General features: G+C 60.5%; 98 protein-coding genes, 1 tRNA gene, 1 other RNA gene, 2 pseudogenes and 1 riboswitch (1 of these 103 only partly in view). Of the genes and pseudogenes, 71 read left to right on the top strand and 31 right to left on the bottom strand.

Annotated features, from left to right (window positions below; all coding sequences use genetic code 11):
* Positions 1–297: 297 nt before the first annotated feature.
* From rfbB to galE, 3 genes are read left to right on the top strand one after another with little or no spacing between them, the layout of a single operon-like run.
* Entirely contained in the window at positions 298–1,296 is a 999-nt protein-coding gene (rfbB, locus tag ACP7B9_RS08770) for a dTDP-glucose 4,6-dehydratase (RefSeq protein ID WP_425862561.1), read from the top strand.
* 3 nt (positions 1,297–1,299) lie between these two features.
* Positions 1,300–2,721, top strand: coding sequence for a sugar nucleotide-binding protein (locus ACP7B9_RS08765; protein ID WP_425862560.1), 1,422 nt, complete (start codon positions 1,300–1,302; stop codon positions 2,719–2,721).
* Position 2,722: 1 nt separating this feature from the next.
* A complete protein-coding gene (gene galE / locus ACP7B9_RS08760) occupies positions 2,723–3,736 on the top strand; it encodes a UDP-glucose 4-epimerase GalE (protein WP_425862559.1) in 1,014 nt (337 codons plus the stop codon).
* A 140-nt stretch (positions 3,737–3,876) separates the two neighbouring features.
* Here galE and ACP7B9_RS08755 read toward each other — a convergent pair whose 3' ends face one another.
* Positions 3,877–4,803, bottom strand: a complete 927-nt coding sequence (locus ACP7B9_RS08755) for a CAP domain-containing protein (protein ID WP_425862558.1) — start codon at positions 4,801–4,803, stop codon at positions 3,877–3,879.
* Between the two features lie 288 nt (positions 4,804–5,091).
* Between ACP7B9_RS08755 and ACP7B9_RS08750 the strand changes: the two genes are divergently transcribed.
* The 14 genes from ACP7B9_RS08750 (at position 5,092) to ssrA (ending at position 19,262) form a co-directional block, all read left to right on the top strand.
* A complete protein-coding gene (locus ACP7B9_RS08750) occupies positions 5,092–7,230 on the top strand; it encodes an acyltransferase family protein (protein ID WP_425862557.1) in 2,139 nt (712 codons plus the stop codon).
* 116 nt (positions 7,231–7,346) lie between these two features.
* A complete protein-coding gene (locus ACP7B9_RS08745) occupies positions 7,347–8,570 on the top strand; it encodes a CpaF family protein (protein ID WP_425862555.1) in 1,224 nt (407 codons plus the stop codon).
* Complete coding sequence (locus tag ACP7B9_RS08740) at positions 8,570–9,424, top strand: type II secretion system F family protein (RefSeq protein ID WP_425862553.1); 855 nt, start codon at positions 8,570–8,572, stop codon at positions 9,422–9,424. The genes ACP7B9_RS08745 and ACP7B9_RS08740 overlap by 1 nt, the downstream gene beginning before the upstream one ends.
* On the top strand, positions 9,421–10,359 hold the full coding sequence (locus ACP7B9_RS08735) for a type II secretion system F family protein (RefSeq protein WP_425862551.1): 939 nt from the start codon (positions 9,421–9,423) through the stop codon (positions 10,357–10,359). The genes ACP7B9_RS08740 and ACP7B9_RS08735 overlap by 4 nt, the downstream gene beginning before the upstream one ends.
* Positions 10,360–10,743: 384 nt before the next feature.
* Entirely contained in the window at positions 10,744–11,091 is a 348-nt protein-coding gene (locus tag ACP7B9_RS08730; protein WP_425862550.1) for a TadE/TadG family type IV pilus assembly protein, read from the top strand.
* Positions 11,092–11,173: 82 nt separating this feature from the next.
* Positions 11,174–11,560, top strand: a complete 387-nt coding sequence (locus tag ACP7B9_RS08725; protein ID WP_425862549.1) for a hypothetical protein — start codon at positions 11,174–11,176, stop codon at positions 11,558–11,560.
* The gene (locus ACP7B9_RS08720) at positions 11,557–12,048 is read left to right on the top strand and encodes a pilus assembly protein TadG-related protein (RefSeq protein ID WP_425862545.1); all 492 of its coding nucleotides are present in this window, start codon (positions 11,557–11,559) and stop codon (positions 12,046–12,048) included. The genes ACP7B9_RS08725 and ACP7B9_RS08720 overlap by 4 nt, the downstream gene beginning before the upstream one ends.
* Before the next feature lie 56 nt (positions 12,049–12,104).
* Entirely contained in the window at positions 12,105–13,223 is a 1,119-nt protein-coding gene (gene prfB / locus ACP7B9_RS08715) for a peptide chain release factor 2 (RefSeq protein ID WP_425862544.1), read from the top strand.
* Between the two features lie 219 nt (positions 13,224–13,442).
* Positions 13,443–14,363, top strand: a complete 921-nt coding sequence (gene ftsE / locus ACP7B9_RS08710) for a cell division ATP-binding protein FtsE (RefSeq protein WP_425862542.1) — start codon at positions 13,443–13,445, stop codon at positions 14,361–14,363.
* On the top strand, positions 14,360–15,274 hold the full coding sequence (ftsX, locus tag ACP7B9_RS08705; protein ID WP_425862541.1) for a permease-like cell division protein FtsX: 915 nt from the start codon (positions 14,360–14,362) through the stop codon (positions 15,272–15,274). The genes ftsE and ftsX overlap by 4 nt, the downstream gene beginning before the upstream one ends.
* 201 nt (positions 15,275–15,475) lie before the next feature.
* Positions 15,476–16,882 (top strand): peptidoglycan DD-metalloendopeptidase family protein, encoded by a 1,407-nt coding sequence (locus ACP7B9_RS08700; RefSeq protein WP_425862539.1) that lies wholly within the window; start codon positions 15,476–15,478, stop codon positions 16,880–16,882.
* A 147-nt stretch (positions 16,883–17,029) separates the two neighbouring features.
* Entirely contained in the window at positions 17,030–17,509 is a 480-nt protein-coding gene (gene smpB, locus ACP7B9_RS08695) for an SsrA-binding protein SmpB (protein WP_425862537.1), read from the top strand.
* A gap of 22 nt (positions 17,510–17,531) precedes the next feature.
* Positions 17,532–18,806, top strand: a complete 1,275-nt coding sequence (locus ACP7B9_RS08690; RefSeq protein WP_425862536.1) for a glycoside hydrolase family 3 N-terminal domain-containing protein — start codon at positions 17,532–17,534, stop codon at positions 18,804–18,806.
* A gap of 90 nt (positions 18,807–18,896) precedes the next feature.
* Positions 18,897–19,262: a transfer-messenger RNA gene (gene ssrA, locus ACP7B9_RS08685) on the top strand.
* Between the two features lie 539 nt (positions 19,263–19,801).
* Here ssrA and ACP7B9_RS08680 read toward each other — a convergent pair.
* From ACP7B9_RS08680 to ACP7B9_RS08670, 3 genes are all read right to left on the bottom strand, one after another.
* Positions 19,802–20,509: a hypothetical protein gene (locus ACP7B9_RS08680; protein ID WP_425862534.1), complete on the bottom strand. Its 708-nt coding sequence runs from the start codon at positions 20,507–20,509 to the stop codon at positions 19,802–19,804.
* Positions 20,506–21,240 carry a hypothetical protein gene (locus ACP7B9_RS08675; RefSeq protein ID WP_425862532.1) on the bottom strand — a complete coding sequence of 245 codons (735 nt, stop codon included), beginning with the start codon at positions 21,238–21,240 and terminating at the stop codon, positions 20,506–20,508. Before ACP7B9_RS08675 ends, ACP7B9_RS08680 begins: the two co-directional genes overlap by 4 nt.
* Before the next feature lie 78 nt (positions 21,241–21,318).
* Positions 21,319–21,711 carry a hypothetical protein gene (locus ACP7B9_RS08670; protein WP_425862531.1) on the bottom strand — a complete coding sequence of 131 codons (393 nt, stop codon included), beginning with the start codon at positions 21,709–21,711 and terminating at the stop codon, positions 21,319–21,321.
* A gap of 301 nt (positions 21,712–22,012) precedes the next feature.
* Here ACP7B9_RS08670 and ACP7B9_RS08665 point away from each other — a divergent pair, with 301 nt between their 5' ends.
* The 3 genes from ACP7B9_RS08665 to ACP7B9_RS08655 all read left to right on the top strand — a co-directional run bounded on the left by ACP7B9_RS08665 (position 22,013) and on the right by ACP7B9_RS08655 (position 24,457).
* On the top strand, positions 22,013–22,312 hold the full coding sequence (locus tag ACP7B9_RS08665; protein ID WP_425862529.1) for a DUF4193 domain-containing protein: 300 nt from the start codon (positions 22,013–22,015) through the stop codon (positions 22,310–22,312).
* A gap of 76 nt (positions 22,313–22,388) precedes the next feature.
* Positions 22,389–24,035: an AMP-binding protein gene (locus ACP7B9_RS08660; protein WP_425862527.1), complete on the top strand. Its 1,647-nt coding sequence runs from the start codon at positions 22,389–22,391 to the stop codon at positions 24,033–24,035.
* Positions 24,036–24,067: 32 nt separating this feature from the next.
* Entirely contained in the window at positions 24,068–24,457 is a 390-nt protein-coding gene (locus tag ACP7B9_RS08655; RefSeq protein ID WP_425862525.1) for a YrdB family protein, read from the top strand.
* A 37-nt stretch (positions 24,458–24,494) separates the two neighbouring features.
* On the opposite strand, the gene ACP7B9_RS08650 is transcribed toward ACP7B9_RS08655, so the two are convergent.
* The 7 genes from ACP7B9_RS08650 to ACP7B9_RS08620 all read right to left on the bottom strand — a co-directional run bounded on the left by ACP7B9_RS08650 (position 24,495) and on the right by ACP7B9_RS08620 (position 31,813).
* On the bottom strand, positions 24,495–25,250 hold the full coding sequence (locus tag ACP7B9_RS08650; RefSeq protein WP_425862524.1) for a metal-dependent transcriptional regulator: 756 nt from the start codon (positions 25,248–25,250) through the stop codon (positions 24,495–24,497).
* A gap of 36 nt (positions 25,251–25,286) precedes the next feature.
* Positions 25,287–26,057 carry a class I SAM-dependent methyltransferase gene (locus ACP7B9_RS08645; protein WP_425862522.1) on the bottom strand — a complete coding sequence of 257 codons (771 nt, stop codon included), beginning with the start codon at positions 26,055–26,057 and terminating at the stop codon, positions 25,287–25,289.
* A 126-nt stretch (positions 26,058–26,183) separates the two neighbouring features.
* Positions 26,184–27,593, bottom strand: a complete 1,410-nt coding sequence (locus tag ACP7B9_RS08640) for an aminotransferase class V-fold PLP-dependent enzyme (RefSeq protein ID WP_425862521.1) — start codon at positions 27,591–27,593, stop codon at positions 26,184–26,186.
* A 41-nt stretch (positions 27,594–27,634) separates the two neighbouring features.
* Positions 27,635–27,748, bottom strand: a riboswitch (SAM riboswitch).
* A gap of 148 nt (positions 27,749–27,896) precedes the next feature.
* Positions 27,897–28,712 (bottom strand): histidinol-phosphatase, encoded by an 816-nt coding sequence (gene hisN / locus ACP7B9_RS08635; RefSeq protein ID WP_425862520.1) that lies wholly within the window; start codon positions 28,710–28,712, stop codon positions 27,897–27,899.
* Positions 28,713–28,857: 145 nt separating this feature from the next.
* The gene (gene rsgA / locus ACP7B9_RS08630) at positions 28,858–29,976 is read right to left on the bottom strand and encodes a ribosome small subunit-dependent GTPase A (RefSeq protein ID WP_425862519.1); all 1,119 of its coding nucleotides are present in this window, start codon (positions 29,974–29,976) and stop codon (positions 28,858–28,860) included.
* 4 nt (positions 29,977–29,980) lie between these two features.
* Positions 29,981–31,291 carry a 3-phosphoshikimate 1-carboxyvinyltransferase gene (gene aroA / locus ACP7B9_RS08625; protein WP_425862518.1) on the bottom strand — a complete coding sequence of 437 codons (1,311 nt, stop codon included), beginning with the start codon at positions 31,289–31,291 and terminating at the stop codon, positions 29,981–29,983.
* A gap of 6 nt (positions 31,292–31,297) precedes the next feature.
* Positions 31,298–31,813 carry a DoxX family protein gene (locus ACP7B9_RS08620; RefSeq protein WP_425862516.1) on the bottom strand — a complete coding sequence of 172 codons (516 nt, stop codon included), beginning with the start codon at positions 31,811–31,813 and terminating at the stop codon, positions 31,298–31,300.
* Between the two features lie 316 nt (positions 31,814–32,129).
* On the opposite strand from ACP7B9_RS08620, the gene ACP7B9_RS08615 reads away from it, so the two are divergent.
* Positions 32,130–32,819 carry a sigma-70 family RNA polymerase sigma factor gene (locus tag ACP7B9_RS08615; RefSeq protein ID WP_425862514.1) on the top strand — a complete coding sequence of 230 codons (690 nt, stop codon included), beginning with the start codon at positions 32,130–32,132 and terminating at the stop codon, positions 32,817–32,819.
* Between the two features lie 2 nt (positions 32,820–32,821).
* Entirely contained in the window at positions 32,822–33,082 is a 261-nt protein-coding gene (gene rsrA, locus ACP7B9_RS08610; protein WP_425862513.1) for a mycothiol system anti-sigma-R factor, read from the top strand.
* Here the strand turns inward: rsrA and ACP7B9_RS08605 are convergent.
* From ACP7B9_RS08605 to ACP7B9_RS08585, 5 genes are all read right to left on the bottom strand, one after another.
* A complete protein-coding gene (locus ACP7B9_RS08605; protein ID WP_425862511.1) occupies positions 33,079–33,534 on the bottom strand; it encodes a group III truncated hemoglobin in 456 nt (151 codons plus the stop codon). The genes rsrA and ACP7B9_RS08605 overlap by 4 nt on opposite strands.
* 99 nt (positions 33,535–33,633) lie before the next feature.
* Positions 33,634–34,101 (bottom strand): hypothetical protein, encoded by a 468-nt coding sequence (locus ACP7B9_RS08600; protein ID WP_425862509.1) that lies wholly within the window; start codon positions 34,099–34,101, stop codon positions 33,634–33,636.
* A 103-nt stretch (positions 34,102–34,204) separates the two neighbouring features.
* Positions 34,205–34,279 carry a 50S ribosomal protein bL37 gene (locus ACP7B9_RS08595; protein ID WP_370800376.1) on the bottom strand — a complete coding sequence of 25 codons (75 nt, stop codon included), beginning with the start codon at positions 34,277–34,279 and terminating at the stop codon, positions 34,205–34,207.
* A gap of 206 nt (positions 34,280–34,485) precedes the next feature.
* Positions 34,486–35,085: a GDSL-type esterase/lipase family protein gene (locus ACP7B9_RS08590; protein WP_425862507.1), complete on the bottom strand. Its 600-nt coding sequence runs from the start codon at positions 35,083–35,085 to the stop codon at positions 34,486–34,488.
* 81 nt (positions 35,086–35,166) lie between these two features.
* Complete coding sequence (locus ACP7B9_RS08585) at positions 35,167–38,970, bottom strand: multifunctional oxoglutarate decarboxylase/oxoglutarate dehydrogenase thiamine pyrophosphate-binding subunit/dihydrolipoyllysine-residue succinyltransferase subunit (RefSeq protein WP_425862505.1); 3,804 nt, start codon at positions 38,968–38,970, stop codon at positions 35,167–35,169.
* Positions 38,971–39,334: 364 nt separating this feature from the next.
* Between ACP7B9_RS08585 and ACP7B9_RS08580 the strand changes: the two genes are divergently transcribed.
* Positions 39,335–40,834, top strand: a complete 1,500-nt coding sequence (locus tag ACP7B9_RS08580; protein ID WP_425862503.1) for a GuaB1 family IMP dehydrogenase-related protein — start codon at positions 39,335–39,337, stop codon at positions 40,832–40,834.
* 41 nt (positions 40,835–40,875) lie between these two features.
* Here the strand turns inward: ACP7B9_RS08580 and ACP7B9_RS08575 are convergent, their stop codons facing one another.
* On the bottom strand, positions 40,876–41,919 hold the full coding sequence (locus ACP7B9_RS08575; protein WP_425862502.1) for a LacI family DNA-binding transcriptional regulator: 1,044 nt from the start codon (positions 41,917–41,919) through the stop codon (positions 40,876–40,878).
* Between the two features lie 234 nt (positions 41,920–42,153).
* Between ACP7B9_RS08575 and ACP7B9_RS08570 the strand changes: the two genes are divergently transcribed.
* The 23 genes and pseudogenes from ACP7B9_RS08570 to ACP7B9_RS08460 all read left to right on the top strand — a co-directional run bounded on the left by ACP7B9_RS08570 (position 42,154) and on the right by ACP7B9_RS08460 (position 70,334).
* Entirely contained in the window at positions 42,154–43,002 is an 849-nt protein-coding gene (locus ACP7B9_RS08570; RefSeq protein WP_425862500.1) for a sugar phosphate isomerase/epimerase family protein, read from the top strand.
* Positions 43,003–43,066: 64 nt separating this feature from the next.
* Complete coding sequence (locus tag ACP7B9_RS08565; protein WP_425862498.1) at positions 43,067–44,074, top strand: Gfo/Idh/MocA family protein; 1,008 nt, start codon at positions 43,067–43,069, stop codon at positions 44,072–44,074.
* A 243-nt stretch (positions 44,075–44,317) separates the two neighbouring features.
* Complete coding sequence (locus ACP7B9_RS08560) at positions 44,318–45,844, top strand: ABC transporter substrate-binding protein (RefSeq protein WP_425862497.1); 1,527 nt, start codon at positions 44,318–44,320, stop codon at positions 45,842–45,844.
* 81 nt (positions 45,845–45,925) lie between these two features.
* Positions 45,926–46,867, top strand: a complete 942-nt coding sequence (locus ACP7B9_RS08555; protein WP_425862495.1) for an ABC transporter permease — start codon at positions 45,926–45,928, stop codon at positions 46,865–46,867.
* Positions 46,864–48,714 carry a dipeptide/oligopeptide/nickel ABC transporter permease/ATP-binding protein gene (locus tag ACP7B9_RS08550; protein ID WP_425862494.1) on the top strand — a complete coding sequence of 617 codons (1,851 nt, stop codon included), beginning with the start codon at positions 46,864–46,866 and terminating at the stop codon, positions 48,712–48,714. The genes ACP7B9_RS08555 and ACP7B9_RS08550 overlap by 4 nt, the downstream gene beginning before the upstream one ends.
* Complete coding sequence (locus ACP7B9_RS08545; RefSeq protein ID WP_425862493.1) at positions 48,711–49,610, top strand: ATP-binding cassette domain-containing protein; 900 nt, start codon at positions 48,711–48,713, stop codon at positions 49,608–49,610. Before ACP7B9_RS08550 ends, ACP7B9_RS08545 begins: the two co-directional genes overlap by 4 nt.
* Positions 49,611–49,684: 74 nt before the next feature.
* Positions 49,685–50,545, top strand: a complete 861-nt coding sequence (locus tag ACP7B9_RS08540; protein ID WP_425862491.1) for a sugar phosphate isomerase/epimerase family protein — start codon at positions 49,685–49,687, stop codon at positions 50,543–50,545.
* A 117-nt stretch (positions 50,546–50,662) separates the two neighbouring features.
* The gene (locus tag ACP7B9_RS08535; RefSeq protein ID WP_425862489.1) at positions 50,663–51,829 is read left to right on the top strand and encodes a Gfo/Idh/MocA family protein; all 1,167 of its coding nucleotides are present in this window, start codon (positions 50,663–50,665) and stop codon (positions 51,827–51,829) included.
* Between the two features lie 108 nt (positions 51,830–51,937).
* Positions 51,938–52,990 (top strand): LacI family DNA-binding transcriptional regulator, encoded by a 1,053-nt coding sequence (locus ACP7B9_RS08530; RefSeq protein WP_425862487.1) that lies wholly within the window; start codon positions 51,938–51,940, stop codon positions 52,988–52,990.
* Between the two features lie 151 nt (positions 52,991–53,141).
* Complete coding sequence (gene uxaC / locus ACP7B9_RS08525; RefSeq protein ID WP_425862577.1) at positions 53,142–54,542, top strand: glucuronate isomerase; 1,401 nt, start codon at positions 53,142–53,144, stop codon at positions 54,540–54,542.
* Positions 54,543–54,586: 44 nt separating this feature from the next.
* Positions 54,587–56,014 (top strand): mannitol dehydrogenase family protein, encoded by a 1,428-nt coding sequence (locus ACP7B9_RS08520; RefSeq protein ID WP_425862575.1) that lies wholly within the window; start codon positions 54,587–54,589, stop codon positions 56,012–56,014.
* Positions 56,015–56,372: 358 nt separating this feature from the next.
* On the top strand, positions 56,373–57,794 hold the full coding sequence (gene uidB, locus ACP7B9_RS08515; RefSeq protein WP_425862486.1) for a glucuronide transporter: 1,422 nt from the start codon (positions 56,373–56,375) through the stop codon (positions 57,792–57,794).
* A gap of 66 nt (positions 57,795–57,860) precedes the next feature.
* Entirely contained in the window at positions 57,861–59,090 is a 1,230-nt protein-coding gene (manD, locus tag ACP7B9_RS08510; protein WP_425862484.1) for a D-mannonate dehydratase ManD, read from the top strand.
* Positions 59,091–59,137: 47 nt separating this feature from the next.
* A pseudogene (locus ACP7B9_RS08505) lies at positions 59,138–61,387 on the top strand (gluconokinase, GntK/IdnK-type).
* Positions 61,388–61,547: 160 nt separating this feature from the next.
* Complete coding sequence (locus ACP7B9_RS08500) at positions 61,548–62,114, top strand: gluconokinase (RefSeq protein ID WP_425862482.1); 567 nt, start codon at positions 61,548–61,550, stop codon at positions 62,112–62,114.
* A gap of 5 nt (positions 62,115–62,119) precedes the next feature.
* The gene (soxR, locus tag ACP7B9_RS08495) at positions 62,120–62,599 is read left to right on the top strand and encodes a redox-sensitive transcriptional activator SoxR (protein WP_425862481.1); all 480 of its coding nucleotides are present in this window, start codon (positions 62,120–62,122) and stop codon (positions 62,597–62,599) included.
* Positions 62,600–62,826: 227 nt separating this feature from the next.
* Positions 62,827–63,345 carry a flavin reductase family protein gene (locus ACP7B9_RS08490; protein WP_425862480.1) on the top strand — a complete coding sequence of 173 codons (519 nt, stop codon included), beginning with the start codon at positions 62,827–62,829 and terminating at the stop codon, positions 63,343–63,345.
* 322 nt (positions 63,346–63,667) lie between these two features.
* Complete coding sequence (locus tag ACP7B9_RS08485; RefSeq protein ID WP_425862478.1) at positions 63,668–65,008, top strand: hemolysin family protein; 1,341 nt, start codon at positions 63,668–63,670, stop codon at positions 65,006–65,008.
* Positions 65,005–66,063: a hemolysin family protein gene (locus tag ACP7B9_RS08480; RefSeq protein WP_425862477.1), complete on the top strand. Its 1,059-nt coding sequence runs from the start codon at positions 65,005–65,007 to the stop codon at positions 66,061–66,063. Before ACP7B9_RS08485 ends, ACP7B9_RS08480 begins: the two co-directional genes overlap by 4 nt.
* Positions 66,064–66,139: 76 nt before the next feature.
* Entirely contained in the window at positions 66,140–67,057 is a 918-nt protein-coding gene (locus ACP7B9_RS08475; protein WP_425862475.1) for a metal ABC transporter solute-binding protein, Zn/Mn family, read from the top strand.
* Entirely contained in the window at positions 67,054–67,941 is an 888-nt protein-coding gene (locus ACP7B9_RS08470) for a metal ABC transporter ATP-binding protein (RefSeq protein ID WP_425862474.1), read from the top strand. The genes ACP7B9_RS08475 and ACP7B9_RS08470 overlap by 4 nt, the downstream gene beginning before the upstream one ends.
* Positions 67,938–68,807: a metal ABC transporter permease gene (locus tag ACP7B9_RS08465; protein ID WP_425862472.1), complete on the top strand. Its 870-nt coding sequence runs from the start codon at positions 67,938–67,940 to the stop codon at positions 68,805–68,807. Before ACP7B9_RS08470 ends, ACP7B9_RS08465 begins: the two co-directional genes overlap by 4 nt.
* Positions 68,808–68,921: 114 nt before the next feature.
* Entirely contained in the window at positions 68,922–70,334 is a 1,413-nt protein-coding gene (locus tag ACP7B9_RS08460; RefSeq protein ID WP_425862470.1) for a lipase maturation factor family protein, read from the top strand.
* On the opposite strand, the gene ACP7B9_RS08455 is transcribed toward ACP7B9_RS08460, so the two are convergent.
* Positions 70,331–70,792, bottom strand: coding sequence for a MarR family winged helix-turn-helix transcriptional regulator (locus ACP7B9_RS08455; protein ID WP_425862468.1), 462 nt, complete (start codon positions 70,790–70,792; stop codon positions 70,331–70,333). The genes ACP7B9_RS08460 and ACP7B9_RS08455 overlap by 4 nt on opposite strands.
* Positions 70,793–70,870: 78 nt before the next feature.
* On the opposite strand from ACP7B9_RS08455, the gene ACP7B9_RS08450 reads away from it, so the two are divergent.
* Positions 70,871–72,001: a hypothetical protein gene (locus ACP7B9_RS08450; protein ID WP_425862466.1), complete on the top strand. Its 1,131-nt coding sequence runs from the start codon at positions 70,871–70,873 to the stop codon at positions 71,999–72,001.
* Between the two features lie 28 nt (positions 72,002–72,029).
* Here the strand turns inward: ACP7B9_RS08450 and ACP7B9_RS08445 are convergent, their stop codons facing one another.
* Positions 72,030–72,437 (bottom strand): Fur family transcriptional regulator, encoded by a 408-nt coding sequence (locus ACP7B9_RS08445; protein ID WP_425862465.1) that lies wholly within the window; start codon positions 72,435–72,437, stop codon positions 72,030–72,032.
* A 117-nt stretch (positions 72,438–72,554) separates the two neighbouring features.
* On the opposite strand from ACP7B9_RS08445, the gene ACP7B9_RS08440 reads away from it, so the two are divergent.
* On the top strand, positions 72,555–73,211 hold the full coding sequence (locus ACP7B9_RS08440; RefSeq protein WP_425862463.1) for an MBL fold metallo-hydrolase: 657 nt from the start codon (positions 72,555–72,557) through the stop codon (positions 73,209–73,211).
* A gap of 93 nt (positions 73,212–73,304) precedes the next feature.
* On the top strand, positions 73,305–74,876 hold the full coding sequence (locus tag ACP7B9_RS08435; RefSeq protein WP_425862461.1) for an S-layer homology domain-containing protein: 1,572 nt from the start codon (positions 73,305–73,307) through the stop codon (positions 74,874–74,876).
* Positions 74,877–74,941: 65 nt separating this feature from the next.
* Here ACP7B9_RS08435 and ACP7B9_RS08430 read toward each other — a convergent pair whose 3' ends face one another.
* Together ACP7B9_RS08430 and ACP7B9_RS08425 are read right to left on the bottom strand one after the other, a co-directional pair.
* The gene (locus tag ACP7B9_RS08430) at positions 74,942–76,780 is read right to left on the bottom strand and encodes a polysaccharide deacetylase family protein (protein ID WP_425862460.1); all 1,839 of its coding nucleotides are present in this window, start codon (positions 76,778–76,780) and stop codon (positions 74,942–74,944) included.
* Between the two features lie 303 nt (positions 76,781–77,083).
* Entirely contained in the window at positions 77,084–78,163 is a 1,080-nt protein-coding gene (locus ACP7B9_RS08425) for a PLP-dependent cysteine synthase family protein (protein ID WP_425862458.1), read from the bottom strand.
* 107 nt (positions 78,164–78,270) lie between these two features.
* Here ACP7B9_RS08425 and ACP7B9_RS08420 point away from each other — a divergent pair, with 107 nt between their 5' ends.
* Genes ACP7B9_RS08420 through ACP7B9_RS08410 form a run of 3 tightly spaced genes read left to right on the top strand, consistent with a single transcriptional unit; the run spans position 78,271 to position 80,618 of the window.
* The gene (locus ACP7B9_RS08420; RefSeq protein ID WP_425862456.1) at positions 78,271–79,116 is read left to right on the top strand and encodes a sulfurtransferase; all 846 of its coding nucleotides are present in this window, start codon (positions 78,271–78,273) and stop codon (positions 79,114–79,116) included.
* Positions 79,113–80,162, top strand: coding sequence for an NAD(P)-dependent alcohol dehydrogenase (locus ACP7B9_RS08415; protein WP_425862454.1), 1,050 nt, complete (start codon positions 79,113–79,115; stop codon positions 80,160–80,162). The genes ACP7B9_RS08420 and ACP7B9_RS08415 overlap by 4 nt, the downstream gene beginning before the upstream one ends.
* 27 nt (positions 80,163–80,189) lie before the next feature.
* Positions 80,190–80,618: an HIT family protein gene (locus ACP7B9_RS08410; protein WP_425862452.1), complete on the top strand. Its 429-nt coding sequence runs from the start codon at positions 80,190–80,192 to the stop codon at positions 80,616–80,618.
* Positions 80,619–80,721: 103 nt separating this feature from the next.
* Here ACP7B9_RS08410 and ACP7B9_RS08405 read toward each other — a convergent pair whose 3' ends face one another.
* Entirely contained in the window at positions 80,722–81,300 is a 579-nt protein-coding gene (locus ACP7B9_RS08405; RefSeq protein WP_425862450.1) for a TetR/AcrR family transcriptional regulator, read from the bottom strand.
* 64 nt (positions 81,301–81,364) lie between these two features.
* Between ACP7B9_RS08405 and ACP7B9_RS08400 the strand changes: the two genes are divergently transcribed.
* From ACP7B9_RS08400 to ACP7B9_RS08390, 3 genes are all read left to right on the top strand, one after another.
* Complete coding sequence (locus ACP7B9_RS08400; RefSeq protein ID WP_425862448.1) at positions 81,365–83,065, top strand: FAD-binding protein; 1,701 nt, start codon at positions 81,365–81,367, stop codon at positions 83,063–83,065.
* Positions 83,062–84,111 carry an SDR family NAD(P)-dependent oxidoreductase gene (locus ACP7B9_RS08395; protein WP_425862447.1) on the top strand — a complete coding sequence of 350 codons (1,050 nt, stop codon included), beginning with the start codon at positions 83,062–83,064 and terminating at the stop codon, positions 84,109–84,111. The genes ACP7B9_RS08400 and ACP7B9_RS08395 overlap by 4 nt, the downstream gene beginning before the upstream one ends.
* A 194-nt stretch (positions 84,112–84,305) precedes the next feature.
* The gene (locus tag ACP7B9_RS08390; protein WP_425862446.1) at positions 84,306–85,361 is read left to right on the top strand and encodes a matrixin family metalloprotease; all 1,056 of its coding nucleotides are present in this window, start codon (positions 84,306–84,308) and stop codon (positions 85,359–85,361) included.
* A 51-nt stretch (positions 85,362–85,412) separates the two neighbouring features.
* Here the strand turns inward: ACP7B9_RS08390 and hrpA are convergent, their stop codons facing one another.
* From hrpA to ACP7B9_RS08375, 3 genes are all read right to left on the bottom strand, one after another.
* On the bottom strand, positions 85,413–89,375 hold the full coding sequence (gene hrpA, locus ACP7B9_RS08385; protein ID WP_425862444.1) for an ATP-dependent RNA helicase HrpA: 3,963 nt from the start codon (positions 89,373–89,375) through the stop codon (positions 85,413–85,415).
* Positions 89,376–89,388: 13 nt separating this feature from the next.
* Positions 89,389–90,240 carry a hypothetical protein gene (locus ACP7B9_RS08380; protein WP_425862443.1) on the bottom strand — a complete coding sequence of 284 codons (852 nt, stop codon included), beginning with the start codon at positions 90,238–90,240 and terminating at the stop codon, positions 89,389–89,391.
* Between the two features lie 82 nt (positions 90,241–90,322).
* On the bottom strand, positions 90,323–90,826 hold the full coding sequence (locus tag ACP7B9_RS08375) for a MarR family winged helix-turn-helix transcriptional regulator (RefSeq protein WP_425862441.1): 504 nt from the start codon (positions 90,824–90,826) through the stop codon (positions 90,323–90,325).
* Between the two features lie 45 nt (positions 90,827–90,871).
* On the opposite strand from ACP7B9_RS08375, the gene ACP7B9_RS08370 reads away from it, so the two are divergent.
* The 4 genes from ACP7B9_RS08370 (at position 90,872) to ACP7B9_RS08355 (ending at position 95,397) form a co-directional block, all read left to right on the top strand.
* On the top strand, positions 90,872–91,810 hold the full coding sequence (locus ACP7B9_RS08370) for an EamA family transporter (RefSeq protein ID WP_425862439.1): 939 nt from the start codon (positions 90,872–90,874) through the stop codon (positions 91,808–91,810).
* Positions 91,752–92,273 (top strand): GNAT family N-acetyltransferase, encoded by a 522-nt coding sequence (locus ACP7B9_RS08365; protein WP_425862438.1) that lies wholly within the window; start codon positions 91,752–91,754, stop codon positions 92,271–92,273. The genes ACP7B9_RS08370 and ACP7B9_RS08365 overlap by 59 nt, the downstream gene beginning before the upstream one ends.
* Before the next feature lie 394 nt (positions 92,274–92,667).
* On the top strand, positions 92,668–94,401 hold the full coding sequence (locus ACP7B9_RS08360) for an HNH endonuclease (protein WP_425862436.1): 1,734 nt from the start codon (positions 92,668–92,670) through the stop codon (positions 94,399–94,401).
* A gap of 153 nt (positions 94,402–94,554) precedes the next feature.
* Positions 94,555–95,397 (top strand): alpha/beta fold hydrolase, encoded by an 843-nt coding sequence (locus ACP7B9_RS08355; RefSeq protein ID WP_425862434.1) that lies wholly within the window; start codon positions 94,555–94,557, stop codon positions 95,395–95,397.
* A 39-nt stretch (positions 95,398–95,436) separates the two neighbouring features.
* On the opposite strand, the pseudogene ACP7B9_RS08350 reads toward ACP7B9_RS08355, so the two are convergent.
* A pseudogene (locus tag ACP7B9_RS08350) lies at positions 95,437–96,819 on the bottom strand (GH1 family beta-glucosidase).
* A 38-nt stretch (positions 96,820–96,857) separates the two neighbouring features.
* Here ACP7B9_RS08350 and ACP7B9_RS08345 point away from each other — a divergent pair.
* A complete protein-coding gene (locus tag ACP7B9_RS08345) occupies positions 96,858–96,980 on the top strand; it encodes a hypothetical protein (protein ID WP_425862432.1) in 123 nt (40 codons plus the stop codon).
* A 71-nt stretch (positions 96,981–97,051) separates the two neighbouring features.
* Here the strand turns inward: ACP7B9_RS08345 and ACP7B9_RS08340 are convergent.
* Positions 97,052–97,124, bottom strand: a tRNA-Arg gene (locus ACP7B9_RS08340).
* Positions 97,125–97,326: 202 nt separating this feature from the next.
* Between ACP7B9_RS08340 and ACP7B9_RS08335 the strand changes: the two genes are divergently transcribed.
* From ACP7B9_RS08335 to ACP7B9_RS08290, 10 genes are all read left to right on the top strand, one after another.
* Positions 97,327–98,616: a CynX/NimT family MFS transporter gene (locus tag ACP7B9_RS08335; protein ID WP_425862430.1), complete on the top strand. Its 1,290-nt coding sequence runs from the start codon at positions 97,327–97,329 to the stop codon at positions 98,614–98,616.
* Positions 98,617–98,681: 65 nt separating this feature from the next.
* Positions 98,682–100,334: an arginine--tRNA ligase gene (gene argS, locus ACP7B9_RS08330; protein WP_425862428.1), complete on the top strand. Its 1,653-nt coding sequence runs from the start codon at positions 98,682–98,684 to the stop codon at positions 100,332–100,334.
* A gap of 2 nt (positions 100,335–100,336) precedes the next feature.
* Complete coding sequence (gene lysA / locus ACP7B9_RS08325; RefSeq protein ID WP_425862426.1) at positions 100,337–101,788, top strand: diaminopimelate decarboxylase; 1,452 nt, start codon at positions 100,337–100,339, stop codon at positions 101,786–101,788.
* A 47-nt stretch (positions 101,789–101,835) separates the two neighbouring features.
* Positions 101,836–103,134 carry a homoserine dehydrogenase gene (locus ACP7B9_RS08320; RefSeq protein WP_425862574.1) on the top strand — a complete coding sequence of 433 codons (1,299 nt, stop codon included), beginning with the start codon at positions 101,836–101,838 and terminating at the stop codon, positions 103,132–103,134.
* On the top strand, positions 103,134–104,237 hold the full coding sequence (gene thrC / locus ACP7B9_RS08315; RefSeq protein WP_425862424.1) for a threonine synthase: 1,104 nt from the start codon (positions 103,134–103,136) through the stop codon (positions 104,235–104,237). Before ACP7B9_RS08320 ends, thrC begins: the two co-directional genes overlap by 1 nt.
* Before the next feature lie 27 nt (positions 104,238–104,264).
* Positions 104,265–105,254: a homoserine kinase gene (gene thrB / locus ACP7B9_RS08310; RefSeq protein ID WP_425862422.1), complete on the top strand. Its 990-nt coding sequence runs from the start codon at positions 104,265–104,267 to the stop codon at positions 105,252–105,254.
* A 335-nt stretch (positions 105,255–105,589) separates the two neighbouring features.
* Positions 105,590–107,824, top strand: coding sequence for a transcription termination factor Rho (gene rho, locus ACP7B9_RS08305; protein WP_425862421.1), 2,235 nt, complete (start codon positions 105,590–105,592; stop codon positions 107,822–107,824).
* Positions 107,825–107,988: 164 nt separating this feature from the next.
* Positions 107,989–109,062, top strand: coding sequence for a peptide chain release factor 1 (gene prfA / locus ACP7B9_RS08300; protein WP_425862419.1), 1,074 nt, complete (start codon positions 107,989–107,991; stop codon positions 109,060–109,062).
* Complete coding sequence (gene prmC, locus ACP7B9_RS08295; RefSeq protein WP_425862417.1) at positions 109,028–109,921, top strand: peptide chain release factor N(5)-glutamine methyltransferase; 894 nt, start codon at positions 109,028–109,030, stop codon at positions 109,919–109,921. Before prfA ends, prmC begins: the two co-directional genes overlap by 35 nt.
* Positions 109,922–109,995: 74 nt before the next feature.
* Positions 109,996–110,949, top strand: coding sequence for an L-threonylcarbamoyladenylate synthase (locus tag ACP7B9_RS08290; RefSeq protein WP_425862415.1), 954 nt, complete (start codon positions 109,996–109,998; stop codon positions 110,947–110,949).
* A gap of 72 nt (positions 110,950–111,021) precedes the next feature.
* Here the strand turns inward: ACP7B9_RS08290 and ACP7B9_RS08285 are convergent, their stop codons facing one another.
* The 4 genes from ACP7B9_RS08285 to ACP7B9_RS08270 all read right to left on the bottom strand — a co-directional run bounded on the left by ACP7B9_RS08285 (position 111,022) and on the right by ACP7B9_RS08270 (position 114,419).
* Positions 111,022–111,429, bottom strand: coding sequence for a (R)-mandelonitrile lyase (locus ACP7B9_RS08285; protein ID WP_425862413.1), 408 nt, complete (start codon positions 111,427–111,429; stop codon positions 111,022–111,024).
* 152 nt (positions 111,430–111,581) lie between these two features.
* Positions 111,582–112,550: an NAD-dependent epimerase/dehydratase family protein gene (locus tag ACP7B9_RS08280; protein ID WP_425862411.1), complete on the bottom strand. Its 969-nt coding sequence runs from the start codon at positions 112,548–112,550 to the stop codon at positions 111,582–111,584.
* Position 112,551: 1 nt separating this feature from the next.
* Entirely contained in the window at positions 112,552–113,523 is a 972-nt protein-coding gene (locus ACP7B9_RS08275; RefSeq protein WP_425862409.1) for a glycosyltransferase, read from the bottom strand.
* Positions 113,520–114,419, bottom strand: coding sequence for a glycosyltransferase family 2 protein (locus ACP7B9_RS08270; RefSeq protein WP_425862408.1), 900 nt, complete (start codon positions 114,417–114,419; stop codon positions 113,520–113,522). The genes ACP7B9_RS08275 and ACP7B9_RS08270 overlap by 4 nt, the downstream gene beginning before the upstream one ends.
* Before the next feature lie 216 nt (positions 114,420–114,635).
* On the opposite strand from ACP7B9_RS08270, the gene ACP7B9_RS08265 reads away from it, so the two are divergent.
* Positions 114,636–114,938: the 5' end (the start) of a polysaccharide biosynthesis protein gene (locus ACP7B9_RS08265; protein WP_425862406.1), read on the top strand. The gene runs 1,581 nt beyond the window's last position; only the first 303 of its 1,884 coding nucleotides appear in the window; it begins with the start codon at positions 114,636–114,638; its stop codon lies beyond the right edge, outside the window.

Raw genomic sequence — 114,938 nt, 5'->3', positions numbered from 1 at the left:
TCAAACAGATCGACGGCGGCTAGCCGCTGCTCGATGGTCAATGAACTACTTTTACGCATAAAAAACTCCCCGAAAGTAAGGAACTGAATTATTCAGTCCAACTTTCGGGGAGCAGTTCAAAACGGCAAAGTTGGAACGGGAGCGTTGGACGTCATGACAGTTGCCTAACATTGCGTCGCTCACCAATGGTGTCAATGGTACTTACCATAATGCAGCGACTGGTGAGAATTCCCGTTTGAAGGCGCTCCAGTCCCCGTGTTTCCCAGAGGAAGTGGTGTATTCCCGTATGCTGGAACTATGCGAAATCTTCTTGTAACCGGTGGTGCCGGGTTCATTGGTTCCAACTTTGTCCATTACGTTCTTGACCACACTGACCTGCATGTGACGGTGTTGGACAAGCTCACTTATGCCGGAAATATGGCGTCTTTGGAGGGTTTGCCCTCTGATCGCTTTGCTTTTGTTCAGGGCGATATTTGTGATGCTGAACTTGTCGATGGCCTGGTGGCCAATGCGGATGCTGTGGTGCATTACGCGGCCGAGTCCCACAATGACAACTCGCTGCATGATCCCCGCCCCTTCCTTGATACGAACATCATCGGTACGTACACGTTGATCGAAGCGGCCCGGAAACATAACAAGCGTTTCCACCACATCTCCACCGATGAGGTCTATGGAGACCTGGAACTCGATGATCCGCAGCGGTTCACGGAAGAAACCCCGTACGCTCCCTCGAGCCCGTATTCCTCCACGAAGGCCGGCTCGGATCTGTTGGTACGTGCTTGGGTGCGTTCCTTTGGCCTGCAGGCCACCATCAGCAATTGCTCCAATAACTATGGCCCGTTCCAGCACGTGGAAAAGTTCATTCCCCGCCAGATCACTAACGTCATCGACGGTATCCGTCCCAAGCTATACGGCAAGGGCGAGAACGTGCGTGACTGGATCCATGCCGATGACCACTCCTCGGCAGTGTTGGCGATCCTGGAAAAGGGCCGGATCGGTGAAACCTACCTGATCGGTGCTGACGGGGAAAAGAACAACAAGGACGTCGTTGAACAGATCCTCACCCACATGGGTTTGCCCGCCGATGCGTATGATCACGTCATCGACCGCCCAGGTCATGACCTGCGCTACGCCATTGAATCGGAAAAGCTCCGCACCGAACTGGGCTGGACCCCGTCATTCGCTAACTTTGATGCAGGCATCAAAGACACCATCAAGTGGTACCAGGACAATGAGGCGTGGTGGCGCCCGCAGAAGGCTCAGACCGAAGCTAAGTACAAGGAACAGGGCCAGTAGATCATGACGATTGAGTTCTCCAAACAACTCAAAGCCACCACGACCCCCATTCCCGGTGTTGTGCTCTATGACCTTCCCGTGCACGGGGACAACCGGGGATGGTTCAAGGAAAACTGGCAACGCGAGAAGATGCTGGCCCTAGGCTTGCCCGATTTCTCCCCGGTGCAGAACAACATCTCCTTCAATGAAAAAGCTGGCACCACCCGCGGGATCCATGCCGAGCCATGGGATAAATTCATCTCTGTCGCCACGGGCAAGATCTTCGGCGCCTGGGTTGACCTGCGTGAGGGCGAGTCCTTCGGTGCCGTGTTTACCGCAGAGCTGGACCCCTCGCAAGCGATCTTCATCCCCCGCGGGGTAGGCAACGCCTTCCAGACCCTTGAAGACGACACGGCGTACACGTACCTCGTCAATGACCACTGGTCAGCTGACGCCCAAGGCCAGTACACGTTCTTGAACCTCGCCGACGAGACCGCGGCTATTGCCTGGCCCATCCCGCTGGCTCAGGCAGAGCTCTCCGATAAGGACAAAGCCCACCCGCGTTTGACCGAGGTCATCCCGATGCCCCCGAAGAAGACCCTGATTCTGGGTGCTGACGGTCAACTCGGCAAAGCACTACGTGCCACCTACGCTGGCGACACAAGCGTGGAATTCGCGGCAAGAGCGGACTTTGACCTGACCGCGGAGGCCTCTTATGCCGACCGGAATTGGAAGAACTACTCCACGATCATCAACGCCGCCGCGTACACCGCCGTCGACACCGCCGAGACACCCGAGGGGCGCGCCGCGTCGTGGGCTATCAACGTCACCGCCGTCGCGAACCTGGCCAAGGTCGCCACGGAGCATGGGATCACCCTCGTGCACGTTTCCAGTGACTACGTCTTTGACGGGACCGCCGACAACCATGACGAACACGAAGCCCTGACACCCTTGGGTGTTTACGGTCAGTCCAAGGCCGCCGGAGACGCCATTGTGTCAACAGTGCCCCGCCACTACATCGTGCGTACCAGCTGGGTCATCGGGGAAGGCAACAACTTCGTGCGCACCATGGCCTCACTTGCGGCCCGCGGGATCGCTCCCGGTGTAGTCAATGACCAGATCGGCCGGTTGAGTTTCACCGAAGACATCGCCGCCGGCATCAAACACCTGCTGGAAACAGACACTGACCATGGTGTGTACAACCTCAGCAACGACGGTGAACCCCAATCCTGGGCGGACATCGCCTCGGACGTGTACGAACTCACCGGCCACAGCCGCGACCAGGTCACCGGGGTTAGCACCGAGGACTACTTCAAGGGCAAAAGCGCCGCGCCCCGTCCGCTTCAAAGCACCATGGACCTGAGTAAAATCAAGGCCGCAGGGTTCGAACCGGCAACGGTGAAGCAACGGTTGGCAGAATATTTAGATGAAGGTGCAAACGCATAATATGAAAGTTTTGGTAACCGGCGGAGCCGGCTATATCGGGTCACACACGGTCCTTTGCTTACTTGAAGCTGGACACAGTGTTGTTGTGCTGGACAATCTGGCAAATTCCTCCGTTGAATCTTTACGCAGGGTGGAGGAGCTCGCTGGAAAACATCCGGAGTTCATTGAACTGGACTTGCTTGATGCGCAGGGAGTTGACTCGCTGTTCGCCACATCTGGCTTTGACGCGGTGATTCATTTTGCTGGGCTCAAGGCGGTAGGGGAGTCGGTTGCAGAGCCGCTACGGTACTACCAAAACAATATTGTGGGAACCCTGAATTTGCTCGCCTCCATGGACAAACATGGCGTCCGGACCTTGGTATTCAGTTCTTCAGCGACCGTATACGGTGCCAGCGAAGAAGTGCCGCTGGTTGAGAAGATGCCGTTGGACGCCACAAATCCCTACGGGCGTACCAAGGAGCAGATCGAAGACATACTCTCCGATCTTGGGGCAGCCGACCCCACGTGGCGTGTGGCGCTGCTGCGTTACTTCAACCCTGTCGGTGCACATGAGTCAGGCCGTATTGGCGAAGACCCCACGGGTATTCCCAACAACTTGCTGCCATTTGTGGCCCAGGTTGCGGTGGGACGTCGTGAAAAGGTCATGGTGTTCGGCAATGACTACCCAACGCCGGATGGTACAGGCGTGCGAGATTACATCCACGTCATGGATCTCGCGGCCGGACATCTGGCCGCCTTGGATTATCTTCCGACTCATCAAGGCGTATTCCGCTGGAATTTGGGATCAGGCAACGGGTCCTCCGTGCTGGATGTCATTCAGGCGTTTGGTGATGCAGCAGGAAAACCTGTCCCGTTTGAATTTGCGCCGCGGCGTCCGGGGGATACTGCCGTTAGCTACGCTGACCCCTCGGCGGCATTAGCGGACCTTGGGTGGTCTGCACACCGGAACTTGATGCAGATGTGTGAGGATCACTGGCGGTGGCAGTTTAATAACCCCCAGGGCTACAGCCAATAAGTCTAAATCAGGGCCGCCCCTCACCTGCGACGGTGAGGGGCGGCCTTTTTGTCGGCCGACTAGTGACCTATTGCAGAAACAACGCAGACTAGAGCGCGGTCGTTGAACGACGAATACGGGCTGCGGTTTGCCGTTGTGAGCTAGTAAGTGTTCACAACACGGATTTCCACGGCCTCGATACGCAGGCTCTGACCAACGGTGCCTGCAACCTCACCGTCGTTGACCCAGGGCATCCACCCAATATTTTGAACATGGACGCGGTATCTGAATTTAATGTTGGGCATGGTCGACTTTAATTGGATGGCTTCCATCCTCTTGCTTTTACCAACGGTGCCAATAGTGGGTGACTCGGTATTCTGCCATGGCATCCACCCCTCGTCTTGGACGTGAGCGCGTGCGAGCTGTCCTGATCCAGAAAGGTTGAGAGCCTCCAGGCGCATGCTTCGGCCCACCGTGCCAGCTACAAGGCCATTGGCCACCATGGATTGCCAGCCCTCGTTTTGGACGTGGCCTGCGTAGGCATAATCAACGGGAGGCTTTGGCCATTCCGGTACGGTCGGTTGGAGGAGCCTACTGGTTGCATAGCCGGCGATATTGGCAACGACCACAGTCATCGATCCGTATTCGTACTTGGTCGTTTTTACCTGTCCCACGCCCATGTCGGTGGCCCGTGGATTTAGAAGAGCTGCCCGGTGTGCCGGCGAGGCCATCCACCAGTCAACAATCTGCTGTGCATTATTGTTGATCCCAATAATTTCGGAGTACATGTCCGGCCCCTTGGGGAGAATGGACAGACCGGAGTCGGAGCGATGGATCGTTGTCATGTTGAGTGTGCCAGCATTAATGCGGTTGTTGATCTCCTTTGCCCACGCTTGAGATCCTAGAGAGATTGCCTCGTTGAAGACCACGGGTGGTGCACCGTTTTCGGCCCTGTATGCATTGGTTATTTCCATCACTTTGGCGACGAACGGGTCTTTCGGGGTGGCTGCAGTCGATGAAGAACTCCCTACGATCAGTAGGGTGGCCGCTAATATTGCTGCAGATAGCAACGAAATGGTCTTGTGCATCGGTGAACTTTCATTGGGGAACATGGGTTGCAGTCAATCATGCGTCATTTTTCACTAACGGGCTGTCGGAACACGTAAGAGCAGGTCCCGAAAAGACCCGCCGTGGCGCCTTGGTGGGACATGCAGTGGCCGAGCCGGTCAAGCTTCCAGACCACAAATTGTCGCCGGAACGCAGGGAACGGGCAGGCAAGAAGATTGGGGCGGTCGTACCTAGCGCCGGGGGCTGAAGTACCGGACCACGGCGTCATCCGGGTAAACTCTTCTGGGGGATTCAAATGGCGTTCGTATTTGAGCGTCACCTATCTTGAGGTGCTATCTAGAATGTCGCTTGTCACTGGGGAACGATCCAGGAACCGAAACCATCGGCGCGCAACTGCCCTGTCGAATCGTCCGCAGCGGAATGATCAACGCAAATTCTTGCCCGAAGTGCAGGGCTTGCGAGCCGTTGCCGTTCTGATGGTGGTGGCCTACCACGTATGGTTCGGGCGCATATCCGGCGGTGTGGACATCTTCTTGCTGATTTCAGCTTTCCTGTTGACGGGGCAGTTCACCCGCAAGCTGGAAAGTGGCCGGGCCTTGGAACTTTTCAAGTACTGGGCGCACCTGTTTAAGCGGCTGCTGCCGTTGATTGTAGTCACCCTGCTCTTGACACTCCTTGGCACATATTTGTTTCTGCCGGAGACGCGTTGGACCGCCACGTTCGGGCAAACATGGGCCTCCCTGTTTTACTACCAAAACTGGTTTCTGGCGGCCGAGTCGGTGGACTATTACGCAACAGACCATAGCGCCGCAAGCCCTCTGCAACACTTTTGGTCCCTCTCCATTCAAGGACAGATTTTTATTCTGTGGCCCTTGATTTTTGCCATGGGTGCGGCCATCGCGCGCGCAGGAAAGCTCAGGATTCGGGCTGTGCTCCTGTACCTCTTCGGGGCTGTGTTTTCCGTTTCGCTCGTTTTCTCGATCATCACGACCCACACCAATCAGGCGTTTGCGTATTTCGATACCCGCACCCGATTGTGGGAGTTTGCCTTGGGGTCAATGCTTGCTTTGATCCTGCCGTATCTGGATTTCAAACGGTCTACTCGGATCGTATTGGGATGGCTGGGCATTGTCGCCATGCTTTCGTGCGGCCTGATCTTGCAGGTGGGGCAGCAATTCCCCGGCTATATGGCGTTGTGGCCAACATTGGCCGCAGCATTCGTCATTATTGCCGGATTCACGGGCAGCAAATTCGGAGCCGACAGGTTCCTCAGCTGGAAGCCTTTGGTAAAGCTTGGCGACAGCTCATATGCCCTTTACCTGTTCCACTGGCCGCTGTTGGTGCTCTTTCTGGTGGTTACCGGGCGTGACCATGCCGGGCCGAGGGCCGGCACAATCATTATCGCGGTCTCATTGGTGGCGGCGCTTCTGGCAACGAAGTTCATTGACACCCCACTCCGCCGAAACAAGTGGATTGAGCAGAAGCGGCGCAGGGCATTACTGACGATTGCTGTCTGCATTGCGTTAGTTGCCGCACCGCTGAGTGCGTGGCAATTGAAGATACACGCGGAGGAAATGGCCCTTCAAGCTCAAGATGAGGCTGCGCAATCCGAAGTCTTCAGGAACTATCCGGGTGCCTTGGCCCTGCAACCGGGCTTTGTGGATGCAGCCGACCCTGATCTGCCGTTGAGGCCCGCACTTACCGCCCTGGATAAGCAATGGGTGACTTATGGCAAGGCGTGTGAAGGATCGCTGGCTCCAGCAGACGGAACGCTGACAGACAATTGTGCGCAAACTGAGCTGACCCAGAAGCCGAAAAAGACAATAGTGGTGGTGGGGGATTCTCACGCGCAGCAATTTTCCGGAGCACTGAATGAAGTGGCCCGGAAGAACAACTGGCAAGTGGTAGCACTGCTGCTCGGGGGCTGTGACTTTGGGGCCGAGAACGTCTCATCAGGCCGTAGCGAAAAATGTGTCGAGTTCAATAAATCTGCGCTGGATTATGTGCTCAAGCTAAAACCGGATGCTGTCTTCACAGTGGCAACGAAGTCGGTCGCGGACTCTCCCGACGAACATGTGCCGGCCGGTTATGAAACTGCCGTCCGGTCCATTGCCAGCGAAGGAATTGACGTCATAGGCGTTCGCGACAACCCACGATTCGTGGGCAACATGGCATCGTGCGTGGCAAAATCGGGCTCCGAGTCATGTGCGTTCCAAGAGGCGACCCACTTGGCGGCAAGCAACCCCGCTGAATCATTGAACCAGATCGACGGTACCCACATAATCGACCTTACGGACCAACTCTGCAAGGACGGAACCTGCAATCCGGTAGTGGGAAATGTACTGGTCTACCTGGACCAAAATCACCTCACATGGGATTTTGCCAAGACTATGGCGCCTGCTCTCGGCGAACGAATTGCTGCTGCAACCGGCTGGAAAGTGAAGTAGGCCGTTCGGCCCAAAGTTATCCACATATCGACTTTCCCTATGGCGCTCCTCATATAACGAGGGCTAGGCTCCTGAACACAGAGTTCAGGACACCGCGAGGGGCGGGAGTGGTCTGATTGGATGCGCTCGCATTAGTTGAGGATGAAGTTAGGGAACTCATCCGCCGGAAGGGACTTGATCCGCTCCGGCAGGGTCAGGACGTCCGTGCCTTGATTGATGCGGCCGTCAATGACTACGGTGAGCGGTCCCTACTTGGCGCGGTCCCGGCCTTCCTCCATGGGGACGATGTCAAACGTGCGGTATATAACGCCGTCGCTGGTTTCGGGGCCTTGCAGCCCTTCCTTGACGATCCTGACATTGAAGAGATCTGGATGAATGCGCCGGATCAAGTATTTATTGCCCGGCATGGCGAGTCAGAACTGACCGGGGTTACCTTCACTCCTCAACAGGTGCGTGACCTGGTTGAAAGAATGCTGAAGAGCTCAGGTCGCCGCCTCGATTTGAGCAGCCCCTTCGTGGACGCGGCGCTTCCCGACGGGAGCCGTCTTCACGTGGTCATTCCGGACATTACCAAGGCGCACTGGGCTGTCAACATCCGAAAGTTCACTGCCCGCGCAAGCCGCCTTGACCACCTCGTGGAACTTGGCTCTCTCACCCCGCAGGCAGCCAGATTCCTCGGAGCGGCCGTCAGTAGCGGACTGAACATTCTAGTTTCTGGCGCGACGCAGGCTGGCAAGACCACCATGCTTAACTGCTTGGCCGCAGGGGTTGGCTCGCGAGAACGCGTGGTGACGGTGGAGGAAATCTTCGAACTGAAACTGCCACTGAGAGACGTGGTCGGCCTGCAATGCCGCCAGCCCAATCTTGAAGGCATGGGCGAGATTCCGCTAAGACGCCTCGTCAAGGAAGCGCTCCGCATGCGGCCGGACAGATTGATCGTCGGTGAAGTCCGTGAGGCTGAAAGCCTTGACATGCTAATTGCACTAAATAGTGGGCTTCCCGGCATGGCGAGCGTGCACGCTAACTCGGCCCACGATGCCGTCGTCAAGATCTGCACGCTCCCACTGCTCGCCGGCGAAAACATCACAGCAGCCTTCGTGGTCCCCACGGTCGCTGCCTGCATCGACCTTGTGGTGCACTGCGTCCGGGCGCCAAATGGCCGGCGCAGCGTGGGAGAAATCCTCGCCCTGGGGCGCCGTGTCGAAAACGGCATTATCGAATCTGGGCTCATTTTCAGCACTGTCAATGGGAGGCTCACAGCCTCAGAAACAGCCATGCCGGCGCCAGAAAAATTTACGGCAGCAGGGTACAACATCGCGGCACTCATGGGAGAGCCCTGATGTCGGCCGTCGTGGGCCTCCTTGCCGGGATGGGCTTGTTCCTGATCTGGAACGCCTGCTGGAGCACGCCCGTGAGCCAGCCGCGCATCGGGCGAGGCAGTCGACTGGAGCGACTCCTGCAGCGAGCCGGCGTCCCCCAAGTCACGCCCACTTCCCTCATGCTCAGCTCTACAGGTCTGGCCATGCTCATGGCGCTGGTGGTGCTGGTCATTACCGGCGCCCCTGCCATAGCAGTCTGCTTCGGACTATTTAGCGGATACCTTCCCATCGCGCTGCTCAATATGAGAGCCCGACGCCGGTCCGCTGCCATGCGCGAAATCTGGCCTGACGTTGTGGACCACTTACGCTCGGCCATTCGGGCCGGTTTGTCCCTCCCCGAAGCCTTGGCCCAGTTGGGAACCAAAGGCCCCATGCAGCTACGGGAAGAGTTTCAAGCCTTCGGGGCGGACTACAGGGCGTCGGGCCACTTTGAAGGAGCTCTACAAAAGCTGAAAGGCGCCCTTGCCGATCCGGTGGCCGATCGAATCATTGAAGCGTTGCGCCTTACCCGTGATGTGGGTGGCTCCGATCTCGGCAGGCTGCTCGGCACGCTTTCGGAGTTCCTGCGTGACCATGCCCGCACGCGAAGCGAGTTGGAGGCCAGGCAATCGTGGACGGTCAGCGCCGCCAGGCTGGCGGTAGCTGCGCCGTGGATAGTGCTGATGCTCATGGCTACCAGGCCAGAAGCTATTGGAGCTTACAACTCTCCCGCAGGGTGGGCCGTGCTGGGTGGCGGTCTTCTGGTATCCATAGTGTGCTATCGGGTGATGCTGCGCATCGGTGCCCTACCTGAAGAACAGCGGGTGCTGCAATGAACACCCATGCGGCGGTGGTCCTCGGACTGGGACTCCTCATGGGTTCGGGTCTATGGTTGACGTTTGTCAGGATCCCCGCCATGCGTAAGACCAGTTTTTCTCAGCGAGTTGAACCTCAATTGCGCTCCGTGGCCAGCAGATCCAAGTTGTTGGACGTCGATGATTCCAGCACACTCTTTGGCCCCTTGGAGAAAATCTTTCGGCTGGTCCTTTCTGACGCCGTTCACCGGTTGGGGCGCTTCAATGTCAGCGTCCATGGCCTCAGTGCCCGGCTGGAACAAGCTGGGAGAAACGGATCGGCTCTGGAGTTCCGGGCGGTTCAGCTGCTGTGTGCAGGCGCCGGGCTCATGGCAGGTGCCTTGTTCTCACTCATGTTGTTGTGGCGCGGCAACATCAACATCATGGGCGCGGTGGCTCTTACGCTGGGCCCCATGGTGTTTTGCTACCTCCTTTACGACTATCTGCTCGGTGCGCGAATTAAGAAGCGGCAGGCTCAGATGCTTGCCGAGTTCCCTGCTCTTGCCGAACTGATGGCCTTGGCCGTGGGTGCGGGGGAGAGTGCCGCCAGCGCACTAGACCGCGTGGCACGGTCTTCCAATGGCGTGCTTTCGGCAGAGTTCGGCAAAGTTCTAGCCCAGACAAGGACCGGCATGCCCTTGGTGGAAGCCTTGAATCAGTTCTCAGCCAGGGTCAACGTTGCCGCATTGTCCCGTTTTGTTGACGGCATCAGTGTCGCCGTCAATCGAGGAACGCCGCTGGCCGAGGTGCTCAGGGCACAGGCTCAGGACGTGCGCGACGTAGCCAAACGCGAACTTATGGAATCCGCGGGGCGGAAAGAAATCACCATGATGATTCCCCTAATCTTCGGCGTACTTCCACTGACAGTTGTCTTCGCGGTTTTTCCAGGCTTGGCCATGTTGCAAATGGGCTTTTAGATGGACACTGCCGAGAACATGAAACCTAGATCAACAGGCAAATTCACGCAACACCACAAGGAGGTAATGTCCGATGCATATCGTGGACAAATTATTGGGATGGGCAGTGGCACTGGTGATCAGTGCCAAACAGTGGCTGGGCCGTGTCAGAAGCCGTATGGCCCGACGGTTTCCAACGCTTTTCCCCGCCACAGAAAACTCCCGCGGCGACGTTCCAGGATGGGTTCTCATCACGCTTATGAGCGCGGTCTTGGTCGCTGGCTTGCTAGCCATAGCAGGGCCAGCACTGGAAAAGCTCTTCAATCAAGCCATGGACCAAGTTCAACCGTAGCTGGCAGCTCGCGCACCTCTGGACCCAGGAAGCTGAGGGAGGCTGGATCGGCCGTGGTTGATTTTGTTCTGGTCGGTGCACTTGTCACGCTCATCTTCATCGCGCTGATTCAATTGGCACTGGCCTTGCATGTGCGAAACACTGTGGCGGACGCTGCTTCATCAGCAGCCAGGTACGGAGCGCTGGGGGACCGGACGGCCGCCGATGCCAGGGAACGCGCCACGATGCTGGTGGGCAATGCCTTGGGATCAAATTACATCCAGGAAGTTTCAGTCAGCGTGGAGTCCCGAGATGGCTTGAATGTACTGAGCGTTTCCATCACGGCACCGTTGCCGGTGTTGGGGCTGTTCGGACCGCCGCGCACCTTGGAGATGACAGGTCATGCCGTCATTACAAGGTGAAAGGACTGAAACGGGGCGGGAGCATCCAAAAGTCGAGCCGGAGCAAGCCGCGGGCAGGCACACGCAGGAAGGCAGCGCGGTAGTGGAATTCATTTTCCTCGCCGTTCTGCTCATGGTGCCTGTCGTGTACTTGATCCTTACCGTGGGCCAGGTGCAAGGCGGCGCATACGCAGTAGTGGGAGCATCGGACCAAGCCGCCAAAGTGTTTGTCCTGCACAGTGATCTTCCCCAAGCACAACAAGCTGCCGAGCAAGCGGTCCACATGGCCATGGAAGACATGGGTTTTGATCCGGACAATGCCCAACTGACCATCAGCTGCGACGGCGGATGCTTCACGGCCGGAAGTACGGTCCGCGCCTACGTAGAATTGCGTGTTGAACTACCCGTGGTGGGCGCAGTGCCAGGGGTCAACGCCACGGCAGCCACGGTGGATTCAACCTCCACCCAAAAGGTGGGCCGATTCAAATGAGCTGGAATAGACAGCCGCACCGCGGCCCATCGGATCGAGACGCCACCACGGGGAGTAGCTCCCAAGAACACGGGCACGTGATGGTGTTGTTGATCGGCTACGTCCTTATAGTCCTCCTTTTAGTCACCGTCGTCGCCGCAGCAGGAAGTATTTACCTTGGCCACAAGAAACTACTCTCCATGGCAGACAGCGCGGCGCTCGCAGCCGCCGATACCTTTGAACTCAGCGGTGGCAGCGCCAGTAGCGATCCAGGAACCTTGCTCACTACTCAAGGCGTCTTGGCCGCCACGCAGACTTACTTGAACGGTACGGAAACACCCGTAGGGTTGGGCGGCATAGCCATTGATTCCGGGACCGGCGCCAGTGACGGGCACACAGCGCGGGTCAGCTTATCCGCCGTCGTGCATCCGCTGTTCATCAACTTTCTTGTTCCGGAAGGCATCAACATCACCGTAGCCAGCACGGCTCGGGCCAACCTGCTTCTGTGAAGTAGCTTCGGTGGACTGCCTGCATGGCCCTCGCGCATGCCGTAGGCTTGAATATCATGGCAGAGACTGACTTTCCCGCAGAAATCCGGGCACTACGCGCAACCTACATCTCGATCGAGCAAGTCTCCGAGGTGGAAAAACTCATCGAGAGCATCGAGGATTTGTCGGATCAGGCAGGTTCGCCCAATCTGTGGGATGACCCAGCTGCCGCGCAGAAGGTTACGTCCAAGCTCAGCCATGCACAGTCAAAGCTGGAGAAGCTACGCACGCTGGAAGCACGGATTGACGATCTGGAAGTTCTGGTCGAGCTGGCGCAAGAAGAGGGCGACGCCGACTCTCTCGCCGAGGCTGCCAAGGACCTTTCGGCGTTGCAGAAATCTTTGCAGGACCTCGAAATCGTGACGCTGCTGGCCGGTGAATACGATGATCGTGAAGCTGTTATCACCATCCGCTCGGGCGCCGGTGGCGTGGATGCTGCGGACTTCGCCCAGATGCTGCTGCGCATGTACCTGCGTTGGGCCGAACGCCACGGCTACCCGACCTCGGTGTTGGATACCTCGTACGCGGAAGAGGCCGGGCTGAAGTCCGCGACCTTCGAAGTGAAGGTCCCTTACGCATTCGGCACGCTCAGCGTTGAAGCCGGCACGCATCGCCTAGTCCGCATCAGCCCCTTCGACAACCAGGGCCGCCGCCAGACCTCCTTTGCCGCTGTCGAGGTCATCCCGCTGATCGAATCAACCGACAGTATCGAGATCCCAGACAACGATATCCGAGTGGATGTCTTCCGTTCTTCCGGCCCGGGTGGTCAATCCGTGAACACCACGGACTCCGCCGTGCGCCTGACCCACCTTCCCACCGGCACCGTGGTGTCGATGCAGAATGAAAAGTCGCAGATTCAAAACCGTGCTGCCGCCATGCGCGTGCTGCAATCGCGCCTACTGCTGCTGAAGCAGGCCGAGGAAAACGCGCAAAAGAAGGCCATGGCCGGAGACGTCAAAGCTTCTTGGGGAGATCAGATGCGTTCCTACGTGTTGAACCCGTACCAAATGGTCAAGGATCTGCGCACAGAACACGAAGTCGGCAACGCCGGCGCTGTTCTAGACGGCGAAATCGATGACTTCATCGACGCGGGAATTCGCTGGCGGGCCGACAACCGGAACGCCGAGAAAGCCTAGACAACGACTCGTCAACGACTCGGCAATACCTAGCCAACGGTCAACAAACCCAGCAATCGTGCGGATTCACAGTAATCATCCAGCATCGACACACCGCCGCGGAACCAGCAATCACCGGACGCGGCGCCTATAGTCAATATGCTGGCGGTTTCTTCCCCCGAGCCTCTGCCCGGCCGCCAGCATGCCAGCTCATTTTGCTGGCCGGGCAATGAAAAAGTCATGATTCGTTTTGAAAATGTGAGCATTGCTTACGACCGCAAGTCCAAGCCTGCGCTCGATGACGTTTCCTTGGATGTGCAGCGCGGCGAGTTCGTGTTCCTGGTGGGCTCCTCTGGGTCTGGCAAGTCCACGCTGCTTCGTCTCGTGTTGCGTGAACACAGGACTCCGCACGGGCAGATCTATGTCGCGGGGCAGAATGTTGCGACAGTGCCCAGCTGGCGTGTGCCCAAGTTCCGCCGCGGCATTGGTGTGGTCTTCCAGGACTTCCGCCTCATCCAAACCAAGACTGTTTTCGCCAACGTCGCTTATGCCATGCAGGTACTGGGCAAGTCCCGTGCCGCCATTCGCGCCGAGGTTCCGCGCGTGCTGGAACTTGTGGGCCTTGAGGACAAGGGACATCGCAAGCCCACCGAACTTTCCGGCGGTGAGCAGCAGCGTGTGGCCATTGCCCGCGCCATTGTGAACCAGCCCGGCATTCTTCTGGCCGATGAGCCCACGGGAAACCTGGACCCCACCACCAGCGCCGGCATCATGCAAATTCTGGACAAGATCAACCAAAACGGCACCACAGTGGTTATGGCCACGCACGACGACGACATCGTCAACTCAATGCGAAAGCGAGTCATTGAGCTCCGCGGCGGCAAGGTTGTTCGCGATGAAGCCAAGGCTCTCTACACGTCCACGATTCCGATCGTGCCAGCGGCAGGTGCGCCGTCCGCCGTCGAACCTTCCCTGAAGGACGACGCCGAACCCCAGACGCGCCGTCAACGGGCAGTCAGCGTCGCGGCAGAAAGTGACGCCGTAGCCGACGAGGCCATGCCGCCACGACTTGAACGCAGACGAGGGTTGCAGCCAGGCACTGAGGAGCCCGGCACGGAGACGACTTTCGGCTTGAAGAACATGAATGAGGACCAAAAGTGAGACTTGCTTTCATTATGAGCGAGTTGGGCAGCGGCCTGCGCCGCAACCTGACGATGGTCATTTCGGTAATCCTGGTGACCTTTGTGTCACTGACATTTGTCGGCACGGCAGGTCTGCTGCAAATGCAGATTGGCCAGCTCAAGGGCTTCTGGTACGACAAAGTGCAGGTGACCATTTACCTGTGCAACGATGTGCCAGCAAATACCAACTGCATTGCAGGTCCGGTTACGGATGACCAAAAGAAGGACATTGAGGGCATGCTGGAATCGGCAGCCGTCAAGCCTTACATCGAAAATTGGACCTTTGAATCTCAGGCCGATGCCCTGGGACACTTCCAGGAGCAGTTCGCGAACTCTCCCATGGTCGATTCGGTGGAGGCGACCAACCTGCCGTCATCGTTCCGCATCAAGCTGACGGATCCGGAAAAATACCAGATCATCAACGAAACGTTCTCGGCAACTCCCGGCGTGGACTCGGTGGTTGACCAGCGCAAGGTTCTCGAGAAACTGTTCTCGTGGATGAACATCGCTACCTACGTTGCGATTGCCGTTGCTGGACTGATGACGGTCTGTGCGGCATTGCTGATCGCCACCACCATCAGGCTCTCAGCGCAATCCCGTACCAGGGAGATTGAAATCATGCGTCTTGTGGGCGCTTCAAGGACGGTGATCCAGCTGCCATTCGTGTTGGAAGGCGTCATTGCGGCAACCATCGGTGCTTTGCTGGCCTCGGCCGCAGTGTGGTCTATTGTGCAGTTCTTCATGGGCGGATACTTGGCGGAGGCTAATTCGGGAACTCCGTTTATTTCAACCACTGACGCGTTCACGATCTACCCGGTATTGATCCTTCTTGGAGTGGTGTTGGCAGGAGTATCATCAGCCGTATCGCTCCGGAAAAACCTTAAAGTGTAAGATGAGGGTTGGCGCTGTTACGCAAGGGTCTCATGTAACCAGTGTTGCCAATGTTTTTGAGAGTAATTTTGGGTGGCAATTTTGAAGGAGCTATTGGGCATGAATTCGAAATCAAGCGGGGGAACTGGATCAGTGAAGTCACCCCCACTTGGGCGTAGTCTGCCCTATTCCCGTGTCGTCCCGAAGGTGGCTGGCAATGGCATGCGATCAGTGGCCCGCCGCACAAGCGGCGCCGTGATCGCACTTTTGGCCCTCGGATTGCTAGGGCTGGTACCTCCGGCGCAAGCCGATGATCTCAATGACAAGGCTGCCGCCCTTCAGCAACAAGCCCAAGATGTACAGACCTCACTTGAGTTTGTGGACTCCGGAATCGCCCAGTCGGCCGCTGATCTGGTCACGTACCAGGGACAGCTCCCGGGTGCCCAAGCAGCGTTAACTGATGCGCAAAATCGCGTCAGCGTTGCCACAGGAGTCGTAAGTTCACTCGCTGCCCGGATCGATCTGGCGCAGCAAAGCAAAGATAAGATCACCGCCCAGATCGCCGCCGATGCCGAAAAGGCCACGGAAACAAAGGCCATGATTGGCCAAATCGCCGCCCAGTCGTACAAGGCTGGTGGATTGCCTGTAAACCTCACACTGATTCTTGGTGCTGGTTCCACGAGCGATCTGGCGAACTCCATTGATCTTGCCGAGCAGGCACTGCGCAGCCAGACCGCCGCACTTGAGGCGCTGACGGCGCAAAAAGCCACGAATGAAAACGCCCAGGCCCGATTGGTTGCGGTTGAAGCGGAAATCAAGGACTTGAAGCAACAGGCCGAGGCTGCTTTGGCCGCTGAGCAGGTGGCCCGCGATGAGGCCGCCGCGAAGAAAGCTACTGTCGATAAGCTGATTGCCGATTCTGCGGCCTTGAACGCAAAGCTCGAAGCTGAGAAGCCGCGTATTCAGGCGCAGCTGAAGCAGGTTCAGGTACAACAACAATCCGTTAATGCCCAGATTGCTGAGATTCAGCGTAAAGAGCGCGAAGCGGCCGCCGCTGCCGCGAAGGCCGAAGCCGAGCGAGTTGCCCGCGAACAGGCCGCTGCCGCTGCGGCGGCCGCAGCGGCTAGTAACAATGGTGGCGGCTCTGCCCCCTATGTACCTGCTCCTTACGTTCCACCGGCACCTGGCAATGTCTCCGCTTTTGGCCTGCAGCATCCTTTCGCTGCCAGTGTTCCCATCACATCCCCGTTCGTCCGCAACCGACCGGTTCCTGCCGGAACTGCCGACTTCAACGGCACTGGTTACTACGACCACACCGGCATTGACTTTGGTGCCGCTTGTGGGACGCCGGTCTACGCACCCGCCGATGGCACTGTGCAGTTGGCCGGTCAAACTACAGTTGTTTGGGGCGGTGGCAATGTGCTGTGGATCAGCCACGGAGTGGTTCAGGGCAATGCCCTCATGACAGTTTTTTACCACAACTCCTCTGTTCTGGTCAGTGCCGGCCAGAGCGTCAAGCGCGGCCAACTGGTGGCTTACTCGGGTAGCACCGGCAACTCGACCGGTTGCCACGCCCACTTTGAGACATGGCTCAACGGCGCTCCCGTTGACCCGATGCTGCTGCTCTAATCAGTTGCTAAACTAGGGGCTTGCATCGCGGATCATCCGGGGTGCAAGCCTCTAGTCATTTCTGCAACAGTTATTTCTGCAACAGTCAGTTCTACAACCGCGGTCGCCAACGTTGCCGCGGCCAATCCAAACATGAGGGAGTCCGCTGTGCCTAAGGAAAGTGGCCTGAAGGTAGTGGCCACCAATCGCAAGGCCCGGCATGATTATCACATCATGGATACCTTCGAGGCCGGGTTGGTCTTGATGGGCACCGAGGTGAAATCCCTCCGTGAAGGCAGGGCATCCCTCGTGGACGGCTTTGCCACCTTCTACAATGACGAGTTGTGGCTCGAAGCGGTCTACATTCCGGAGTACTTGAACGGGAGCTGGACCAATCACACGGCCCGCCGCCGTCGCAAGCTTTTGTTGCATCGTGAAGAGCTCGAGAAGATCGATCGCAAGACCCGCGAGTCCGGCTTCACCATCGTGCCGTTGCAGCTGTATTTCAAGGACAGCAAGGCCAAGGTTGAGATCGCCATTGCCCGAGGCAAGAAGGATTACGACAAGCGGCAGTCCTTGCGGGAGAAGCAGGACAACCGTGAGGCATTGCGTGACATGCGGGCGAAGAACCGCGGAACCAGCGAGTAGCTGCCAACGAGGAAGGTAAGTCATGGCTCAGCTGTCAGCTCAACGCTGGTGGATGATCGGGGCCGGGCTAGTCGCTGCGGCGTTGGTAGCCATTCTTGCCATCGTATTCACCAGCAATAGGGCGCCTGCGCCCGTGGCAACGTCCAGCCCCGCCCCGTCTCCTACTGTAAGTACGACGGCGCCATCGCCTTCCAGTGCAAGCCCGGTTCCGGCGTCGTCCGCTCCTGCAACATCCGCCGCCGCAAGTGGGGGAGTGGCAGCGACGAAACTTGCCGAGCTGACCCTTGAACAGAAGCTCGGTCAGGTGCTCATGGTTTCCTCAGCTGTGACTGGTGCCGACGCCAATTCCTTGTATGCGCTCGACACCCTGTACGTGGGAAATGTGTTCATGAAGGGACGCAGCACCGCAGGGCAGGCCGAGATTGCAGCTCAAGTTTCGGCAGTAGCGGGCCATATTTCCGGGTCGCGGACCGCCGGCATTTTGCCTTTCGTGGCGACTGACCAGGAAGGCGGCATGGTGCAAATCATGCGCGGACCCGGCTTTGCCGAAATGCCCCAAGCCATTGAACAAGGTCAGCTAACCGCGTCGGCGTTGCAGGGAAAGGCCACCGAATGGGGCCAACAACTGGCTGACGTGGGTGTGAATGTGAACCTCGCGCCTGTCCTTGATACGGTTCCGGGAGCCGCCTTTGCGCCGCAGAACGCACCCATTGGGGCGTTTGGCCGGGAATTCGGATATACACCGGCTGCGGTTTCCAGCCACGGTATTGCCTTTGCCAAGGGAATGCAGGCGGCCGGCGTGGATGCAACGGTTAAGCATTTTCCCGGGCTGGGTCGGGTCACGGAAAATACGGATGTCGAAGCCAGCGTGGTGGATGCCATCACGGTTCGCAATGACGCCTATATTGCGCCGTTTCGCGATGCTGTGAAGGCTGGCGTGCCATGGTTGATGATTTCAAATGCCTCCTATCCCCAGATCGATGCCAAGGAGCTGGCACCGTTCTCTCCCGTCATCGTCAACGAGATGGTGCGTGGCGATCTTGGATTCAAGGGGATCATCGTCAGCGACGATATTTGCGACGCTGTCCAGGTGTCGTCCGTGCCCGTGTCCCAGCGAGGGGTCCTGTTCCTCAAAGCTGGTGGGACCATGGCCTTGTGTACGAACCAAAAGCTGCTTCCCCAAATGTATGCCGGGATGCTGGAAACGGCCCAGAGCGATCCCGCCTTTGCGAAGACGATCGACGCCGCAGCGTTGTTGGTTCTGACGATGAAAGTGGACCGCGGACTGGTCAAGTAGTTCTCCTGCGTGGAATATTTCACGTACCAGATGCGCTAGCATAGATAGACCACGTACGGTTTCGGCCGGATGTGGGTTGAAAAAACAATAGGGGATGATCGGTTTCGACGGTGTTAGTCGAGACAGGTGAAGCGGGTCGAGGATACAGGGTTATCTCGTAAACGATCTCTGTAAAACACAAGTGCTGACTCAAATCGCACTGACTTCGCTCTTGCTGCCTAAGCAGTAAGACAGTCCGTCAGCCCGGGAATGCTCTCGTCCCGGATACTGGCGTCATCTAGAGGGCCACTGCTCTAAGTTCTTGTTGTAGGCACTTAGGGGACTCTTATACAACTGGGCCTGGCAGCTACTTGTTTGCGAGATAGCTGGGGCCGAGAAAAACCGCTGCAAACTGCACCCGGAGAAGCCCTGACAAAGCAACATCGGACGGGAGTTCAATTCTCCCCATCTCCACATCCCTATTGGGACCTGTTCCCCGCCATTGCGGCGGGGGACGGGTCCTTTTTCTTTGCCCTCATTCGCAGGGTGAAAGCAGCGTCCAATATCGCCAAAAATCCAAGGTATGCCCGTTACGACCAATGAGAACGGTAAGGACACGTTTGAGAACTTGCCGGTTTTGAAGGATGGGGGACAGGGTTCCGGCCTCTACTCTGCTGGCGCCGTGATCGTAGACTCGAGCCGCCGTTGAGATTCAAAGCGTCCCCAGCAGCCCCACAGTACGTTCAGGGAACCCTACCGCCGAAGGGAAGCCGTGAGGGGCATGGGGGCCTTCCTGGCCAGTCTGTGAGCCACCTGCAAGTCTCATTGAAGTTCAGGGTCAGGCAGCGGAGGCTGCTTAAACTACTGAGTGGTGGGCCGGTTTAATAACCGGGCCACCACTCACCCCCAAAGTTTCGTATGCCGCCATTGGCAAACGTTGTTCACACATTCATTATTGTGCCAGATACTAATGGAAAAGTGTATATCCGTAGAAGCTATTTCCTGAAACGTGCGGGCTAGGCGCGTATGTGTCCACCTGCTGGGCGGCGAATGAACGACAACCAAACCATTACAAGCCCCGCAGCTACACACAAGATGGCACTAAAAGAAAAGATCTTCATGAGGCTCGAGTCGTGGAAAGGTGAAAACTGAACAGGAATTGTGAGGCAAACCAACACGAAGCCAAGACACATGAAAGAAGCTGCGATCCGGTCCAAAGCTGGCCGCTGTGACAAGGCGGCCCTTGCTGTGGGAGCAATCAGGCAAGCAGCAACATAGGCAATGTAGACAAATCCAAAACGCATGTAGAGCCCAACGGATGGCTGTTCAAAAAAGCCTGCCAGGCCTGTGCTGGATCCGCGCAAATCTGAGAGCAAGTAGGTAATCCAAATACCCGCCGAGCAGACAACGAGTACAGCAATGCCAATAGGGCCACGAACTAGCCTGACGGCCGTCGCGGATTCGTAGGCGGCAGCGATCTTGGCGGAGATGAGGAAGAAGACCGTAAATAGACTTAGCCGAAGTATGACATTCGCAAAATTATTGCCACCCAGTAAGGCATCCACGGGCAGGTAGATGCCGGGGATGCTCAGGGCAACGCACAGTGAAGCGGCCACAAACGACCAGAACAAGCTCCGGTTGCGTCCCTTGAGCAGGGCCGGGAAGCGCCACACCGAACACCCGATACATACGAACAATGACGTCCATTGCAAAATGGCGGTCATCCCAAGTTCTCCCAAACGCTCAGTGCGGAATTTGAATCATCTTCTGCCCGTCGCAAGATGCGGCTCACGGACTCCAGACGCTGTGCAGCCAAAGATGCCAATACGCTATTTGGAGTTGCCAACAAAGCTGCCTCCCTTGCTTCAGGTTCCCAGCCCGCTTCAGCGGGAGTCAGAAAACCTGTCGAAACAAGGCCGTTGGTCAATCCGACGCCGGCAATGCGGGCACTTACAATGGCAAGTTCAGCAGTCAATCGGTTGGCGGAAATCTGTGCCGAAAGGTTTTGAGGTGCGATGGACGCTTGTCGTGCCACCTTTTGCCGCAGGTCCGCAGTATCCACGGCATCCAGCCAGGCTCTCACAGAGGATCGGTGCGGTGCAGGCGCGAGTACAACCGGGATGCGCGGGGAGTCATTATCCGCGGCGAGGTTTCGGTTAAGAATCTCGGTCAGTAGATCGGCATCGGAAATCTGACTTAACAATTCCGCAGAACTGGGGGCTTTGATCCCGGCCGGTAGGTCTTCGAAGGCAGGAAAAGTGGCTAGGGACTGAACCACCGGCAAATCAAGGGATCGGCTAACGGCAGCAATTGTGGCCAGTGAAACCCGGCCACGAACGAGCTGCTGGGCCAAGGTCGAACGCTTGATTCCTGTTGCGCGACACAAGGCTGCGTGGCTGATGTCGCCGCCCACGGCGTTCAGCCACTGCTGAAATAATTTCGACGGGACTGTCACGGCTAGTAGCCTACCCGCTCTTGAACAGCGAGACTAAGGCCGGACGATCGCTTGTCCAGGGACGAACGTAGCGGTGGCTTAGGGATCCAGGGAATCAACGATTCCTCGAAAACGGCCACCTACGCCGTCGTACTCGCTACGGCGCCAACCGGCAGGGGGAGTTGGAAGCTCGTCATTGTCATGAAAATCGCAGATGACATAGGTGAAATCCGGCCACCATTTCTTGGGCCGGGCCACCTCAAGGAAATCGCACAAGTAGCAGCGAAGCTCAACCCAGACGGGTCGCTTGCCAGTGGCGTTGGCCCGGGACTGTGCCAGCCAGGCCGGGGGGTTGGCATCCATCGCGGCGACGTCTGCCGCCTTCATGCGTGAGGGGATACCGTTGCGGACGGCCATCTCGGGCGGAATATTAAGGGCCTGAGCCACTTGCCGGCGATTGAGCGACGCGTTTGAGGAAGAGTTGTTTGCCATGTTCCCTTAAGGATAAGGCGAAGGATGCTCGGTGGCGATTCCCGGCGTCGGGTATTGGCTTGAAGGGCGCCTGGAATCCACAAAAAAGGTGCCCGATCGGCCGTGAGAATCGACACTTTTGAGCGTCGCAATAAAGAAATCTTGAAGAAATTTCGCAAGAATACAACGAATTTCAAAGTCATCCCCTATGCTGTGGGAAAACAACGGGGTACTAAGGGCACGAATCCGGCTTTCAGGGGCTATGATAAGGCGCTGAAAGACCCAGCCACTACCACGAGCACTTCAGGAGTATGAAAACCGCATGGCAACGGATTACGACGCACCCCGCAACAAGGACGAAGACCACGAGACAGAATCGCTCCAGGCGCTTCAGGTTCAGCGTGGAGGTGCTCAGACGGCGCACATTGACGTCGAAGATTCAGACACGGCCGAAGGTACCGACCTTCCGGGTGCTGACCTCTCCAACGAAGAGCTCATCATCCAGGTCATCCCGGCCCAGGAAGACGAATTCACCTGTTCTTCCTGCTTCTTGGTTCGCCACCGCAGCCAGGTTGCGCGCGAGAAGAACGGCTTGTTCTACTGCAAGGACTGCGAAGGCTAGACTGCGTTTGACGCCGCCACAATTGGTGGCGCCTTGGCAGTTTTAGTGCTGTAGTTCCAACGCGAGGGAGCGGACCATGTCGGTAAGTGTGCAGGAGCTTTTGGACACCTTTGCGGTGCCCGACGCCAATGCTGCCCAGCTCTTATGCGACAGGCACCCGGCCGGAGACATCGCGCTTACCGTAGTTTCGGCCGATTTGAGCTCCGTAGACATCAGTTACGGCGAGCTGCGGGAGAAATCTTTGCAGTTCGCCGCTTCCTTGGCCTCGGTGGGTGTCCGGCGCGGGGACCATGTGGCCACGTTGATGGCCAAATCCGCCGAGCTGGTGATCGCACTTCTTGGCATCTGGAGATTGGGCGCCGTCGATGTGCCACTCTTCACGGCGTTCGCTCACGACGCCATCGAATTCCGCCTGCAGGCCAGCGGTGCACGTCTGGTGATCTGCGACGCGGATCAGCGGCGCAAGCTGTTACCACCTGGCGAGGTCCCCACGGACGCCTCGCGTCCAGTGATTGTTGCCCGCGGCGACGCCTTTGGGTACGACCTTTCGCTGGCCGAGATGGTCGCCGGGACGGGTGCGTTCACAGACATTCACACGCACGACGTCGGACCCGTTGCGGTTGGCGGCGACGGCGTACTCGTGCAACTTTTCACCTCCGGTACCACCGGAACTCCCAAGGGTGTCCCCATTACGCTGGGCGCCGTTGCATCCTTTGTTGGCTACCAAACCTTCGGTCTGGACGTCCGGGACGATGATGTGTTCTGGAATGTGGCCGATCCAGGGTGGGCTTACGGCCTGTACTTTGCCCTGTTGGCACCCCTGGCTACCGGTCACCGCTCACTTCTCCTGTCGGCAGGGTTCAGCCCGGAACTGACCTGGGACGTGTTGGAAAAATTCCGGGTCACCAACTTCGCTGCGGCACCCACCGTTTACCGCTCTCTGCGGGCAGGCTCCACTCCCGAGAACCGTCACATGCTTCGCAGGGCATCGAGTGCCGGCGAACCGTTGACGCCTGATGTCATCGTCTGGGGCAGGGAAGCTTTCGGGTTGGAGGTCCGTGACCACTACGGTCAGACCGAGCTAGGCATGGTTGCGGGAAATGCGTGGGCCGACGAATTCCAAGCTCCCTTGCGACCTGGCTCCATGGGTGTGCGACTGCCCGGATGGAGTGTTGACGTGCTGGCCGACAACGCCGATGTGCCGGCCCCTGACGACGAGGCCGGCCGGGTGGCGGTGAACGTGCCGGGAAGTCCCTTCATGTGGTTCACGGCCTATGTGGATGCCCCTGAAAAGTCCGCTGAGCGATACAGCGACGACGGTCAGTGGTACATCACCGGTGACACAGGCCGCCGTGACAAGGATGGTTTCATCTACTTCTCCTCCAGGGATGATGACGTCATCATCATGGCCGGCTACCGGATCGGGCCGTTCGATGTGGAATCGGTCCTTGTCACGCACCCAAGCGTGGTGGAGGCGGCCGTCATTGGCACGCCCGATGAGATTCGCGGGGAAGTTCTTGAAGCATTCGTCGTGCTGCGTGATCTCGAGCTGGCCTCAGACGCCCTCGTCGTAGAGCTTCAGCAATTGGTCAAGACCCGCTTTGCCGCTCATGCCTACCCTCGGCGAATCCACTTCGTACCGGAGCTGCCCAAGACTCCCAGCGGCAAAGTTCAGCGCTACATCCTGCGGCGGGAACGCGCAGAAATGGCCGAGAATGAGTAGGGAAACGCATGACTAGGGACGCAGGAGGATCTTTGAAGAATCGCATTGCCACACGGGTCAAGGCCACCGGTGTTGATCTCGAAGCTATCAAGCCCGTGGCGGACGGTGTAAACAAGGTCCTGGGTTTTGCTCTTGAAGTGGCCATGGTTGCCTCGTTCCTGTTTTGGGGCTTCAAACAGGAAAGTCCCTGGAACCTGATCTTGGGCTTGGGCGTACCCGCGGTCGTCGTGGTCTTCTGGGGTGCATTCATGGCGCCGCGCAGCGAGAGGCGGCTGGGTACGGAGCTGGTTCGCTGGCTGGCTCTGGGACTTTTTATTGTTGCGGCCGTGGCACTATTCGCCGTTGGCTCAACAGTGCTCGGCATCATCATGATGGTGCTGGCTGTGGCCAACTTCGCGGCATCACGTTTCCTCGACGAGTAGCAGGACGAGTAGCCGCCCGGCTGGCGCAGGATCGGTACTAGGGAGCCGCCGTGTAGGGGTTCATCAGCGAACCACCGGTAAGCTCCTGGACGGAACAACCCGAGTGGGACCCCTCCGATGCCAGCCACAGCGAGGCGGCAACTTCATCGCTCAAGGTCAAGGGTCCGGCGTCGATCTTGGCATCAGTCAGGGAGACTTGGAGACCGGCGCCAAAGCGCGGCTGGCCCAGCACGGTGAGGCGGGTGTCCACCCCAATGCCGATGGACTCGAGATGGCGCAAAAGTTCGGGGTCGTGGTCGCTGATGCGGCTAATGCGTCCGGTGTGTGCGGGGTCGAGTTCGTCGAGTCGGTGCGAAGGGACCATGGTGATCACGCCCTGCGCGTCCGGGATAGGATCGCCGTGGGGATCGCGTGTCGGATGGCCGAGCTTTGCGCTCATGCGCTCAATGAAGTGGTCTGAGACGGCATGTTCGAGCTGTTCGGCCTCATCATGGACCTCGTCCCAGCTGTAGCCGAGCTCGCGCACCAGGTAGGTTTCCAGCATCCTGTGCCGGCGAACCATGGACAAGGCCAGCGTCAAGCCCCTTGCGGTCAGGTGGATGGGGCTGTAGGGCTCGTGATCAACCAGGCCCTGGTCCTTGAGCTTGCGAACCATCTCCGAGACCGAGGAGTTCGCGACACCCAACCTGGTTGCCAGCGCGCTGGAGGTTATGGGTTTGTCCTGCCACTCCGTGTAGGCATAAATGACCTTGACGTAGTCTTCGATGCTGGAGGAATTTGCAGAATGTTTCACGCTCTCAAGCCTACCCGTTAGCCCCGCCCCGCGTGCTTACAACGTGGCGGCCCGCCAGGTTTGGGCCACGTAGGGCAGCTCGAGTATTTCGCCGGGCGTGTGGCCCAGGTGCTCAAATAGGTACCAGCGCAGATTGCTCATGACTTTCTCACGGACCTTTTCTGTGGCTTTGAGGTAGTAGCTGCGGGACTTTGTCAGCTCCATGATGTCCTCGGGCGTCATGGCCTGGTTCCACGGTGTGTCAAGGGGCTCGGCCAGTGAGAACTCCGGGCCAACGGCGGGGCGAAAATCAGGTTTGTGGACGTCGCCGGCGTGCATGATCCGGGCCAATCGGTGAACCCAAGGGATGCCGACGTCGAGCTGGTTCCAGATCAGGCCCAGGGTGCCTTTGCTTCGGAGTACCCGAGCGATTTCCGTACTCGCGGCCAGCGGATCGCACCAATGCCAGGCTTGGGCCACGACCACTAGATCAGTGCTCGCATCGGGGAGCTCCAGGTGCTCCGCTGTCCCGACAATGGTTGTGACATGGGGGAGTTCGGCTGCCAGCTGGGCCAGCATATCGGCCGATGGGTCGACCGCCGTCAAGCTCCAATCGTGCTCGGCCAGCAACTGCGTGTATTTGCCGGTGCCGGCGCCCACGTCGAGTGCGTCGTGGATGGGACCGTTCGCCTTTTCGATCAGCCAGCTCAGGGACTCATCCGGGTAGCTTGGACGGACCTTGTGGTAGTGATCGCCGCCTTCCAGGAATGCCGCGGCCATGTGCTTGCGCCGTTCCGCGTCAAAGACCGGTCCGCCGGTGCCTGCCATCTACGCTCCTGAAAAGTTGTGTGGTTTGTGCCGTTCAACTTTACCCCGGAGCCGGGCCCACTCCTCCCGAAAGGTGATGCGGCGTCGGGTAAAACAGGCCGGAAAGTGATGCGGCGTCGGAAGGGGTTAGGTGTTGCAGGGAGCGGCGCCTGCCGTGCCCGGGGTGTTGGGTGCCCACGCGGGATACACACGGTCATCGTTCGCTGGAACCCAGCGGCCGGCGTCGACCACGTAATCCCAACCCAGCCCGTCACGCAGGAGAGCCGCAACGCCGTCGATCAGGCGCTGCGCATCCTCCAGCCGGGAGCCAACACCAAAGCTGGCCCGCAGCGATCCGGACGGGAGGCCCAAACGGTTCAAAAGGGGGTGGGCGCAGAACTTGCCGTCGCGCACGCCTACGCCGTGTTCGGCCGAAAGATAAGCGGCCACAAGCCCCGAGTCGTAGCCGGTGACCGAGAAATTCACGACCCCGATGCTCCCGCATTCCGGGTGGGTGTCTGCGTCCGTGAACAAGGTGTGGACCGTGACGCCTTCGATCTTTTCAAAACCGTTGATGAGGTGTTGGCGGAGCAGCTGCTCATGGTTGTGCCAGTCGTCAGCGTCCAAGGCGGTCAAGATGGAGGCTGCCTTCGCCAGGGTTGCGGCGCCAAGCACGTTGGGGGAGCCGCCCTCGTGGCGGGCAGGGCCGTCCGTCCAGCTGGTCGATTCGAGCCGCACCTCCTTCACGGCGCCACCGCCGGCCAGGTGAGGTGCACCGGAATCAAGCCAGTCCGAACGGCCCACCAGAACGCCAGCGCCGAAGGGTGCGTACAACTTGTGGCCGGAAAATGCCACATAGTCAATGCCTGTGGCCGTCAGGTCGATCCTCCGGTGCGGGGCCAGCTGAGCTGCATCCACCACGATCCGGGCGCCGTAGCGGTGCGCCAGGGTGGCCAGTTCCGCAACGGGCAGGACTTCACCAGTGACATTGGAAGCGCCCGTGACGGCCAGCAGCAGGACGTTGCCCGCACGCAATTGGGTCTCGACCCGGGCCAGCGTCGACTCGATAGAGGACGCAGCAATCACGGAGCGATGTGGCAATCCCTGCCAGGGAAGCAGGTTTGCATGGTGCTCAATGTCCAGATAGAGCACCTCGCCGTGGACGTTGGAGCGACCCTCGGCGTATCCACGAGACTTCAAGATGCTCTCCACGCAGCCCGCGAGGAGGTTCAAGGAATCGGTGGTGTTGCGCGTGAAGATGACAGTGTCGTCCGCGCGGGCACCGACAAAATCAGCGACGATGGTGCGCGCGTTCTCGTACACCGAGGTGCTGACCTGGGAAGCGAATCCGGCGCCGCGGTGCACACTTGCGTAGAACGGCAGGACCTCGTTCAGGTGGGCGGCAACCTCCTCGACGGCGGGGGCGGACGCAGCATAATCCAGGTTGGCATACCGCACGTGCCCGCCCTGGATCAGCGGGGCGGCAAGGTCCTGGCCAACAACGGCCAGGAGGGGTGAATCGGCAAGGGATGGTTTTTCCAACAGGGCATGGCTCATGAGTAATTCCTTTGAAACCTTGGACCTTTGGGGTGCCCAGAAGTCCGCGCTTGCCATGACCGTTCCGGCCTGGCCAGGTCGTCACCCGGGGCACCCCGCCGCGAAAGGAGGGTTGCCGGCCAGCAAACCGGGGTTTAGCGCTGGCACTCGTGACCTATGCCCAAAAGATTAGCCCAAGTTTGCACGACTCGCATTTGTTACGTCATGTTGTCGCGCCAAGGTGAGCCCGGCGGAAGACGGGCAAAAAAGAACGACGGCGGGAGGCCGCCGTCGTTCTTAACTCACTCGTGCTATCTCTTGCGCTTAGGCGAGAAGGTCGTCCCACTTGGGATTCAGACGTCGGAGAACCTCGGTGTGGAGGATGGAATTGGTGGCCAGGGCGTTACCGCCGAAGGGGCCGTCGGCGCCCTCGAGGGAGGTGAAGCGGCCACCAGCCTCGGTGATGATGGGGACGAGTGCGGCCATGTCGTAGAGGTTGAGCTCGGGCTCGCAGGCGATGTCCACGGCGCCCTCGGCGACCATGCAGTAGGACCAGAAGTCGCCGTACGCGCGGGTACGCCAGACATCGTCTGTGAGGGAGATGAACTCGTCACGGTTGCCGCGTTCCTTCCACCCGGTCAGGGAGGAGTAGGACAGGGAGGCGTCCTTGAGTTCGCCCACGTTGGAGACGCGAATGCGGGTGGCTGCAGCTAGCGACTTGCCCATGTAGGCACCTGTGCCCTCGGCAGCCCACCAGCGCTTGCCCAAAGCGGGAGCGCTGACAAGACCAACTACGGGGCGCCCCTCGTCGACCAAGGCGATCAGCGTGGCCCAGACAGGTACCCCGCGCACAAAGTTCTTCGTGCCATCGATCGGGTCGATGATCCAACGACGAGCGCCGTGTCCACTACTGCCAAACTCCTCGCCCAGCACGGCATCGCGCGGGCGGACCCGGGCCAGCTGGCTGCGGATGGACTCCTCGGCGGCTTTGTCTGCATCCGTGACAGGCGTCAGGTCAGGCTTGGTCTCAACCGTCAGGTCCAGTGCCTTGAAACGGGACATGGTCAGGGAATCCACGCTGTCAGCCAGCACGTGGGCCAGGCGGAGGTCGTCGTTATACGTCTGGGGAGCGGTCGTCATACTTTCACCGTATCGGTATTTGGGACAATACTGCGAGCTGACGCGGCGGAGCAGCCGGACCGGCATTTTTCCGGCGACGATTCTGGTTGGGCCCACGCCGGCAGGGTTCCCTGGCCGAGGAACGAGGTTAGGGCGCCGGTGGGGACTAGTCGATGATGCCGAGTTCCTTTTCCGCAGCACGGCCTTCGGTCCGATCGCTGGTGCCAAAGAGGCGGCGCAGCGAGGCGAGGCGGGCCGGGCCCGATGGGCCTGCGTGACCATCGGCCACATACGGGTCCAGTCCGCAATTGACGGCGGCAGTGTCATGCTTGCAGCCGCGTTCGCAATCGTCGGTGCCAGGCTGCAGATCGGGGAAGGCCTGCAGGATCCTGTCCGGGTTCACGTGGGCCAGGCCGAAGGAACGGATGCCGGGAGTATCGATGATCCAGGATCCGGGCTTTCCGTCTTCGATGCGCAGGGCCAGCGCGGATGAGGAAGTGTGGCGCCCGCGGCCCGTGACGGCGTTGACGCCGCCGGTGGCCCGCTGGGAACCCGTCAGGGCGTTCACCATGGTGGACTTTCCCACGCCGGAGTGACCAACCAGGACGCTGACCTTGCCGTTGAGGTAGCCGTGCAGCTGCTCCACGGCGCCACCGGCTAGGACGGCGGAATCGCCGTCGTCGCTGCGGGCGTCAATGCCGGATGCGCCGTCGGCGGCCGTCCGGCTGATGATGACCGTCATGTCCAGGTGCTCGTAGTTGGCCAGCAACTCCGCTGGATCCTTGATGTCTGTCTTGGTGATCAACAGCAACGGCGCAATGCCGGCGTCGTAAGCAGCCACAAGAGCCCTGTCGATGAAGCCGGTGCGGGGCTCGGGGTTGGCGGCGGCCACCACGATGACCAGCTGATCGGCATTGGCCACCACCGCCCGCTCAATGGGATCGGTGTCATCGGCGCTGCGACGCAGAAGCGTCCGGCGTTCCTCGATCCGCACCAACCGTGCCAGGGTGTCCGGCTTGCCTGTGATATCGCCCACCAGGGCCACAAAGTCACCGGCCACGACAGGATTGCGCCGCAGTTCCCTGGCCCTGGCGGCGATCAGTGTGCGTTCGGTGGGCTCATTCTCATCGACGATGGCTGTGTAGCGCCCGCGGTCAACAGTGACAATGCGGCCAATGACGGCTTCCTCGTAGGCGGGCCGGTCCTTGGTGCGCGGCCGGCTGCCCTTCTTGTTGGCCCTGACGCGGACATTTGATTCGTCCCAGTTGCTGTAATCCTGTGCCATAGTCTTATGCCCCGGCCGTTTGAGAAACCATGGCTGCCCACATGGCGGGGAAGTTAGGCATGGTCTTGGACGTCGTGGCGATGTTTTCAACCTCGACGCCGGGCACGGCCAGGCCGATGATGGCGCCTGCCGTGGCCATGCGGTGGTCATGGTAGCTGTGGAAGACGCCGCCGCGCAGCGGAGCGGGATTGATGATGAGTCCGTCCTCAGTTTCCTCGGCGTCACCGCCCAAGGCGTTGATCTCCGCGACAAGGGCGGCTAGGCGGTCAGTCTCATGGCCGCGCAGGTGGGCGATGCCCCTCAGCCGCGACGGCGTTGAGGCCAGGGCGCAGATGGCAGCAGCGGACGGTGCAAGCTCGGAGGTGTCTGAGAGATCGACACCGAGAATCTCGGCACCGCCGGTCACGGTCAAGGTGCCGTCCTCCAAGGTGACGGTTGCACCAAATTGCGGCAGAATTTCACGCCACTTATCGCCAACCTGCGTAGTGTTAATGGGCCAGTTGGGGATGCGAACCGTACCGCGGGTAGCTAGCGCGGCGGCAAGGAACGGGCCAGCATTGGAGAGGTCCTGCTCAAGCAAAACATCAAAGGCCGCGACGGGTCCCGGCTGCACAAGCCAATGCTTGGGAGTGGAGTCATCGACCACCACACCGACGGAACGCAGGATTTCCACCGTCATGGAAATGTGGTCAACGCTGGGCACGGATTCGCCCGTGTGCTCCAGATGCAAACCATCCGTGAAGCGGGAAGCTACGAGCAGAAGTGCCGAGATGAACTGTGAGGAACTCCCGGCGTCGATCTTTACATGACCGCCAGCAACGGCACCGGTGCCATGTACCGTGAACGGCAAGAACCCGTCCTCACCGTCCTCGACCCGCACGCCAAGCCCTTCCAGCCCAGCCACGATGGGAGCCATGGGGCGCACCAAAGCTCCGGGATCGCCGTCGAACCTTACGGCTCCGGAAACCAGAGCAGCCAACGGCGGGACAAAGCGCATGACCGTCCCGGCCAGACCGCAATCAACCGTGATGGTTCCATCCTCGGGCGCGGAGAATCCGGCCGGGATCGGTGTGACCACGAGGTCCGGGACGTCTCCGCCGCCGGCGACCTCGGTGATGGTGGCGCCCATGGCCCGCAGCGCGCCGATCATCAGATCAGAGTCGCGGGATTGCAGCGGCGCGCGTAGGCGTGATTCGCCGTCGGCAAGTGCCGCGAGTACCAGATACCTATTGGTCAGCGATTTGGAGGCCGGAATGGTGACGGTGGCATCCAAGGGTGTTGCCGAAAATGGTGCGGGCCAAAGGGCGGTGGTCATGGGGTATTACTGTCCTGTCACGTCGTGGGCAAGCGAGCGGACCGACTTGTCCGCGTTCTTCAGCTGAATCGCGGCCGTTTTTTTGCCGCTGGCGATCAGTTTTTCGGTGCGCCAAGCCAAGCCGGGGCGCCCTGCGGTGTCAACGCTGGCCAGCAGCGCGCCACCAATAAGGCCAATGTTCTTCGTCAACTGATTGCGGCGATGCGCCCGGGATTCCTTGGTGGTGGTGTCCGCGCTGCGGTATTCCACCACCGTGGACAGTCCGGCCGTCAGCGCTAGTACGACGGCGGCGGGCCGGGAAAACTTTCCGGCGGCCAGCATCAAGCCAGCGCCCAACTGCGCGCCGGCAAGTACGCGAGCAAGGGTTTTCTCACTGGCGTTCACGGGCAGGGCCGCGCTGAGCGGACGCAAGACCGGCGCCAACTGCGCTGCGGTTGCATCGGCGTGGCGCAGGCGGTCAACACCGGCGAAAATGAACGAGGACGCCAGCATGGGGCGGGCGAGTGCGCGAACAATGGACAAGGAAGCCTCCTTAGTGGTGCGGTCAGCCTCCCAAAACACGGCCGGGGCCGCCTCGCGGGAGGCTCATGCTGTGTACAAGTCTCCCACGTCTGCCGGGGTCACGCGGAGTTCGCGGAATATCCGGGGGTGCAACACAGTTGAGAAGGATAGCGGTGGCTCTTGGAAGGGCCCGGCGCGCAACACCCGTTGCGATGTCAACATCACTGAGGCGAAGCCTGAAGCACTAAGGCGAAGGAAGGCGGCAATGCAGACACTAAGTCACGCGGCACCCCCAGCAGCACCCCTGAAGCTGAGTCTGAGCATAGACTCAACAGTGATGAACATTTCCGAGCCTGAGCAAACTGCCACCTCAGCAGATACCGTGCCTGAAGTTGCAGCTGTCACCGATGTGGCAGATGTTGACGTTGCCAACGAGTCCGCCGAGGCAAGGCGTGTGCGCTTCGAACGCGATGCCATGGTGTACGTGGACCAACTGTATTCAGCGGCCATGCGCATGGCCCGCAATCCCAGCGATGCCGAAGACCTCGTTCAGGAGGCCTACACCAAGGCCTTTTCGGCATTCCACCAGTACAAGCCTGGGACAAACCTGAAAGCGTGGCTGTACCGGATCCTGACGAACACGTACATCAATCTGTACCGCAAACGTCAGCGAGAGCCCCTGCAGTCCAACGCCGATTCCATTGAGGATTGGCAGCTGGCTAGGGCGGAATCGCATACCTCGAGTGGGTTGCGGTCGGCCGAGGCGGATGCCTTGGACCACCTACCTGACTCGGATGTGAAGAGCGCGTTGCAGGCCATCCCGGAGGAATTCCGGCTGGCGGTTTACTTCGCCGACGTCGAGGGTTTTGCGTACAAGGAAATATCAGAAATTATGAACACCCCCATTGGGACCGTGATGTCACGGTTGCACCGGGGTCGAAAACTATTGCGTGACATGTTGGCTGACTACGCCGTGGATCGCGGATACATCAAAGAAGCCAACCACATGACTGAAACGGAGAAATGACCATGGGCGACTGCCAGAGCCTGGGCGATTGCGATGATCAACGCATCGGGCGAATTTACGAATACCTTGACGGTGCCCTGTCCCGCGAGGACCTAGGCGAAATCAAGGAACACCTTGACGGCTGCACCGACTGCGCCAGCGAGTACGATCTCGAGTGCGTGATTCGCTCCGTCGTGAAGCGTTCCTGCAAGGAAGCGGCTCCGGATACGCTCAAGGCCGCCATCCTTTCGCGACTGCATGAAGGCCGTCCGGCCGCCGTTTAGCTTTGCTCTGCGGTGCCCGCGTCCGGGCGCAGCGAAATCGTGTCGTACGCACTCGCTGATTTGCCCGTGACGCGGCGATGCATGGATCCACCGATCTGATGTGCCTGGACCTTGGCGAGCTCCGCCTTTTCCCCATGGAAGAGGCTGTCGACCGTCAGGGTCCAGAGCTGTAACCAGCGGTTGAAATGCGCCAGCGTCAAGGGCTCCTTGGCATGGATTTCAAAGTGGACGGCCAGGGCATTGCGTTTGTAGAGCCCGGCCTTGAATAGCACCGTCTGCCAAAAATCGGCCATGATGGGCATATGCGCGGCAAGGTCCATGTGCACCACTTCGGTGAAGATGGGCCCAATCAGATCGTCCGCAAAGGCCCTGGTGTAAAACGTCTCCACGAGCAACAAGACGTCCTCGCGGTTCTCGAGATCCCGGCGTTGGTCCTGTTGCGGTACGGCCACGTTCGGCTGTGTGACTGGCTGGTAGCTATTAATGTCCGACGCCGTTCTTCCGGACTTGCGTTGTTGACTCGCCTCGGGACGCTCCTGGCCGGCCATGGCTTAGGCCGCCACGGCGAGAAGTATCTGGATGCCCATAATGGGCAGGGCCACAACCTTGAAGGCTTCTGAGCCGATGTAGGCCAAGTGCGTGAGCGTTCCGGTCTTACCCTTGACGGGTGCAGAACCGGGTTCTTGGAGCGCTGTGGCTGCGAGTGCCTTGGTGCGTTTGGCCATGGCTGGACGCAGCACCACCATCTGCAGCAGTAGCGCCAGAATGCACAGGAACGTCAAGACGCCGGCGGTCACTCCCACAAGGTCCTGCCGCTGGGTCCATGCTCCAACCATGACAACAGCCAGAGCCGCCTCAACGAGATTCAAGGCCTTGAAGACGAGCCGGCCAATGCCCACTCCCAGTGCGTGGGTCATGCCGGGAGCCCGGAATTTCAGCGGCGTTTCAATGAAGGAAATGGCAACGATCATGCCAAACCAAATAAACGGCACCATGGTGAGCAGGACGAGGGCAAGCATGTTCGGCTTTCGTTTTGACGGCGATATTTTGACGGCGATAGTGAGTACACAAAAGCCCGTCCCGCCAGGTGGCGAAACGGGCTGATGCTTATTGCGACAAGAATTAAGAGTTGGGACGCTTACCGTGGTTAGCGCCGCCCTTCTTACGATCCCGACGCTTGCGTGAACGCTTCGACATAGCTGCCTCCAATCATCAAAAAAGAGATCTCCAAAAACGATCCTCATCTAGTTTCGCATAGGTGGCACATGCGCACCTAACTGAGAGGGGGCAACTATTGCCTCAAAGTTTGCTTGATTGCAGTAGCGGCCTGATTCGGTACGGTGCACAGAGTGTCCAGCGACACTTCGTCCAGAGCCGTCCTGTCAGTTTCGGCCCTTGCAACATCATGAGACTTCGGGAATTTCCAACCACTGGTACCAGCCGCGGTGCAGAACCAGCCAGGCCATGAGGCCGTAACCGGCTTGCCCGGGGGAGCCGGCATTGGCTGCGACGTCGTTGCGCCACTGTTCGTGATTCTGCAGCGGCGTAAAGGTGTCCACGTAGTGGTGCTTGCGACGTGTGGTGACGTCGGCGAATGCCGTGTTGAGCTCCGCCAGCTTGCGGTTCAGCGCCGGATCCAGCGAGGGGGGAGGGCCAACCACAAAGACGGGAATATTCAGCTGAGTTGCACCATCAAGGATATTGGCAAGGTTCAACCGGCTCCGCGCCGTGGACAAACCATATTCAATGTCTCGACCGGACAAGCCAATGACAAGCCGGTTCTCATGGAAATCATCAAAGCGGCGGCCTGCCTCGTGTAACCAGCGGCCAGCCAGCGTCTCGGTACCCTCCTTCGGGGACGCCAAAACAAACGATTCCACCGACACCTGATCCGCAGGAGTCCGCGCCAGTACACGGCCCAGCCAGCCAAGAGCGCGGGGATCGCCCACACCGGCCACCAATTCGTCGCCCACAGCTACTATTCGCAGTTCCCGCTTCTCCACGGCACCCTCTTCTTAGTTCAAAATTTGAATGCAAATAGAAGATGCCCGGCCTGATAGTGCAGACCGGGCATCAGCATTGCATTAGTTACGTTGGAAAGCCTGCTTGATCAGCATAGCCAGTTCGACTGCGTGGTTCTTTGCCGAACCCGTTGCCGTAGCGGCAGAGGCGGGGCGGGAAACACGGCCAAGCTTCTGATCCAGTTCAGGGGCAAGGTTCAGACCCATGAACGGCCACGGGCCCTGGTTTGCGGGCTCATCCTGTGCCCAAACAACCTCAGCGTTCGGGTACTTGGCCAGTTCAGCCTTGATCTCCTTCAGCGGGAGCGGGTACAGCTGCTCCACGCGGATGATGACGGCCTTGGTGTCATTGGCCTTGTCACGGGCTGCGAGCAGATCGTAGTACAGGCGGCCGGAGACCAGCAGGACGCGGTCGACGGCGTTGTTATCAACCGCTGCGTGCTCACCGATGATGGGGCGGAAGCCGCCCTGCGTGAAGTCCTCAACCGGCGACGCTGCAGCCTTAAGGCGCAGCAGCTGCTTCGGTGTGAAGATGATCAACGGCTTGCGCGGGCGGCTGTAGGCCTGGCGGCGAAGCAGGTGGAAGTGCGACGCCGGTGTGGTCGGGTTGGCAACAATCATGTTCTCTTCGGCGCACATTTGCATGAAGCGCTCGATCCGGGCAGATGAGTGGTCCGGGCCCTGACCTTCGTAACCGTGCGGCAGCATCAGAACCAGCGATGAGTGCTGGCCCCACTTCTGCTCGGCGGAGGAAACGAACTCGTCAATGACGGTCTGTGCGCCGTTGACGAAGTCACCAAACTGGGCTTCCCAGACAACCAAGGCATCGGGGCGCTCAACGGAGTAGCCGTATTCGAAGGCCATGGCTGCGTATTCGCTCAGCAGGGAATCATAGATCCACAGCTTGGCCTGATCCTCGCTCAGTTCAGTCAGCGGGGTCCAAACGTTGCCATTGGTGCGGTCGTGGAAGACTGCGTGGCGCTGCACGAACGTACCGCGGCGTGAGTCCTGACCGGCCACACGAACGGGGACACCTTCCATCAACAGCGAGCCAAAGGCGCTGAGCTCGCCAAAGCCCCAGTCAATGCCGCCTTCGCGAGACATGGCCTCACGCTTTTCCAGCAACGGCTGAAGCTTGTGGTGGACCGTGAAACCTTCGGGAACGGCAAGGTGGGCTGCACCGATCTTGGCCAGGGTAGCCGCGCTGATGGCGGTGACCTGAGGATCGTTGACGCCGGAATCGGCCTGCTGCGCGATGGGGCGCTCAAGACCGGAAACTGCCTGCGAATCCTTCGTGATGATCGGGATCGGGGACGTCTGCGCCGCATGTGTTTCGGCGAAGACGCGTTCCAGGCGTTCCTGGTAGTCACGCAACAACTGCGTGGCTTCCTCTTCAGTGATGTCACCACGGCCAATGAGAGCCTCGGTGTAGAGACGGCGCACTGAGCGCTTGGCCTCGATGAGGTTGTACATCAGTGGCTGGGTCATCGAGGGATCGTCACCCTCGTTGTGTCCGCGGCGGCGGTAGCAGACCATGTCGATGACAACGTCCTTGCGGAAGCGCTGCTGGAACTGGTAGGCCAGCTGGGCCGTACGGACAACGGCCTCGGGATCGTCACCGTTCACGTGGAACACGGGAGCCTGGATCATCTTGGCAACATCGGTGGAGTACACCGATGAGCGTGATGAGGAAGGAGCCGTGGTGAAGCCAACCTGGTTGTTGACAACAACGTGGATGGTTCCACCAGTGCGGTAACCACGCAACTGGGACAGGTTCAGGGTTTCTGCGACAACACCCTGGCCGGCGAAGGCGGCGTCGCCGTGGACCATGATGGGCAGAACGGGGAAGTTCTCGCCCTGATCCAGGCGGTCCTGCTTGGCCCGGACAATGCCCTCAAGGACGCCGTCAACGGCTTCAAGGTGGGACGGGTTGGCGGCGAGGTAAACCTTGGTCTCGTTGCCGGCGTCGGAGGTGAAGGTTCCTTCGGTGCCGAGGTGGTACTTGACGTCGCCGGAACCCTGAACGCTGCGTGAATCCTGGGTGCCCTCAAATTCGCGGAAGACCTGTGCGTAGGTCTTACCGGCAATGTTGGTGAGCACGTTCAGGCGGCCACGGTGGGCCATACCGATGGCTACTTCGTCGAGGCCGTCATCGGCTGCGTCAGAAATGATGGAGTCAAGCAGCGGAATCAGGGACTCGCCGCCTTCCAAGGAGAAACGCTTCTGGCCAACGAACTTGGTCTGCAGGAACGTCTCAAACGCTTCTGCGGAGTTCAGCTTGGACACGATGCGCAGCTGCTCTTCGCGGCTCGGCTTGGAGTAGGGGTGCTCCAGCTCGTTCTGGAACCATTCACGCTGTTCCGGTTCCTGGATGTGCATGTATTCCACACCGGTGGTGCGGCAGTAAGCATCACGCAGCACGCCGAGGATGTCGCGCAGCAGCAGCTTGGACTTGCCGCCGAAGCCGCCGGTGGGCCATTCGCGGTCCAAGTCCCACAAGGTCAGGCCGTAGGTGAGTACGTCCAGGTCAGGGTGCTTGCGCTGGACGAATTCCAGCGGATCGGTGTCGGCCATGAGGTGGCCGCGCACGCGGTAGGAGTGGATCATTTGCTGGATGCGGGCAACCTTGTTGATCTCATCAGCCGGATCAACCTGAAGATCCAGGCTCCAACGAACGGGCTCGTACGGGATGCGCAGGGATTCAAAGATCTCATCGTAGAAGTTCTCAGCACCAAGCAACAGCTGGTGGACCTTCTTCAAGAATTCACCAGAACCAGCACCCTGGATGACGCGGTGGTCATAGGTGGAGGTCAACGTCAGAATCTTGGAGATCGCGTTGTGGGCGATGATCTTGGGGCTTGCGCCCTGGTACTCGGCCGGGTAATCCAGCGAGCCGACGCCGATGATGGCGGCCTGGCCCTTGGACAGACGCGGAACGGAGTGCACCGTGCCAATGCCACCTGGGTTGGTCAGCGAAACCGTCGTGCCGGAGTGATCGTCGGCCGTGAGCTTGCCCGCACGAGCGCGCTTGATCAAGTCCTCGTACGTGTGCCAGAACTCGGCGAAGTTCATGGTCTCGGAACGCTTGATGTTCGGCACCATGAGCAGGCGCGTGCCATCAGGCTTGGGCATGTCAATGGCGATACCGAAGTTCACATGCGGCGGCTGGACGGCAACTGGCTTGCCGTCGATCTCGTCGTAGTAAACGTTCATCGACGGGAAGGCTGCAAGTGCCCTGATGACGGCGTAGCCGATCAAGTGGGTGAAGGAAACCTTGCCACCACGGGCGCGGGCCAGGTTTGAGTTAATGACAACACGGTTGTCAATGAGCAGCTTGGCCGGGATGGCACGGACGCTGGTAGCGGTCGGTACTTCCAGGCTGGAGACCATATTGGCCGCGATTGCCTTGGCAGGTCCACGCAGAACAGTCTTCACTGACTCTTCCGGAACGGACTTGTCCTTGGCGGTCTTGGGCAACTGGGCCGGGATGGGCGTCGCGCCGGTGCGAGCCGCATCCTTTGCCGGTGCCGGGGGACGGGGGGCTGCCGGGGCCTTGGGTGCCGCGGCGGGAGCTGCCGGAACAGCGGCGGCAGGGGGCGCCGTCGTGCTTGGGGCAGGGGTGGTTGGTGCAGCTACGGTCGGGACTGGTGCAGCTACAACCGGGATCTGTGCCGTAATGGGGGATGAATTATTTGCGGTGTGGCGGCCATTGCCCGCTGCATCTTCGGCAGCGAAACCTTCAAAGAGGGGCCACCATTTTGCGTCTACCGCGTTCTTGTCGCTCTGGTAGCGCTCGTACAGTTCATCGACGAGCCACTCGTTGCCGCCAAATTCTTCTGGTAGACGGTGGATGGATTGCTCTGGCACGTGTGTTACGCCTCTTCCATGAGTTCTTATTGCCCGCTCTGCAAAGTTGCATAGACCGGCGGCACCCAGTTACTTCGCGGATGCTGTCGGCGCAAACTTGCGTAGCTTTTTCGAAGGTTGATCAGGGTCCAACAAACCCCTTCCGCAGCAAGTCTAGTAAGCATGGTGGTCAGTAAGCCAATCTAAGACGCGGCGCGCCCAACGCAATGGGCGAAAAGGCACGATTTTTGCGACGAACGGCGCAGATTCGTGGTTAGACTCATACGCGTGCGGGCCCTCGGCGGCCTGCTACGGCCGGCCGCGACCCCTGGAACCTTCAGACGAACGCCACCAGCGCGGCGGCAAAGCTCAAAAAGGGAGTGCCATGCGTTTTCTGAACCAGCCAACCACGGACCTGACGTACTCGGACGTGTTCCTCATACCGTCGCATTCCACCGTGACCTCACGGTTGGACGTTGATCTTTCCAGCGGCGATGCCACGGGCACAACCATTCCTCTCGTCGTGGCGAATATGACGGCGGTCTCCGGCAAACGGATGGCCGAGACCGTGGCCCGACGCGGCGGAATGGCCATTCTGCCTCAGGACATCCCGCTCGATGTGTTGCGGAGCGTGAGTGAATGGGTCAAACAGCGAGATTCCTTGTACGAGACACCTCTGCTGATGGGCGCCGATGACATTGTCATTGACGCCGTCCATCTCATGAGCAAACGCCCCCACAATGCCGTCGTGATCGTTGATGGTAAGAATTTTGTGGGGCTCGTGCGCGGATCTGACTGTGAAGGCGTTGATCGCTTCTCCTCCCTTGCCTCCGTGATGCGCTCCAATGTCTTGACCCTGGACGCAGCGCCCTTTGATACGATCCGCGCCCAGGCCGACGCCGGTTCCCTCGACTTCGCCACGGCCAAGGCCCGCAATGACGAGGCCCTGCGTGAGGCCTTCTCCGTGCTTGATTCCGCCGGAACCGATTACGCACCCGTCCTTCGCAACGGCGAAGTGGTGGGCGTACTGACCCGCACGGGAGCGTTGCGGTCCACCATTTACCAGCCTGCCCTTGATGCTGCGGGGCGGCTGCGCCTCGGCGTGGCCGTCGGTATCAATGGGGATGTGGCGGCGAAGACGGCTGCCCTGCTCGAGTTTGGAGTTGATGCCTTGGTGGTGGACACCGCGCACGGGCACCAAGAAAAGATGATGGAGGCGTTGCGGGCGGTACGTTCACTTTCCCCCTCCGTTCCCGTGGCTGCCGGCAACGTGGTCAGTGCCGCAGGTGTCAGGGATTTGGTGGAGGCTGGCGCCGACATCATCAAGGTGGGCGTTGGCCCCGGTGCCATGTGCACCACGCGCATGATGACAGCGGTTGGCCGGCCGCAGTTTTCCGCCGTCTTGGAATGTTCGACGGCGGCTGCCGAGTTGGGTGCCCACGTCTGGGCCGATGGTGGCGTGCGATACCCGAGGGATGTGGCCCTTGCCTTGGCCGCCGGCGCCAGCCAGGTCATGATCGGTTCTTGGTTTGCCGGCACCTATGAAAGTCCTGGAGATCTGCTCTCCGATGCCGGGGGACGACTCTATAAGGAGAGCTTCGGCATGGCTTCGGCGCGTGCCGTGCAAAACCGGACCTCCCGCGAGGGCGCCTTTGAGCGTGCACGCAAGGGCCTGTTTGAGGAGGGCATCTCGACCTCAAAGATGTTCCTTGACCCCGCCCGTCCTGGCGTTGAGGACCTGTTGGACATGATTACCGCCGGGCTGCGCAGCTCCTTTACTTATGCGGGAGCCTCGTCCTTGGCCGAATTCAGGGAGCGCGCCATTGTCGGTGTGCAGTCCGCCGCCGGTTATGAGGAAGGCCGCCCGCTGCCGCAGAGCTGGTAGTCATGCCGCCGGTTTCCTCCCGTGCTGCCCGCCTGCGCCCATCAGGTGCGGGCGGGTCCCGTGGATCCACGGATCGTCAGGTGCGTGGGGAGTACGGTTTGATGGCGGGGGAGCGTGCCAAGGCCGGGGTCGATTTGACTCAGCAACATGGTGACGGCAACACGGCCTGCCTGTTCCACGGGTGCCGTAACAGTTGTTAGGGGCGGGCTGCAGAAATCGGCACCGAAAATATCGTCACAGCCAACAATGCTGATGTCCTCGGGCACACGAACACCTCGGGCCTGTAAACGCTGGAGCATGCCGATCGCGATGAGGTCATTAAATGCGATGCCGGCCGTTGCCCCCGAATGGACCAGCGCATCGGCTGCGGCGGCACCCGAATAAGTGCGCGGGGCAAAAGGGCCCAGCCTGACAACCTCCACACCACGTTCCAGGGCTGCCGCGCTCAACGCTTCCCAGCGGCGAATGTTGGAACTCGATGACGCTGGCCCGCCCAAATAGGCAATGTGTGAATGGCCCAATGAAATGAGGTGGTCCAGTGCCTGATTCGTTGCCGTTGGGGTATCCAGCACCACAGAGGGAACGCCGGGGATATCGCGGTTGATGGTGACCAGTGGCATCTTGGCTGCTGCTAGGGCCAGCGCGTCGTCGGTGAGACGGGAAGCGGTCAGGATGACGCCGTCGGCCGTTTGCATCAATTGCTCGATGGTGTTGACCTCCACCTCTTCGGATTCCTCCGTGTCTACGAGCAGCTGCGTGTAGCCGGCGGCCTTGAGCTGGAGTTGGGTCCCGCGGATGATGTCGAAGTAGAACGGGTTGGTAATGTCGGCGACCAGCACCGCGACTGCCTTGGTTCGCCCGGAGCTCAGCGCCTTGGCCTGCGCATTGGGAATGTACTTGAGTTGGGCGGCGGCCGCCTCGATGCGGGCCCGGGTGCGGAAGTTGACGCGGCCCGGTGTGGACAGCGCGCGGGAAACCGTTGAAGCAGCGACTCCGGAGAGCGCGGCGACATCGTGGATGGTGGCAGGCTTCCCATGGGCGGCGCTTAAGCCGCCGTCAGAAGTGGTGCTGGGGGGAGCACTCATTGGGCACGTCCTTGTGGTGTGGTTTGTGGTGCAGCTGCGCTGCCAAGAAAAGAAATGTGACGGACAGCACTGTCCTTATCGCAAGAATACGGTTCTTGGCCAGAAATGGCAATCGGTTGTCATGTTGTTGCTTCGACGATAGGCTAGGCCTCAAGCAAAATATTGTGAAATCAATCACCGCGTCCTGAACTGCTGGATGGCAGCACGGCATGCGACCAATAATCTGGAGGCCCCATGAGTACCGCCCAAACCCCCACGTGGACACTTTCCGGCTTCGGCGACGAAATTGATCCCGACCCCAAGGTGCAGGCGGCAGTGCTGCTGGCGCTGGGCGCATCGCACATCGAGGTGCGCAGCGCCTGGGGCGTCAATGTCGTCGAGCTGACGGATGAGCAAGTTGCCGAATTGAAAAGCATCCTCGACGGCGCGGGCATGAAGGTTTCCGCCGTGGCCAGCCCCATCGGTAAGGTCGATGCCAGCCTGCCAGCCGCCCACGAGGTAGAGCGCCTGCGCCGCATCATCGAGGTCGCCAAGGCCCTGGACACCAAGTACATCCGCATGTTCTCCTTCTTCCGGGCCGAGGACAAAAGCCCCGAAGACATTCGCGACGCCGTCATGGAGCGCCTGACGCTGCTTGCGGCGGAAGCCGAGAAGGCCGGCGTCGTCCTGATCCACGAGAACGAAAAAGACATCTATGGCGATACCCCGGAACGCGTCTTGGACCTTCTGGAAACAGTGAACTCTCCGGCACTGCGCGCGGCCTGGGACAACGCCAACTTCGTTCAGGTTGGAGTGAAGCCCTACACCGACGCCTACGCCAAGCTGCGCCCGTACTTCGAATACCTGCAGGTCAAGGACGCCATTGCTGGCAGCGGCGAGGTTGTTCCGACGGGCCGTGGCGACGGACAGCTGGTTGAAACCCTGACCGCCTTGAGCCAGGACGGCTACACCGGCTTTGCATCCCTCGAGCCACACCTGGCCGCACAGCACGAACTGGGTGGCTTCTCCGGCCCGGAGGCATTCGGCGAGGCTGCCCGCGCATTCCGCACGGCCACCGACGCTATCGGCGTAACGCTCGCCTGAGACGCACCACCACCGAGATCTCGACAATCACCTGACTACAGCACCGCCTGACAAAGGAGTCATCATGCCCAGAGTTGCCATCATCGGTTGCGGCGACGTAGCCACAGTCCACTTCGAGGCCATTACGGCGATCGAAGGGGCCGAACTTGTCGCCGTTTGCGACACGGACGCTGGCCGATTGGCTGCGGCGTCGGCCGCCCATGGAGTACCCGGGTACGCGGATGTGGTGACGATGCTGGATGAGGTGCGTCCCGACGTCGTGCATATCTGCACGCCGCATAACCAGCATGCGGATCCCGCCATCGCAGCGCTGGAGCGCGGCGTTAATGTCATCAGCGAGAAGCCGCTGGCCAGTACTCTGGCCGACGGCGAACGGCTGGCGGCTGCTGCGGCGGCAAGTTCGGCCCGCATTGGGGTGTGCTTCCAAAACCGCTACAACCAGGCTGTCGTGGCCATGGCCGAGCGCCTCGCCTCGGGCGAATTTGGAGCGGTCCAAGGTGGTTCGGGCACTGTCATGTGGAGTCGGACTGCCGACTACTACCAGAGCCGGCCGTGGCGTGGCACGTGGGTGGGCGGTGGTGGCGGTCTGCTCATGAACCAGGCCATCCACACCCTGGATCTGTTGCAGTGGATGATGGGTGAAGTTACGGCGGTTTCTGGCCATGCGGCGACCCATGCGCTCGGGGACGCGATCGACGTGGAGGACACGGCGGAGCTGGTGCTCACTCATGCCAACGGCGTCCGCAGTGTCTTCTATGCCACGCTTGCCAACTCCGTCAACGCACCCATCACGGTGGATATCGTGGCGGAGAAGGCAACGCTGCACTTGCGTGGCGATTTGACGCTAACGCACGATGACGGCCGTGTTGAGGTCGTCGAAGAACGCCGTGCAGCGTCCGGTGGGCGGGACTACTGGGGTGTCTCACACCAGCTGTACATTGCCGACTTCTACGCGCAGCTTGGCCAGGAGGGCCCCTTCTGGATCAATCCCGAAGAGGCACTCAAGACTCTGCGCATCATCAAGGACGTATACGCCCAGAGCTACCCCGAGCGGTTGGCGGAGGTCTCTTAACAGGAAGGCAATGCGGGAGGTTTGCAACAACCGGTTGCCTTATTTCTATAGGAAAAATCCTCCAGAAAATTAGCCTTTATCTCGCGGACGTAACAAATTTAGGCATTTCATGACAATCGGTTGCCAAAACGTTGCATCGGCAGTAGCGTGTTCCATACAACAACAAATGTGGCGCAAGACACATTGAGTTAAGTTAGCCCCCCAACCCTTATGAGCAAGTCCTTAGATAACAAGGAGCCAACAATGAAGTTTGGTCCAAAATCCACAGTCATGGCAGTCCTTACTGCCGCGGCGCTGGCCCTCACCGCGTGCGGTGGCGGCGGTGCTGGCGGCGGCAACAACGGCGCAGCCACCACGTCCCTAACAATTGGCCAGTTGCAGGACCTCGTGTCCTTCGAGCCCGCTGACGCGCATATCGGCCACTCGATGCCCTACTACCAGGCCGTGTATGACACCCTGATCCTCCGCGCACCTGACGGAGAGCTCAAGCCGATGGTCGCCGAATCATGGGAGTACAACGCGGACAACACGGTGCTAACACTCAAGCTGCGCACCGACGTCACCTTCAGTGACGGCGCAAAGCTCGACGCCGAGGCCGTCAAGGCCAACCTCGACCACTTCAAGGAAGCCAAGGGTCGCGATGCTTACCAGGTTGCTTCCCTAGGGAGCGTGGCCGTGGTTGACCCCTCTACCGTTGCCGTGACGCTGACTGAACCCGACCCTGCCTTCACCTACTACCTGAGTCTGGCTGCCGGCATCATGGGCAGCCCGAAGGCGCTTGGCACCGATGGGATCAAGACGGTTCCGCAAGGGTCAGGACCCTACCAGCTGGATGCAACCAACACGGTCAAGGGATCGCAGTACGTCTTCACCAAGCGTGCCGACTACTGGAACAAAGATCTGCAGAAGTTTGACAAGATCACCATGAAGTTCCTTGCGGACGTGACGGCGCGAACCAACGCGCTGGTCTCCGGTCAGATTGATTCGGGGCTGCTGGATCCCAAGACAGGTAAGCAGGCCGAAGCCGCCGGGTTGAAACTCACAGCGAGCCAGGTTGACTGGCAGGGGCTGTTGCTCATGGACCGTGACGGTAAGGTCACCCCGGAGATGGCTAACCCCAAGGTTCGCCAGGCCATGAACTTCGCCTTCGATCGCAAGACCATCCTGGACCAGCAGTATCTGGGCCAGGGCACCGTGACCGACCAGGTATTCGGGCCGGACAGCGGAGCCTACGTCGACGAGTTGGATAGCAGCTACCCTTATGACCCGGCCAAGGCAAAGGCACTCCTCGCCGAAGCAGGCTACCCCAACGGCTTTACCCTGAAGATTCCCTCCATGGCTGGCTTCGAGGCCATCGTGGCCACCGTTCAGCAGCAGCTGGGTGACGTCGGCATCAAGGTGCAGATTGAAACCATTCCGCAGGCCAACTACGTGCCGGACCTCGCGGCAGCCAAGTACTCGGCAGCAATCTTCAACCTGTACCAGGCAGAGCCATGGGTTGCCATCAACCAGATGATCTCCACCTCGGCCCTGTACAACCCCTTCAAGTCAACAACTCCGGAATTGGCAACCATGATCGATGCCGTGCAGAACGGTGGTGAGCAGAGCGCCGAGAAGGCTAAAGACGTCAACAAGTACGTGACGGAAAACGCCTGGTTCGTTCCGCTTTACCGTTTGGATCAGATGTTCTTCACGAACAAGAAGATCACTGTTGAGCCGCAGCTTCAGCAGGCCATTCCCTCCCTGTATAACTACGCACCCGCCAAGTAGCGGACCCTGCTCGTTGGGAGACGGAGCTTGCTCCGTCTCCCAACGTCCCTTATCCTTCTGACCAGCGCACTGGAGCGACTGATGGTTACGTTTATATTGCGAAAGCTTGCCGCCGGCGTTGTTGTGCTGGCCGCAATCTCCTTCCTCACTTATTTCCTGCTCTACTTTTCCTCGGCCAACATTGCCCGGAATATCCTCGGCGAGTTTGCCAGCCAGGAACAAGTTGCCGCCAAGGAGCTAGAACTCGGCCTAGACCAGGCCCTGCTTCCCCGATTCTTCGCCTGGGCCGGCAACGCCCTCTCCGGCGACCTTGGCACCTCTTGGTTCACCTCCGAACCGGTGGCCCGCGCCCTGATGACCCGTCTGCCCGTCACCCTGGCCGTGGTCGTCACCTCCATTATTTTCATTGCCATCCTGGCCACGGCCCTCGGCATGGCGGCAGCCGTCAAGCGCGGCTGGATCGATAAGGCAGTGCAGTCGGCGGCCGTCATCGGTGACGCCATCCCCAGCTTCGTCATGGCCATCATCTTGGTGACAGTGTTCGCGATTCAGCTCAAGCTGTTCCCGGCCACCAGCAGCATCTCACCGGATGCGGGATCCGCTGCCTGGGTCGCGTCCCTATCCCTGCCCGTCATCGCCATCGTCATCAACGGCGTGACCAGCGCGGCACAGCAAATCCGCAGCGCCGTCATCAAGCAGCTGGAAAAGGACTACGTGCGCACCCTGCGCAGCCGTGGCATCAGCGAAAGCGAAATCCTGTTCAAGCACGTGCTGCGCAGCGCCGCTCCCGCCGGACTGACGGTCCTGAGCCTGCAGTTCATAGGCATGCTCGGCGGCGTCGTCATCATCGAGCAGATCTTCGCACTGCCCGGCATGGGCGCATTGGCCGTCCTCTCCACCACCATGGGCGACATTCCGCTCGTCATGGGCGTGGTTATCTACACCGTCATTATCGTCATCATCGTCAACTTGCTGGTGGACCTCATCAACGGCTGGCTCAACCCCAAGGTGCGTGTCGCATGAGTGAAATTGAGGTCCTGGCCGACCAAAGCGACATCGGCCAGAAGGGGCAGGTTGTCCGGGCCCATGTCATCAAGAAGATTCTCAAGAACCCCATGGGCCTGATCGCTGTGGCTGTTCTGGCTGTCATGGTCCTGTTGGCCGTCTTCGCCAACCTCCTAGCTCCCTTTGACCCCAACTTTGCCAACATCGGCAAGACCCTTGCTAGCCCCGATTCCACGAACCTCCTGGGCACCGACAGCGTGGGGCGCGATGTGTGGTCTCGCCTGGTCTTTGGTGCCCGCACCACGCTGCTTTCGGCGCTCCTCTGCGCAGTGGTTGCCGTGGGAATCGGCCTTCCCTCCGGCTTGATTGCCGGCTATTTTGCTGGAAAGTTCGACGGCGTCGCCAACTGGGTGGTCAACCTTCTTATGGCGCTTCCCGGCATCATCGTGCTGTTGACGGTCCGCGCCGCCTTCGGACCTTCGGTCTGGATCTCCATGATGGCTTTCGGCGTGCTGCTCAGCCCTGGTTACTTCCGTCTGACCCGGACAGCCGTCCAGTCCGTCCGCAATGAACTGTATGTGGATGCCGCCCGCGTGGCCGGACTCAGCGACTGGGCCATCATTTCCCGCCATATCTTCTCCGTGGTGCGAGCCCCCATCATTATTCAGACCGCCATCGTGTGCGGTGTGGCCATCAGCATTCAGTCAGGTCTGGAATTCCTTGGCCTGGGCGATCCCACGGTTGCCACCTGGGGCGTCATGCTCAGCGAGGGTTTCAAAAACGTTTACCTGAACCCGACACTGTTGTTGTGGCCGGCCCTCGCCATCGGCGCAACCATCGGCGCCCTCGTGCTGCTGGGCAACGCCGTCCGTGATGCGCTCGAAGATGCAGAAAAGGTCAAGCCCGCCAAGCGCGGATCCGCTGCGGCAATGAATGGACGCACCGCCCCGGGACGCACACAGCATGAGGCTGTTGCGCCCGGTACCGAGCATCACCTCATCAAGGTCTCCCATCTTGGCGTGGGTTACCCGCAGGCGGATGGCTCCATCAAGAAGGTCGTCGATGATGTCTCCTTCCACGTTGATCGTGGTGAAGTTCTCGGCATCGTTGGAGAATCCGGCTCGGGTAAGTCCCAGACGGCATTCTCGATTCTCGGTCTGCTGCCCGAAGCCGCCCGCATCGTTGGCGGAAGCATCCAATTCGATGGCAAATACACGGTTGCACCCACCGACGATCGCGTCAGCCAGAGCCGGCTGAGCGAGTTCCGCGGAAAAAGGATTTCCTACATTCCGCAGGAACCGATGAGCAACCTGGATCCCGCATTCACGATCGGTCACCAGCTGGTCACACCGATGGTCCGCGTGCTGAAGATCTCCAAGGCCGAGGCCAAGGAGCGGGCAATGAAACTGCTCGACGACGTCGGCATCCGTTTCCCGGAGAAAACCTTCAATGCCTACCCGCACGAAGTCTCCGGCGGCATGGCTCAACGCGTACTGATCGCTGGCGCCATCAGCTGTGAACCGGACCTCATCATCGCCGATGAGCCCACTACGGCCCTTGACGTTACTGTCCAGGCAGATGTGCTGGATTTGATCCGCGACTTGCAGAAGCGTCTCAACGTTGGCGTCATCCTAGTGACGCACAACTTCGGCGTCGTCGCGGACCTCTGTGACCGCGTAGCCGTTATGCAGGATGGTCGCCTGGTTGAGGACGGGAATGTTCGTGACATCCTGCGCAACCCGAAAGATCCTTACACGAAAAAGCTGCTCGGCTCCATGCTCGAGGGCAAGGAACCCATGACCATGTTGGTCAACGCCGGTTCGGTAGCTGGCGGTCCGGAAGACGAGAAGGAGGCAGTCCTGTGACTAACACCCAAGGCAACACGTCCGGCGTCGAAGGTCAGGGAGAAAGCATCCTGACCGTTTCGAACCTCGACGTGGAATACCCGCTCAAAGGATTCCGGCGCAAGCCCTTCCGCGCACTGACGGACATCAACATCCACATCAAGCAGGGGGAAACCCTGGGCCTGGTGGGGGAGTCAGGCTCCGGCAAGACCACGTTGGGCCGGGCCATTCTCGGGCTTGCCCCGATCAGCAAAGGCAAGGTGGTGTTCGAAGGAAATGACATTACCCAGGCCGATCGCAAGCAGCGCCGCTCACTGGGCCGGGACCTGCAGGTGGTCTTCCAGGACCCCTACACGTCCTTGAACCCTTCCCTGGAGATTGGCAACATCCTTGCCGAGCCGCTCGGAGTCCAAGGTAAGTCTCCGGCGGAGGCCCGCAAGCGAGTCAAGGAACTCCTGGATCAGGTTGGCCTGCCCTCCGACGCCATCAACCGGCTACCCCGCGAGTTCAGCGGCGGTCAGCGCCAGCGTGTGGCCATTGCCCGCGCCCTCGCGCTGTCGCCCAAGCTCATTGTCTGCGATGAACCGGTTAGCGCCTTGGACCTCTCGACTCAGGCCGTGGTTTTGGATCTGTTCCTGCAGATCCAGCGCGACACAGGGGTCTCGTACCTCTTCGTCTCCCACGATCTTGATGTAGTGCGTCATATCAGCCACCGGGTCGCTGTCATGTATCACGGGGAGATCGTGGAACAGGGTACCTCCGATCAGATCACGCGAGCGCCCGAGCATCCCTACACGCAGAGGCTCCTGCTTGCTTCGCCTGTGCCGGACCCGGACCGTCAAGCCAAGCGCCGTAATGATCGGCACGAACTGCTGGAAGCACAGCGGCTCGAAGCCGCCGCATCTGTGCCGGCTTAGCCGTCACGCAAGGTTTCAAACGTCAAATAAGTGCCGGACGGGGCCATCGGGCCCCGTCCAACGAAAGGAATATCGTGGCAAAAATCGGTGTACAGGCAATGATGCTCAAGGATAGCTTTGCGGAAGTGGGCGCCTTTGAAACGCTCCGCAAGGTTAGCGAACTGGGCTACAACGCCGTCGAAATTTCCCAGATTCCCATGGACGAAAAAAACGTCGGTGAACTGGAAAAGGCGCAGACTGAGCTGGGCATGGACGTGGCTTCGCTGTCGGTCATGATGGAAAAGGCCGTGGGCCGCCCAGGGGAATCCCTCAAGGAAGACTTCGACAAGATCGTCAACGACGCCAAGCGTCTTGACACAAGCCTCGTGCGAATTGGCATGCTGCCGTTCGGGGCGATGACCTCGATCGACGCCGTCGTTGACTTCGCCAAGGAAACCAACGGCTACGCCGAACGCCTGGCGGAACACGGCATCAGCCTGTACTACCACAACCACCACATCGAGTTCGCGAAGTTTGACGGCAAGTACATGCTGGACATCATCAACGAAAACTCCCCGGCCATGGGCCTGGAAATCGATGTTCACTGGGTACAGCGCGGCGGACTTGACCCCGTACGAACCCTGGAGAAGTATGCCGGTCGCACCGCCATGGTGCACCTGAAGGACTACCGGATCGGCATGCTGCCGGAGTCGGCCCTTGGCTACCTGGAAAGCGGCGACTTCGTGAACTTCATGACCGAGTTCAAGAACGTCGTTCAGTTCGCAGAGGTGGGCGAGGGCAACCTCGATTTCCCGTCCATCATTCCCGCAGCAGAAGCCGCCGGCGCCCAGTACCTGCTCGTTGAACAGGACGAGCTCTACGGCCGCACCGTGTGGGAAGCCCTCGAAACCTCCCACCGCAACCTGACCACCATGGGCTTCGGCAAGCTCTTCTGACGTTTGTCCCCACCCGCTCCCCAGCCTCGTGCCTCGGCCGGGGTCCCCTCGCGGGCGTGGGCCCACCCACCCAAGAACTTCATCCTGAATTACCGCAACGAAACGGAGCAACACCCCATGAGTAACAAAGTACGTCTGGGCATCATTGGCCTCGGCCAGCAGGGCGGCGCCTACGCCAAGTTCATCACCGACGGTATGGTCCCGAACATGGTCATTGGTGCCATCACGGACACCGATCCGGCCAAGCGTGAACTTGCCACGGCAAGCTACCCGGATGTCAATGTTTACGACGATTACTTGACAATGCTGGACAGTGGCGACGTGGACGCCGTCGTTACCTGTGTCCCGCACTACCTGCACCCCGAGATGGGTATGGAAACGCTCAAGCGCAACATCCACGCGCTCGTCGAAAAGCCTGCTGGCGTTTACACCAAGCAGGTTGCCGAGCTCAACGCCTTTGCGGCGAGCAAGCCGGAGCTGTCCTTTGCCATCATGTTCAACCAGCGCAACAACCCGCTATACCAGCGCCTGAAGGAGATCGTCGACAACGGCGAGATCGGCAACATCTTGCGCACCAACTGGATCATCACCACCTGGTGGCGTCCCCAGGGCTACTACAACTCCAGCGAATGGCGCGCAACCTGGGGCGGCGAGGGTGGCGGCGTCCTGGTCAACCAGGCTCCGCACCAGCTGGATCTGTGGCAGTGGATCTGCGGCGTGCCGAAGTCCGTCTTCGCCAAGGTCTCCTACGGCTTCCGCCGTGACATTGCTGTCGAGGACGAGGTCACCGCAGTGGTCGATTACGGTAACGGAGCCACGGGCACGTTCGTGACGGCAACGCATGACATGATCGGCACCGATCGCTTCGAAATCCTGGGCGACCAAGGAAAGATCGTCGTCGAGGACAGCAAGACCGCTACCGTGACGCGTCTGAAGAAGAAGGAACGCGAGATCAGCGAGAACATGGACCTGGACGATGTCCGCAAGTTGTTCATGGGCCAGCTGAACATGGACGATTACCGGTCTACCGAGATCGTAGAGTTTGAGTCCGTCTGGGGCGCACAGCACGCAGGCGTCCTGGAAAACTTTGCCGCCAACATCCTGGACGGCACCCCGCTGCTGGCACCGGGTTCCGACGGCATCAAGGGCGTGCGCCTGGCCAACGCCATCCACCTCTCCAGCTGGAAGGGCGAGGAAGTCGACCTGGACTTCGACGAGGACGAGTTCTTGAGCCTGCTCAACGACCGCATCCGCGAAGAAGGCAAGTACGCCGAACGCGCCTAAGGTACTTCACGGCGCCTAGCATTCTTAACCGGCCAGTTCCGTCCTTGCGATGGTGCTGGCCGGTTGTGCGTTAAGCTGGCAAATGGCAACCAATTGCGGAGGAATGACTTGACTGACATAGACCAGACCGGCGACACTCCTCAGAGTGCTGTTCCCACCCTACGAGCAGGCAAGTCCTCAGCGACGATCTATGACATTGCCGAGCTTGCAGGCGTCAACCCGTCAACAGTGTCCCGCGCCCTCAGCAAGCCCGGCCGTGTCAGCGCCAAGACTGCGCAAAAGATCATGGACGCCGCCGAGCAGCTGAACTATCAAGTCAACGTTTTCGCCCGGGCGCTGCCCACAGGGCGCACCCACACCATCGGTCTGATCGTCGCTGACATCACCAACCCTGCCTTCTTCGACGTTATCCGCGGGGCGGAAGCCGCCGCTGCAGCCCGGGATTACACCCTGATGCTGGCAGAATCTACGGAGTCAGCGGACCTGGAACTGACGGCCGCACGCCGCATGCTCGCAACCGTGGACGGTCTGATCCTCGCCAGCCCGCGTCTTTCCGATGAGGAAATCGGTTCCTTGGCGGCAAAAAAGCCGGTGGTGGTCATCAACCGCAACGTTGCCGACGTACCTAGCGTTATTGCAGATTCGGATTCCGGGGTGACCGACGCTGTTCGGCACTTGGCGGACCTGGGTCACACAGAAATCTCCTTCGTGGCCGGTCCTGAACGGTCGTGGATGTCGGCTCGACGGTGGGAGAGCATCAAGGCCCGCTGCGACTGGCATGGCATCACCGCCGCTGTGGTGGCTTCCAGTCAGCCAACGGTCGACGGCGGACGGCGCACCGCCGCCACGGTGCGGGCGGGCACGGCCACGGCCGTCATTTGCTACAACGATCTCATGGCCATAGGCCTCATGCGGGAGCTCCAGAGCGCTGGCCTGACGATTCCTGACGACATGAGCATCATGGGGTTCGACAATATTTTCGGCTCGGATTTCACGACGCCGCCACTGTCCACGATCAAATCGCCGCTCAGCGAGTTGGGTGCCGCGGCTCTCCAGCGCATCCTGGATGCGTTGGATCACGTGGACGCGGCGCCAACGCTTCCGGCGTTACCGACGGAGCTGGTTTTGCGCGGTTCCACGGGACGTGCCAGCGGTTCCTGACTCTCTATACATACGCTGGCAGCCCGTTGTGGCAATATTTGGCAACCGGTTGACAAAATGGGTGAATAGCGACGACGATTGACCTATGTCACATTTCCCTTCACCTTCAGAGACCACTTCCGAGGCGCCTGCCGCGACACTCGCGACATCGTTGTCGCCGGCCGCCGATCCCGACCGACTGCTGCCCGCTGAGCCTCGCACCCGATCCATTGCCCGGGATTTGCTGGCTCAGGTCGAGAACCTGCCGATCATTTCCCCGCACGGGCACGTTGAGGCGTCCATGCTCCAGCTGGACACCCCGTTCCCTGACCCGGCAACGCTGCTGGTCAGCCCGGACCACTACGTCACCCGCCTGATCCACGCCAGTGGCGTGCCTCTGGAGCGCTTGCGCATGGGCGGCACCACGGCCGTTGAGCCGCGTGAGACGTGGCGCGAGTTCGCCAAGGCATGGCCGCTCTTTGATGGCACGGCCTCGGGCTACTGGATGCGGGATTCCTTCCAGCACGTCTTCGGCCTCACCAAGGAAGTGAACGAGGAGAATGCTGACGCGCTCTTCGATGAGCTTGACGCGAAGCTTAAGAGCCCCGAGTTCCTGCCCCGCCAGCTGTTCAAGGACTTCAATATTGAGGTTCTTGCCACCACCGACGATCCACTCGATGATTTGGCCGCCCACGCGGCAATCGCCAAGGACCCCACCTTCACGGGCCGCGTACTGCCCACCTTCCGACCCGACGCTTACATTAAGTTCGCCGCCGTCGGTTGGGCCGAGCGGGTCGAGAAGCTCATCGGTGTTGCCGGTGATGGGCTCAGCGGCTACGCCGGATACATCCGCGCGCTGGAAAACCGCCGTCAATACTTCGTGGAGCATGGAGCCGTCTCGGCTGACCACGGCGTCCGCACGGCGCAGACCCTGCGCCTAGAGGCAAGCACCGCCGAGGCCTTGTTTGAGAAGGCCCGCAAGGGTGAGGCGAACGCCGTCGACGCGGATGTCTTCGAGGCGCATATGACGTACGAGATGGCCCGCATGTCGGTGGCCGACGGTTTGGTCATGACCATCCACCCCGGCGTTTTCCGCAACCACCACACGGCCTCGTTCAACAAATTTGGTGCCGACACGGGCCACGACATTCCGTTTGGTGTCAGCTACACCGAGGCCCTGCGTCCCATGCTGGAAGACTTTGGCACGGCACCCGGCTTCCACTTCATCCCCTTCACGATCGATGAGACCGCCTTCTCGCGCGAAATTGCGCCCCTAGCCGGGTTCTACCCCTCGGTCTTCATCGGCGCCCCTTGGTGGTTCCTCGACGCACCCGACGCCATGCTGCGCTTCCGCGGCGCCGTCACCGAGACCGCAGGCTTCTCACGTTCCTCCGGCTTTATTGATGACACCCGCGCCTTCTGCTCCATTCCGGCCCGCCACAACACCTCGCGCCGCATCGAGGCTGCGTTCCTGGCTCGCCTCGTGGCCGAAAGTCGCGTCAGCGAGGCCCGCGCGCACGAGATCATCGTTGACGTCGTCGACGCGGCACCCCGCCGCGCCTTCAAGTTGTGAGCACCACCGTGACCACCATCCCCGACACCGAAATGACGCCCGCCATGAGCGCAACGAAGCCCCTGAGCCGTACCGGCGACACTCCACCCGCACCCGTACGCATTGTCCACTTGGGACTCGGCGCCTTCCACCGCGCCCACCAGGCGTGGTTCACCCAGCATGCCAGCGACGGAGCACAGTGGGGGATCGCGGCATTTACCGGCCGTCGCCCCGACGCCGCCAACGCCCTGTCCGCCCAAGACGGGCTCTACACCTTGATTGAACGAGGAGGCAGTGGCGACAAGTTTGAGCTCATGACCTCCATCGTTGAGGCTCATGATGGAGCAGACGTTGCCGCGCTTTCACGCCTCGTCGCCGCGCCTACCACGGCCCTGGTTACCTTGACCATCACCGAGGCAGCCTACAACTTGGCGGCTGACGGCACCTTGGACCTCACAAATCCGGCGGTTCAGGGCGACATCGACATCCTGCGTGCCGTCACTTCCGTTGACGCTACGGCTAACGCGGACGACGCCGGTCAAGCGCCTGCCGCTGGCACGGCGGCAGGCCGTTTGGTTCAGGCCTTGGCGGCCCGGCGCGCCGCCGGCACCGGGCCCATCGCTGTGGTTTCGTGCGACAACTTGGCCAACAATGCCACTGCGGCGCGTGCCGCCATTGGCGGCCTGGCCGACGTCGTCGATCCTGGCCTGGGTGCCTGGATTGCCGAGAATGTCAGTTTTGTCGGCACCTCGATCGACCGCATCACCCCGCGCACCACGGAGGCAGAGATCGCTCTTGTGGAAGCCGAATGTGGCTATGTGGATTCCTCACCAGTGGTGACCGAACCCTTTAGTGACTGGGTTCTGAGCGGTGAATTCCCCGCGGGGCGTCCGGACTGGGCCAGCGCCGGAGCTGTGTTTGTGGACGAGATTGAGCACTTTGAGAACCGCAAACTGTGGTTGCTCAACGGTTCCCACTCGCTGATGGCCTACGCCGGCCAGCTTCGCGAGCACAAAACTGTGGCAGAGGCCTTGGCTGACCCCGTGTGCGCCGCCTGGATTACCGAATTTTGGGACGAGGCAGAAGCCAATCTGCCCGCTGAAGGCCTGAATATCTCCGCCTACCGCGTCGCGCTCCTGGAGCGCTTCGGCAATGCCCGGATCGCCCACCACCTGGCCCAGATCGCCATGGACGGTTCCAGCAAGCTACGCATGCGGGCCGTGCCGGTATTGAAGGCAGAGCTGGCTGCTGGCCATTCCGGCACGGGCGCCGCAAGGATGATCGCCGCATGGGTTGCCTTCCTGCGCCGAGCCCATCAGGATGGGGCGCCCATTGCCGATTCTGCGTCGGTTGATCTGGAGGCGGCTTTGAATCTTGCTCCTGGCAAGGATCTCGTTGCCCTCGTGGCCATTCTGGATGTGCAGCTGGCAGCGGATGCCGCGGCCGTTGCTGCTGTGACAGCTCTGGCTGACGGGTTCGCCGCCACCGCCTAACAACAGTGCAGGGGTGCAACCCCTGACACCCCACGGCGAACGGGCAGTAGATGGCAGTGTTGAGCGAAACACCGAAAACACAGACAAATACTGCCCGTTCGGCGTGATTGTGGGGCGGGTTTGTGAGATGCGAACAAAGGAAATTTAAGAAACATTTGGCAAGCGGTTGCCATTTGTTGTCTTAGCTGGTTAACTAGTAGGTAATACAGCTCACACGCCGGCGTACAAGCTGCGGCAGGTATCCCGTTGGGGATGACCCCGCAGCGGTCCACCGAAGGGCCACCTGGGACCGGCGAAATGGGAATTGTCCAGAGCAGCGCAACTGCGAAGGATTTGGGTAAAGGAGCCCGCATTGACCATGAAACAAAAGCAATCCAGCCAGAGCACGGAAGTACCCGCCATGGGCGCACTTTCCAAGATCAGCGTTCTGGGCTACGGCGCCGGTGACGCCGCCAACAACCTGGCCTTCACAACAGCCACGATGTTCCTTTTGGTCTACTACACAGACGTAGCAGGCATCAGCGCAGCAGCAGCCGGCACACTGTTGCTCGTGGTTCGAATCTTCGACGCCTTTGCAGACATCTTCGCCGGCCGCATGGTGGACCGGACCTACCACAAGAAGCTCGGCAAGTTCCGCCCCTACATCATGTTCGGGTCGGTACCACTGCTGCTGCTCAGTGTGGCCACCTTCTCCATTCCCCAGATCGGGGAATCGGGCATGTTGCTGTGGGCCTACATCAGCTACGCGCTGCTTGGACTCGCCTACAGCTTCGTCAACATTCCCTACGGCTCCCTCGCTGGGGCCATGACCCAGAACGCCGGTGAGCGCGCCAAATTGGCCAGCGCCCGCACCATCGGCGCGGTCGCCGTTGGCTCGTTCCTTGGCATCTTCATCGCTCCCTTGATGAAGGGCGGGGAAAACCTCCAGCCGTTGTTCACCACCCTGACGGTCATTTTCGCCGTCGTGGGAACCGGGCTGTACATGTTCACCGTCTTCTCCACCAAGGAGCGCGTGGTCCGCGAGGTATCCAAGGTTTCCATGAAGCAGAGCGTCGAAACGCTCAAGGGCAACAAGCCCCTGTTGCTGCTGTGCATCAGCTCCTTCCTGTTCCTGACCGGCCAGCTGGCCTTGGGTACCGTCCAGATCTACTACTTCCGTGACGTGCTGCACTCCCTGGGTCTCTACGCTGTCATGTCCATCATCAACATCTTCCTCACCTTTGGCATGGCAGCCGTCCTGCCGCGACTGGTGCGGGCCGCAGGCAAGAAGAACATCTACATGGGCGGCGCACTGCTCATGGCCATCGGTGGCCTCACCGTGTTCCTCGCACCCAGCTCCATGGTGTGGCTCGCCTTCACCGGCGTCGTCATCACCCAGTTGGGCCTGCTGCTGGTCAGCATGTTGGTTTGGGCGCTGGAAGCCGACACCGTTGAATACGGCGAGTGGAAGACGGGCATCCGTACCGAAGGAATCACCTACGCGCTGTTCTCCTTCACCCGCAAGACCGGCCAGGCCGTTGGTGGCGCATTGGCCGCCTTTGCCCTCGCTTGGGGCGGATACACCGCCGGCGCCGCTCAACAAACCGAACAGGCAGTCCTCGGCATCCGCGCCGGTGCCGGTCTGCTGCCCATGGTGTTCGCGATCCTTGCCCTGCTGGTCATGATCGTTTACCCCCTGACGGACGCCAAGCACAAGGAAATTGTTGCTCACATTAGCGAGCGCCGCGCAGCCCGTCTTGAGGAAGCTCTTGACCGCCGCGACTCGGACGACAACGCCTAGCCCTACGGCAACCCCTGATCAATTCGCTTCATCTTTTCTCACTGAAACTCTTGGAAGGAACCCCTCGTGAAAATCGTTTCCGCAGAAGTATTTGTCACTAGTCCCAGCCGTAACTTCGTGACCTTGAAGGTCACCACCGATGAGGGTGTTGTTGGTATTGGTGACGCGACCCTGAACGGGCGCGAGCTCGCCGTGGCCGCGTACTTGAAGGAGCATGTTGCTCAGTTGCTGATCGGTCGCGATCCGCACCGCATCGAGGACACCTGGCAGTTCATCTACCGCAGCTCGTACTGGCGCCGCGGCCCGGTCACGATGGCCGCGATCGCCGCCGTCGATATGGCGTTGTGGGACATCAAGGGCAAGATCGCTGGCCTGCCGGTATACCAGCTCCTCGGCGGTGCTTCACGTAACGGTTTGCGCGCTTACGGCCACGCCTCCGGTGCCGATCTTCCTCAGCTCTTTGATTCCGTGCGTGAGCACCTGGAATTGGGCTACAAGTCCATCCGTATCCAGACAGCTGTTCCGGGCATCAAGGCTGTTTACGGTGTTGCTGCCCAGGCTCAGGCTTCGGGGGAGCGCTACGATTACGAGCCCGCCGGTCGTGGCACGTACCCGCAGGAAGAAGACTGGGACACCCGCGCGTACCTGCGTCACCTGCCCACAGTATTCGAGGCTGTCCGGAACGAATTTGGTCCGGAGATCCCGCTGCTGCACGACGGTCACCACCGCATGACGCCGATTCAGGCCGCCAAGTTGGGCAAGTCGTTGGAGCCGTATGACTTGTTCTGGTTGGAGGACTGCACCCCGGCAGAGAACCAGGAAGCGTTGCGTCTGGTGCGTTCACACACCACCACACCGCTGGCTATTGGTGAAATTTTCAACACGGTTTATGACTTCCAGACGTTGATCAAGGAACAGCTTATTGACTACGTGCGCGCTGCCTCGACTCACTTCGGCGGCATCTCGCCGTTGAAGAAGGTCATGGACTACGCCGCGCAGTACCAGATCAAGTCCGGTTTCCATGGCCCCACCGATATCTCTCCTATCGGTTTCGCCGCGCAGTTGCATGTTGGTCTGGCCATCCACAACTACGGTATTCAGGAATACATGCAGCACTCGGATAAGACCAACGAGGTCTTCCAGCAGTCCATGACGTTCAAGGATGGTTACCTCCACCCCGGTGATGCTCCGGGTATTGGTGTGGAATTCAACGAGGAAGCAGCTAAGGCGTTCCCGTACCAGCAGGCGTACCTGCCGTACAACCGCCTTGTTGATGGAACGGTCCACGACTGGTGATCGATGCAACAAACGCCGCGCCCCCAGCGGCTCAGCACATTGTGGTGATGGGAGTCTCCGGCTGCGGCAAGACGACGATCGGCGCCCTCGTGGCGCACGAGCTCGGCCTGCCGTTCACGGACGGAGACTCCCTCCACCCGGTGGCGAATATTGCCAAGATGGCTGCCGGGACTCCCTTGAACGATGACGACCGGGCACCCTGGCTTCAGGTCGTCGGTCAGGAACTGGCCGACTCCGCCAACGGACTCGTCGTCGCCTGTTCGGCACTCAAGCGCAGCTACCGCGACGCCATCAGGGCCAAGGCGCCCGATGCGGTGTTCCTGCATCTGGACGGCACTAGGGAAGTACTGGGTTCACGGCTCGAGGGCCGCTCCGGGCACTTCATGCCAACGGGCCTGCTCGATTCCCAGCTGGCCACGCTGGAAGCCATCGCCGACGACGAACGCGCCGTGGTGATTGACATTTCGGCGCCGGTCCCCGCACTGGTGAGTGACGCCGTCGTACGTTTGCAACAAACAGTTTAGAGACCAAGCGAGATTTCAGGAGAAGCAATGACCTACGCAGTGGATTTGCGCGCCGCACCGTTCAATCTGGACGATGCGGGGGTGGCATGGGTGGAGTCGACGATTGGGTCGATGACGCTGGAAGAGAAGATCGGCCAGCTGTTCATCAACCACAACAACAGCTACGCGCCCGAGTACCTCGATGAGGTGCTGGAGAAGTTCCACGTGGGCGGCATGCGCTACCGTCCGGGTCCGTCCGCGGCCGTGCAGGAGCACATTCGCCACGCACAGTCGAAGACGAAAATCCCGCTGTTGATTGCCTCCAACCCTGAGATGGGCGGCGCCGGCAGCTGCGATGACGGCACATTTGTGTCCACGCATTTGCAGGCGGGCTCGCACCCGGACAAATCGATCGCCCGCCAGATGGGCCAGGTGGCAGGCGTCGAAACCGCCGCGCTGGGCTGCAACTGGGCGTTCGCTCCGATCGTTGACATCCACTACAACTGGCGCAACACCGTCATCTCCACCCGCTCCTTCGGCAACACGCCCGAGGTAGTGGTTGAGCGGGCCAAGGAATACTTCGACGGCATCAGCGAGTCGCCCACCGCCTGCGCCATGAAGCACTTCCCCGGCGATGGCATCGACGAGCGCGATCAGCACGTGGTCACCTCTTACAACACCCTTGGTTATGAGGAGTGGAATAAGACGTATGGGCATGTGTACCGCGAAATGATCGGGCACGGCGTGCAGTCGATCATGATCGGTCACATTGGCGCTCCGGCACTGTCCCGCCGCTTCCGGCCCGAATTGTCCGACGGCGAGATTCTCCCGGCCACGTTGGCTCCGGAACTGCTCGGAGACTTGTTGCGCGGCGAGTTGGGCTTCAACGGGCTCATCCTGACCGACGCGTCGCAGATGATCGGCATGACGCAAGCCATGAAGCGCCGCGACCTGGTCCCTGCGGCCATCGCGGCTGGCTGCGATATGTTCCTGTTCTTCCGCAACCCGGCAGAAGATTTCGGCTTCATGATCGACGGGTACCGCAACGGGATCATCACCGAGGACCGGTTGCAGGACGCGCTACGTCGCATCCTGGCGCTGAAGGCCTCTTTGGGTCTGCACGTGCAGGACAGGGCAAGGCTGGTTCCGCCGGCCGAGGCCCTGGCCGTGATCGGCTCCGCCGAACACCGCGCCATCGCCGCCGAGATCGCCGACAAGACTGTCACCTTGGTCAAGGACACGCAGAACAATCTGCCGATCACCCCGGCCACACACAAGAAGATCCGCCTGTATGGCATTTCCGGCGGCTCGGACTTCACGATGGCGGACCCGCTGGGTTACCTGGACGTTGTGGCTGAAGAGCTGGAGCGGGTGGGCTTCGAGGTGCACATCTTCAAGACAGCCGATCAGCGCAAGGCTGCGGGGGAGCAGGGCGTGAACTTCATGTCCGTCATCTCCGACGAGGCCACTGTGGACTACCCCGAGAAGTATGACGCCGCCCTGGTGGTTGCCAACGTGAAGGGCTTTGCCCAGGAGGCGGCAATCCGCGTCAAGTGGTCCTCGCCCATGGCCGCGGAGATCCCGTGGTACGTGACAGAGGTGCCCACGGTGTTTGTCTCGCTGAACCAGCCCAACCACCTCATCGACGTGCCGATGGTCAAAACGGCCATCCACACCCACGCCGACACCCGCGAAGCCATCCGGGCCACGGTGGAAAAGATTCAGGGTCTCTCCGAGTTCCAGGGCACGTTCAACGAGAACGTGTTCTGTAATTCCTTCGACACCAGGCTCTAAAGATGTGAGGTCTGTACGCCGCAGGTACCGTGCCTGCGGCGTACAGACCTTTTGCGTGCCCCCGGCAACACACTCTGGAAAGTACGGCGATATCGCCAAGTCTGTCCATTTCGCAAACCCCTTTCTGTGATCCGCGACAACATTTGATATACAAGAGGCTATGACTACCCCTAACACCACCCCTGAATCTGCTGTGCCACGTTTCGAAACACCCAAGTCATCCACAATCCGCGTCGTGGTCATGGGAGTCTCGGGAGCCGGCAAGAGCACCATCGGCACGCTCGTGGCTGACGCTATGAACTTCCCGTTTGTTGATGCAGACTCGCTGCACCCGTTGGAAAACATTCGCAAGATGGCGGCTGGCACGCCCCTGAATGACGATGACCGGTGGCCGTGGCTGGATCTGGTGGGCCATGAGCTGGCCACGACGCGTGCCAAGGGCATTGTGGTTGCCTGTTCGGCGCTCAAGCGGCGCTACCGTGATGCGATCCGCGCCAAGGCCCCGGATACGATCTTCTTACACCTCGAAGGTTCCCTTGAGGTGCTCAGCTCCCGGCTCGAGGGCCGTTCCGGCCACTTCATGCCGCCCAACCTCTTGGCGTCGCAGCTAGAGGCACTTGAGCCGATGGAAGCGGACGAGGCAGCTGTTGTCATCGACATTTCAGCCAGCATGAATGAAATTCTCGACGCCGCAGTTGCCGGAATTCGTCAAGTCGCCGGTCACTGACACGAATGACTGACACGCACGACGCCGGGGCCGGTCACCGCGCGCAGGAACTCCTGAGCGTGGGTCAGGTTGCGCAGCGCGGAGGAGTTAGCGTCTCGGCGCTGCACTTTTACGAACGCCAGGGCCTGATTTTCAGTACCCGGACATCGGGGAACCAGAGGCGTTATGCCCGCTCCGAGCTGCGTCGAGTCGCTGTCATCAGGGCCGCCCAAAGGGCAGGCATTCCACTCTCTCTCGTTGCTTCTGTCTTTGAGGAACTGCCGGACCATGGCGTGCCAAGCCAGGCAGACTGGCAACGCTTGTCCGAACACTGGCACGCCGAGCTCACGGCCCGCATTGATGCCTTGGAAAAGTTGCGAGGCAGTTTGGGTGGCTGCATTGGCTGCGGTTGTCTCTCGCTGGCCGAATGTGGCTTTGTGAATCCCGAGGACCAGGTGGCCGGAGAGGGTCCAGGCGCACGGGCCTTCGACGGCACGAACCCTTAATCGCTGTGAAACTGCGCACGCCTGGCCTCTGCCCGCCCCAAGTCAAATAATTCCAATCTGCAGCTGAGGCGATAAAATCGTCCGGTTTATCGCGTGATCTGTGGTTTCGAATTCCATACGAAGATCAGGGCGAAGACGCGTCAATTTGACCTCAACTAAGGTTGAGGTTCTAGAGTCTCTTGGAGACCCCGCCGTTCGGGCTGGGGGCGCGAGAGGATTTTGTGGTCATGACTGTGCAGCTTCAGGCACCCCGGCTGACGAGTGATTTCAAGGCAGCTTTTGGCGGTCACCCGGCCGGTGTGGCCATCATTACCGCAGATTCAGGCACCGGACCCGTCGGCATCACAGCCTCATCGGTCGCCTCCGTGTCTGCCGAACCGCCATTGTTGGCATTCTCCCTTGCGGCCAACAGAGGATCCGCGGCCGCCCTTGCTGCGGCCGACTCCGTAGCGGTGCACCTGTTGACAGCTACCGATCGTGACCTGGCACGGATTTTTGCCGACTCGCAATCGGAGCGGTTTACCGATGCCATGGCGTGGTCGCGCATGGAAACGGGCGAGCCGCTGCTCCTGCACGGCGGATACACCTTGCGGTGCAGGGTTCTTAGCCGCACGCCGGCTGGCGGATCCTTGCTACTGGCCGCCGAAGTTCTCGAGATTATTTCGCCGGAGACTGTGGGCGCGCCGATGGTTTACCACAGTCGCGTATTTCACTCGCTGGGGGAGCACAGTGTGCTGGCGGGCTAATTGGCGGTTCAGGGCAGCCCGCCAGGCCTCTGCCAAATTATTGTTCATGACCTCGTTACCCTGTTCTTCACGAGGCGGCGGATGCGCTCATGTAGACTCAAAATCCTATGGAAATTAAATCTAGGGGCCGGCGCAACGGCTTGCGGAGTTCACAAATGAGCTCTTGCAATCGCGTTGACAATGCCGGCAAACCCCGCACTCGTGCCCACAGTTCCACAACGTCCACCGCGGCCGGCCCTAGCGCCGACCACCCTCCGCCGGCGGCCAACCCCCACTTCAGCGCAGCCTTCCTGCGCAACGTGAACAGGGGGGTGCAGTAACTGTGGAATGGATACTTCTAGCAGCAGGCTTGCTGCTCATTCTCGGCACAGGATTCTTTGTGGCCGTTGAATTTTCCCTTGTTGCCCTTGACCAGGCTTCGGTCCAACGGGCCGTGAACGACGGCGACAAGGCTGCCGCGCCGCTGTTGCGTTGCCTGAAATCGCTCTCCACCCAGCTTTCCAGCTGCCAGCTGGGCATCACCTTGACGACGTTGTTGACCGGTTTCCTTATGGAGCCGTCTTTGGGTGTTTTGCTGGCCCCACCCCTAGCCGCGCTGGGTGTTCCCGAACTCGCTGTCTCTGGCGTTGCGCTGATTCTGGCAATGCTTATCGCCACCTTGCTATCCATGCTGATCGGTGAGTTGGTTCCCAAAAACATGGCCATCGCCAAGTCCTTTGAGATTGGCAAGGCCGTGGCTCGTCCACAGCTGCTCTTCACCGCCGTGGTCAAGCCCTTTGTCATTGTCCTGAATGGCTTTTCCAATAAGGTGCTGAACCTTTTTGGCATGGAAGCAAAGGAAGAAATTTCCGGAGCCAGGTCACCATCGGAACTGGCTTCACTGGTGCGCAGATCCGCAGAAATGGGAACCCTTGATGAGGGAACCGCAACGTTTGTGGCGCGTACTCTTCGCTTTTCCGAGCGCACGGCAGCCGATGTCATGACCCCTCGCATGCGTGTTGAAACCATCGAAAGCACCAAGTCGGTGGCCGAAATTATTGACGTCGCCCGGCGCACCGGGTATTCCCGATTCCCCGTTATTGGTGATTCGGCCGATCAGATCTTGGGCGTTGTGCACCTGAAAAGTGCGGTTTCCATTCCTTTCCACAAGCGCACAGGCATCGAGGTGGGTGCCATCATGACAGACGTATTGCGAGTGCCCGAGACCGTCCATCTGGATGCCTTGATCCTTGAACTGCGTGGGGGAAATTTGCAAATGGCCGTGGTCCAGGATGAATATGGTGGAACCGCGGGCGTCACCACCTTGGAGGACCTTGTTGAGGAGATCGTCGGCGAGGTGTCCGATGAGCATGATCGCATTAAGCCCGGAATCCTGCTGGCCGCCGACGGTACCTGGTTCTTCCCGGGCTTGATGCGCCCCGACGAGGTCTCCGAACGCATCGGCCCCCTGACCGTCCCCGACGAGGCAGGCTACGAAACTGTTGGCGGCTTCATGATGGCAGAACTGGGCCGCATCGCAGCAGTTGGGGACACCGTGCCCGTTCAAGGTGGATCACTGATCGTGGAAAGAATCGAGCGACGCCGGATCGACCGCATCCAGTTCATCCCGGCAGCAACTGCTACCCAATCGGAAGCAACGAACGAAGCCGGTGATTCGAAGTGAACCCCTGGGCTGGAATCGCTTGGCTCGTGGTGCTGTTGTTTGGCAACGCCTTCTTTGTCGCCGCCGAGTTTGCTGTTATGACTGCCCGGCGCAGCCAGATTGAACCCCTGGCTGATGCCGGCTCCAAGCGGGCCAAGATCACTTTGGGCGCCATGGAGAACGTCTCGCTGATGCTTGCCTGCTCACAATTGGGAATCACGGTGTGTTCACTGTTGATCCTGAATGTGGCAGAACCTGCCATTCACCACCTGCTGGCCGAACCCCTGCACGCTATTGGCCTGCAGGACAATGTTGCCGGACCGGTGGCCTTCGTCATCACGTTGGCTCTCGTGACGTTCCTGCACGTGACCTTTGGCGAAATGGTGCCGAAGAATATGAGCGTTTCGGCTGCTGACAAGGCGGCGCTGCTGTTGGCGCCTCCGTTGGTGCTCGTCAGCAAGGTTGTTCGCCCCGTTATTGTGGCCCTGAACTGGAGTGCAAACCACATTGTGCGCCTCTTTGGTATTGAGCCCCAAGATGAGGTTTCTTCCTCCTTCACCTTGCAAGAGGTGCAGTCGATTGTTGAGGAATCAACACGAAGCGGCCTCGTCGATGATCAAACCGGCCTGATCACGGGCGCCTTGGAGTTCTCTTCCCAGACGGCTGGCGGGATCATGGTTCCACTGGACGCCTTGGTCACCTTGCCCACCGAGGCCACTCCCGTGGACTTTGAGCACAAGGTGGGCAAAACCGGATTTTCCCGATTTGTGTTTGCCGATGCCGAAGGCAACCTCATGGGTTATCTGCACCTCAAGGACGTGCTTCGCATTCCGAGGGAGCGCTACCAGCTGCCCATCGGCGAAGGGCGCGTGCGGTCCATGGTCAATATTTCCTCCACCGAGGAAATTGAAGACGTGTTGGCTGCCATGCAGCGCTCAGGTTCCCACATGGCGCGCGTCATTGACACCAATGAACAAACCAAGGGTGTGCTGTTCCTTGAAGACGTGATCGAGCAGCTGGTAGGCGAAATTCGCGACGCCACGCAGACTCAGATCCAGGATCGCAAACGGGCCTGATGCGAACGGTTCCCAATATGGGCTATGCTAAATCCTATTGGTAACTGTTCTCATTAGCACGTCGAAAAGGAATTACATGTTTCAGTCCCGCCGCTCGGTTCTCATTCTCGGTGCAACCCTGGTTGCCTCCGTCGCACTGACAGCCTGCGGTGGGGCTGAAGCAACTCCTGCGGCTGAAGGTACTGTCTCCGTGGTTGCCACCACCAATGTCTATGCGGACATCGCGAAGGTTGTGGGTGGGGAGTTCGTCAGTGTGCACTCGATCATTTCCGACCCCAGTGCCGATCCTCACGGCTACGAGGCCAATGCGCAGGACAAGCTGGCCGTTTCAAAGGCCCAGGTGGGCATCGAAAACGGTGGCGGGTATGACGATTTCTTTACCCAGCTGGCCAAGGGGCAGCTGGATTCCGCCAAGATCGTCAATGTCAGCGAGCTGTCCGGACTGGATGCCGGTGAAGACTTCAATGAGCATGTTTGGTACTCGCTTCCCACCATGTCAAAACTTGCCGACGACCTCGCGGCCCGCTTCAGCGAAGCCCTGCCTGCTCAGGCAACCGCCTTCACCGATCAGGCCAAAGAGTTCAAATCAAAGCTGGCGGTTTTAGAGACTCGCCTCGGTGACCTGAAGATGGTACACGAAAGTGCCGGTGCCGCCGTCACCGAACCGGTTCCCCTGTACCTGCTGGCTGAGGCTGGTCTAGTCAACAAGACTCCTGAAAAATTCACCTCGGCCGTGGAAAATGGTGCCGATGTTCCTGCTGCAACGGTAACCGAGGTGCTTGCCATGATGGCCTCGGGTGACGTGGCGGTGCTGGCCTACAACACCCAAACGGAAAGTACCCAGACCGAGCAAGTCAAGGCGGCCGCCGAGGCTGCGGGAGATCCCGTCGTCGACTTCTCCGAGACCCTTCCAGCCAACACGAGCTACCTTGACTGGATGCTTGGTAATGTTGAGAACTTGGAACAAGGACTAAATACAGTGGCCGGAAAATGACCCAAGCGGCACCATCGGTCATTACGCTCAAGCGGGCCACCTTAAAATATGGATCACGCACGCTCTGGCAGGATCTCAACCTCGACGTTCACCCGGGTGAATTCCTCGCCGTCCTGGGCGCCAATGGCAGCGGAAAAACCAGTTTCCTGAAGATCTTGCTGGGCTTGGCCCCATTGAGTTCCGGGCAGATAATGCTCGACGGCGTACCCGCCAAACGCGGCAGCCGCGCCATTGGCTATGTTCCCCAGCAAAAGCACTTTGCGCCGGATACGGCCATGCGGGCTCGGGACCTGGTCGGTTTAGGTGTCGACGGGGACAAATGGGGCTTTCGGCTCCATGGACGCGCCTACCGTCATCGCGTAGACGAGCTGCTCGACATGGTCGGCGCCTCCAGCTATGGGAAGATTCCCGTGGGCATGCTTTCCGGTGGCGAACAGCAACGGCTGCGGATCGCCCAGGCCCTAGCTTCCAGTCCAAAGGTCTTGCTTTGCGATGAGCCGTTGTTGTCCTTGGACATGAATCACCAAAAAGCCGTGAGCGCACTAGTGGCCCAACAAGCCAAGGCGAACGGGACCGCCGTCGTATTTGTCACGCATGAGATCAACCCGATCCTGGAGCACGTTGACAGGGTCCTGTACCTGGCGGGCGGGCGATTTACGCTCGGAACCCCCGATGAGGTCATGCGCACAGAGGTGCTGTCAAAGCTGTACGGAACCAACGTTCAGGTGCTAAACGTCGAGGGGCGCCTGGTGGTAGTTGGGCGCCCGGATTCGGTCATTGACGGCCACATTGATGAGCAGGTTGAAGAGGAACCACAGGTAATCGACACACCCGCCAAAGTCGCTGCATCCATCAACGCTGCACAAGGCCGGGGGATCTCGTGAACTGGGCGGACTTCACCAACGCTGTCTTTAACTTCTCCAATTATGCAGAATTGCTTCCACTGTTCCGCGACACCCTCTTGGCCGGCGCCATTCTAGGGTTGGTTGGTGGCTTGGTCGGCACATTTGTCATGATGCGCGATCTCGCTTTCGCCGTCCATGGCATTGCCGAGCTGTCCTTTGCAGGGGCGGCGTTTGCCCTGCTGATTGGTGCGGATGTCATTTTTGGATCGCTTGTTGGTTCCATTGCCGCCGCACTGCTGCTGGGGGTCATGGGGGTGCGGGCACGGGAGAAAAACTCCGTCATTGGCGTCATCATGCCGTTTGGCCTGGGGCTCGGCATCTTGTTCCTCTCGCTGTACGAAGGGCGTTCGGCCAACAAATTCGGCCTGCTGACAGGCCAAATTGTCTCGGTTGATTCCACGCAGCTCTCTGTTCTGGCCGGGACTGCCCTCATCGTGATTGTTGGACTCGCGCTCATTTGGCGACCCCTGACCTTTGCCAGCGTCGATGCCGATATTGCCGCCGCGCGCGGGGTGCCGGTGCGGACACTTTCGCTCGCGTTCATGTTCCTCCTGGGCATCGCCGTGGCGTTGTCCATCCAAGTTGTTGGTTCGTTGTTGGTCTTGGCCCTGCTCATCACACCGGCCGCGGCGGCCCTGCAGGTCACCGCCACCCCGCGCGTGGTGGTGCTGCTCAGCGTGGCCTTCGCCATGATCTCAACCGTGGGCGGCATCATGCTGGCACTGGGTGGAAGCATCCCGATCAGCCCCTACGTCACGACGCTTTCGTTCCTCATCTACGTACTGTGCCGGGTTGTCGGCGCGTGGCGCAGGCGCCGCGGCTGGTCTACCAGGCCCGCGCTGTAATCCACGAACTTATGCGCTGAACTCACCGCGGGTTCCGCGTAGAGGCGTTTATGCGCTGAACTCACCATGAGTTTCGCGTATGCGTTCAGGCCTACCTGGGTCTAGCGTTGATGCATGGAGTGGTTTGGCTCTGCTTGGTTTGGTGATGCCGGCTATGACGTTGCGCGATTCGTCCTGCAGCGGGGCATTGCTGCGGTCTTTGTGATTGCCTTCATCTCCAGTGCCCGGCAATTTCCTGCCTTGCTGGGGGAGCGGGGACTGCTTCCGGTCCCGCGCTACTTGGCCCGTGCGCGGCGTCCGCCGGGCCCCACACTCTTCAAATGGCGTTATTCGGACGCATTGCTGCGCACGGTCGCGTGGACCGGGGCGGTCCTGGGCATGTCCGTGGTGCTCGGCCTGCCCCAGCAGGGCCCGCCCTGGCTGCCCATGGTGGTGTTCCTTTCGCTGTGGCTGCTCTACATGTCGATCGTGAATGTTGGGCAGGTCTTCTACGGGTTTGGGTGGGAAATCCTCCTGCTTGAAGCAGGCTTCCTTGCCGCTTTCCTTGGCTCAAATCAAACCACGACGCCGGTCATCACCATCTGGCTCCTGCGCTGGCTCGTGTTCCGGCTCGAGTTTGGCGCCGGCATGATCAAGCTGCGCGGTGACAGGGCGTGGCGGGATTTGACCGCCCTGTACTTCCACCACGAAACCCAGCCCATGCCCAATCCGCTTAGCTGGTGGTTCCACCATCTGGCCAAGCAGCTGCACAAGGTGGAAGTGCTAGGAAACCACTTTGCCCAGCTGGTGGTGCCGTTCCTGCTCTTCGCACCGCAGCCGATCGCCACCTGGGCAGCAGCCGTGGTGATCGTGACCCAATGCTGGCTCCTGCTCTCAGGCAACTTCGCCTGGCTCAACGCACTGACGGTGGTGCTGGCGTTTTCCGCCGTCTCCCTTCCCGGTAGCACTGAGGTTCCGGGGATGCCAGTCTGGTTTATCGGCGTCGTGCTTGCCATGGGAGCGCTCATGCTGGTGCTGAGCTGGTGGCCCTTAAAGAACTTGTTCTCCCGAAATCAGGTCATGAACGGGAGCTTCAACCGCTGGGCACTCGGCAACGCCTATGGCGCCTTTGGGAGCATCACCCGCGATCGGCACGAGGTGGTGGTGGAGGGTTGGGATGGGCGAACGTGGCTTGAATACGGTTTTCATGGCAAGCCCGGGGATCCCGCGCGCCTGCCCCGGCAATTTGCGCCTTACCACCTGCGGCTGGATTGGATGATGTGGTTCCTGGCGCTTGGGCAGCCCGGCATGGCCTGGTTCCTGCCATTTCTGGGGAAATTACTGGCGGCGGATCCGGCCACCCTGAAGTTGCTCCGGCACGACCCCTTTGGTGGGCGGCCGCCCTTGCAACTGCGGGCCCGTGTTTTCGCGTACCGCTACACCACTTGGCGCGAGTGGCGGGCGACTGGTGACTGGTGGGTTCGGGAGCCGTTGGGACTGCTGGTGCCGCCCATCGGTCCTGAACCTCCTGAACCGCAGGAAAGCTAGTCGTCCTCGTTGTACCGGGCAAGCGCCATCGCGAACGCAGCGATCTCCGAATCGGTCCAGGCTGACAAACGGTCCTTGGCCACGTCTTGATGCGCTGCCGTAGACGAGGCCAGCTGGATCCGACCAAGTTCAGTCAACGCCAGGATTCGGCCCCTGCCCGACGGCGGGTTCTTCGTGGAGCTGTCCTTGATGTCCGTTTCATGGTCCTGGTAGTGGATAAGTCCAAGCTCGATCAGCGTATTGACCTGCCGTGAGACGGTGGAGCGATTCAAGGTGAATGCTGTGGCGATGTCGGTGGCCCGCGTGCCGGCCGTGGTGGCGATGAACCGCAATAGCGAATGCTCGACAAATGTCAGCGGATGATCGCTGAGGCGAGAGCGCGCGTTGGAACGGCGGGAAATTTCGCGCAGTTGGCTAAAGACGGCTTCGACATTGCTGTCGCGCGGGGTGGTGTCCATATCCTCAGCTTAGTACCTGTTGCGTGAAACAACATTCAATGTTGCATTATGCAACATTGGGCGTAGGCTTGAATCATAATGACGAATCACAGCACTTACCTTGCCACCATCGATCCCGATCCCATTCATGATCCCATTGTGGATTCTCCGGAGCCTGCGCAGATCCTGCCGCTGCCTGAGAGTCGCCCAGAGCGCCTGCCGGCAGCGGCCTGGCGAAAGCTTGGCCTGACCATGCTGATTCCGTTCTTCCTCGTCGCTGTCATGGGCCTGGCCTATCTTGGCGCTTTCCATGAGCCTCAGCCGCACAACGTTCAGGTGGCGGTTGTGGGTGATACGGCGGCCACCAAAGTGTTTGCGCAGACACTCAAGGACACTGCGGGGGAGGCCCTAGACGTGCGGACGGTGCCTGACGAAGCCAGTGCCCGCGCGTTGATCGCTCAGCGTGAACTGGCTGCCGCTTACGCCTCCGGTGAAGCGAGCGCTACCTTGTTCCTCTCGAGCGCAGCCTCGGAAACCACGGCTGGCATCACCCAAAAGATCTTTCTGCCGGTGGCCTTTGAGCAGCATCTTCCATTCCAGGTGGTTGACGTGGTGCCTGTGGGCCATCATGACAGTACGGGCCAAGGCTTGTTCTTCATGCTCGTGGCCTTGAGCATTGGCGGTTATGCCAGCTCGGTGCCGCTGTCAGGCTTCATGGGCAAGGTACGGCTGCGTACACGCTTTGGCCTGGCCGTTCTTGCCGGGGCGGTTGTGTCCACGATCGGCGTCGTCATCGCCGGTCCCATTTACAACGTGTTGCAGGACAATCTGTGGGGCATCTGGTTGTTGTCGTGGGTGTATGTCTCCGCCATCGTAATGATAGGGATGGGCCTGCATCCGCTGCTGCGCCATTGGACCACGCCAACACTGACGCTGCTCTTTGTTGCCCTGAACTTTACGAGTTCCGGTGGTATCTTCAGCCCTGACATGCAGCCAGGCCTATTTGGCGGGCTCCATGCGTTCTGGAATGGTGCCGCCTGGCATCACGCGGCCCAGACCCTGGCCTACTTCCCGGGACAAGCTATTGGCAGTGACGTTCTGAAACTCGCCCTGTGGTTAGTCCCGGGAGCCTTGCTGATGGTACTCACGCATGCGTGGAGCGCACGAAAAACCCGGCTGGCAAACGAGAACGCCCGCATCCGCGACGTTGAGGAAGCAATCGCCGCCTAGGCGGCAGTGTATCTAGGTGGAAGTGCATCTAGGCGGCGGAGCACTCCGGGCACAAGCCGTAGATTTCCACGGTGTGCTGGACCTGGGTGAAGCCGTTTTCCGCGGCAATACGGGCGGCCCAGCTTTCCACAGCGGGGGCCTCGATCTCCACCGTCTTGCCGCAATTGCGGCACAGGAGGTGGTGATGGTGGCTGGTGGCGTTGCAACGGCGATAGACGGCTTCGCCCTCGCCGTTACGGAGGCTGTCCAGCAGACCTTCATCGGCCATGGAGGCAAGGATGCGGTACGTGGTGGCCAGTGAAACCGGCGTGCCTTGTTCGTGCAGCAGCCGGTGCAGTTCCTGAGTGCTGACAAAGTCATCAAGCGTGTCCATCGCGGCGCTAATGGCCACACGCTGCTTGGTGACGCGCTGCTCCTTGGCCGGGACATCGTTCATTGCGCCAACTCACTTTCTCATTGCTGATCCAGTCATCCAGCCTAGCGCACCATCGAAGGGAACCTCCTTGTTGGCGTAACCATGGCCGGGGCAGGGCTGCAGGCCTAAGATGGCACCATGTTGCTGACAAAATTCGCCCACGCCTGCGTCCGGATCGAGCAGGACGGCCGCGTGCTGGTACTCGATCCGGGCATTTTTTCGGACTCCGAGGCTGCCCTCGCGGGTGCCGACGCCGTCCTCATAACTCATGAACACGCAGACCATTACGACGCCGAGGCCCTCACCAAGGCTCTCGAGGGTTCACCCGAGCTGACGGTCCATGCCCCGGCCGGTGTTGCCAGCGAGCTGCGGGAGAGGGCCCCGGGCCATGCCGCCAACATTTTCGACGCCGCTGCCGGGGATCACTTCACGGCGGCCGGATTCGCTGTCCAATGTTTTGGTGGCCAACACGCGCTCATCCACCCGTCCATCCCGGTGGTGGCCAACCTTGGTTACCTGATCGACGATGACTTGTACCACCCGGGGGATTCGCTCATTGTTCCCGACGGAGTCAGCGTGGGCACCTTGCTGGTGCCGGTCCATGCGCCCTGGTCTAAGGTCTCGGAGGTGGTGGATTTTGTAGTTTCGGTACGTGCCCCGCACGCCTACCAAATCCATGAGGCGCTGCTGAACGAAAACGGCCTAGCCTTCACCGAATCCCACATCGCCCGGATTGGGGCGCTGCACGGTGTGAAATTCCGGCACCTGAACGCGGGGCAGTCGGTGGATATCTAGCCCCACGCCGGGTCCTGCAGTAGGCAAGAACTTCAACTGCCCGTAGAGTTCGATCAGGATTTTTGTCAGTCATTGAACGTCTTTGGGGGAATCGTGGCACCACTTTTTGCAATGCGCCGTTTGTGGCGGGTCCCAGCAATTCTGGCTATTGCCGCCGTGGTCCTGTCCGGAGGCCTCCCTGCCAGCCCAGCCACCGCTGCGGCTGGCACCGGGAGCATTAGCGGCACAGTATCAGCCGCACCCGGGGTCGACGTTTCGAAGGCGTACGTTGTCGCTTTTCCTGACGACGGCGCGCTTACAACACACTCAGTGGCCGTTCGTCCGGATGGCAAGTACACGCTGGACAACCTGACGCCTGCCAAGTACAACGTCAGGGTCAACGGCCACATCAGCGGTGGATACGACGCTTGGTATGGCGGCGTTACACAGGCCACAGCCAAGCCGGTAGCCGTTGGAGCTGGACAGGCGATTTCGGGCATCAATGTGAATGTGTCGCTGGGGGCTACTGTTTCCGGGACAGTCACCGTGCCCGAGGGAGTCTCGAATGCCAATGTGGGGGTCGAGGCATTTCCAGATGATCCGCGCCTTGGTGCAGGCACGATTCTTTACAGGTTCACGGATGCTGCTGGCAGCTACACGCTTCCAGGATTGCCGCCAGGCGCATACACCTTGTGTTTCTCACCGGGTGATGACGGTGCGCTGAAGGGCCTTTGCGGTCCGGCCAATTCAGAGGACGGCGTCAGGATTACCGTCGGTCCAGCAGAAATTATTACCGGGATCGACTACAGCATGCGGAGATCCTCAACCATTAGCGGGACGCTGAACCTTCCTGCGGGCTCCACGACAGCAGGCCTCACAGTGTCCGCCCGCGATGAAACCTACTTTTACCCCAGGGGCCGAAGCCGAATTTCCCCTGACGGATCATTCAGGATCACTGGACTGTCACCAGGACAGTACCTGGTCAAGGTCACTGCAGAAGTCAGCCAGAGTGATTTGGTGGATCAATGGTACGGAGCGGCAACCAGCCCCGCATCATCAGTCACTGTCATTGTCCCGCCCGAAGGAACTACCCCGGGAATCGATTTCACCCTCGTTCAGGCACCGCTTTTTAGTGATGTATCCGCCGTCTCTCAATTCACGGAAGACATCACCTGGCTGGCGGCCCGAGGCGTCACTGCGGGCTACCCGGACGGGACGTTCCGGCCACTCGAACCGATCCACAGGGACGCCATGGCCGCGTTCCTGTACCGGGCGGCGGGCATGCCGGCATTCACACCCCCTGCAAAATCGCCCTTCCGCGACGTTTACACCACGGCTCCCTTTTACAAGGAAATCACCTGGCTGAGCTCCACCAAGATCACTACCGGCTATCCGGATGGCACCTTCAGGCCACTGGGATCCGTCAACCGTGACGCCATGGCTGCATTCCTGTACCGCATGACGAAGACTCCCTACTGCCAGCAATTTCCCTCTGAATATGCGGCGTTTAAGGACAACCCGGCCAATGCCCGCTTCCATGACGAGGTTGAGTGGATGGCCTGCACTGGCATTTCAACAGGTTGGTCGGACGGTACGTACAGGCCTTTCCAACCGGTCCACAGGGACGCAATGGCAGCATTCCTGAAGCGCTGGACATCCAAACAGGGCTATCAGCCCTTGAGCTAGAAGTAGTCCATGCAAAGAAATGGCGGCCCCGGCATCTGCGGGACCGCCATTTCTGTGTACTGGCATTACGGAGCAGGTGCTCCGACGGTGTCGTAGAGGGCGTAGTCATCAGTGGTCAACGTTCCATTTTGGAAAACGTTGAGGCCAAAGCTGATCGCTGTGGCTCCGGCGGGGAGTGCGGGTGTTGTCCACACAGCCTGCGCGTAGCTCGGCGTGGAGGCGAACCAGGGGCTCGAAGTCCAATACGTCCACGTGCCGTTAGCGGCCTTGTAATACGCGGCAAATTGCGTGGGAACCGTTGAGTTATACCAGGCACGCATCGAGTATGTGTGTCCGGCAATTCCCACGGGTGCACAGCTTCCGGAGTCCAAGGTGGGAAGAAGCTTTGCATCTCCGTTGGCGTACCCGGTGACGGCTACGGTTTCTGCCCTGGTGCCTGTGTGAGCCGCAGTGCTGGAGCTAAAGACCGGTGTGTTTGTACCGTAGTTGGAAGCCTGCCAGCATTGCGGGAAGGCGCCGGTGCCGGCGGTTTCCAGGCTTGCGTTTTGCACCAGGTTTGTCCCCGGCGTTGGCGGTGGTGGCGGCGGAACTGCTGCCGCATCAAACATGGCGTAATCATCGGTGGTGAGTGTTCCGTTGCTGGCAAGGTTCAGGCCAAAACTGATCGCGCTGGCACCGGCAGGCAATGCTGGCGTGGTCCATGAGGCTTGCTGATAAGTGGTTGCGGCCGCGAAGAACGGGCTGGCCGTCCAGTAAGACCACGATCCCAGGCCTGTCCTGTAGTAAACCTCTATTTGGGTGGGGGCATTGGACTTGTACCATCCGGACAATGTGTAGGCATGACCTGCCGTGGCATTGGGGGAGCACCCTCCCAGATCCAATGCGGGTAGCCACTTTGCATCACCGCTGCTATATCCAGTGACGATCAGCTTCGCTGCTCGGGTTCCCGTCCGCCCGGGAGACACCGTGCTGAATGCGGCCGTATTGGTTCCATAACCGCCGTTCTGCCAGCACTGGGGCACGCCGTTCGTCAAGGTTTCCAACCCGGGATTGGTAATCATGTTGCTGCCGACGGGTTTCGCTGGAACGGCAGGACCGGAGACAAGTGCCTTGACGGTGCCGCCAATCACTTGGTCCACGGTCTTCACCGTGGTGGTTGCCGGGCGGGTCTTTAGCCACGCGGCAAACTGCTGGAAGAGGGCTGGAGAAATGGTGAGCGGGTCCGTACCGCCTGTGCCGATGTGATGGAAGGTCAGCTCCACCCAGCCTCCTGCCGTCTCCGCCTGTGTGACGGACTTCTTCAGGTCAGCCAGTTTCCACGTGCTGTCCACCTGGTCGGGGGCTTTGACCTCATAGGCATCGGCAGGGGGAATTGTCTCCGCGAGCTGGCAGCCGTTGCAGCCAAACCGTGAGGAGATGTCACCTAGTCCGCGGGCACTGTTGTACCCGCAGTTTTGGACAATTGTCTTCGTCGCTGCGGTCAGGGAAGCGAAGGGGTAGGCGAAGCTGGTGATGCGGAATCCCCAGTTACTCAAGTTAACACGGTCATTGCAGACTTGGCGGCTCGCTTCGTCGCTTGGCAGAGTCGCCAGATCCGGGTGGGTCACGGTGTGCCCGCCAATCTCATGCCCGGCAGCGGCCAAGGTCTGAAGATTTGCCACGGTCATGTACCCGGGCTGGTTGATGTATCCGGAGGGCACGTAGAAAGTGCCGCGAAGTCCGTAAGTGTTCATGATGGTGGCTGCGGCGAGTTGATCCGCGTTCCCATCGTCGAACGAGAGGGTTATGGTTGTCGGTACCGCGGCCTGCGCCGGGGCACCCACGGCACCCACGAAGAACGCGGCAAGTGCAATGGCTATGGCTGAGGCTGCCAATTTGGCGGGCCATTGGGCACGCTTCTTCATGGTGAAGGATCTTTGGCTACCCCGGTTGTACATTGCCTTGCGAAACATCTGGAACCCGCTTCCTATGCCAGCCAGCACGAATTCGGAACCGAGGTTTGGCGGCTCTCCGTTGACGTATCTCTTAGTCCTGGATCAAGACGTTCGCAGTGTCTCCAATGGGGTTGAAGAACCCAATTGCGCGGACGTAATGAAGGTGACCATGGCGTGTTGATTTCAGGATGTAGCGTACGAAACTTAGGGTCAAGAGGATGCGTCCCAAAAGGCGTTAAACAGGTATTAAAGCGAGTGTTCACCGCATTGTATCTACCCCTGCCACACTCCGGTGGCGAAGAAATCGTCAAGGGTTGCGAGGTGCGGGGCAGGGTCAAGGCCCTTCCCCGCCAGCCACGCTGGGTTGTTGTAGCTGCCAACATAGCGTTCGCCGCCGTCGCACATGAGCGTGACGATGCTGCCCTTTTCTCCTGCGGCCACCATCTGCGCGATCAACTGCCACACACCCCACAGATTGGTCCCGGTGGAGGGTCCGGCGTGCAGGCCCGTGAGCTTCTCGAAGTGCATCATGGCCGCCACGGAGGCGGCGTCCGGGATTTCCAGCATGTCGTCAATGACACCGGGGACGAAGCTGGGCTCAACCCGTGGACGGCCAATCCCCTCGATGCGGGAGGAGTTGCCGGTGACAACGGATAGGTCCTGGTTTTTCCATGCCGGGTAGAACGCCGAGCCTTCCGGGTCCACCACCATCAAGCGCGAGGAGTGACCGTGGTACCGGATGTAGCGTCCGATCGTCGCGGAGGTGCCGCCGGTGCCGGAGCCCACCACCACCCACGATGGTTCCGGGAACCTCTCGTGCGCCAGCTGGGTGAAGATGGATTCGGCGATGTTGTTGTTCCCGCGCCAATCTGTGGCCCGTTCGGCATAAGTAAATTGGTCCATGTAATGCCCGTTGGTCTCGGTGGCAATACTCGCAGCTGCCGCATAGACCTCATCCGCGTGGTCCACGAAGTGACAGCGGCCGCCAAACTGCTCGATCAGGGCGATCTTTTCCGGGCTTGTCCCGGCCGTCATGACGGCCACGAAATCCAGCCCCAGCAGCTTCGCAAAATACGCCTCGGACACCGCGGTGCTTCCCGAACTGGCCTCCACGATGGTGGTTCCCTCATTGATCCACCCGTTGACAAGGCCAAAGAGGAACAGTGAGCGGGCCAGTCGATGCTTGAGGCTGCCGGTGCGGTGGCAGGATTCGTCCTTCACAAAAAGGTCGACACCCCAGTGCTCCGGCAGCTCAATCTTATAGAGGTGGGTGTCGGCAGAGCGGTTATTCTCCGCCTGTAGCGTTGCAATGGCGGTGTGGGTCCAGGACCGGGAAACGGGTACGGCAGTCATACTCATCAGCGTATCGTGATGCGGCGGCAGCGCCCTTGTCTCTCGTGATCGTCGGCCGGGAAGTACATTAGTTGGAGGATCACAAGAATTTCTCCCGAGGAGCCGCCATGTCAATCTTGATGAACGTTGCCCAGCTGCAGGAACGCCTGTCCTCCGAAAAACGCACCGTGCTGTTGGATGTGCGCTGGGTGCTGGGCGATCCCCATGGCCATGACCACTACCTGGCCGGCCACATTCCCGGTGCAGTCTTTGTGGATATGAACACGCAGCTGGCCTCCCATGGACGGCCCGAAGAGGGCCGCCACCCGCTGCCCCACGAGGCTGACTTTGCTGCCACCGTGCGCGCCTGGGGCATCAATGACGGGGACACCGTTGTGATGTACGACGACGCCGGGTCGGCTGCCGCTGCCCGCGCCTGGTGGCTGCTGGGCTACTCCGGCATCGAGAACATTTTCCTGCTCGACGGCGGATTGGCCGCCTGGCGGGCTGCCGGACTGCCCCTCGCGGACGGCGAGGAAACCGCGGAGCCAGGTGACGCCGTCGTACATTATGGGGCGAAGGCAACCATCGATGCTGACGGTGCCGCCGCATGGGCAGGAATCCTGCTCGACGCGCGGGCGGGGGAGCGGTACCGGGGAGAGGTGGAGCCCATGGATCCACGGGCCGGGCACATTCCGGGAGCCGTGAGCGCGCCAACCACGGAGAACCTCGCCCCGGACAAGACGTTTTTGCCGGCAGCGTGGCTTCGGGCGCGGTTTGCGGCGTTGGGTGTTGAGCAGGGGAGTTCCGTGGCCGTGTATTGCGGTTCAGGAGTGACGGCGGCACACCAAATTGCCGCACTGGAGATCGCCGGGTTCAAGGCTGCTTTGTATCCGGGATCATGGTCGGCGTGGTCAAATCAGGCGGGGCGTCCGGTTGCTACGGGTGCCGACGGCGATAGGGTTGAGGAATGACCCAAGTTAAAGCCTATTCAGCAGCGTCGGCCACGTCAGGGCTCCGCCCCGACACCGTGGAACGCCGCGCACCCGGACCTCACGACGTTGCCATCGACATTGCATTTTGCGGGCTGTGCCACTCTGATGTGCACACCATCCGGTCCGAATGGGGACCGGCAAAATACCCGCTGGTGCCCGGCCACGAGATCGTGGGCGTCGTGAGCCGCGTGGGCGATTCCGTTGAAGGCTTCACGGTTGGCCAGCGCGTAGGCGTGGGCTGCATGGTGGACTCCTGCCGCGAATGCGATTCCTGCCTCGAGGGCTTTGAGCAGTACTGCGAAGCCGGAAACGTCGGCACCTACGGCGCAGTTGACCGGCGCAATGGCGACGTCATCACCCAGGGTGGCTACTCACAGGGCATTGTTGTCGATGAAAACTACGTAGTGCACATTCCTGAGGGCATGGATCCGGCCGCCGCCGCACCGTTGCTGTGCGCCGGGGTCACCACGTACTCGCCACTGCGCTACCTTGACGTTCAGGAGGGCGACGCGATTGGCGTGATTGGATTGGGTGGATTGGGCCACATGGGCGTCAAGATTGCCAAGGCCCTCGGTGCAACGGTGACGGTCTTCACCACCTCACCGGCCAAGGCCCCTGAAGCGCTGGCACTCGGCGCCGACACCGTTGTAGTGTCCAGCGATCCCGCGGCGATGGCTTCGGCCAAAGGATCGCTGAACGCCATCCTGGACACGGTTGCAGCTGTTCACGATCTGAACCCCTACCTGCGAACCCTTGCCCGCGACGGTGCCTTGATTCAGCTCGGCCTGCCTTCCGAGAAGATGCCGCCGGTGGATCCGGGGCAGCTGATTCGCAGGCGCCTGGCTTACGGCGGATCCTTGATTGGCGGTATCGCCGAGACGCAGGAAATGCTTGATTTCTGTGCCGAGCACGGCATCGCCTCAGACATTGAAATGGTGACGGCCGCCGAGCTGGATCAGGCCTACGATCGCATGGTGGCTGGCGATGTGAAGTACCGCTTTGTCCTCGATGTGGCTACCCTCTAACTCTTTCTAACCCTTTAGGAGCATTTCTTGAGCACTTTGTTCAGCAAGATTATTGCCGGTGAGATCCCTGGGCGCTTCATTTGGAAGGACGAGGATTGTGTTTCCTTCCTGACCATTGGCCCTATCACCGATGGTCACGTCTTGGTGGTTCCGCGCCAAGAAGTGGACAAGTGGACCGACGCCTCGCCTGATCTCATGGCCAAGCTCATGAGCGTTTCGCAGAGCATCGGGCAGGCCCAGCTGGCCGCCTTTGGTGCTCCTCGCGCCGGCGTGATCGTTGCGGGTTTTGAGGTTGAGCACCTGCATATTCATGTGTTCCCGGCCTATGGGCTGGAAAACTTCAGCTTTGCCGCCGTAGATAACAACCCCGATCCGGCTGTCTTGGACGCCAACGCTGAAAAGTTGCGGCTGGCCCTGCGCGAGGCCGGGCATGGTGAGTTCGTCCCCGAGAGCTAGATTCTCATGCTGGCAAAAATGCGCCCGCCCCCCAATAATGCGCCCCGTAGACCGGGTGCATTTGTGGGGGACGGGCGCATTTTTCGTGGACGGGGCGCGGTGGCTAGCTGAACGCGACTCCTGGCTGGCTCACCGGTGAAAAAGCAGCGCGGAAGATGGCCCGCGCCCTGCCCGCCGCCGCCGCGCGTTCCGTTTCCGGCGCTCTGGCCAGCATGAGGGCCATCATGGAGATCGCCAGCATGACATCCTCGGTTTCGACGTGGTGGCCAAAACGTCCGCTGGCTTGATCGCGGGCCAATAGGGCTGTGGCCACTGCTCGCATGCGGGTATCTAAATGTTCGGCCCGTTCGTCGCGCTCTGACACGATCAGATCGATCATGGCCGTGGAGGCGATGACCTGCTCGGCCACGCTGTCAAAAAGATCGGCCAGGGTTGTGTCGTGCCGGGCAGCCAGCTCCTCAAGGGTGCCGATGTTTTCATCGAACACCGCAACGGCTAAGGCAATCCTGTCCGGGAAATGGCGGTAGAGGCTGCCCTGCCCCACACCTGCCCGGCGGGCCACCGAGCTGAGCGGCGCTCCTAATCCGGACTCGGCAAAGACCTCACGGGCAGCCTTGATGAGCGCGGCACGATTGGCGGGTCCGGCACTGGGCCCTAGGTTCACTTTTGTTTTCGTTGACACAGGGCTAGTCTATAACCGGACAGTGTTGTCCGGTAGGACTTGGAGAAGGCGAAGGGGAGTCATCATGAATGGATGGGACCGCGAAGTTGATCTGCTCGTTGTTGGAACGGGAGCCGCAGGCCTCAGTGCCGCAATTACCGGCGCCGATGCGGGATTGAAAACCCTTGTTGTTGAAAGTACCGAGCTCTGGGGTGGCACCACGATGCGCAGCGGAGGCGGGCTCTGGATGCCCACCAATCCGTTGATGAATGGCTTTGGAGTGAAGGACTCGGTTGAGGACGCGCTCACTTACATGGAAGCGGCCATCGGTGAAGCTGGTCCGGCCAGTTCTGCGGAGCGCCGCTGGGCCTTTGTTCACGCGGTTCCGTCAGTCTTCTCCCTCTTGGACCGGCTTGGCATGACGTGGGCCGCCGCGAAGGATTACCCCGATTATTACCCAGACCGCCCCGGTGGTCGCGTGGGCCGATCCATCGAACCCGTACCCTTTGACGCTAAAGTGCTCGGCGACTGGCTGAAGTCCTCCCGGTATAAAGAGGGCCTGCCTGTTCCCCTGAAGAACGACGACGTCTGGCTGCTTTCTCGCGCATGGTCCAGTCCCAGCGGCTTTATTCGCGGCGCTCGCTTTGTGTTCCGCACACTGGGCGGCTTGCTCACGGGGAAGAAGCTCTTTGGCATGGGTTCGGCGTTGTCCATGAATCTGATGCATATTGTGCGCAAGCAAGGCACAGAGGTCTTACTCAGTAGCCCGCTGAGCGATCTGATTTTGGAAGACGGCAAGGTTGTAGGCGCGGTCATTACCACCGCGAAAGGTGAGGAGCGCATCCGGGCGAGGGCCGGCGTCGTACTAGCTGCGGGAGGCTTTGCACAGAATAAGGAATGGCGACAAAAGTACCACGGGGTGCCGGGCTACAGCTCGGCGGCGCCAGGGGATCAGGGGACGGCCATTGAAATTGGACACCGAGCCGGCGGAGCGTTGGCCATGATGGACGACGCCTGGTGGGGTTCTGCGGTTCCCGATACTGATGGCTCGGCGCAGTTCATGCTCTCCGAGCGTTCCATGCCGTTCAGCATCATTGTTGACCAAAGCGGCGCGCGCTACACGAACGAGTCGCAAAGCTATATCGACTTCGGTCACGACCTGCTGAACCGGAATAAGGAAGTCGCAGCCCTACCGTCGTGGCTGATCTTGGACCACCGGCATAGGCAACGATACCTGGCCTCGTCGCTCATGATGAAGGGCAAGGGCAAGCGGGAACAGGGAATTGTGGTGACTGCGCCCAGCCTTGATGAGTTGGCCGAGAAAATGTCGATCGATCCCGCGGCACTGCGCGCGACCGTGGAGCGGTTCAATGGCTTCGCTAAGACCGGTGTAGATGCTGATTTTGGCCGCGGCCGCACGGTGTATGACAACTATTACGGCGATCCGCGGGTCAAGCCCAACCCTAACCTCGGCACGATCGAGAAGGGGCCCTTCACCGCCGTGCAGATTGTGCCCGGGGACCTTGGCACGAAGGGCGGGCTGCTCACCGACGAGCACGCCAGGGTTCTCGACGAGAGTGGCGCTCCCATCGATGGGCTGTACGCGGCGGGCAATAACACCGCTTCCGTCATGGGCCACACCTACCCCGGCCCTGGATCCACCATTTCCCCCGCAGTCATCTTCGGTTACCTCGGTGCGCGTCATGCGGCCGAGCAATTGATCATGGCCGGCGCCACACAGACCAGCACCATCCAAACCCTCGAAACGGAGACCGTTCTTCCATGAGTCACAACCCCAATAACATCAGCGGCGAATCGACCATCAAAGCCTGGCTGGCAGATCCCGCCGGCGGCCCCGTGCTGCGTGCACAGCTGGCGCAGGGCGGTCAGAGTGCGGAAGACCTGCGACCGGTCTCGAAATTGTCGCTCAACCGCCTGGTTGAGGTGAGTCAGGGAGCCTTCACCCAGGACATGGTGGACACCCTCGTGCAGCAGCTCGAGGCCGGCGATATTCCCGCCGAGGTTGCACCTGCTGCGGCGGAGCCCGCCGAGCCGTCCGTGGAGGCCCCGGTGTGGGTCGAGAAGGTCACCACAGGTCGTTTCTCAGGCAAGACCGTGATCATCACGGGTGCGGGCTCCGGGATTGGCCGTGCCACGGCATCTCGTGTGGCCCGCGAAGGTGGCCGAGTCATCGCTGTCGATATTTCCGAGGAACGCCTGACGGACTTTGCCGCCTCACTGCCTGAAGGAGACATCGTCACGGTATCCGGTGACATCACCGACGACGACGCAGTGGCAGCCATTGTTGCCGCAGCGGGGGAGCGCATCGACGGCCTGGCCAACATCGCGGGCATCATGGACAATATGACGCCCATCCACGAGGTCTCCGATGACATCTGGAACCGCGTCTTCAACATCAATGTCAACGGCACCATGAAGCTCATGCGCGCGGTTGTTCCCGCCATGCTCGCGCAGGCACAGGGTTCCATCGTCAACGTCGCCTCCGAAGCTGCCCTGCGCGGCTCGGCTGCCGGCGCCGCCTACACGGCGTCCAAGCACGCCGTCGCGGGTCTGACCAAAAGCAGCGCCTTCATGTACGGCCCCAGCGGCATCCGCGTCAACGCCGTGGCGCCGGGACCGGTCATCACCAATATTGAGGCACGTTTTGATTCCGCCTTGGGCTCGAACCGCGTGCGCCGGGCCATGGCTATTCTGCCGGATCCCGTTGAGGGTGACGCGCTCGCCGCCTCCATCACGTTCCTGCTTAGCGACGACGGCGTGAACGTCAACGGCGTCATCCTGCCCTCCGACGGTGGCTGGTCGGCCGCCTAACCCGTTGGATTTCTGCGTTCCGTTTGATGCGAATATGGCGCCACTTTTGAAGTGGCGCCATATTCGTTAATAGCGATGTGCGGACGTGAAGTGAGCGGCACCCGGGGTCCGTCAGTTAGCATTCTCCTCATGGGTATCTGTGGATACAAATTTGAGGCTGGCAGGGGTGGAAGTGCCATGAAGGGATGGTTTCAGTGAACGGACAAGATCCACGCGAGCCCGTTCCACGCGAGCCCGTTCCGCGCTCGCAGTCCGGCCGGACACCCCAGTGGGTGCATGACGAAGAGGTACAGCGGCTGGTCGGTGCCATGCAGGGTGAGCCTACCGGGGCGAAGAAACGTCGATCCTTGTTCGGCGGAGGCCGTTCGGCCAAAGCACACGTGAAGAGACGTTCCTTTGCCCCACTGCTGTTGACGGTGTGCACGGTTCTGGCGATTGTCGGGGCCGGTGTCTGGTACGTGAGCCCCGATCTGGGTGACAAGATTTCAACAGCCATTGTTGGCGAGCAGTTCCACGAGCCAACGTCAGGCAGCATTCTCAATGCTGGGAGTCAATGGTCCGAGGGCTACCCACCCCGGGGCATTGACGCAGAAAAGAACCCTCTGGGACAACCCGCCGTGTCTGGCCAGAGCAGTGACAGCTACACCTTCATTGATGAAGAGGGCGCTTTTGTTGCCTACGATCCCTGCCGCCCCATCCACTATGTGACTCGTACAGACAATGCGCCAGAGGGAGGTCAACAGCTAATTACAGACGCTGTGGCTGCCGCGTCGAAGGCAACCGGCTTGGTGTTTATCGACGACGGCGAAACCACCGAGGGCTTCGACGAAGAACGTGCGGTGTACCAGCCGGACCGCTATGGGGAACAGTGGGCGCCGGTGCTCTTTGTATGGGAGACCCCACAAGAAGAGGCCCAATTCACCATCAATGAGACGCCCGGCGTCGAGAATGTGGCAGGTCTGGGCGGCAGCCAGCCAATCGTGGGCGAGGCGGGTAGCCGAGTGTTTGTCACCGGCACGGTTCAGCTCAACGCACTCGCCTTCGACAACCTCCTCACGGCACCCAACGGCGCTGCAATCACCGGCGGGATCGTCCAACATGAAGTGGGGCATGTCCTTGGGCTGGGCCACGTACAGGACCCAACCCAATTGATGTATGAACACGGACAGAACGAGGTCACCACGTACGCGGACGGCGACCTCACCGGACTCGCGAAACTCGGTGCCGGGAAGTGTTACGCCAACCACTGATGCGGCGTTGGCGAAAACACGCCGGAACGTGGTGCGGCGTTGGGGGAAAGGTTAGGACATCGCCTTCGCCAGTGCCACCCGAATGCGCTTTTCCGAGACCGAGTACGCCGTCCCGAGCTCCACGGCAAACAAGCTGACGCGTAGCTCCTCAATCATCCAGCGCACATGCTCCAGCCCCGCTGTGGACCGTTGCCCTGGCAGCAAAGCCGCCACGGCGTCGTCGTACTCGTCTTCCAAACGCTGCACGGCGGCCATGGACTGACCGTCACGATTTACATTCGAGGGCAGCTTCTCGAGCCGCTTCTCAATCGCGCCCAGGTATCGGGGCAGCTGGCTGAGCTGGGCAAAGCCGGTCTTGGCCACGAATCCTGGGTAGACGAGCAGCTCCAGCTGTTGCTTGATGTCGTTCAGCGCGCTGATCAGCGGCAGGCTGGTGGTTTCCCTCAGCTTCTTCTGGATGCGCATATTCGAGGCCAAGACCCGTTCGACGACGGCCGTCACCGAGAACACAGTGTCAATCAGTTCCGCCCTAACCATTTCGTAGAGCGCGTCGAAGTCCTTCTCCGCCCACGGCAACGCGGCCGGGGTGAGTTTGTCGATCGTGGCCAGGGTGCAATCGGCGATCAATTCCGTGACGCTGCCATGCGGGTTTTGGCTGAACGTGAGTTTTTCCGTGTTGCTCAGGTGGTCCAGCACATACCTATCGGGCGAGGGGACCCGCAGGGCAAGGAGCCGGATGACGCCGCCACGCATGGCCGATTCCTGCACGTCCTGGCGCTGGTACACCCGGACACCGGCGACGGTTCCTTCGTCAACCAGGGCCGGATAGCCCGTCACCGTGTGGCCGCCGATGAGGCGCTTGACCTCGCGCGGCAGCGTACCCACGGTCCACTGGGTCAGTCCCGAGCGTTCTTGGATGCCATCGCTGGTTGAGCTTGTCGAGGGACCTGATCTCGACAGGCTCGATCCACGGGTGTCGTTGGTTGAGGTTGTCGAAACCCGGGTGCCGTTTGTCGAAACCCGGGGAATAACGGTCTTGGGCGTTGCACCCAGAGACTCGGCGATGGCGCGACGGGTGGCACCCGCCAGCTGCGCCTGAAGCGCGGCGAGGTCCTGCCCTTCTTCCAGCACGCGGCCATTCTTATCGACAACAGAAAATGCCATCCGCAAATGCGAGGGTACGGCGTCCCAATTCCATGATCCAGGCGGAATCACGTGGCCCTTGAGCCGGCGCAGGGCCAGCTCCAGTGAGGCCTCCAAATCGTCAACGCCGGGATCAAAATCAGCCGCCAGCGAAGCCGCAGCTTGGCGCCCAACATCCGGAGCCGGAATGAAGTTCTTCCGGATCGCCTTGGGTAGCGACTTGATCAGCGCCGTCACCAGCTCGGCCCGCAGCCCGGGGATCTGCCACCTGAACGGTGCTTCGGATAGTTGGTTAAGGAACAACAACGGAACCTGGACCGTCACGCCGTCGGACGGGTTGGGCGCAGAACCAGGAGCTGTGGGATGGAACTCGTAGGAAAGAGGCAGCTCAAATTCGCCCTGCGTCCACAGCTTCGGGAAGGCCGCCTCATCCAGCTCCGGCTCCTCGGACATGACCACTTGCGTGTCAAAGTCCAGCAACGCGGCATTCTCGTGGCGGGCATCCTTCCACCACTTGTCGAAGTGCCGCTCGGAGACAACATCGCCACCTACACGCTCGTCGTAAAACTCAAAGAGCGTTTCATCATCCACGCGCAGATCTCGCCGGCGCATGCGGGTTTCCAGTTCCTCCACCTCGGCCAACAGAGCCTGATTGCGGTGGAAGAACTTGTGGTTAGTGTGCCAGTCACCCTCCACGAGGGCATGGCGGATGAACATCTCACGGCTGAGAATCGGATCGATCTTGCCGTAGTGGACGCGGCGGTCCGGCACGATCGGCACCCCATAGAGGGTGACCTTCTCGTGCGCCATGACGGAGCCCATTTTCTTGGACCAGTGTGGCTCGCTGTACGTGCGCTTGACCAGATCCGGCGCTACCTGCTCGACCCACAGCGGCTCAAACTTGGCTGCAACACGCGCCCACAGTCGCGAGGTTTCCACGAGCTCGGCGGCCATAACCCAATCGGGCGACTTCTTGAACAAGGCCGAGCCGGGAAACACCATGAACTTCGTGCCGCGCGCGCCGGCGTACTCGCGCTTGCGCTGGTCGTAGAGGCCAATGTGGCTCAGCAGACCGGTCAGCAGGCTCATGTGGATGGCGTCGTGATTGGCCACCGGGTCGATCTCAGTGCCGGAGACCTTGATGTCCACGGACTTCGCCATCTGCTTGAGCTGCGCGAACAAATCCTGCCACTCACGCACCCGCAGATAGTTGATGAATTCGGCCTTGCACAGGCGCCGGAACGCGCTGGAGGACAGCTCGTGCTGCTTCTCCTTGATGTAGCGCCACAGGTTGAGGAAGCCGGTGAAGTCCGAGTTCTCGTCCTGGAAACGCTTGTGCTTTTCGGTGGCGAGCTGCTGCTTGTCGGTGGGGCGTTCGCGCGGATCCTGAATGGTGAGCGCGGCGGCGAGCACCATGACCTCGGCGGCCACGCCTCGCTTGGCGGCCTCCACGATCATGCGGCCCAGTCGCGGATCCACGGGAAGTTGGGAGAGCTGACGTCCGACGCCGGTGATCCCACCTTGGGCGTTCACCGCACCGAGTTCGCGCAGCAGGGTCACGCCGTCGGTGATGGCTCGGGAGTCCGGCGGCTGGACGAACGGGAACTTCTCCACGTCCTTGGGCCCCTTCGCCACACCCATGGCTGTCATCTGCAGGATGACGGCGGCCAGGTTGGTGCGCAGGATTTCCGGATCCGTGAACTCGCTGCGGGCGTTGTAATCCTCCTCTGAGTACAGGCGGATGCAAATACCGTCGGAGACACGGCCGCAACGGCCAGAGCGCTGGTTGGCTGAAGCCTGAGATACCCGCTCAATGGGCAGGCGCTGAACCTTTGTCCTGTGCGAATAGCGGGAGATGCGAGCCGTTCCCGTGTCGATGACGTACTTGATACCGGGCACCGTCAGCGAGGTCTCGGCGACGTTCGTGGCCAGCACAATACGCTTGCGGCTGCCCGGGGTGAACACGGCATGCTGCTCGGCCAGCGAGAGGCGGGCAAAGAGCGGGAGAATCTGGACATCACGCAATCGCGGATTTGTTTTGACTCGGCCGGCCAGCGCATCGGCGGCATCGCGGATCTCGCGCTCACCGGAGAAGAAGATCAGGATATCCCCGGGTGCCTCCTTGGACAGCTCATCCACCGCGTCGCACACGGCATCGAGCGGATCCCGGTCCTCCTCACTGTTGCCGCCGTCGAGTTGGCGATCCGTGCGGGAGCCGAGTTCGTCGTCGTCCATTCCATCGGAGTCCTCCCCATTGGCGGGGCCACTGAGGGGGCGGTAACGGATGTCTACAGGGAAGGTACGCCCGGAAACCTCGATGATCGGCGCCGGACCTTCGGGGGAGGCGAAGTGTGTGGCGAAGCGCTCGGGATCGATCGTGGCCGAGGTGATGACGATCTTCAGATCCGGGCGCTTGGGCAGGATCTGGCGCAGGTAGCCGAGGATGAAGTCGATGTTCAGGGAGCGTTCGTGGGCCTCGTCGATGATGATGACGGAGTATTTGCGCAGCAGGCGGTCGCGCTGAATTTCCGCCAGCAAGATGCCGTCGGTCATGAGCTTGATCTTCGTTTGGGGTCCCACGTGGCCGGTGAAACGGACCTGGAAGCCCACCTCTTCGCCGATTTCGACGCCCATTTCGCTGGCGATGCGCTCGGCGACCGTGCGCGCGGCCAGGCGGCGAGGCTGCGTATGCCCGATCAGACCCTTTTCGGCCAGCCCCAGTTCCACGCACATTTTCGGGATCTGGGTGGTCTTACCGGAACCTGTTTCGCCGGCGATGATGGTGACCTGATTGGCGGCGATGGCAGCCATGATGTCCTCGCGGCGCTCCGAGACGGGCAGCGCGGCGGGGTAGGAGATAGTGAAAGTCATGGTGCCGTCCAGTTTATGCGGTTATTGGTGCGGGCGTTCCTTTGAGCGCTGTGGCGCGGAGTGTGAATGCACCCTTTGCTACCAGCGCCAGAAGTACGACGCCGGACAACCCCAGTGCCGCTCCCAGCGCCAGGCAAGTGATTCCCCAGGCTGGCTTCGTGCCCAGCAGGCTCTGTCCGGTGGCCACAGCCGTACCGCCCAGATACGCCAACAGCGCACCGCTCGTGAACGTTAGCACCAGACGGGCGGAGAGCTCTCGCCAGCGGCGGTCAAGGACGGCCATCCGCGGATCCGGCAGCGACGCTGTTCTTGATAGGCGCCGTAGTGCGAGGAGCGAGGAACCCGTCAGTGCCAAGGTGGCAAGCGCCAAGGGAAGTGCGCCCTCCCAACCGGGGTAGCTGGCATCCGCCTGGGCGCTCACCATGAGAAACGCCAGGAACACGATGAGGGTGGCGAACGGCCCGATGAAGTGTTTCTTTGCTGCGAGCTTTTGGCGGGCTGGCATGGGGCCCGATGGCAATGAGTCAGTCGGCAATGAGGTGGCGGGTAAGGCCGAGAAAAGTAGCAATCCACCGCTGGCCGCTAGCCCTGCCGTGAGGGCTGTAGGCAGTCCAGCTTGGCCTGTTATGCCAATGGAAACCCTGAATAGAGCCGCGAACATGATCAGGGCGAAGACCATGCCAGCCGCTGGACGGAGTTGTGCTCGCAGCATGGCCTTGTTCTGCTCTGCTGCTGTCGCGTGAGTTGGTGCCCGCCCGGAGGCGATGGCCAGCGGTGCCTTCTTCTTAGTGATCCACGATGCTGTTGCCGTGACCGCCCATGCCAGGGCAGCGAGGATGGCAAGCACGGCAATCAATTTGGTCATGGAGGAAGTCTGTCACGAATAAGTACAGCCCCCACTCTCACAACGCTGCATCATGTTCCGGCTATTTTTGCCGAACGCTGCATCATTTTCCGGCCGACTGGCCACCAGCCCCGTCTGCGAGCTTTTGTAGCAGCGTAGCCAGTTGGGCCTGTTCTGCCTTCGTCAGCAGGCCCGTAATGGCGTGCTCGGTGGCCAGATGATCGGGCAACGCTTCTTCGATCAGGGTTCGCCCGGCAGGCGTCAGGGCAACCAAGGTGCCGCGTCCGTCGTCGGGGTTTACCTTTCGGGTAACCAGGGACCGGCTCTCGAGCTTGTTCAGGCGTTGTGCCACGGCGCTGGTGGAGATCATGGAGTCGCGCGCCAGGACGGCCGGGGTGAGGCAATAGGGAGTGCCGCTGCGCAGGAGGGTTGCGAGGACGTCGAAGCTGGATGAATCCAGCTCATGTTTGGCGAACGTGATTGCCAGCCGCGAGTTTATTGCAGCCGAGGCCCTGCTCAGACGGCCAATGACGGCCATTGGGGAAGCATCCAGGTGTGGCTTCTCGATCCGCCACTGCTCGAGGATGCGGTCTAAATGATCGGTCATGGCACAAGTCTAGCAATTTGCTAAGCACTTAGTTATATTAACTAAGTGCTTAGCAAAAAATTGCCTCTAATTCTCATGACCGCTCTGGCTCCCGCGCTATGGGGGACCACCTACTTGACCACAACCCTCTTTCTTCCTGAGGGTAGGCCGCTTCTTGCCGCGACCCTGAGGGCGCTTCCGGCAGGGTTGCTCCTGCTCGCGCTGTCCAGACACTTGCCGCAGGGATCATGGTGGTGGAAGTCCTGGGTGTTGGGAGTCCTGAATATCGGCGCCTTCTTCGCGTTGCTGTTCATTGCGGCTTACCGACTGCCAGGGGGAGTGGCTGCCATTGTTGGGGGCATTCAGCCGTTGTTGGTGGCGCTCCTGGCCAGCCGCGTCCTGCGCGAGAAATTGACATTGACCCGGCTGCTCGCGGGCACCACGGGAGTGTTTGGCGTGGCGTTGATTGTGCTCCAATCCCAGGCGAGGCTGGATGGATTGGGCCTCGCTGCGGCAGCTGGCGGCACGCTGTCTATGGCGGCTGGGATGGTCCTTGCTAAGAAATGGGGCCAACCCATATCAAGGATCGGCCGTCCGGTGTCACCTCTGGCAACCACGGCTTGGCAGCTGGTGGCTGGCGGCGCTACCTTGTCCATCCTGTTGCTGGTATTCGAGGGCTTGCCCACGGCTCCGCTGACCGCGCCAAATATCCTTGGCTATCTCTACTTATCTCTCATTGGGACGGCCGTGGCCTATTTCTGCTGGTTCCGTGGACTGGCCAGGTTGCCAGCCGGCGCGGCCGCATTCCTGGGCCTGCTCAGTCCCGTCGTTGCCATTGTGCTTGGGTGGCTGGTGGCCGGCCAAGCGCTGAGTCTCTGGCAGGTGGTGGGTATTCTCGTGGTGTTGGCTTCCATCGCGGCCGGCATCACTTTGAAGGGAACCGCCCATGATTCTGGCAACGTTCGCGCTCGCAGACAAGAGCTTCCAGCTACGCAGGGCCGTTGAGTCCGACGTCGGCCCCATCATCGAGCTGATTGCCCGTGACCAACTCCGGGCTGCCGTTGAATCGGCGGCGCCGGAGCGGAGAGAGCCCTATGTTGCCGCATTCCGCGCCATTGATGCCGACCCGGCGCATCTACTGTGCGTTGTCGAGGGCGTCGTGGGAGAGGGGGCTGTTGGCGAGGGTGCGACAGGCGAGGTGGTGGCCACCATGCAGCTGACGTTTCTGCCCGGTATGGCGCGAAGTGGGGCGACGCGACTGCAGATCGAGGCAGTCCGCGTCGATGAACAATTGCGTGGTTTAGGCCTTGGCGGCGCCATGATCACCTGGGCTGTTGATGAAGCTCGACGGCGCGGGGCGGCCTTGGTGCAGCTGACAAGTGACGCTTCCCGCCTTGATGCCCACCGTTTCTACGAACGGCTCGGTTTCACGCAGTCCCACGCGGGGTTTAAGCTGCAGCTGCCCTGATTGGCCCCCGATTTGCCTCCCGATTTGCTCGATGTGGGCTATTTTTGGGCCGTTCGTTCCTCCACAGCGGGGGCTCGCGTGGGTGCAATCCACGGATTTGCTCGGATGGTTGAGATTCCCTTCTGAATGTCAGTGGCCACACCTAGAATGGATGTAGCAGGGGATCGCAGAGTAATAGGATAAATATCCTAAATATTGACGGCTCGCATGGTTCCGCAGAGTTGGCTTTGGCTCGAACAGCCGAAGCCGGATATGCAGGCAGGTGAATGGCATGGCGGCACCGGAATGGTACGGAAGTGATCCCTGGACCACGTCTGTGCCCCTTTCTGCCGTGCTTGAGGGGAGAGCGTCGCTACCTGCAGCTACCCAGTTTGCGCCCGGATCCACAGAAACAATGGCTGTTTCTGACGGCCTGAACGGCCAGGACGGTTTGTCCGCTGGGGAGGGCGCCTCTGGATTGCTGGATTTGAGCGCGGAACTTTTGCAACGCTGTGGTTCATTCTTCGAACCGGTGGTTTTGGCGCAGTTGGATGCCGCCCTTGCCCACGAATTAGCCCACCAGGCGCAGCAACAGTCCGTCAGGGCCACCGAAGAGGTGGACAGGGCCATCCGGGAAGGGCGTCCTTCGGAAGCATTGGCGCATCTGGTCCATCGATCCGCCACAGCTACATCCGTCGCCGCCAAGTCCGCGTCGCAAGCAGCCTTGGCCAGCACAGTGGTTGAATCCCTTGGCGGCTGTGTGGTGGGACGCTGCACTGAGAGTGCTGAGAGTGCTGTGGGCGCCGCGGTAATGGGGGCCGGCTTCGACCCCAATGTTGTTGATCGGGTGTGCGGCGCCGATCTGATCGATCTGATTGCAGGCCTTGAGGAAGCCAAGAATGGAATCGCCGCCGTTCAGGCGCAGGCCCAAACACTGTTTGTGGCGCAGCAGCGGCTTGATCAAGCGCGGGCCGGTGTTCCCAAAGAGAAAATCGGGAAGGGAATCGCCCAACAAGTTGGCTTGGCCAGGCATGAGTCGCCCTACCGAGGACGGCAGCTGTGTCAGATGTCCGAGGTCCTGGTGCGGGAAATGCCGTACAGCATGAACTCCTTTTCACTCGGTCAGATCAGCGAGTACAGGGTCGGGCAAGTTGTCGCCGAAACGGCATTCCTCTCGCTTGAGGACCGTGCCAAGGTGGACCTAAAGATCTGCGGCGACCCGGCCGCCGTCGCACTTCTGGGCACACGGGAGCTTTGTGCCGAAACCAGGAAAGCCGCTTACGCGCTAGACCCTGAAGCGTTCGTCAAACGTCGGAAGAAGGCTCTGGGGGATCGCTACGTGTCCCTCCGGCCAGCCGCAGATGGCATGACGTTCTTGACGGCGCTGATTCCGTTGAAACAGGGAGTACGTATTCTGGCCACGCTCACCAGAGTCGCAGATCATGCCAAAGCTACGGGGGACGAGCGAGGCAAGGGACAGATCATGGCCGATGCCCTGATGCACCGTCTTGTCCGCCACACACCCTGTGATGAAGGCGCCGGCGACGTTGGCGACCATCGCGGCACGCAAGCAGGGCGTGGGGGAGACGTGGGCCGGACAAATCTCGGTCCGCAACTGTGCACAGCCGTGGACCAGCCGGACATCACTCTGGAACTGATCATGACAGACCGCTCCCTATTTGGCGGTGCCAATGATCCCGCAATTCTGGTGGGACACGAGCCCATTCCCGCACCTGCAGCACGCGCCATAATCCTCGGAGATGACAACGCCGGTGGGTTTTCGGCACAGGTATGGCTCAAACGACTTTTTACCCATCCGGAGAGCAGGGCCCTTCTGGCCATGGACTCACGGGCAAGACTGTTCCCTGAAGGAATTAAAGAGTTCCTGCGGTTACAGGATCAACGTTGCCAAACGCCCTATTGCGATGCTCCAATCCGCGAGTACGACCATGTCAAGGCATATGCAGCAGGCGGCGCCACGAGCGTTGAGAACGGTCAGGGGCTCTGCAGTGCGTGCAATCAGGAGAAAGAAGCGGAGGGGTGGATGTCGGAACCGGCGGAAGCGCCCGGGGCCGGGCCGCCGGGCGTCATATTAAGTACGCCCACGGGACATCGCTACGTGTCGACGGCCCCTGCGTTGCCGGGCTGAGAGATAGACGCAACTCGATGGCAGGCGGAGTAGTTGGCTTGACTGTGAGTCGTCATGTGTCCAAACCACTGACAATGGGTTCAACGTTACCTAGGCTAATAAGCACACCTCGGGAACAGCCGTTCTCGTGTTTGCGTGGAAAGGGATGTCATTATGGGACACATCACCGTTGGAACCGAAAATAGCACCTCAATCGAGCTTTACTACGAGGACCAGGGTGCAGGTCAGCCAGTCGTGCTAATTCATGGCTACCCTCTCGACGGGCACAGCTGGGAACGCCAAACGCGTGAACTGCTCGACGCCGGATATCGGGTCATCACCTATGACCGCCGGGGATTCGGCCAGTCAAGCAAAGTTGGCACAGGTTATGACTATGACACCTTCGCCGCAGACCTGAACACGGTTTTAGAAACGCTCGACCTTTCCGATGTCATTTTGGTTGGATTCTCCATGGGCACCGGCGAACTGGCCCGCTACGTCGCAAGGTACGGTCACGCCCGCGTTGCCAAGTTGGCGTTCCTGGCCTCCCTGGAACCATTCCTCGTTGCACGCGATGACAACGCCGAGGGTGTTCCTCAGGAAGTGTTTGACGGTATTCTCGCAGCGGCGAAGGGGGATCGCTTCGCCTGGTTCACCGACTTTTTCTCCAATTTCTACAATCTGGACGAAAACTTGGGCTCGAGGATTAGCCAGGAGGCCGTCACGGCAAGCTGGAACATCGCCGTCTCGAGTGCGCCAGTAGCTGCCTATGCGGTCGTCCCTGCATGGCTTGAGGACTTCCGTGAGGATGTGGAAGCGGTCCGGGCCAGTGGCAAACCTGCACTGATCCTGCACGGCACCAAGGACAACATCCTCCCGATTGATGCTACGGCCCGGCGGTTCCGCACGGCCCTACCCGAGGCGGACTACGTGGAAGTGGAAGGTGCTCCTCACGGTTTGTTGTGGACTCACGCCGAAGAGGTGAACGCCGCACTGCTTGCCTTCGTTAGCAAGTAGCAAGTAGTTGGTCGCTATGGTCGGGTTCCGTTGACTCAACTAGACGCCCGCACCCTTGGATGACCGAATGAGCTGTTGGTACCAGTAATAGGAGTCTTTGGGCGTGCGCTTCTGCGTTTCGTAGTCGATGTGAATCAGGCCAAAGCGCTGGGAATAGCCTGCCGCCCACTCAAAGTTGTCCATGAGTGACCAGTGGAAGTAGCCGCGCACGTCGACGCCTGCCTTCATGGCGGCGGCCAACGCCCTCAGGTGGGCGTCTGTGTAGTCGATCCTGCGCGCATCCGGAACCCGTCAGGCGTCGTCCGGGCCAAGGTTGTAAGCGGCACCGTTCTCCGTGATGACAATGGGCGGGAGCTTGTTGCCGTAGCGATTCTTGAAGTCCACTAACAATTCCGTGAGCGCATCGGGTACCACCGGCCAGTCAAAGTCGGTGCGCGGGTAGCCCTCCAACTCCCGAAGTTCGAAGGGAAGTGAGGCATCATCGAGGGCGTGCCCGTCGATCAGCGCCGCCCCGCCGGGTGTAGGAGCACCCACCAGAACAGGGTTGTAGCTGTTGATGCCGTACCAGTCGATGGGGGTGGAAATGGTGGCAAGATCGCCGTCGGGCAGGGGAGGCAGGAATCGCGCCAACGCCTCGGGATAGGCGCCGGTGAGGATGGGATCGGCAAACATCCGGTTGGTCAGAGCTTCATAAAGTCCGGCGGCCCGCTGATCCTCTTCCTGCTCGCTGGCGGGCCACGTGGCGGCGTGGTTGTTGGCGATGCCGATGTTGCTTGCCCCCGCCGAACGCAGTGCCTGAACGCCAAGCCCGTGCGCCAGGAGAAGATGATGAGCCGCCGGAATGGCGTCAAAACCGAGCGCAAGTCCCGGGGCGTGGATGCCGGCACCGTAGCCAAGCAGTGCCAGTGCCGCGGGTTCATTGATCGTGATCCAGCGCGGGATTCTGTCGGCAAAATGCCCGCCAAGAATGTCGGCGTACTCGGCAAAGCGGCTCGCCGTATCCCGGTTGAGCCAGCCGCCGGCTTGTTCCAGTTCCAGTGGGGTGTCCCAGTGGAACAGGGTGGGGCTTGGTTCGATCCCAGCTTCGAGCAGCGCGTCCACGAGTTTGTCATAAAAGCCAAGTCCGACGGCGTTCACCGCACCTTGGCCGCCGGGTTGGATACGGGGCCAGGAGAAGCTGAAACGGTATGCGTCAACTCCCAGATCTTTCATGAGCGCAATGTCTTCGGGGTAGCGATGGTAGTGGTCGCACGCAATGTCGCCGGTGTCGCCGTTCAGGGTCCTGCCGGGTTCTGCGGCGAAAGCGTCCCAACTCGACGCGCCGCGGCCACCCTCGTTGACGGCGCCTTCTATTTGGTAGGAGGCGGTGGAAACGCCCCACACAAAGTCGGCGGGGAACGTGGGAAATTCGCGAATGGTCATGCCAAGCCCCCAGGAATCGTTAGGTGGACTCGAGCCTCATGGATGCACCATTGGATGTCAAGGTCTCCGCAGAGCCGGAGCTGGAGCCAGAACGGCAGATCGAAGCTGGCACGAATGGCAAGGTGGTCGCTGTCCCCGGTCCCGGGCTTTCCAGCCGTTGAACACCTCGTGGAAAACAAAAATGGTGTCCGGCCATGCGAACTGATTCGCAAAGCCGGACACCATTAAAATGTGCCCTCGGAGGGATTCGAACCCCCGACCTACGGTACCGGAAACCGACGCTCTATCCCCTGAGCTACGAAGGCGAGGCAACCGTGGTTGCCGAAGGGAACGAGAAAGAGCTTAGCAGGTGCAGGCCATTGGAAGTAAAACGGATGTAGAACCGAGGCGCCGAGCCGGCCCGGAAGGGTAATTTTCGTTCACCTTCCGCCACCCTGGGGGAATTGTCCGGGGAGCGGCAGGTAGCGTTGGGTCAATGGTGACTTCATGGGGATAAAAACGCGGCACATGGCATGGCTTTTCGCCGCGGCCATTATTCTGACGGCTCTGACGCTTCGTGCGGCCGTAACGGTGGTTCCGCCGCTGATCTCCACCATCAATCACGATCTCCCACTCAGTGCGGCCACCATCGGCGTCCTGGGCATGCTCCCCACCGCCGCGTTTGGGGTTTTTGGCTTCCTGACGCCCTATGTGATCCGTTGGGCGTCGCTGGAGAAGCTCATTATCCTGTCAATTCTCGTGGGAATAGTGGGCCAAATCGCCCGTGTCCTCGCGCCCAACACGCCACTCTTCCTGGTCTTTTCCGTCGTGGCGTTTGGTGGTCTCGGTGCCGGAAACGTCCTGCTTCCGCCACTGGTCAAGAAGTACTTCCCCAGCAAAATCGGCCTCATGACGGCACTTTACGTCACAGCGATTTCTGTTGGCACAGCCCTGCCGGCCCAGCTGTCCGTACCGGTCGCCGACGCCACCAGCTGGCAATTCTCCCTCGCTTCCTGGGCAGGGATCAGCACCATCGCCCTGATTCCGTGGCTTGTGGCTCTCTTCTCCCCACGCACGACGGCGGCCACCGCCACCCCGAAAACCTCGACTTCCGTCGGGGCCAGGGAAGGGGCCGGGGAAGCGGCTGCCGCGCTGGGAATGGAAGCGGTGCGTACAGAGTTGGAGGTGCACTCCGCCCCGGTTGAGGTTGCACCGAAGATGAATCTTTGGCGTTCGCCCACTGCTTGGGGGCTGACGTTCATGTTTGGCTGCACGTCCTTGAACACCTACTCGTTATTTGCCTGGTTGCCGGAAATCCTCACTCAGGCCGGACTGGACCGGGCCCACGCCGGGTCGATGTTGGCGCTTTTTGGTGCCCTTGGACTGCCGCTGAGCCTTTGCATTCCCATCATCGCGGCCAAGATGCGTAATCCGTTCCCGGCCGTTCTGGGGATGCTGCTGTGCTTCGTCGTTGGTTATTTGGGCCTGCTGCTCTCGCCGGCCAATGGAACATGGATCTGGGTGGTATTTGCTGGTTTGGGCCCGGGAACGTTCCCGCTGGCACTACTGTTGATCAACCACCGCACCCGAACGCAACAAGGTGCCGGAGCGCTGTCCGGTTTCGGCCAGGGGATGGGCTACACCATCGCCTGCATCGGACCGCTGTTCTTTGGATTGTTGCGCCAATGGACAGGATCCTGGACCGCGCCGTTCATATTCTTGTTTGTCACCTTGTCTCTCTTGGGTGCCGGCGCCTGGATTATTTGCCGGCCCAAGATGCTCGAGGATGATTTCGCGCCCAGCACCGTGGCACCGTAGCCATATTTTGCTCGGTGCGGCTGCGGATTGGGGGAGGGTGCAGGGAGAACCGTACACTTAGAGGTGTGACTCCTGAAGAACTTTCTGCCGCCATTACCTCCTCCCTCAAAGAAGCCGTCAGCGCCGGTGAACTCAGCGTTCCTGCTGAGGCGCTGCCCACGGAAGTGCGAGTGGAGCGGCCTAAGAGCCGCGAACACGGGGACTGGGCAACCAATATTGCGCTCCAGCTGGCCAAGCCAGCCGGTGTTGCTCCCCGCAAGATCGCCGAGATCCTGCAAACACGCCTCAGTGAAATTCCCGGTGTTTCCAAGGTTGACATTGCCGGCCCCGGCTTCCTGAACATCACAGTTGACGCTGCAGCCGCAGGCGAACTGGCCAAGGCGATCGTTGAAAGCGGTGAGGCGTTCGGTACCAATACCGCGATGGCCGGAACCAAGATCAACCTTGAATTCGTCTCCGCCAACCCCACAGGCCCCATTCACTTGGGTGGCACCCGCTGGGCAGCCGTTGGTGATTCCTTGGCCCGTATTTTCCAGTCCCAGGGCGCAGACGTCACCCGTGAGTACTACTTCAACGACCACGGCAACCAGATTGACAAGTTTGCCCGGTCACTCCTTGCCAGCGCTAAGGGCGAGCCCGCACCGGAAGACGGCTACGGCGGAGCCTACATCGTGGACATCGCCAACGAGGTCATGGCGAACAACCCCGGCATCCTGAGTAAAGAAGATCCGCAGGAGGAGTTCCGCGCCCAGGGTGTTGAGCTCATGTTCGCCGCCATCCGCGCGTCCCTGCACGAGTTTGGTGTGGACTTCGATGTCTACTTCCACGAGAACTCACTCTTTGAAGACGGCGCCGTGGAGAAGCTCCTCGATCAGCTCAAAGAGTCCGGCAACATGTACGCCAAGGACGGCGCCTGGTGGTTGAACTCCACTGATTACGGCGATGACAAGGACCGCGTAGTCATCAAGTCCGACGGCAACGCAGCCTACATTGCCGGCGATATTGCCTACTTCAAGAACAAGCGCGATCGCGGCTTTGACCTGTGTATCTACATGCTGGGCGCCGACCACCACGGCTATGTTGCTCGTCTGAAGGCAGCCGCTGCCGCCATGGGCGACGACGCCGATCGCGTTGAGGTCCTGATCGGCCAGATGGTGAACCTCGTTCAGGACGGCAAGCCGGTCCGCATGTCGAAGCGCGCAGGCACCGTTGTCACCATGGAAGACCTCGTTGAGGTTGTTGGCACGGACGCCGCCCGCTACTCGCTGGCGCGTTTCTCCAGCGATTCCAACATTGACGTGGACCTGAACGTGCTGACCAAGAAGTCCAACGAGAACCCCGTGTTCTACGTTCAGTACGCCCATGCCCGCACCAGTGCAGTGGGCCGCAACGCCGCTGCCGCAGGTGTGGAACGTACAGCCTTTGACGCATCGGCCCTGGATCATGCCACCGAATCTGAGCTGCTGGCAGTTCTGGGTCAGTACCCGGGCGTGCTCACCCAGGCCGCCACGTTCCGCGAACCGCACCGCGTGGCCCGCCACCTGGAAGTCATCGCCGGCGCCTACCACCGCTGGTATGACGCCTGCCGCGTAACCCCGATGGGTGAGGAAGCCATCACCGATGTCAACCGCACCCGCCTCTGGCTCAACGATGCCGTGGCCCAGGTCCTGGCCAACGGCCTTTCAATGCTGGGCGTTTCCGCCCCGGATCGGATGTAAGTATGAATGACGTGCACGTCGCCGGCTCCGAGCTGGCCCCCGAATGGCTGCCTGCCGCCGGAGACCTCAACGAGTTGCTGCCCGCCATGTGGGCGCACGACGTCGAACGCGGCCAAAGCGGCGAGCTCACCATCAGCGGTGTGTCAGTTAGCGAGCTGAAGGCTCAGTTTGGCACGCCGCTGTTCGTCATGAGCGAGGACGACTTCCGTCTCCGGGCCCGCACCTTCAAGGATGCCTTTGACGCGGCCTTCAAGGATATTTGCGGCGGCGTTGACGTGTACTACGCCGGCAAGGCGTTCCTGTCCACCGAGGTGGCGCGGTGGGTTGACTCCGAAGGCTTGCGCCTCGATACCTGCTCCGGCGGCGAATTGGCCGTTGCCAAGCGCGCCGGGCTCAAGGGCGCAAACCTAGGCCTGCATGGCAACAACAAGTCCAACGCGGAGATCAACCGCGCCCTGGACATGGAGCTGGGCCGCATTGTGGTCGACAGCCTGCACGAACTTAAGCGCGTTGCTGAGATCGCGGCAGCACGCGGGGAAAAGGCCAACGTCATGTTGCGCCTGACCCCAGGCGTGCACGCCCACACCCACGAATCCATTGCCACGGCGCACGAGGACCAGAAGTTCGGCCTGTCCTTTATCTCGGAGGATCCGGAAGCTCCCGGCATGAGTGCCGCGGAAGCAGCCGCAAAGCTGGCCGTGGAAGCGGAAAGCATCAATTTCCTGGGTTTCCACGCCCACATCGGTTCGCAGATTTTTGAGGCCGAGGGCTTTGAAATCGCGGCCCGGAAGTTGCTGGCCTTCACCCACAAGATTCAGGAAGGCTACGGGATTACGCTGCCCGAGCTCGACCTTGGCGGCGGCTACGGCATCGCCTATACGGCCGTTGACGCACCGCGCCCGGCGGCCGAGGTCGCATTGGCGATGGCCGCCGTCGTCCGCGAAACCTGTCAGGAACTCGGCATGAGCGCCCCGCGGATCTCCATCGAGCCCGGCCGCGCCATTGTTGGCAGCACCACGTTCACGCTGTACGAGACCGGCACGCTGAAAACCGTGCAGGTTGAGGTGGCGGACCAAGAGGATGTAACGGCTCCTCGTCGCTATGTTTCGGTGGATGGCGGCATGAGCGACAACGCTCGTCCGGTGCTTTATGAGGCAGATTATTCGGCTGTTTTGGCCAATCGCGCCTCGCAACAGGCTCCCGCTTTGTCCCGAGTAGTGGGCAAACATTGCGAGAGTGGGGACATTGTTGTTAGAGATGTATATCTGCCCAATGACGTGGCGGCCGGGGATTTGCTTGCAGTTCCCGGAACGGGCGCGTATTGCTGGGCACTTGCCAGCAACTATAACTACGTGCCCCGTCCGCCCGTCGTCGCCGTCACAAACGGTGCCGCACGCTTGATTGTGCGGGGCGAAACAGAAGACGATTTGCTGGCACGCGATTTAGGGGCCTAGAACCTTTGACAGAGCGCAACACCGTGGACACCGATGTGTCCGCCACCATCAAGACCCTGAAAGTGGCGCTCCTTGGCGCCGGAAATGTGGGTTCGCAAGTTGCCCGCATTCTGCTCGAAGACACCAAGGTCCTTGCGGCCCGCACGGGTGCCCGCTTGGAGCTGGTTGGCATTGCGGTACGCAACGTTGACGCTCCCCGCGAGTACGCAGCGCCGCAGGAGCTGTACACCACCGACGCCTCGGCGTTGGTGCGCGGTGCCGACATCGTCATCGAGCTCATGGGTGGTCTGGAGCCGGCCAAGACGCTGATTCTGGAAGCCATTGAGCACGGGGCAACTGTTGTCACGGGTAACAAGGCGCTGCTGGCCGTTGACGGTCCCGCCCTGTACGAAAAGGCTGATGCGGCAGGTGTGCAGCTCTCCTATGAGGCCGCCGTTGCCGGAGCCATCCCGATCCTGCGCCCCATCACCGATTCGCTGGCTGGGGACAAGATCACCCGCGTCATGGGCATCGTTAATGGCACCACGAACTTCATCCTTGACGCCATGGATTCCACGGGAGCGGAGTTCTCCGACGCGCTGGCCGAGGCCACGCGCCTGGGTTACGCGGAAGCGGATCCCACGGCCGATATCGAGGGTCACGACGCCGCGGCCAAGGGCGCCATCCTGGCCTCGCTGGCGTTCCACACGCGTTACGCGCTGGAAGATGTCCACTGCGAGGGCATCACCGGCGTGACAGCAACGGATATTGCCGCGGCCAAGGATGCCGGTTATGTCATCAAGCTCTTGGCGATCGCCGAGAAGCTCGACGGCGGCGTCAGCGTCCGCGTGCACCCCACCTTGCTGCCTCGCGAACACCCCTTGGGTGCCGTGCGCGGTGCGTTCAACGCCGTGTTTGTTGAAGCGGAATCGGCCGGAGAGCTCATGTTCTACGGTCGCGGCGCTGGTGGCTCACCGACGGCCTCGGCTGTCATGGGCGATGTTGTTTCCGCGGCTCGCCGCCTCGTCTTGGGCGGCCCGGGCCGGACGGATTCCACCATTGAGGTGCTTCCGGTTCTGCCGATCGACGCCGTCTCAACGCGTTACTACATTCACTTGGACGCGGCGGATCAGCCCGGCGTGCTATCCAAGATTTCAGCACTTTTTGCCGAGAACGGCGTCTCCATCGAGTCGATGCGGCAGACCGTTCACCGTGAAAACGGTGAGAATGGGGGGCCCGGTTCCGCCGAGCTTCGCATTGTCACCCACCGTGCGGGTGAAGCTGCCTTGGCAGCAACCGTCGAGGCCATCAATGGCCTGGACGTTATAAATTCAGTTACGAGTGTCTTGAGGGTGGAGGGAGTCTAATGGCTCATCAGTGGCGCGGGGTTGTCCGCGAATATGCAGAGCGTTTGCCCGTAACGGCAGAAACGAAGATCATCACCTTGGGCGAAGGCGGTACACCCTTGGTGTACGCGCAGCAGCTCTCCGCGTTGACCGGTTCCAACGTGTACCTCAAGGTGGAGGGCATGAACCCCACCGGCTCCTTCAAAGACCGTGGCATGACCATGGCAATGACGGCCGCTGTTGCCGCCGGCGCCAAGGCCGTTGTGTGTGCCTCGACCGGCAACACCTCGGCATCGGCAGCTGCCTACGCCAAGGCCGCCGGCCTGACGTGTGCCGTGTTGGTTCCCGAGGGCAAGATCTCCATGGGCAAGCTCAGCCAAGCTGTGGCTCACGGCGCCACCATCTTGCAGGTCGACGGTAACTTCGACAACTGCCTGGACGTTGCCCGCAAGCTGGCCGATTCCTACCCGGTGTTCCTCGTGAACTCGGTCAACCCGGCCCGCATCGAGGGTCAGAAGACCGGCGCCTTCGAGGTCGTCGACGCGCTTGGCGACGCCCCTGATTACCACGTGCTGCCCGTCGGCAACGCTGGCAACATCAGTGCTTACTGGCGCGGTTACCGCGAGTACGCGGCTCCGTACGAGTCGGCAACGGCTGGCACTTTGCCTGCAGTTTCCACGCACACGCCCATCATGTGGGGCTTCCAGGCCGCCGGTGCAGCACCGTTCGTTGCCGGTCACCCCATCACCGAACCCGACACGATCGCCACGGCTATCCGCATCGGTAACCCGGCATCTTGGGACATGGCGATTGCGGCACGCGACGAGTCCGGTGGACTCATCGAGGCCGTCACCGATGAGGAAATCCTCTCCGCACACCGCTGGCTTTCGGCTAAAGAAGGCGTCTTCGTTGAGCCTGGCTCGGCAGCAGGCGTTGCCGGTTTGATCAAGAAGCACGCAGCAGGTCAGGTGCCCTCGGGCAAGACCTTCGTCATCACTGTCACGGGCCACGGCCTGAAGGACCCCGATTGGGCCCTGAAGAATGCCGATGGCAGTTCTGCTGAGCCCAAGTCGGTTCCTTTCGACGTGGTTACCGTTGCCAACGCTCTTGGCCTGACGGACTAGCAGCACCTCATCATGACAGGGTCCACCATGACTTCCCCGCTTTTGAAAACTCCCGTCTCCGGGGCAACCGCCACCGTGCGTGTTCCCGGAACCAGCGCTAACTTAGGCCCAGGCTTTGATTCACTGGGCTTGGCAGTTTCGCTGTATGACACCCTGAGCATCACGGTATTGGATGCTCCCGGGCTGGAGTTTGATCTGAGCGGGGAAGGGGTGGATGACCTGCCTCGCGATGCCACCCACCTCGTGGTGAAGACCATAGACATTGCCTGGGCCCGCCTTGGCTACTCCCGCGGCGGCTTGCGCGTCACCGCGGAAAACGTCCTCCCGCATGGTCGCGGATTGGGGTCCTCGGCGTCGGCCATCGTTGCCGCCATCTTGGCTGCCAACGCGCTCGTTGCCGCAGAGGATCAGCAGGACAAGGGGTGGGTTCTCCAGCTCGCCTCAGAGTTGGAAGGTCACCCCGATAACGTTGCCCCGGCCATTTTTGGTGCTGTGGCCGTCTCTTGGGATGAAAGCGAGAAGGGCGACGGCGCGGGGTACGCGAGTGTCAAGGTCACGCCGTCGGACTTGGTTGTCCCCGTGGTGGCCATTCCCAATGTTGAACTAAAAACCGAGCGAGCCCGTGGCATGCTGCCCGCCACCGTGCCGCACGCCGATGCAGCCGCTAACTCCGGCCGATCGGCCTTGCTGATGCACGCCCTGACGGCGGATCCTTCGCTCCTGCTGGCCGGTACACGTGATTACCTGCACCAGGATTATCGGGCCGAGGCCATGCCCGGCAGTGCCGCGCTCGTTGCGCAATTGCGTGCCGAAGGCTTCGCAGCTTTCATTTCCGGCGCCGGCCCCACTGTCATGGTGCTCGCCAACGGAGGGACACAAGCGCAGGCGATTGAGCAGCGCATTGCCGAATTGGGCAGCGAGGCGAAGAAGCAGGGCGAACACGGCGTGTCTTGGCGGGTTTTGCGGCTTCAGGTAGACCTCGAAGGTGCTAAGGTGGAAGTGCAAACTGGTTCATAAACACTTTCCCTCTTGATGGCTGATCTTTGCCGGCTAAGGAAATGAGCAATGTTTATTTGAGCCTCGATGCCGTTCTTACGGCCCGCATTATCTTGTGCGGTGACCGCTGGACCAAAGCATGGCAGCCGCCTGATTGGTCCTAGGATCACTCCCATTTGAGACTTGATTTCAAGAGCGAATCACACCATTTCCTGCACCTTTTTACGTTTATTCGGTAAAGGAAAATGGAACCTCAGAATTTCCCATGGCCTGCCAGTGCGGCAGCACATGGGACTCTGACACTAATCATCGCGGCCCCAATAATTGGGCCCGCCATCGAGGGGGAAGGATCCTTCGTGACCGAAACCGTAACTTCAGCTGCTCCCCATGCCGCTGATTTAGACACCGCCGCAACTAGCGCACCTGCAAAGTCCGCAGGACTGGCTGGCTTGAAATTGGCTCAGCTGCAGATTTTGGCGGGCCAGCTGGGTATCACCGGTGGCTCGCGGATGCGCAAGGGTGATCTTGTTGACGCAATTTCAGCCCACCAGCGCGGCTCATCTGTTGCGGACCGCCCGGCCCGCACCACCACCGCTACCGAGGCAAAGGCTCCCGCTAGGCGTGGTTCGGCTGCCAAGAAGGATGCTGAGCCGGTTGTTGAAGCAGCTGCCAGCACTGAAGCGCCCGCCAGCGAATCAGCCTCCGCCAATGAGCGCCCGGCCCGTGGCCGTGGCCGCAGCCGCCGCGCTGCCAGCAGCGATGGCATCATCACCACCGGCTCCGCCGCAGTAGCCCAGGAAGCACCGGCAGCAGAGCCTGCCGCCGTCGAGCCTTCCGCAGCTGACAATGGCAGCCAGCAGTCATCCGAGAACGACGGCGAAAACCGCCGCTCACGCACTCGCAACAACCGTCGTGCCCAGGGTGGCGGACGCCAGCAGGAATCCGCTTCCGAGGGTGCCGCTGCCGCAGAATCGGCCCCGGCCGAGACCACCGAAGCTGCCCAGACCACGCAGGCTGCTGGCGGTGAGAACACGGCCGAGGGCGAGAACGCTGAGCGCGGCAACCGCAACCAGCGCAACACCCGCAATCAGCGTAACGCCGGTGAGCGCAATGACCGCGGTCAGGGCAACGCCACCTCGAACGCCACGAGCAATGCCAATAACGGCACCAGCAACGGCAACAGCAACAACAGCAACAACAACGACGATGAGGACGGCTCGCGCAACAACCGCAACCGTCGCAATCGCCGTGACCGGAACGTCAACGAGTCTTCCGATCGCAATGACCGCAATGACCGTAACGATCGCAGTGGCAACAACAACAACAACCGCAACGATCGCAACGACCGTTTCCGTGACCGCAACGAGCGCCGCCGCGGCCGCACCCAGGGTCCTGACTTCGATGACACCGAGGTAACCGAGGACGATGTCCTGCTGCCCGTAGCCGGTATCTTGGACATCCTGGAGAACTACGCATTCGTGCGTACCTCCGGATACCTGCCCGGCTCGAAGGACGTTTACGTGTCCCTGTCACAGGTCAAGAAGTACAACCTGCGCAAGGGTGACGCCGTCGTCGGTGCCATCCGTGCACCGCGTGAAGGTGAAGACCGAAGCAACGCCCAGAGCGCACGCCAGAAGTTCAACGCCCTGGTCCGCGTCACGAGCGTCAACGGCAAGAACCCGGATGAGCTCAAGGACCGTGTTGAGTTCTCCAAGCTGGTTCCGTTGTACCCCTCCGAGCGTCTTCGCCTGGAAACCGACCCCAAGAAGGTCGGGCCCCGTGTTATTGACCTGGTTGCCCCGATCGGTAAGGGCCAGCGTGGCCTGATCGTGTCCCCGCCCAAGGCCGGTAAGACACTGATCCTGCAGGCAATCGCCAACGCCATCACGATCAACAACCCTGAGGTTCACCTCATGATGGTCCTGGTTGACGAACGCCCTGAAGAAGTCACCGACATGCAGCGCACCGTCAAGGGTGAGGTTATTGCCTCAACCTTCGACCGCCCCGCCGATGATCACACGCAGGTTGCCGAACTCTCCATCGAGCGCGCCAAGCGCCTCGTGGAAATGGGCATGGACGTTGTTGTCCTGTTGGACTCCATGACCCGTCTGGGCCGTGCCTACAACAACTCGGCTCCGTCCTCCGGCCGCATCCTCTCCGGTGGTGTGGACTCCGCAGCTCTGTACCCGCCCAAGCGCTTCTTCGGTGCAGCCCGCAACATTGAAAACGGCGGCTCACTGACCATCCTGGCCACGGCACTGGTGGAAACTGGTTCCAAAGCTGACGAGGTCATCTTCGAGGAGTTCAAGGGCACCGGCAACATGGAGCTCCGCCTGTCACGCCAGCTGGCCGACAAGCGCATCTTCCCGGCCGTGGACGTCAACGCTTCGGGTACCCGTCGCGAGGAGAACCTGCTTTCTCCTGAAGAAGTCAAGATCATGTGGCGCCTGCGTCGCGTGCTCTCCGGTCTGGAAATGCAGCAGTCGCTTGAACTGTTGACCTCCAAGATCCGTGAAACAGGCTCCAACGTCGAGTTCCTGATGCAGATCCAGAAGACAACGCTGGGCTCCAAGGCCGAACAAGACAAGTAGCTACTCACACTGATCCGCCTTCGCAGAGAAGGGGCCCGCTTCGCGGACGCCCGAAGCCGCTCCCGGCCCCTTCTCTGCTTCGGCGGATCTGTGGGTTAACAGTGTTTCGTTCGCGTCCTTGAAGAAGTTATTAGACTTGACTTACGTCGAGAGAGGTTTTTGAAATGTTTGAATCCATCCACGGGCTCCTTGATGAGCATGCTGAGTTGCAGATGCGCCTCAGCGAGCCTGAAGTGCATGCGGATCAGTCGCTGGCACGCAAGCTTGGCCGCCGTTATGCGGAATTGAGCAACGTTGTTGAGGGTTACCACCAGGTGGAGACAATCGGCGACGATCTGGAGGCTGCCCGCGAAATGGCGTCCGAAGATGCCGAATTTGCTGCCGAGGTGCCGGTTCTGGAGGAGCAGCTCGCTGCCGCCCAGGAGAAGCTGCGCCGTCTGTTGATCCCGCGTGATCCGGACGACGCCCGCGATGTCATCCTGGAAGTCAAGGCCGGTGAAGGTGGAGACGAGGCTGCCTTGTTCGCCGCCGACCTGGTGCGCATGTACACCCGCTACGCGGAAAGCCGTGGCTGGAAGACCGAGATCATCTCCGCCACCCAGTCAGACTTGGGCGGCTACAAGGATATTTCCATTGCTGTGAAGGGCCGTTCCAACGATCCCGCCGAGGGTGTCTTCGCACGCCTGAAGTTTGAAGGTGGCGTGCACCGCGTGCAGCGCGTACCGGCAACGGAATCTCAGGGACGTATTCACACATCCGCCGCCGGTGTTCTGGTGCTGCCGGAGGTTGACGAGCCCGAAGAAGTGGACATCAACCAGAACGACCTTAAGATCGATGTCTACCGTTCCTCGGGCCCGGGTGGCCAGTCGGTTAACACCACCGACTCCGCCGTGCGTATTACCCACCTTCCCACGGGAATCGTGGTGGCTATGCAGAATGAGAAGTCACAGCTGCAGAACCGTGAGGCCGGTATGCGCGTCTTGCGTGCCCGCATCCTGGCGCACCAGCAGGCCATCGTCGACGCCGAAAACTCGGCCGTGCGTAAGTCTCAGATCCGTACCATGGACCGCTCTGAGCGCATCCGTACGTACAACTACCCGGAAAACCGGATTGCCGATCACCGCACGGGATACAAGGCCTACAACCTTGACACCGTCATGAACGGTGAGCTGGAACCGGTTGTGCAGTCGGCCATTCAGATGGATGAGCAGTCACGCTTGGACGCTTTGGGTGACTGAGATTTCACTGGCGGATGCGGTTAAGAGTGCGACGGCGGTCCTTGCGGCAGCCGGCGTGCCCTCACCGGCTGTGGATGCCCAGCTCCTCGCTGCGCACCTGCTCGGCGTGAGTCGCGGTGAGCTAGCCGCCATGTTATTTGGCACAGCCGTGTCACCGTCGGGTTATGACGCGCTTATTGCGCGCCGGGCCGAGCGGGAGCCGCTCCAACACATCACCGGTGTTGCCTACTTTAGGCACCTGGAACTTGCCGTGGGCAAGGGCGTGTTTGTGCCACGACCTGAAACTGAATCGGTAGTTCAGCTCGGCATCGACGTATTAACACAGTTGCGCCAAGATCGTGGTGCGGAAGGTGAACTCGTCGCCGTCGATCTTGGGACGGGCTCAGGCGCCATTGCTGCAGCCATGGCCACTGAAGTTTCTGGCAGCCGTGTCTACGCCGTGGAATTGAGTGACGACGCATTTCCCTGGGCGCAGCGGAACCTTGCTGGTACAGGGGCAACTCTTGTTCATGGCGATATGCGTCATGCGTTCATGGAGCTCAACGGCACCGTGGATGTTGTGGTGTCGAACCCGCCTTACATCCCCGCCGCCGCAATTCCCCGGGATATTGAGGTCAGGCTCCATGATCCACACATGGCGCTTTACGGTGGGGGAGCGGACGGCATGGAAATGCCTACGGCCGCGGCGGCAACGGCCGCGCGTCTCCTGCATCCAGGTGGCTTCTTCGTCATGGAGCATGCTGAGGTGCAGGCCGAGCAAATGGCCGCCCTCCTTAATGACAGTGGACTCTGGGAGAACGTTCGCACCCATGTTGACCTGACAGGGCGGGACAGGGCCACTAGCGGCCTTCGACCCTAATAAAGTTTCGCGAAGAGTTTCGGTTTTGACGGCCGCGTTCATCTGTATGGGCGCCGTGATGAAAGAATGGAATTGTGAGTACCACTTCTTATAACTGCACCAATGACGCCCAGCGCGCCGAGGGCCTGGCCCATGCGCAAAAGGCCATTGCCGCCAAGCAGATCATCGTCATGCCCACGGACACCGTCTATGGCATTGCCGCAGACGCATTCTCCCCGCAGGCAGTGGCAACACTCCTAGCCGCCAAGGGCCGCGGCCGCAATATGCCGCCGCCTGTGTTGATCCCTCGGATCGGCACCATGGAGGGGCTCGCCGTCGACATCCCCGACGATGCTCGCAAGTTGGCCGAAAAGTACTGGCCGGGCCCGCTCACCTTGATTTTCCATGCCCAACCAACCCTTACGTGGGACCTCGGCGAAACGCACGGTACGGTAGCACTTCGTGTTCCGGACGATCAGCTTGCCTTGGATCTGCTCACCATCACCGGACCGCTCGCCGTATCTAGCGCCAACCGGACGGGCCAAGAGGCCGCTCAATCGGCCGCGGAGGCTCGGACCCAGCTGGCCGAATCTGTTGAGGTTTATCTGGAAGGCGGCTTCCGTCCGCTCGAAGGCACGGATCCCACTCCCTCAACCATTGTTGACGCAACGGGTCTGCGCCTTCGAGTAGTTCGTGAAGGCGCCATCTCGCTGGAAGAAATCAAACGCATGATCCCCAGCGTTCTCTCGGCCGATGCGGAGCCGGAAGTATGGGCACCGGTCAGCCTGAGCAAGGATGCTCCGGCTGATTCGGCAGAGGAAAGCACTCCTGATTCGGCGGAGGAAAACGCTCCGGTGCTTGACCTTGCCAAGGCGGATGAGGAACCTGAGGTGTCCGATGAGGCGCCTGAACCGATGGACGATTCCGTTGAGTCCACCGAGCGCGCTGATGATGCTGACGCCCAGACTGATGATGCAGACGTCGAGGCGGATGATGCTGACTCACAGGCGGATGACGCCGAAGAGCCTAAGGCTGCTGCTGCTTCCTAGCTTCACCTCGAAATGACAGTGGCCCCCAAACTATTTGTTCGGGGGCCACTGTCATGTGGCGAAGCGAGCCCGCTACTCTACCGCGGGGTATTCGCCGTCGCCCACATGATCGCCCCATTCGGTCTCCGGACCGTCCTGGCCGTCGGCCAACGATTCCCACATTGCAAGATGCGCCATGAAGTCTGTGGGCCGTGCGCCGTGCCAGTGCCACACACCAGGGGGAGTGTAGACGGTATCGCCAGGATGCATTTCAATGATTTCGCCTCCACGTGATTGAACCAAGCCAATTCCGTCGGTGACGTGCAGCGTCTGTCCGTTGGCGTGACGGTGCCAGGCCGTATGTGCGCCGGGAGCGAAGCGAACAAGATTTACCCTCAGCCGAGACGGAGCGGTACCTGCGGCAATAACGTCGTAGTGAACGTCGCCGGTGAAGAGTTCGGCGGGACCTTTTGTGGTGGGGGTTTTGGGTACGAGATGCATTCCGGGGGCTCCTATCAAGGGATTAAGGCTGGCGAACCAGGCCTTTCCTTACAGTACGCGGGGCCGCTTCGACAAGGGAGTCCCTGCCGATACCCCTATCCCCAGAGACTGGCTACCCAGCGTCTGCTTACCCTACGTCTGTTCACCCAGCGTCAGTGCGCTTGGTGAGCCTTCTCCAAAAGTGCTGCGGCGGACGGGACGGGAACGAGACCCACAGCTTCCGCCCAGCCCGGCGCCTGCTCCTGGCCAAACCACATCAGTTCCACCCTGCGGATGGGACCGTGCAGCCGTTCCCCCAGCAATCTTGAGGTGAAATAGCCGGTGGCGAGGACGGAGCGGCACAACCAACGTGGCAGCCGGCGGGGAGCATGGCCACCCGCGGCCGTCAGAACATCACTGACGGACAGGCCTTCCCACGGTTGCAGGACCACTGCCGGAACGTCTCCTGCGTGCTGCCCGGTCTGGACGACAAACCACGCCAAGGCATCGATTGAGCTGACAGGCGTCGGTGCCGTGCCGGGCGCGGCAACCGAAGCGATGGGGGAGCCTGCAACTTTGATAAGGGAGAGCGTTGTGGGACGGCTGATTCCCTGTACCGAGGTGGCACGGACGGTCACCACTGAGGTTGGTGCAGTGCTAGAAAGCAATAGCTCAAGGGCTTCCTCGCCGAGTGCCTTGGACCGGGAATATGCCGAAAAGGGAGAGCGCTCGGCGCTCTCATCAATCACGCGGCGGTGGCCCTGGACGGAGGCGCTGCTCAAATGAACAACCCGCCCTACACCGGCATCGTGGGCGGCCAAGGCTGCGACAGCCGGCAAGAGCGCGTTGGCACCCGTGAGTGCCTGCGATTCGCCGTCGCTGGGTGTAGCCAGGCCCGCGGCATTGATGACAACGTCGATGTCGGTGAATGCGCGGCAGAGCTCCTCGCGGACTGACGAAATTAGCGGGCTGTGGGCTGCAGCAACAATGGCGTCGGCCGTTGTTGCTGAGCTGTCAAGCCTTGGCGCCGACATGGTCACCACATTGGCGTCGCGTGCGCGAAGTTCGGCTGCAATAGCGCTGCCAACAAAACCCGAAGCACCGAGCACAAGCCAGCGAAGGTTAGCGGAATCCACCGACATGTCAGTTCTTGCCTTCCAACGGCGGCATGGGTTCAAAATCGGTGGCGGCGAGAATCGCCCGCGATTCACGCCAGCCCGCCAGGAGCCGGCCGCTGCCGCGGAGCGTCTTCTCCACGCCCACCAGGCGGAACAACTCCTTGGCGGCCGTCAGCGCCGTCCCCAGAGCAAAGCCCACGCGGTTAAAGCGTCCGTGGACTCGTAGGTACTGGCCCACCAGCCCTCGGTTGCGCATGACGTAGAACCGGCTGAGATCGGAGGAATCGTTCAGGTGCCTGATGCCCAGATCGATGCTCCGCTGGGAACGGGCCTTGTGCAGGACGAACTCGTTGACGTACATAACCGGACGTTGCAGAGAGACCTGCCAGCCGTAGATCGTGTCGTCCCAATTCAGGAAGAAGCGGGGGTCCGGCAGGCCCACCGAACGCGTGGCGTCGGTATGCAGCAACATCCCTTCGAAGCAGCCAACGTTGGTGGCAAATTCATTCGATGTGGCAAAGACATCGCCGTGGACGGGCAGCGGAAAGCCAAGAAAGGTGTTGAAGTTGTTTTGCCAGAAGAAGGGCCCGCCTTCAGCGTCATAGCGGCGGCCAACAATGGCGTCGTACTTATCCATCCACGGCCCAAAGGCACCGATGGCCCCGGGAACGCACGTGACGTCGTCGTCCATGAGCCACATCCACTGAGCACCCTCAGCCAAGGCTCGCTCAACGCCAGCGGAAAAGCCCCCGGCGCCTCCTGAGTTTTCGGCCAGTTGGTGGGCAATGACCGGAATGGGCGTGGCCAGTGCGGCGAACCGTTCCGTGGCGGACTCTATGACCGAAACCGTATTGTCGGTGCTGGCATTGTTGACCACAATGACACCGTCCGGCGCCGGACTCAGCGCCGCAATCGAGTCCAACAAATCTGCGAGGTAGTCCGCACGGTTGAAGGTGGTGATGACGACGAAGAACTGCTCGCGTCGGCCCAGGCTCAAAACTTCTGGTCCTTCATGGGGCCAAACTTGGCGCCGCGCAGTCCTGCAGAATAGGTGCTGATCCACGAGGCGAAGCCCTTGATGTCACCCTTTTTCAGGAAGTACAGCGGGTAGCCCACCGCGTCGGCTACGAGTGAGCGAACGCGGCGGTGCTTGCGGGTGAGGAAGCCGCGGTTGCGGTAGTAGTAGAAGCGCTTGAAAGGGGTTTCCGGAACCAGCACGTGGAGGCGGTCGCCCAGGACCTCCTGGACTTCTCCCCAACCAGCGGGGTGAGTGAGGGCCACCGAGGTGACGGTGCCAAATTTCACCTTGGCCTCGCGCAGGCGCAGCATGAAATCGGTTTCATCGCCCCGGATGAATAGGCGCAGATCGGGCAGGCCCACCTTGAAGAACACGTCTGTGCGGATCAGCGCGCCATTGAAAAACTGGCCAACGTTGTCGATGAAGCCAAGCGGTTCAACCACTGACCGTTCGTGGGTCAAGTGGCCGTCAATTCGGAACGGGAAAGACAACTTGGTGGGCTCGCCGGGGGCCACGATCAGCGGCACCACAACGTCAAGGTTTCGGGCCTTGGCGGCGGCCAGCAGCGTGGCCAGGCATGCGGGATCTTCCGGATGGGCGTCGTCGTCCATGATCCAAACCCACTGCGCACCCGAGGCGATGGCGTTAAGGATGGCCAGCGAGAAGCCGCCTGCACCGCCCAGATTGGCTAACGAACGCACATAGGTGACCTCGGCAGGGGCTTCGGCGGCAATATCACGCACATCCTCCGTGCCGGAATCAACCAGCGCAATGGCATGGGGTGCATGGGTTTGCTGTGCAAGGGCACCCAGCAGGATTCGCACGTCCTCAGGCCGGTCAAAGGTGACGGCAGCGACGGCTACTGTGTCTGTCAAGGGGAGTCCTCTCGGGTGGTGCCCGCGGCGTTGCGCGGCATCCGGCACGGCTAAACAGTGAGTAATCATCGGAAGGGATTACTATTCTTGTGTACCTTCCACATTAGTACAGCCACCTGTCGGTGGTTTGTTGCGCCGTGGAGAATGCCTTGGACAATCCTGGACAATAGTTCCCCGCCGCATACAACTTGGCAGAAAACGGAAATACGAATCACGTTGAATACCACTCAAACACAGGCAACCGGACACTCCGCTCCCACGACCGCCGATACGGATCGCAAGCCGCGCTTATGGCTTTGGTCACAGGCGATCCTGGATTCGGTGGCGTGGACCATAGCCTTGTTCCTAGCGGTATTGCTGCGCTACGAGCTGGATATTGGCCTGATCAATTTTGCCGGTCTGGGCATCCTGATCGCCGCGGCTGTGGCCACGCAGTTGATCGCCGGCTGGTACATGGCCCTGTATCGCGGCCGTTACACCTTTGGCAGCATCCATGAGGCTCGCGTCCTTGTCGCAGTG

Source organism: Arthrobacter sp. TWP1-1, from assembly GCF_049897845.1.
GTDB lineage: Bacteria > Actinomycetota > Actinomycetes > Actinomycetales > Micrococcaceae > Specibacter.
The sequence above is the reverse complement of the archived record's forward strand: the minus strand, read 5'-3'. Positions and strand labels throughout refer to the sequence as shown.

Coding starts and splice junctions, on each gene's coding strand:
- rfbB (WP_425862561.1), top strand. CDS start 298: ATGCGAAATCTTCTTGTAACCGGTGGTGCCGGGTTCATTGGTTCCAAC.
- ACP7B9_RS08765 (WP_425862560.1), top strand. CDS start 1,300: ATGACGATTGAGTTCTCCAAACAACTCAAAGCCACCACGACCCCCATT.
- galE (WP_425862559.1), top strand. CDS start 2,723: ATGAAAGTTTTGGTAACCGGCGGAGCCGGCTATATCGGGTCACACACG.
- ACP7B9_RS08755 (WP_425862558.1), bottom strand. CDS start 4,803: ATGCACAAGACCATTTCGTTGCTATCTGCAGCAATATTAGCGGCCACC.
- ACP7B9_RS08740 (WP_425862553.1), top strand. CDS start 8,570: ATGTCGGCCGTCGTGGGCCTCCTTGCCGGGATGGGCTTGTTCCTGATC.
- ACP7B9_RS08735 (WP_425862551.1), top strand. CDS start 9,421: ATGAACACCCATGCGGCGGTGGTCCTCGGACTGGGACTCCTCATGGGT.
- ACP7B9_RS08720 (WP_425862545.1), top strand. CDS start 11,557: ATGAGCTGGAATAGACAGCCGCACCGCGGCCCATCGGATCGAGACGCC.
- prfB (WP_425862544.1), top strand. CDS start 12,105: ATGGCAGAGACTGACTTTCCCGCAGAAATCCGGGCACTACGCGCAACC.
- ftsE (WP_425862542.1), top strand. CDS start 13,443: ATGATTCGTTTTGAAAATGTGAGCATTGCTTACGACCGCAAGTCCAAG.
- ACP7B9_RS08700 (WP_425862539.1), top strand. CDS start 15,476: ATGCGATCAGTGGCCCGCCGCACAAGCGGCGCCGTGATCGCACTTTTG.
- ACP7B9_RS08690 (WP_425862536.1), top strand. CDS start 17,532: ATGGCTCAGCTGTCAGCTCAACGCTGGTGGATGATCGGGGCCGGGCTA.
- ACP7B9_RS08680 (WP_425862534.1), bottom strand. CDS start 20,509: ATGACCGCCATTTTGCAATGGACGTCATTGTTCGTATGTATCGGGTGT.
- ACP7B9_RS08670 (WP_425862531.1), bottom strand. CDS start 21,711: ATGGCAAACAACTCTTCCTCAAACGCGTCGCTCAATCGCCGGCAAGTG.
- ACP7B9_RS08665 (WP_425862529.1), top strand. CDS start 22,013: ATGGCAACGGATTACGACGCACCCCGCAACAAGGACGAAGACCACGAG.
- ACP7B9_RS08660 (WP_425862527.1), top strand. CDS start 22,389: ATGTCGGTAAGTGTGCAGGAGCTTTTGGACACCTTTGCGGTGCCCGAC.
- ACP7B9_RS08645 (WP_425862522.1), bottom strand. CDS start 26,057: ATGGCAGGCACCGGCGGACCGGTCTTTGACGCGGAACGGCGCAAGCAC.
- ACP7B9_RS08640 (WP_425862521.1), bottom strand. CDS start 27,593: ATGAGCCATGCCCTGTTGGAAAAACCATCCCTTGCCGATTCACCCCTC.
- hisN (WP_425862520.1), bottom strand. CDS start 28,712: ATGACGACCGCTCCCCAGACGTATAACGACGACCTCCGCCTGGCCCAC.
- rsgA (WP_425862519.1), bottom strand. CDS start 29,976: ATGGCACAGGATTACAGCAACTGGGACGAATCAAATGTCCGCGTCAGG.
- aroA (WP_425862518.1), bottom strand. CDS start 31,291: ATGACCACCGCCCTTTGGCCCGCACCATTTTCGGCAACACCCTTGGAT.
- ACP7B9_RS08615 (WP_425862514.1), top strand. CDS start 32,130: ATGAACATTTCCGAGCCTGAGCAAACTGCCACCTCAGCAGATACCGTG.
- rsrA (WP_425862513.1), top strand. CDS start 32,822: ATGGGCGACTGCCAGAGCCTGGGCGATTGCGATGATCAACGCATCGGG.
- ACP7B9_RS08600 (WP_425862509.1), bottom strand. CDS start 34,101: ATGCTTGCCCTCGTCCTGCTCACCATGGTGCCGTTTATTTGGTTTGGC.
- ACP7B9_RS08580 (WP_425862503.1), top strand. CDS start 39,335: ATGCGTTTTCTGAACCAGCCAACCACGGACCTGACGTACTCGGACGTG.
- ACP7B9_RS08575 (WP_425862502.1), bottom strand. CDS start 41,919: ATGAGTGCTCCCCCCAGCACCACTTCTGACGGCGGCTTAAGCGCCGCC.
- ACP7B9_RS08570 (WP_425862500.1), top strand. CDS start 42,154: ATGAGTACCGCCCAAACCCCCACGTGGACACTTTCCGGCTTCGGCGAC.
- ACP7B9_RS08565 (WP_425862498.1), top strand. CDS start 43,067: ATGCCCAGAGTTGCCATCATCGGTTGCGGCGACGTAGCCACAGTCCAC.
- ACP7B9_RS08560 (WP_425862497.1), top strand. CDS start 44,318: ATGAAGTTTGGTCCAAAATCCACAGTCATGGCAGTCCTTACTGCCGCG.
- ACP7B9_RS08555 (WP_425862495.1), top strand. CDS start 45,926: ATGGTTACGTTTATATTGCGAAAGCTTGCCGCCGGCGTTGTTGTGCTG.
- ACP7B9_RS08550 (WP_425862494.1), top strand. CDS start 46,864: ATGAGTGAAATTGAGGTCCTGGCCGACCAAAGCGACATCGGCCAGAAG.
- ACP7B9_RS08535 (WP_425862489.1), top strand. CDS start 50,663: ATGAGTAACAAAGTACGTCTGGGCATCATTGGCCTCGGCCAGCAGGGC.
- ACP7B9_RS08520 (WP_425862575.1), top strand. CDS start 54,587: ATGAGCGCAACGAAGCCCCTGAGCCGTACCGGCGACACTCCACCCGCA.
- uidB (WP_425862486.1), top strand. CDS start 56,373: ATGAAACAAAAGCAATCCAGCCAGAGCACGGAAGTACCCGCCATGGGC.
- ACP7B9_RS08500 (WP_425862482.1), top strand. CDS start 61,548: ATGACTACCCCTAACACCACCCCTGAATCTGCTGTGCCACGTTTCGAA.
- soxR (WP_425862481.1), top strand. CDS start 62,120: ATGACTGACACGCACGACGCCGGGGCCGGTCACCGCGCGCAGGAACTC.
- ACP7B9_RS08490 (WP_425862480.1), top strand. CDS start 62,827: ATGACTGTGCAGCTTCAGGCACCCCGGCTGACGAGTGATTTCAAGGCA.
- ACP7B9_RS08475 (WP_425862475.1), top strand. CDS start 66,140: ATGTTTCAGTCCCGCCGCTCGGTTCTCATTCTCGGTGCAACCCTGGTT.
- ACP7B9_RS08470 (WP_425862474.1), top strand. CDS start 67,054: ATGACCCAAGCGGCACCATCGGTCATTACGCTCAAGCGGGCCACCTTA.
- ACP7B9_RS08460 (WP_425862470.1), top strand. CDS start 68,922: ATGGAGTGGTTTGGCTCTGCTTGGTTTGGTGATGCCGGCTATGACGTT.
- ACP7B9_RS08455 (WP_425862468.1), bottom strand. CDS start 70,792: ATGGACACCACCCCGCGCGACAGCAATGTCGAAGCCGTCTTTAGCCAA.
- ACP7B9_RS08450 (WP_425862466.1), top strand. CDS start 70,871: ATGACGAATCACAGCACTTACCTTGCCACCATCGATCCCGATCCCATT.
- ACP7B9_RS08445 (WP_425862465.1), bottom strand. CDS start 72,437: ATGAACGATGTCCCGGCCAAGGAGCAGCGCGTCACCAAGCAGCGTGTG.
- ACP7B9_RS08440 (WP_425862463.1), top strand. CDS start 72,555: ATGTTGCTGACAAAATTCGCCCACGCCTGCGTCCGGATCGAGCAGGAC.
- ACP7B9_RS08430 (WP_425862460.1), bottom strand. CDS start 76,780: ATGAAGAAGCGTGCCCAATGGCCCGCCAAATTGGCAGCCTCAGCCATA.
- ACP7B9_RS08425 (WP_425862458.1), bottom strand. CDS start 78,163: ATGACTGCCGTACCCGTTTCCCGGTCCTGGACCCACACCGCCATTGCA.
- ACP7B9_RS08420 (WP_425862456.1), top strand. CDS start 78,271: ATGTCAATCTTGATGAACGTTGCCCAGCTGCAGGAACGCCTGTCCTCC.
- ACP7B9_RS08415 (WP_425862454.1), top strand. CDS start 79,113: ATGACCCAAGTTAAAGCCTATTCAGCAGCGTCGGCCACGTCAGGGCTC.
- ACP7B9_RS08400 (WP_425862448.1), top strand. CDS start 81,365: ATGAATGGATGGGACCGCGAAGTTGATCTGCTCGTTGTTGGAACGGGA.
- ACP7B9_RS08395 (WP_425862447.1), top strand. CDS start 83,062: ATGAGTCACAACCCCAATAACATCAGCGGCGAATCGACCATCAAAGCC.
- hrpA (WP_425862444.1), bottom strand. CDS start 89,375: ATGACTTTCACTATCTCCTACCCCGCCGCGCTGCCCGTCTCGGAGCGC.
- ACP7B9_RS08380 (WP_425862443.1), bottom strand. CDS start 90,240: ATGACCAAATTGATTGCCGTGCTTGCCATCCTCGCTGCCCTGGCATGG.
- ACP7B9_RS08375 (WP_425862441.1), bottom strand. CDS start 90,826: ATGACCGATCATTTAGACCGCATCCTCGAGCAGTGGCGGATCGAGAAG.
- ACP7B9_RS08365 (WP_425862438.1), top strand. CDS start 91,752: ATGATTCTGGCAACGTTCGCGCTCGCAGACAAGAGCTTCCAGCTACGC.
- ACP7B9_RS08360 (WP_425862436.1), top strand. CDS start 92,668: ATGGCTGTTTCTGACGGCCTGAACGGCCAGGACGGTTTGTCCGCTGGG.
- ACP7B9_RS08355 (WP_425862434.1), top strand. CDS start 94,555: ATGGGACACATCACCGTTGGAACCGAAAATAGCACCTCAATCGAGCTT.
- ACP7B9_RS08345 (WP_425862432.1), top strand. CDS start 96,858: ATGGATGCACCATTGGATGTCAAGGTCTCCGCAGAGCCGGAGCTGGAG.
- ACP7B9_RS08335 (WP_425862430.1), top strand. CDS start 97,327: ATGGCATGGCTTTTCGCCGCGGCCATTATTCTGACGGCTCTGACGCTT.
- lysA (WP_425862426.1), top strand. CDS start 100,337: ATGAATGACGTGCACGTCGCCGGCTCCGAGCTGGCCCCCGAATGGCTG.
- thrC (WP_425862424.1), top strand. CDS start 103,134: ATGGCTCATCAGTGGCGCGGGGTTGTCCGCGAATATGCAGAGCGTTTG.
- thrB (WP_425862422.1), top strand. CDS start 104,265: ATGACTTCCCCGCTTTTGAAAACTCCCGTCTCCGGGGCAACCGCCACC.
- prfA (WP_425862419.1), top strand. CDS start 107,989: ATGTTTGAATCCATCCACGGGCTCCTTGATGAGCATGCTGAGTTGCAG.
- prmC (WP_425862417.1), top strand. CDS start 109,028: ATGAGCAGTCACGCTTGGACGCTTTGGGTGACTGAGATTTCACTGGCG.
- ACP7B9_RS08285 (WP_425862413.1), bottom strand. CDS start 111,429: ATGCATCTCGTACCCAAAACCCCCACCACAAAAGGTCCCGCCGAACTC.
- ACP7B9_RS08280 (WP_425862411.1), bottom strand. CDS start 112,550: ATGTCGGTGGATTCCGCTAACCTTCGCTGGCTTGTGCTCGGTGCTTCG.